The 108,682-nt window shown below is 62.3% G+C and carries 118 protein-coding genes, 1 tRNA gene, 1 other RNA gene and 7 pseudogenes (1 of these 127 running past the window's edge); 48 read left to right on the top strand and 79 right to left on the bottom strand.

From position 1 onward, the window contains the following. Positions 1-259 precede the first annotated feature (259 nt). From ftsH to ybgC, 10 genes are all read right to left on the bottom strand, one after another. Positions 260-2,188 (bottom strand): ATP-dependent zinc metalloprotease FtsH, encoded by a 1,929-nt coding sequence (gene ftsH / locus AC0L16_RS13495; RefSeq protein ID WP_023799979.1) that lies wholly within the window; start codon positions 2,186-2,188, stop codon positions 260-262. Between the two features lie 123 nt (positions 2,189-2,311). Next, on the bottom strand, positions 2,312-3,691 hold the full coding sequence (tilS, locus tag AC0L16_RS13490) for a tRNA lysidine(34) synthetase TilS (protein WP_473621285.1): 1,380 nt from the start codon (positions 3,689-3,691) through the stop codon (positions 2,312-2,314). Between the two features lie 55 nt (positions 3,692-3,746). After that, positions 3,747-4,808 (bottom strand): tol-pal system protein YbgF, encoded by a 1,062-nt coding sequence (gene ybgF, locus AC0L16_RS13485; RefSeq protein WP_473621283.1) that lies wholly within the window; start codon positions 4,806-4,808, stop codon positions 3,747-3,749. Between the two features lie 202 nt (positions 4,809-5,010). After that, positions 5,011-5,517: a peptidoglycan-associated lipoprotein Pal gene (pal, locus tag AC0L16_RS13480; protein WP_027152911.1), complete on the bottom strand. Its 507-nt coding sequence runs from the start codon at positions 5,515-5,517 to the stop codon at positions 5,011-5,013. A 265-nt stretch (positions 5,518-5,782) separates the two neighbouring features. Next, positions 5,783-6,160: a four helix bundle protein gene (locus AC0L16_RS13475; protein ID WP_473621282.1), complete on the bottom strand. Its 378-nt coding sequence runs from the start codon at positions 6,158-6,160 to the stop codon at positions 5,783-5,785. A gap of 44 nt (positions 6,161-6,204) precedes the next feature. Continuing rightward, the gene (gene tolB / locus AC0L16_RS13470; protein WP_473621294.1) at positions 6,205-7,488 is read right to left on the bottom strand and encodes a Tol-Pal system beta propeller repeat protein TolB; all 1,284 of its coding nucleotides are present in this window, start codon (positions 7,486-7,488) and stop codon (positions 6,205-6,207) included. Positions 7,489-7,555: 67 nt separating this feature from the next. Further along, on the bottom strand, positions 7,556-8,716 hold the full coding sequence (locus tag AC0L16_RS13465; protein ID WP_473621281.1) for an energy transducer TonB family protein: 1,161 nt from the start codon (positions 8,714-8,716) through the stop codon (positions 7,556-7,558). A gap of 8 nt (positions 8,717-8,724) precedes the next feature. After that, positions 8,725-9,183: an ExbD/TolR family protein gene (locus AC0L16_RS13460; protein ID WP_077375321.1), complete on the bottom strand. Its 459-nt coding sequence runs from the start codon at positions 9,181-9,183 to the stop codon at positions 8,725-8,727. A 9-nt stretch (positions 9,184-9,192) separates the two neighbouring features. Beyond that, positions 9,193-9,903: a protein TolQ gene (tolQ, locus tag AC0L16_RS13455; protein WP_023799988.1), complete on the bottom strand. Its 711-nt coding sequence runs from the start codon at positions 9,901-9,903 to the stop codon at positions 9,193-9,195. Between the two features lie 308 nt (positions 9,904-10,211). Then, positions 10,212-10,685, bottom strand: a complete 474-nt coding sequence (gene ybgC / locus AC0L16_RS13450) for a tol-pal system-associated acyl-CoA thioesterase (protein ID WP_473621280.1) — start codon at positions 10,683-10,685, stop codon at positions 10,212-10,214. Between the two features lie 126 nt (positions 10,686-10,811). Between ybgC and AC0L16_RS13445 the strand changes: the two are divergent. Continuing rightward, a pseudogene (locus AC0L16_RS13445) lies at positions 10,812-12,034 on the top strand (glycoside hydrolase family 5 protein). Between the two features lie 3 nt (positions 12,035-12,037). Here AC0L16_RS13445 and AC0L16_RS13440 read toward each other — a convergent pair. The 9 genes from AC0L16_RS13440 to AC0L16_RS13400 all read right to left on the bottom strand — a co-directional run bounded on the left by AC0L16_RS13440 (position 12,038) and on the right by AC0L16_RS13400 (position 19,116). Then, the gene (locus AC0L16_RS13440; protein ID WP_473621279.1) at positions 12,038-12,946 is read right to left on the bottom strand and encodes a metallophosphoesterase; all 909 of its coding nucleotides are present in this window, start codon (positions 12,944-12,946) and stop codon (positions 12,038-12,040) included. A 137-nt stretch (positions 12,947-13,083) separates the two neighbouring features. Next, on the bottom strand, positions 13,084-14,106 hold the full coding sequence (locus tag AC0L16_RS13435) for a heme-binding protein (RefSeq protein WP_473621278.1): 1,023 nt from the start codon (positions 14,104-14,106) through the stop codon (positions 13,084-13,086). Positions 14,107-14,398: 292 nt separating this feature from the next. Beyond that, entirely contained in the window at positions 14,399-15,436 is a 1,038-nt protein-coding gene (gene ruvB / locus AC0L16_RS13430; protein WP_027152903.1) for a Holliday junction branch migration DNA helicase RuvB, read from the bottom strand. Then, on the bottom strand, positions 15,436-15,711 hold the full coding sequence (locus tag AC0L16_RS13425; RefSeq protein ID WP_473621276.1) for an AbrB/MazE/SpoVT family DNA-binding domain-containing protein: 276 nt from the start codon (positions 15,709-15,711) through the stop codon (positions 15,436-15,438). The genes ruvB and AC0L16_RS13425 overlap by 1 nt, the downstream gene beginning before the upstream one ends. Before the next feature lie 40 nt (positions 15,712-15,751). Beyond that, complete coding sequence (gene ruvA / locus AC0L16_RS13420) at positions 15,752-16,372, bottom strand: Holliday junction branch migration protein RuvA (RefSeq protein WP_473621275.1); 621 nt, start codon at positions 16,370-16,372, stop codon at positions 15,752-15,754. After that, on the bottom strand, positions 16,369-16,797 hold the full coding sequence (locus tag AC0L16_RS13415) for a type II toxin-antitoxin system VapC family toxin (protein WP_473621273.1): 429 nt from the start codon (positions 16,795-16,797) through the stop codon (positions 16,369-16,371). Before AC0L16_RS13415 ends, ruvA begins: the two co-directional genes overlap by 4 nt. Further along, on the bottom strand, positions 16,775-17,044 hold the full coding sequence (locus AC0L16_RS13410; protein WP_077375295.1) for an AbrB/MazE/SpoVT family DNA-binding domain-containing protein: 270 nt from the start codon (positions 17,042-17,044) through the stop codon (positions 16,775-16,777). Before AC0L16_RS13410 ends, AC0L16_RS13415 begins: the two co-directional genes overlap by 23 nt. Before the next feature lie 157 nt (positions 17,045-17,201). Beyond that, on the bottom strand, positions 17,202-17,711 hold the full coding sequence (gene ruvC, locus AC0L16_RS13405) for a crossover junction endodeoxyribonuclease RuvC (protein ID WP_473621272.1): 510 nt from the start codon (positions 17,709-17,711) through the stop codon (positions 17,202-17,204). Between the two features lie 511 nt (positions 17,712-18,222). Then, positions 18,223-19,116 (bottom strand): LysR family transcriptional regulator, encoded by an 894-nt coding sequence (locus tag AC0L16_RS13400; RefSeq protein ID WP_473621271.1) that lies wholly within the window; start codon positions 19,114-19,116, stop codon positions 18,223-18,225. 126 nt (positions 19,117-19,242) lie between these two features. Between AC0L16_RS13400 and AC0L16_RS13395 the strand changes: the two genes are divergently transcribed. The 6 genes and pseudogenes from AC0L16_RS13395 (at position 19,243) to AC0L16_RS13370 (ending at position 22,556) form a co-directional block, all read left to right on the top strand. Next, entirely contained in the window at positions 19,243-19,545 is a 303-nt protein-coding gene (locus tag AC0L16_RS13395; RefSeq protein ID WP_473621269.1) for a hypothetical protein, read from the top strand. Beyond that, a complete protein-coding gene (locus AC0L16_RS13390; protein ID WP_473621268.1) occupies positions 19,532-20,122 on the top strand; it encodes an alpha/beta hydrolase in 591 nt (196 codons plus the stop codon). The genes AC0L16_RS13395 and AC0L16_RS13390 overlap by 14 nt, the downstream gene beginning before the upstream one ends. Continuing rightward, entirely contained in the window at positions 20,091-20,597 is a 507-nt protein-coding gene (locus tag AC0L16_RS13385; protein WP_473621266.1) for an alpha/beta hydrolase, read from the top strand. The genes AC0L16_RS13390 and AC0L16_RS13385 overlap by 32 nt, the downstream gene beginning before the upstream one ends. A 182-nt stretch (positions 20,598-20,779) precedes the next feature. Then, positions 20,780-21,175 carry a cyclophilin-like fold protein gene (locus AC0L16_RS13380; protein WP_473621265.1) on the top strand — a complete coding sequence of 132 codons (396 nt, stop codon included), beginning with the start codon at positions 20,780-20,782 and terminating at the stop codon, positions 21,173-21,175. Between the two features lie 123 nt (positions 21,176-21,298). Further along, complete coding sequence (locus tag AC0L16_RS13375) at positions 21,299-21,754, top strand: (R)-mandelonitrile lyase (protein ID WP_473621264.1); 456 nt, start codon at positions 21,299-21,301, stop codon at positions 21,752-21,754. A gap of 26 nt (positions 21,755-21,780) precedes the next feature. After that, positions 21,781-22,556, top strand: a pseudogene (locus tag AC0L16_RS13370) (carboxymuconolactone decarboxylase family protein). Here the strand turns inward: AC0L16_RS13370 and AC0L16_RS13365 are convergent. Continuing rightward, positions 22,481-22,636: a hypothetical protein gene (locus tag AC0L16_RS13365; protein WP_473621298.1), complete on the bottom strand. Its 156-nt coding sequence runs from the start codon at positions 22,634-22,636 to the stop codon at positions 22,481-22,483. The pseudogene AC0L16_RS13370 and the gene AC0L16_RS13365 overlap by 76 nt on opposite strands. Between AC0L16_RS13365 and AC0L16_RS13360 the strand changes: the two genes are divergently transcribed. The 5 genes from AC0L16_RS13360 to AC0L16_RS13340 all read left to right on the top strand — a co-directional run bounded on the left by AC0L16_RS13360 (position 22,617) and on the right by AC0L16_RS13340 (position 25,301). Next, the gene (locus AC0L16_RS13360) at positions 22,617-22,976 is read left to right on the top strand and encodes a hypothetical protein (protein WP_473621263.1); all 360 of its coding nucleotides are present in this window, start codon (positions 22,617-22,619) and stop codon (positions 22,974-22,976) included. The two genes, AC0L16_RS13365 and AC0L16_RS13360, sit on opposite strands and share 20 nt — an antisense overlap. A gap of 14 nt (positions 22,977-22,990) precedes the next feature. Further along, the gene (locus AC0L16_RS13355) at positions 22,991-23,563 is read left to right on the top strand and encodes an MFS transporter (protein ID WP_473621261.1); all 573 of its coding nucleotides are present in this window, start codon (positions 22,991-22,993) and stop codon (positions 23,561-23,563) included. A gap of 28 nt (positions 23,564-23,591) precedes the next feature. Further along, the gene (locus AC0L16_RS13350; RefSeq protein ID WP_473621260.1) at positions 23,592-23,792 is read left to right on the top strand and encodes a hypothetical protein; all 201 of its coding nucleotides are present in this window, start codon (positions 23,592-23,594) and stop codon (positions 23,790-23,792) included. A gap of 165 nt (positions 23,793-23,957) precedes the next feature. Beyond that, the gene (locus tag AC0L16_RS13345) at positions 23,958-24,491 is read left to right on the top strand and encodes a dihydrofolate reductase family protein (RefSeq protein ID WP_473621259.1); all 534 of its coding nucleotides are present in this window, start codon (positions 23,958-23,960) and stop codon (positions 24,489-24,491) included. Between the two features lie 522 nt (positions 24,492-25,013). Then, a complete protein-coding gene (locus AC0L16_RS13340) occupies positions 25,014-25,301 on the top strand; it encodes a hypothetical protein (RefSeq protein ID WP_473621257.1) in 288 nt (95 codons plus the stop codon). Between the two features lie 336 nt (positions 25,302-25,637). On the opposite strand, the gene rcdA is transcribed toward AC0L16_RS13340, so the two are convergent. The 4 genes from rcdA to AC0L16_RS13320 form a co-directional block, all read right to left on the bottom strand. Further along, entirely contained in the window at positions 25,638-26,168 is a 531-nt protein-coding gene (gene rcdA, locus AC0L16_RS13335; protein WP_473621256.1) for a protease adaptor protein RcdA, read from the bottom strand. 401 nt (positions 26,169-26,569) lie between these two features. Beyond that, the gene (locus tag AC0L16_RS13330) at positions 26,570-26,974 is read right to left on the bottom strand and encodes a hypothetical protein (protein ID WP_473621254.1); all 405 of its coding nucleotides are present in this window, start codon (positions 26,972-26,974) and stop codon (positions 26,570-26,572) included. Positions 26,975-27,237: 263 nt separating this feature from the next. After that, positions 27,238-28,008: a sulfite exporter TauE/SafE family protein gene (locus AC0L16_RS13325; RefSeq protein WP_473621252.1), complete on the bottom strand. Its 771-nt coding sequence runs from the start codon at positions 28,006-28,008 to the stop codon at positions 27,238-27,240. A 113-nt stretch (positions 28,009-28,121) separates the two neighbouring features. Beyond that, positions 28,122-28,580 (bottom strand): Lrp/AsnC family transcriptional regulator, encoded by a 459-nt coding sequence (locus AC0L16_RS13320; protein WP_473621251.1) that lies wholly within the window; start codon positions 28,578-28,580, stop codon positions 28,122-28,124. A gap of 134 nt (positions 28,581-28,714) precedes the next feature. Here AC0L16_RS13320 and AC0L16_RS13315 point away from each other — a divergent pair, with 134 nt between their 5' ends. From AC0L16_RS13315 to AC0L16_RS13275, 9 genes are all read left to right on the top strand, one after another. Next, positions 28,715-29,644, top strand: coding sequence for a DMT family transporter (locus tag AC0L16_RS13315; RefSeq protein ID WP_473621250.1), 930 nt, complete (start codon positions 28,715-28,717; stop codon positions 29,642-29,644). 133 nt (positions 29,645-29,777) lie between these two features. Further along, positions 29,778-30,425, top strand: a complete 648-nt coding sequence (locus tag AC0L16_RS13310) for a thiamine phosphate synthase (RefSeq protein ID WP_473621248.1) — start codon at positions 29,778-29,780, stop codon at positions 30,423-30,425. A gap of 1 nt (position 30,426) precedes the next feature. After that, positions 30,427-31,458 (top strand): tetratricopeptide repeat protein, encoded by a 1,032-nt coding sequence (locus tag AC0L16_RS13305; protein WP_473621246.1) that lies wholly within the window; start codon positions 30,427-30,429, stop codon positions 31,456-31,458. Between the two features lie 204 nt (positions 31,459-31,662). Then, positions 31,663-32,229, top strand: coding sequence for an elongation factor P (gene efp, locus AC0L16_RS13300; protein ID WP_027152892.1), 567 nt, complete (start codon positions 31,663-31,665; stop codon positions 32,227-32,229). A gap of 138 nt (positions 32,230-32,367) precedes the next feature. Further along, positions 32,368-33,168 carry an inositol monophosphatase family protein gene (locus AC0L16_RS13295; RefSeq protein ID WP_473621244.1) on the top strand — a complete coding sequence of 267 codons (801 nt, stop codon included), beginning with the start codon at positions 32,368-32,370 and terminating at the stop codon, positions 33,166-33,168. Between the two features lie 122 nt (positions 33,169-33,290). Next, on the top strand, positions 33,291-33,998 hold the full coding sequence (gene trhA / locus AC0L16_RS13290) for a PAQR family membrane homeostasis protein TrhA (RefSeq protein ID WP_473621242.1): 708 nt from the start codon (positions 33,291-33,293) through the stop codon (positions 33,996-33,998). A 115-nt stretch (positions 33,999-34,113) separates the two neighbouring features. Next, positions 34,114-35,139, top strand: a complete 1,026-nt coding sequence (locus tag AC0L16_RS13285; protein WP_473621240.1) for a MotA/TolQ/ExbB proton channel family protein — start codon at positions 34,114-34,116, stop codon at positions 35,137-35,139. A 1-nt stretch (position 35,140) separates the two neighbouring features. Beyond that, positions 35,141-36,172, top strand: a complete 1,032-nt coding sequence (locus AC0L16_RS13280; protein ID WP_473621238.1) for a peptidoglycan -binding protein — start codon at positions 35,141-35,143, stop codon at positions 36,170-36,172. Positions 36,173-36,400: 228 nt separating this feature from the next. After that, positions 36,401-36,799, top strand: a complete 399-nt coding sequence (locus tag AC0L16_RS13275) for a hypothetical protein (protein ID WP_473621237.1) — start codon at positions 36,401-36,403, stop codon at positions 36,797-36,799. 130 nt (positions 36,800-36,929) lie between these two features. On the opposite strand, the pseudogene AC0L16_RS13270 reads toward AC0L16_RS13275, so the two are convergent. After that, a pseudogene (locus AC0L16_RS13270) lies at positions 36,930-37,282 on the bottom strand (DUF1304 domain-containing protein). Positions 37,283-37,470: 188 nt separating this feature from the next. On the opposite strand from AC0L16_RS13270, the gene AC0L16_RS13265 reads away from it, so the two are divergent. Then, a complete protein-coding gene (locus tag AC0L16_RS13265; RefSeq protein WP_473621236.1) occupies positions 37,471-38,970 on the top strand; it encodes a carboxypeptidase M32 in 1,500 nt (499 codons plus the stop codon). Between the two features lie 92 nt (positions 38,971-39,062). Here the strand turns inward: AC0L16_RS13265 and AC0L16_RS13260 are convergent, their stop codons facing one another. After that, a complete protein-coding gene (locus AC0L16_RS13260; protein WP_473621234.1) occupies positions 39,063-40,865 on the bottom strand; it encodes an ABC transporter transmembrane domain-containing protein in 1,803 nt (600 codons plus the stop codon). A gap of 206 nt (positions 40,866-41,071) precedes the next feature. On the opposite strand from AC0L16_RS13260, the gene rpmE reads away from it, so the two are divergent. Together rpmE and AC0L16_RS13250 are read left to right on the top strand one after the other, a co-directional pair. Then, positions 41,072-41,293, top strand: a complete 222-nt coding sequence (rpmE, locus tag AC0L16_RS13255; protein WP_006327661.1) for a 50S ribosomal protein L31 — start codon at positions 41,072-41,074, stop codon at positions 41,291-41,293. A 52-nt stretch (positions 41,294-41,345) separates the two neighbouring features. Further along, positions 41,346-41,900 carry a hypothetical protein gene (locus AC0L16_RS13250; RefSeq protein ID WP_473621233.1) on the top strand — a complete coding sequence of 185 codons (555 nt, stop codon included), beginning with the start codon at positions 41,346-41,348 and terminating at the stop codon, positions 41,898-41,900. Positions 41,901-41,909: 9 nt separating this feature from the next. Here AC0L16_RS13250 and AC0L16_RS13245 read toward each other — a convergent pair whose 3' ends face one another. Continuing rightward, positions 41,910-42,551: a TetR/AcrR family transcriptional regulator gene (locus AC0L16_RS13245; protein ID WP_473621232.1), complete on the bottom strand. Its 642-nt coding sequence runs from the start codon at positions 42,549-42,551 to the stop codon at positions 41,910-41,912. Between the two features lie 112 nt (positions 42,552-42,663). Here AC0L16_RS13245 and AC0L16_RS13240 point away from each other — a divergent pair, with 112 nt between their 5' ends. Together AC0L16_RS13240 and AC0L16_RS13235 are read left to right on the top strand one after the other, a co-directional pair. Next, entirely contained in the window at positions 42,664-43,497 is an 834-nt protein-coding gene (locus AC0L16_RS13240; protein WP_473621230.1) for a Rossmann-fold NAD(P)-binding domain-containing protein, read from the top strand. A gap of 1 nt (position 43,498) precedes the next feature. Then, on the top strand, positions 43,499-43,981 hold the full coding sequence (locus AC0L16_RS13235; protein ID WP_473621229.1) for an anthrone oxygenase family protein: 483 nt from the start codon (positions 43,499-43,501) through the stop codon (positions 43,979-43,981). Positions 43,982-43,996: 15 nt separating this feature from the next. Here AC0L16_RS13235 and AC0L16_RS13230 read toward each other — a convergent pair whose 3' ends face one another. The 3 genes from AC0L16_RS13230 to AC0L16_RS13220 form a co-directional block, all read right to left on the bottom strand. Continuing rightward, positions 43,997-44,329 carry an Rdx family protein gene (locus tag AC0L16_RS13230; RefSeq protein ID WP_473621228.1) on the bottom strand — a complete coding sequence of 111 codons (333 nt, stop codon included), beginning with the start codon at positions 44,327-44,329 and terminating at the stop codon, positions 43,997-43,999. 63 nt (positions 44,330-44,392) lie between these two features. Then, positions 44,393-45,142, bottom strand: a complete 750-nt coding sequence (locus tag AC0L16_RS13225; RefSeq protein ID WP_473621227.1) for a YebC/PmpR family DNA-binding transcriptional regulator — start codon at positions 45,140-45,142, stop codon at positions 44,393-44,395. 225 nt (positions 45,143-45,367) lie between these two features. After that, the gene (locus tag AC0L16_RS13220; protein ID WP_095487445.1) at positions 45,368-45,691 is read right to left on the bottom strand and encodes an ArsR/SmtB family transcription factor; all 324 of its coding nucleotides are present in this window, start codon (positions 45,689-45,691) and stop codon (positions 45,368-45,370) included. Between the two features lie 51 nt (positions 45,692-45,742). Here AC0L16_RS13220 and AC0L16_RS13215 point away from each other — a divergent pair, with 51 nt between their 5' ends. The 3 genes from AC0L16_RS13215 to AC0L16_RS13205 are packed head-to-tail and all read left to right on the top strand — an operon-like array spanning position 45,743 to position 47,099. Continuing rightward, the gene (locus tag AC0L16_RS13215; RefSeq protein WP_473621226.1) at positions 45,743-46,225 is read left to right on the top strand and encodes an SRPBCC domain-containing protein; all 483 of its coding nucleotides are present in this window, start codon (positions 45,743-45,745) and stop codon (positions 46,223-46,225) included. Positions 46,226-46,241: 16 nt separating this feature from the next. After that, the gene (locus tag AC0L16_RS13210; RefSeq protein ID WP_473621225.1) at positions 46,242-46,604 is read left to right on the top strand and encodes a hypothetical protein; all 363 of its coding nucleotides are present in this window, start codon (positions 46,242-46,244) and stop codon (positions 46,602-46,604) included. A gap of 27 nt (positions 46,605-46,631) precedes the next feature. After that, a complete protein-coding gene (locus AC0L16_RS13205; protein ID WP_473621224.1) occupies positions 46,632-47,099 on the top strand; it encodes an SRPBCC family protein in 468 nt (155 codons plus the stop codon). A 5-nt stretch (positions 47,100-47,104) separates the two neighbouring features. On the opposite strand, the gene AC0L16_RS13200 is transcribed toward AC0L16_RS13205, so the two are convergent. The 6 genes from AC0L16_RS13200 to ssrS form a co-directional block, all read right to left on the bottom strand. Then, on the bottom strand, positions 47,105-47,392 hold the full coding sequence (locus AC0L16_RS13200; RefSeq protein ID WP_473621222.1) for a BrnA antitoxin family protein: 288 nt from the start codon (positions 47,390-47,392) through the stop codon (positions 47,105-47,107). Continuing rightward, on the bottom strand, positions 47,373-47,618 hold the full coding sequence (locus tag AC0L16_RS13195) for a BrnT family toxin (protein ID WP_473621221.1): 246 nt from the start codon (positions 47,616-47,618) through the stop codon (positions 47,373-47,375). Before AC0L16_RS13195 ends, AC0L16_RS13200 begins: the two co-directional genes overlap by 20 nt. Positions 47,619-47,718: 100 nt before the next feature. Beyond that, a complete protein-coding gene (locus AC0L16_RS13190) occupies positions 47,719-48,486 on the bottom strand; it encodes a TerC family protein (RefSeq protein ID WP_254022931.1) in 768 nt (255 codons plus the stop codon). Positions 48,487-48,576: 90 nt separating this feature from the next. Continuing rightward, complete coding sequence (locus tag AC0L16_RS13185; RefSeq protein ID WP_473621219.1) at positions 48,577-49,401, bottom strand: TIGR00282 family metallophosphoesterase; 825 nt, start codon at positions 49,399-49,401, stop codon at positions 48,577-48,579. 81 nt (positions 49,402-49,482) lie between these two features. Then, a complete protein-coding gene (locus AC0L16_RS13180) occupies positions 49,483-50,070 on the bottom strand; it encodes a 5-formyltetrahydrofolate cyclo-ligase (protein ID WP_473621218.1) in 588 nt (195 codons plus the stop codon). Between the two features lie 95 nt (positions 50,071-50,165). Then, positions 50,166-50,321, bottom strand: a non-coding RNA gene (ssrS, locus tag AC0L16_RS13175) — 6S RNA. Between the two features lie 181 nt (positions 50,322-50,502). Here ssrS and AC0L16_RS13170 point away from each other — a divergent pair. The 5 genes from AC0L16_RS13170 to msrB all read left to right on the top strand — a co-directional run bounded on the left by AC0L16_RS13170 (position 50,503) and on the right by msrB (position 54,801). Then, positions 50,503-51,342 (top strand): AAA family ATPase, encoded by an 840-nt coding sequence (locus AC0L16_RS13170; protein ID WP_473621216.1) that lies wholly within the window; start codon positions 50,503-50,505, stop codon positions 51,340-51,342. 174 nt (positions 51,343-51,516) lie between these two features. Continuing rightward, the gene (locus AC0L16_RS13165; protein ID WP_473621215.1) at positions 51,517-51,963 is read left to right on the top strand and encodes a GNAT family N-acetyltransferase; all 447 of its coding nucleotides are present in this window, start codon (positions 51,517-51,519) and stop codon (positions 51,961-51,963) included. Between the two features lie 308 nt (positions 51,964-52,271). After that, positions 52,272-53,462 carry a vWA domain-containing protein gene (locus AC0L16_RS13160; protein WP_473621213.1) on the top strand — a complete coding sequence of 397 codons (1,191 nt, stop codon included), beginning with the start codon at positions 52,272-52,274 and terminating at the stop codon, positions 53,460-53,462. Further along, on the top strand, positions 53,463-54,284 hold the full coding sequence (locus tag AC0L16_RS13155; protein WP_473621212.1) for an MBL fold metallo-hydrolase: 822 nt from the start codon (positions 53,463-53,465) through the stop codon (positions 54,282-54,284). A 112-nt stretch (positions 54,285-54,396) separates the two neighbouring features. After that, a complete protein-coding gene (msrB, locus tag AC0L16_RS13150; protein ID WP_473621210.1) occupies positions 54,397-54,801 on the top strand; it encodes a peptide-methionine (R)-S-oxide reductase MsrB in 405 nt (134 codons plus the stop codon). A gap of 75 nt (positions 54,802-54,876) precedes the next feature. Here the strand turns inward: msrB and AC0L16_RS13145 are convergent, their stop codons facing one another. Then, positions 54,877-55,221, bottom strand: a complete 345-nt coding sequence (locus AC0L16_RS13145) for a hypothetical protein (RefSeq protein ID WP_473621208.1) — start codon at positions 55,219-55,221, stop codon at positions 54,877-54,879. 207 nt (positions 55,222-55,428) lie between these two features. Between AC0L16_RS13145 and AC0L16_RS13140 the strand changes: the two genes are divergently transcribed. Continuing rightward, entirely contained in the window at positions 55,429-55,938 is a 510-nt protein-coding gene (locus AC0L16_RS13140) for an arsenate reductase ArsC (RefSeq protein ID WP_473621207.1), read from the top strand. A 22-nt stretch (positions 55,939-55,960) separates the two neighbouring features. On the opposite strand, the gene AC0L16_RS13135 is transcribed toward AC0L16_RS13140, so the two are convergent. The 13 genes and pseudogenes from AC0L16_RS13135 to AC0L16_RS13075 form a co-directional block, all read right to left on the bottom strand. Next, positions 55,961-56,416, bottom strand: a complete 456-nt coding sequence (locus tag AC0L16_RS13135; RefSeq protein ID WP_473621205.1) for a hypothetical protein — start codon at positions 56,414-56,416, stop codon at positions 55,961-55,963. Between the two features lie 48 nt (positions 56,417-56,464). Beyond that, on the bottom strand, positions 56,465-56,725 hold the full coding sequence (locus AC0L16_RS13130) for a DUF2312 domain-containing protein (RefSeq protein WP_023800031.1): 261 nt from the start codon (positions 56,723-56,725) through the stop codon (positions 56,465-56,467). 395 nt (positions 56,726-57,120) lie between these two features. Then, the gene (gene pyc, locus AC0L16_RS13125; RefSeq protein ID WP_473621204.1) at positions 57,121-60,579 is read right to left on the bottom strand and encodes a pyruvate carboxylase; all 3,459 of its coding nucleotides are present in this window, start codon (positions 60,577-60,579) and stop codon (positions 57,121-57,123) included. Between the two features lie 232 nt (positions 60,580-60,811). After that, complete coding sequence (locus tag AC0L16_RS13120; RefSeq protein ID WP_473621202.1) at positions 60,812-61,942, bottom strand: branched-chain amino acid ABC transporter substrate-binding protein; 1,131 nt, start codon at positions 61,940-61,942, stop codon at positions 60,812-60,814. Between the two features lie 139 nt (positions 61,943-62,081). Beyond that, on the bottom strand, positions 62,082-62,429 hold the full coding sequence (locus AC0L16_RS13115; protein WP_077380712.1) for a DUF6867 family protein: 348 nt from the start codon (positions 62,427-62,429) through the stop codon (positions 62,082-62,084). 17 nt (positions 62,430-62,446) lie between these two features. Beyond that, entirely contained in the window at positions 62,447-63,175 is a 729-nt protein-coding gene (locus AC0L16_RS13110; RefSeq protein WP_473621293.1) for an ABC transporter ATP-binding protein, read from the bottom strand. Then, positions 63,175-64,362 carry an ABC transporter ATP-binding protein gene (locus AC0L16_RS13105; protein WP_473621201.1) on the bottom strand — a complete coding sequence of 396 codons (1,188 nt, stop codon included), beginning with the start codon at positions 64,360-64,362 and terminating at the stop codon, positions 63,175-63,177. The genes AC0L16_RS13110 and AC0L16_RS13105 overlap by 1 nt, the downstream gene beginning before the upstream one ends. Next, a pseudogene (gene livM / locus AC0L16_RS13100) lies at positions 64,362-65,468 on the bottom strand (high-affinity branched-chain amino acid ABC transporter permease LivM); the annotation flags it as partial. The gene AC0L16_RS13105 and the pseudogene livM, both read right to left, overlap by 1 nt. Positions 65,469-65,666: 198 nt before the next feature. Then, positions 65,667-65,912, bottom strand: a pseudogene (locus tag AC0L16_RS13095) (DUF3382 domain-containing protein); the annotation flags it as partial. A gap of 49 nt (positions 65,913-65,961) precedes the next feature. Further along, positions 65,962-66,864 carry a branched-chain amino acid ABC transporter permease gene (locus tag AC0L16_RS13090; RefSeq protein WP_077380715.1) on the bottom strand — a complete coding sequence of 301 codons (903 nt, stop codon included), beginning with the start codon at positions 66,862-66,864 and terminating at the stop codon, positions 65,962-65,964. A gap of 336 nt (positions 66,865-67,200) precedes the next feature. After that, positions 67,201-68,202 carry a 4-hydroxyproline epimerase gene (locus AC0L16_RS13085; RefSeq protein WP_473621199.1) on the bottom strand — a complete coding sequence of 334 codons (1,002 nt, stop codon included), beginning with the start codon at positions 68,200-68,202 and terminating at the stop codon, positions 67,201-67,203. A gap of 12 nt (positions 68,203-68,214) precedes the next feature. After that, complete coding sequence (locus tag AC0L16_RS13080) at positions 68,215-69,465, bottom strand: NAD(P)/FAD-dependent oxidoreductase (RefSeq protein ID WP_473621291.1); 1,251 nt, start codon at positions 69,463-69,465, stop codon at positions 68,215-68,217. Between the two features lie 73 nt (positions 69,466-69,538). Continuing rightward, entirely contained in the window at positions 69,539-70,432 is an 894-nt protein-coding gene (locus tag AC0L16_RS13075; protein ID WP_473621197.1) for a dihydrodipicolinate synthase family protein, read from the bottom strand. Positions 70,433-70,501: 69 nt separating this feature from the next. On the opposite strand from AC0L16_RS13075, the gene AC0L16_RS13070 reads away from it, so the two are divergent. Continuing rightward, a complete protein-coding gene (locus tag AC0L16_RS13070) occupies positions 70,502-71,194 on the top strand; it encodes a GntR family transcriptional regulator (RefSeq protein WP_473621196.1) in 693 nt (230 codons plus the stop codon). Between the two features lie 68 nt (positions 71,195-71,262). On the opposite strand, the gene AC0L16_RS13065 is transcribed toward AC0L16_RS13070, so the two are convergent. The 3 genes from AC0L16_RS13065 to AC0L16_RS13055 form a co-directional block, all read right to left on the bottom strand. After that, positions 71,263-71,577 carry a hypothetical protein gene (locus tag AC0L16_RS13065; RefSeq protein ID WP_473621195.1) on the bottom strand — a complete coding sequence of 105 codons (315 nt, stop codon included), beginning with the start codon at positions 71,575-71,577 and terminating at the stop codon, positions 71,263-71,265. Between the two features lie 281 nt (positions 71,578-71,858). Then, on the bottom strand, positions 71,859-72,158 hold the full coding sequence (locus AC0L16_RS13060) for a hypothetical protein (protein WP_473621194.1): 300 nt from the start codon (positions 72,156-72,158) through the stop codon (positions 71,859-71,861). Positions 72,159-72,372: 214 nt separating this feature from the next. Further along, positions 72,373-73,869 (bottom strand): CoA-acylating methylmalonate-semialdehyde dehydrogenase, encoded by a 1,497-nt coding sequence (locus AC0L16_RS13055; protein ID WP_473621192.1) that lies wholly within the window; start codon positions 73,867-73,869, stop codon positions 72,373-72,375. A gap of 379 nt (positions 73,870-74,248) precedes the next feature. Here AC0L16_RS13055 and AC0L16_RS13050 point away from each other — a divergent pair, with 379 nt between their 5' ends. After that, the gene (locus AC0L16_RS13050) at positions 74,249-75,130 is read left to right on the top strand and encodes a LysR family transcriptional regulator (RefSeq protein ID WP_473621191.1); all 882 of its coding nucleotides are present in this window, start codon (positions 74,249-74,251) and stop codon (positions 75,128-75,130) included. Positions 75,131-75,218: 88 nt separating this feature from the next. Here AC0L16_RS13050 and AC0L16_RS13045 read toward each other — a convergent pair whose 3' ends face one another. The 8 genes from AC0L16_RS13045 to rsfS form a co-directional block, all read right to left on the bottom strand. Further along, the gene (locus tag AC0L16_RS13045; RefSeq protein ID WP_473621190.1) at positions 75,219-76,475 is read right to left on the bottom strand and encodes a D-amino acid dehydrogenase; all 1,257 of its coding nucleotides are present in this window, start codon (positions 76,473-76,475) and stop codon (positions 75,219-75,221) included. A gap of 158 nt (positions 76,476-76,633) precedes the next feature. After that, positions 76,634-77,785, bottom strand: coding sequence for an alanine racemase (gene alr / locus AC0L16_RS13040; RefSeq protein ID WP_473621188.1), 1,152 nt, complete (start codon positions 77,783-77,785; stop codon positions 76,634-76,636). Between the two features lie 89 nt (positions 77,786-77,874). After that, entirely contained in the window at positions 77,875-78,396 is a 522-nt protein-coding gene (locus tag AC0L16_RS13035) for an RNA pyrophosphohydrolase (RefSeq protein WP_473621187.1), read from the bottom strand. A 2-nt stretch (positions 78,397-78,398) separates the two neighbouring features. Then, entirely contained in the window at positions 78,399-79,595 is a 1,197-nt protein-coding gene (locus AC0L16_RS13030; RefSeq protein ID WP_473621186.1) for a divergent polysaccharide deacetylase family protein, read from the bottom strand. A gap of 119 nt (positions 79,596-79,714) precedes the next feature. Continuing rightward, on the bottom strand, positions 79,715-81,040 hold the full coding sequence (locus AC0L16_RS13025) for a S41 family peptidase (protein WP_473621185.1): 1,326 nt from the start codon (positions 81,038-81,040) through the stop codon (positions 79,715-79,717). 1 nt (position 81,041) lies between these two features. Further along, entirely contained in the window at positions 81,042-82,433 is a 1,392-nt protein-coding gene (locus AC0L16_RS13020; RefSeq protein ID WP_473621184.1) for a murein hydrolase activator EnvC family protein, read from the bottom strand. Positions 82,434-82,580: 147 nt separating this feature from the next. Then, complete coding sequence (gene rlmH, locus AC0L16_RS13015; RefSeq protein WP_473621183.1) at positions 82,581-83,063, bottom strand: 23S rRNA (pseudouridine(1915)-N(3))-methyltransferase RlmH; 483 nt, start codon at positions 83,061-83,063, stop codon at positions 82,581-82,583. 105 nt (positions 83,064-83,168) lie between these two features. Beyond that, positions 83,169-83,546 carry a ribosome silencing factor gene (gene rsfS / locus AC0L16_RS13010; RefSeq protein ID WP_023800052.1) on the bottom strand — a complete coding sequence of 126 codons (378 nt, stop codon included), beginning with the start codon at positions 83,544-83,546 and terminating at the stop codon, positions 83,169-83,171. 239 nt (positions 83,547-83,785) lie between these two features. Between rsfS and AC0L16_RS13005 the strand changes: the two genes are divergently transcribed. Next, a complete protein-coding gene (locus AC0L16_RS13005; protein ID WP_473621181.1) occupies positions 83,786-84,640 on the top strand; it encodes a mechanosensitive ion channel family protein in 855 nt (284 codons plus the stop codon). 24 nt (positions 84,641-84,664) lie between these two features. On the opposite strand, the gene AC0L16_RS13000 is transcribed toward AC0L16_RS13005, so the two are convergent. The 5 genes from AC0L16_RS13000 to obgE form a co-directional block, all read right to left on the bottom strand. Continuing rightward, positions 84,665-85,951 (bottom strand): MFS transporter, encoded by a 1,287-nt coding sequence (locus AC0L16_RS13000; protein WP_473621179.1) that lies wholly within the window; start codon positions 85,949-85,951, stop codon positions 84,665-84,667. Positions 85,952-86,210: 259 nt separating this feature from the next. After that, positions 86,211-86,798, bottom strand: coding sequence for a nicotinate-nucleotide adenylyltransferase (locus AC0L16_RS12995; protein WP_473621290.1), 588 nt, complete (start codon positions 86,796-86,798; stop codon positions 86,211-86,213). Positions 86,799-87,048: 250 nt separating this feature from the next. Next, the gene (locus tag AC0L16_RS12990) at positions 87,049-88,335 is read right to left on the bottom strand and encodes a glutamate-5-semialdehyde dehydrogenase (RefSeq protein WP_473621177.1); all 1,287 of its coding nucleotides are present in this window, start codon (positions 88,333-88,335) and stop codon (positions 87,049-87,051) included. A 3-nt stretch (positions 88,336-88,338) separates the two neighbouring features. Beyond that, positions 88,339-89,502 carry a glutamate 5-kinase gene (gene proB / locus AC0L16_RS12985; protein WP_473621176.1) on the bottom strand — a complete coding sequence of 388 codons (1,164 nt, stop codon included), beginning with the start codon at positions 89,500-89,502 and terminating at the stop codon, positions 88,339-88,341. A 2-nt stretch (positions 89,503-89,504) separates the two neighbouring features. Next, positions 89,505-90,533, bottom strand: coding sequence for a GTPase ObgE (gene obgE, locus AC0L16_RS12980; protein WP_473621175.1), 1,029 nt, complete (start codon positions 90,531-90,533; stop codon positions 89,505-89,507). Positions 90,534-90,663: 130 nt separating this feature from the next. Here obgE and AC0L16_RS12975 point away from each other — a divergent pair, with 130 nt between their 5' ends. Next, positions 90,664-91,533 carry an endonuclease/exonuclease/phosphatase family protein gene (locus AC0L16_RS12975; RefSeq protein WP_473621173.1) on the top strand — a complete coding sequence of 290 codons (870 nt, stop codon included), beginning with the start codon at positions 90,664-90,666 and terminating at the stop codon, positions 91,531-91,533. A 207-nt stretch (positions 91,534-91,740) separates the two neighbouring features. On the opposite strand, the gene AC0L16_RS12970 is transcribed toward AC0L16_RS12975, so the two are convergent. From AC0L16_RS12970 to AC0L16_RS12960, 3 genes are all read right to left on the bottom strand, one after another. Then, complete coding sequence (locus AC0L16_RS12970) at positions 91,741-92,328, bottom strand: GNAT family N-acetyltransferase (protein ID WP_473621171.1); 588 nt, start codon at positions 92,326-92,328, stop codon at positions 91,741-91,743. Positions 92,329-92,444: 116 nt separating this feature from the next. Next, a complete protein-coding gene (gene rpmA / locus AC0L16_RS12965; protein WP_473621170.1) occupies positions 92,445-92,714 on the bottom strand; it encodes a 50S ribosomal protein L27 in 270 nt (89 codons plus the stop codon). Between the two features lie 99 nt (positions 92,715-92,813). Continuing rightward, positions 92,814-93,500 (bottom strand): 50S ribosomal protein L21, encoded by a 687-nt coding sequence (locus AC0L16_RS12960; protein WP_473621169.1) that lies wholly within the window; start codon positions 93,498-93,500, stop codon positions 92,814-92,816. Positions 93,501-93,821: 321 nt separating this feature from the next. Here AC0L16_RS12960 and AC0L16_RS12955 point away from each other — a divergent pair. The 6 genes from AC0L16_RS12955 to AC0L16_RS12930 all read left to right on the top strand — a co-directional run bounded on the left by AC0L16_RS12955 (position 93,822) and on the right by AC0L16_RS12930 (position 98,550). Further along, positions 93,822-93,911, top strand: a tRNA-Ser gene (locus AC0L16_RS12955). A gap of 395 nt (positions 93,912-94,306) precedes the next feature. Continuing rightward, positions 94,307-95,374 carry a helix-turn-helix domain-containing protein gene (locus AC0L16_RS12950; RefSeq protein WP_473621167.1) on the top strand — a complete coding sequence of 356 codons (1,068 nt, stop codon included), beginning with the start codon at positions 94,307-94,309 and terminating at the stop codon, positions 95,372-95,374. A 30-nt stretch (positions 95,375-95,404) separates the two neighbouring features. Further along, positions 95,405-95,470 (top strand): hypothetical protein, encoded by a 66-nt coding sequence (locus AC0L16_RS12945; protein ID WP_473621288.1) that lies wholly within the window; start codon positions 95,405-95,407, stop codon positions 95,468-95,470. Between the two features lie 456 nt (positions 95,471-95,926). After that, positions 95,927-97,045, top strand: coding sequence for an alpha/beta hydrolase (locus tag AC0L16_RS12940; RefSeq protein ID WP_473621166.1), 1,119 nt, complete (start codon positions 95,927-95,929; stop codon positions 97,043-97,045). Positions 97,046-97,168: 123 nt separating this feature from the next. Then, positions 97,169-97,522 carry a cyclophilin-like fold protein gene (locus tag AC0L16_RS12935; protein WP_473621165.1) on the top strand — a complete coding sequence of 118 codons (354 nt, stop codon included), beginning with the start codon at positions 97,169-97,171 and terminating at the stop codon, positions 97,520-97,522. 134 nt (positions 97,523-97,656) lie between these two features. Continuing rightward, positions 97,657-98,550: a LysR family transcriptional regulator gene (locus AC0L16_RS12930; RefSeq protein WP_473621164.1), complete on the top strand. Its 894-nt coding sequence runs from the start codon at positions 97,657-97,659 to the stop codon at positions 98,548-98,550. Between the two features lie 122 nt (positions 98,551-98,672). On the opposite strand, the gene AC0L16_RS12925 is transcribed toward AC0L16_RS12930, so the two are convergent. Then, complete coding sequence (locus AC0L16_RS12925; protein WP_473621287.1) at positions 98,673-99,653, bottom strand: Tim44 domain-containing protein; 981 nt, start codon at positions 99,651-99,653, stop codon at positions 98,673-98,675. A 188-nt stretch (positions 99,654-99,841) separates the two neighbouring features. Here AC0L16_RS12925 and AC0L16_RS12920 point away from each other — a divergent pair, with 188 nt between their 5' ends. Continuing rightward, a complete protein-coding gene (locus tag AC0L16_RS12920; protein WP_473621163.1) occupies positions 99,842-100,735 on the top strand; it encodes an alpha/beta fold hydrolase in 894 nt (297 codons plus the stop codon). A gap of 79 nt (positions 100,736-100,814) precedes the next feature. Beyond that, on the top strand, positions 100,815-101,138 hold the full coding sequence (locus AC0L16_RS12915; protein ID WP_473621161.1) for a hypothetical protein: 324 nt from the start codon (positions 100,815-100,817) through the stop codon (positions 101,136-101,138). Positions 101,139-101,226: 88 nt separating this feature from the next. Here the strand turns inward: AC0L16_RS12915 and AC0L16_RS12910 are convergent, their stop codons facing one another. The 6 genes and pseudogenes from AC0L16_RS12910 to AC0L16_RS12885 all read right to left on the bottom strand — a co-directional run bounded on the left by AC0L16_RS12910 (position 101,227) and on the right by AC0L16_RS12885 (position 104,755). After that, positions 101,227-101,580 (bottom strand): type II toxin-antitoxin system PemK/MazF family toxin, encoded by a 354-nt coding sequence (locus AC0L16_RS12910; protein WP_473621159.1) that lies wholly within the window; start codon positions 101,578-101,580, stop codon positions 101,227-101,229. Beyond that, the gene (locus AC0L16_RS12905) at positions 101,577-101,819 is read right to left on the bottom strand and encodes an antitoxin MazE family protein (RefSeq protein WP_473621158.1); all 243 of its coding nucleotides are present in this window, start codon (positions 101,817-101,819) and stop codon (positions 101,577-101,579) included. Before AC0L16_RS12905 ends, AC0L16_RS12910 begins: the two co-directional genes overlap by 4 nt. Positions 101,820-102,089: 270 nt before the next feature. Further along, on the bottom strand, positions 102,090-102,230 hold the full coding sequence (locus AC0L16_RS12900; protein WP_473621296.1) for a hypothetical protein: 141 nt from the start codon (positions 102,228-102,230) through the stop codon (positions 102,090-102,092). A gap of 22 nt (positions 102,231-102,252) precedes the next feature. After that, a pseudogene (locus tag AC0L16_RS12895) lies at positions 102,253-102,321 on the bottom strand (hypothetical protein); the annotation flags it as partial. A 6-nt stretch (positions 102,322-102,327) separates the two neighbouring features. Continuing rightward, a pseudogene (rffA, locus tag AC0L16_RS12890) lies at positions 102,328-103,415 on the bottom strand (dTDP-4-amino-4,6-dideoxygalactose transaminase). Between the two features lie 1,136 nt (positions 103,416-104,551). Beyond that, complete coding sequence (locus tag AC0L16_RS12885; protein WP_473621156.1) at positions 104,552-104,755, bottom strand: hypothetical protein; 204 nt, start codon at positions 104,753-104,755, stop codon at positions 104,552-104,554. 171 nt (positions 104,756-104,926) lie between these two features. Here AC0L16_RS12885 and AC0L16_RS12880 point away from each other — a divergent pair, with 171 nt between their 5' ends. Further along, positions 104,927-105,886 carry a DUF1186 domain-containing protein gene (locus tag AC0L16_RS12880; protein ID WP_473621155.1) on the top strand — a complete coding sequence of 320 codons (960 nt, stop codon included), beginning with the start codon at positions 104,927-104,929 and terminating at the stop codon, positions 105,884-105,886. Between the two features lie 36 nt (positions 105,887-105,922). Here AC0L16_RS12880 and recQ read toward each other — a convergent pair whose 3' ends face one another. The 3 genes from recQ to kduD all read right to left on the bottom strand — a co-directional run. Further along, complete coding sequence (recQ, locus tag AC0L16_RS12875) at positions 105,923-107,761, bottom strand: DNA helicase RecQ (protein WP_473621153.1); 1,839 nt, start codon at positions 107,759-107,761, stop codon at positions 105,923-105,925. A 428-nt stretch (positions 107,762-108,189) separates the two neighbouring features. After that, positions 108,190-108,528: a cupin domain-containing protein gene (locus AC0L16_RS12870; protein ID WP_473621151.1), complete on the bottom strand. Its 339-nt coding sequence runs from the start codon at positions 108,526-108,528 to the stop codon at positions 108,190-108,192. 21 nt (positions 108,529-108,549) lie between these two features. Further along, positions 108,550-108,682, bottom strand: partial view of a 2-dehydro-3-deoxy-D-gluconate 5-dehydrogenase KduD gene (kduD, locus tag AC0L16_RS12865; protein WP_473621149.1) — the end only. It continues 635 nt past the right edge of the window; only the last 133 of its 768 coding nucleotides appear in the window; the start codon falls outside the window, past its right edge; the stop codon is at positions 108,550-108,552.

Genomic DNA, 108,682 nt, shown 5'->3' with positions numbered 1-108,682 from the left:
CCCCCCCCCCCCCCCCCCCCCCGCGCGGGCGGCTGCGCGCCCACCTCTCCCCCGCTTCGCGGTGGGCGAGGAACCCAAGCTGGAGAGGTCGGCAGGGCAGCGCGCCGCTCGTAACTCAAGATTTGCCGAATCCGTTATAGGAGCGGATGCGATGGGGGGTGGCAGGCTTTCGCGTCGCGATCGGCTGTCGGCACCTCCTAAACAAAAACGCCGCGGTTCGAGCCGCGGCGTTTTCGAAATCAACCTCCTGAGCCGGACCCTAGCTTGACGGCTGAGGCTCCATGCCGCCTTCGGGCTCCGGACCCTTCTTGCGGCGGCTGCCGGACTTCGGCACGGCCGAGCCGCGGCTCGGCGGCGTGTCGTCACCGAGATCGCGGGCCGGCTTGTGGCCGGCGATCAGCTGCTTGATCTCGTCTCCGGACAGCGTCTCATATTCCAAAAGCCCCTGCGCCAGCGCGATCCATTCCTTCTTCTTCTTGGTCAGGATGGATTTCGCCGTCGAATAGGCCTCGTCGATCAGCCGGCGCACTTCGGCGTCGATGATCTGCGCCGTCTCTTCCGAGACGTTCTGCGTGCGCGCCACCGAATGGCCGAGGAACACTTCCTCCTGGTTGTCGCCGTAGGCGACGTGGCCAAGCTTGTCGGAAAAACCCCAGCGCGTGACCATGGCGCGCGCCAGCTTGGTTGCCTGCTCGATGTCCGAGGAGGCGCCCGAGGTGATGTTCTCCTTGCCGAACTTGAACTCCTCGGCGACGCGGCCACCCATCATGATGGCGAGGCGCGAGATCATGTATTTGTAGCTCATCGAATAGCGGTCGCCTTCCGGCAACTGCATGACCATGCCAAGCGCCCGCCCGCGCGGGATGATGGTCGCCTTGTGCAGCGGATCGGCCGACGGCACGTTCAGCGCCAGGATGGCGTGGCCGGCCTCGTGATAGGCGGTGAGTTCCTTCTCGGCCTGGGTCATCGCCGACGAACGGCGCTCGGCGCCCATCATGATCTTGTCCTTGGCGTCCTCGAACTCGGCCATGGTGACAAGGCGTTTATTGCGCCGCGCCGCCATCAGGGCGGATTCGTTGACGAGGTTCATCAGGTCGGCGCCGGAAAAGCCCGGCGTGCCGCGTGCGATCACCTTGAGGTCCACGTTCGGCGCCAGCGGCACGTTGCGCACATGCACCTTCAGGATCTTCTCGCGGCCGACGATGTCGGGGTTCGGCACCACCACCTGGCGGTCGAAACGGCCGGGCCTGAGCAGCGCCGGATCGAGCACGTCCGGCCGGTTGGTGGCGGCGATCAGGATGATGCTTTCGTTGGATTCGAAGCCGTCCATTTCGACCAGCAACTGGTTCAGCGTCTGCTCGCGCTCGTCGTTGCCGCCGCCGAGGCCGGCGCCGCGATGGCGGCCGACCGCGTCGATTTCATCGATGAAGATGATGCAGGGCGCATTCTTCTTGGCCTGGTCGAACATGTCGCGGACGCGGCTGGCGCCAACGCCGACGAACATCTCGACAAAGTCCGAGCCGGAAATGGTGAAGAACGGCACGTTGGCCTCACCGGCGACCGAACGGGCAAGCAGCGTCTTGCCGGTCCCGGGAGGGCCGACGAGCAGCACGCCGCGCGGAATCTTGCCGCCAAGCCGCTGGAACTTCTGCGGATCACGCAGGAATTCGACAATCTCTTCCAGATCTTGCTTGGCTTCGTCGACGCCGGCGACATCCTGGAAGGTGACGCGGCCATGCGCTTCGGTCAAAAGCTTGGCCTTCGACTTGCCGAAGCCCATGGCGCGGCCGGAGCCGGACTGCATCTGGCGCATGAAGAATATCCAGACGCCAAGGATGAGGATCATCGGCAGCCAGGAGATGAGATAGCTGAACAGCGAATTGGAACCGTCGGATTCGGGGCGCGCGTTGATGGTGACGTTCTTGTCCTGGAGTCTCGAAACCAGCGACGGATCACCCGGCGAATAGGTCTGGAAGCCGGTAGAGGTGTCGGTATAGGTGCCCGAGATGCGGGCGCCGGCGATGGTCACCGTCTTGACCCGGCCGGCCGCGACGTCCTGCAGGAACTGCGAATAGGGGACGTCACTCGCTGCTCCGCGCGTCTGCGGCGTCTGGAACAGATTGAAGAGAGCAATGAGCAGGACCGCTATGATCGCCCAGAGCGCGAGATTGCGATAATTCGGATTCATCAATTGTCCCGTTGGTGTCCGCTGGCGGACACGCGTCGTGAGAGGAAACTTAGGCCTAACATAGGGATGGCGCCCTTCATTGCCAAGCAGAACAGCATGTCGCGGTTAAGCTTTCGCCCATCATCAACCGGCAGTGTGGCCGCCGAAAGGCGTGGCAGGAAGTCGCGCCGCGCCGATCAGCGCGGCGACAGTTCCGGCCGGCGCCAGGTCGAAGGACGGCAGGAAGCGGGCAAAGGGCGCGACGACCGGGCATACCGCCATTCCCGGCGACATCGGGCTATCGCTTGGATGTTCGCTTGCGCGCCACAGCACCGGCTCGGCCGCCAGAGCCGCGCGGACAAGGCTCGGCGGCGTGCCGTTTTCAGCTATTGCCTGTTTTGCGGCACCAGCCGCGCCGAGCGGCGCGATCAAAAATGCACCCGGTTTGTCGCCCAATGTGATCCTCCGGCGGCCGTCCCAAAGGGCATTGTCCACGGCAGGAGCAGCGGGCGGCAGGTTGCGGGTTTCGCGACGCAAGAAGATCCCGGCACGCCGCGCATCGACCACCGTCCGCGACAAAGTGGCGCAAAACGGGGCAGCCAAAAATTCGGTTTTGCCAAGTCGTCCGGGCCTCATCCGGTTGAGCAGCGCCTCGCTGCGAGCCTGGTCGGGCAGAAATGCAACGCCGCCGACAGTCGCCAGCAGGACGCGCAGCGCGTAGACGGCCGCCGCCTCATCGCCGGCCGTCGCAAAGCCCGGATCGAGACGGATAAGGCCGGCGGCGGGCCTGCTGGCAAAGCCACGGATCAGCGCGGCGGCGCGATGGCCAAGCTGCTCGCGCTCCACCGCAGCCCGCGCGGCCAGCGCCAACGCGTCTTCCCGCGCACCATTGCGGACGGCAAGCGCTGCACGGATACGCGGCCTCTCGAAAGCCTCGTCTTCATTGGTCGGGTCTTCGGCCCAGCCGACATTCGCGCGCCGCAGGATTTTGCGCAGCGCAGCACGCCGTGTGCGGAGAAGCGGCCGTGCGATCCAGATCCGCCAGTCATAGAGGGTGGCCGGTGCCATGCCGGCTAGACCTCGTTCTGCCACTCGCGCCCCCTCCTGGCGCGCTTGCCGCATCAGCACGGTCTCGGCCTGGTCGTCGGCCGTGTGGCCGGTCAGGATCAGGCCGATACCTTCCGCCTGCGCCGCCTCGGCCAGCAGCCGGTAGCGTGCCTCTCGCGCGGCAGCCGGCAGGCCGGTCGATGGCTTGCGGCCGGACCAGACCAGGATGCGGTGGGCAATGCCGCGCCCGGCGCAAAGCCTCGCCACGGCTTGCGCTTCCGCTGCCGAGCCCGGCCGCAGACCGTGATCGATCGTTACAGCCAGCAATTTCGTTGCCGGCGCGGTACGGTCGAGGTGACCTTTGAGGAGAAGGAGAAGGGCGGTCGAGTCGCTGCCGCCGGACACGGCCGCAACAGCGCCGCTGGTAAAGTCGATCTGCGAAAAAACCGAACGGTCAGGCTCGGTTTCGGGCGTCAAAGCATGTCGCCCAAAAGTCGCCCCGGTGCAGGGACAACGACATGCAAGAGAAAAACTAACACGCCGCGAGCGCCCTTTCCTGCTTGACGCGTTCCTTGAGCGCGCCGGAAACGTTCGGATAGCGCTTGCCGATCTCGCCAAAAGTGGCGCAGGCCACGTCGCGCTGGTTCAATCCGACCAGCGACACACCGAGCTTCAGCAGCATGTCGGGAGCCTTCTTGGCCTTCGGATAGTCCTTGCTGGCGGCGAGGAAGGTCTCGGCCGCGTCGCGGTATTTTTGCTGGCCGAGCAGCGACTCACCCAGCCAGTAATGCGCGTCCGCCGTCTTGGCGTCCTTGGGGAAGCGGGCGATGTGGTCGCGAAAACCCTGTTCGGCAGTGCCGTAGTCGCCCGACAGGATGAACTGATAGGAATTGCGGTAAAGCTCCTCCGGGTCGTCGGTGGCAGGCAGCGCTGCGACCACCGTATCGTCGGACTTGCCGGCCTGGTCGCCGGCAGCTTGGTCGCCGGGAACGGGGGCGGTGTTCTGCGCCGGCGCATGCGCCTGCGTCTTGCCCTCGATCACATTGCCGTTCTTGTCGACGGTGATGGTGCCGAACGTCTTCGGCGGCGTGCCCTGGATCACCGCGCCGGGTTCGCCTGTCGGTGATTCGACGATGACCTCCTGGCCGCCGGCGGGCGGTGTGCCCGCATCGGCCGGCGCATGCGTCGCCGGAGCCTCGGCGACGCTGCTGTCGGTGTTGGTGGTGGCGTCCGACTTCTTCTGCTCGCGTGGCTGCTGCGCGCCTTGTGAGCCGCCTTCCAGCTGCTGGAAGCGGAACTCGTTATCTTCCTGTTGCTTGCGGATCTGCTCCTGCATCTGCAGCACCTGGAAGTTGAGCTCCTCGATCTTGCCGTTCATTTGCCGGAGCTGTTCCTCCAGCGCCGTAGTGCCGGTGCCATCCTGCGCAAATTGCACCTGATCCGGTTTCCTTTTTTCGCCGAAAATGCCGAGCGCCGGCAGGCGGAAGGAAAAACCGCTTTTTTCTGTGCCTTGCTCATTGCCTACTGCCGGGGCAGCGACGCTTGATACGAGCAGCAGCGCAAGCGTGCCGCTCAAGACCGATCTGAAATGCATGTGCCTCTCGCCGTGGATTGTTTGCCTGTTGCATGCCTTCCGATCGGAGTGGACCGTCAGGCGCCTCGGTTCTTACCAAGGACGCAGGACTTCGGCCAAATTTTGTTTCAAGTCCCACATCCGGGCACCGGACATGAAAAAGGCGGCCGCAGCCGCCTTTCGCAGGTAGGTGTTGCATTTCTGCCGATCGGAAAATTGCCGATCAGGAACCGGCACCGCTAATCGTGGTGACGGCGCGGCGGTTCTGCGACCAGCAGGAGATGTCGTCGCAAACCGCGACCGGACGCTCCTTGCCGTAGGAAATGGTCTTCAGGCGCTGGGCGGAGACACCCCTGGCGACGAGGAAGTCGCGGGTGGCAGCGGCGCGGCGGGCGCCGAGCGCCAGATTGTATTCGCGCGTACCGCGCTCGTCGGCATGGCCTTCGATGACGATGGCATACTGCCTGTACTGGTTCAGCCATTGCGCCTGGCGCGAAAGCGTCGTCTGCGCGTCGGCGCGGATCGAGGACGAATCTGTGTCGAAAAAGATGCGGTCGCCGATGTTGACGGTAAAATCCTGGGCCGATCCGGGCGTTGCCGCCCCGGCGCCGCTGAGACCGAGATCGGCGGCGCTGTTCAGGTTCTTCTTCGAGGCGCAACCGGCGATGGCGAGCAACGCCACCAGCGCGATCATCGCCGGGTTTCTGGTAAGTGCTGCGATACGGCCCATGCCGCCTCTCCTTCGCAATTCGAGTGATTTCGTTGATCGTCCAGTAACCACGTTTGGGTTAACCGGCGTTCAAGAAACACGGTTAAAATTTGGTTTCGGCTGCCGTCCGCAGCCGTTTTGCCAGAGGGTCACCAGATGGGGAATCCGAGGAGGCCACAATGCGCGCGGACCGTAGGCAGAAATGCGGCTGAAACGCGACCAAGCTGTGGAAAGGAGCGAATTGAAGAGTTGAAGAACTGAGGAACTGAGGAATTGCGGAAAGAGGTCACCTCAGCTTCTCTCTGAGATTGACCAGCATTCCGTAGATGCGGGCATAGGATTGCAACCACTCGTCGCGTTGCGCCTGGGTGATATACTCCAGATCGAACGCATACGAAATCCACGTCTCCACTTCACTGCATGACCCTATCGCCATCGAAATGAACCGTGCGAATTCGGGCTTGGAGTGGGTCTGTTTGGCAAAACCCTCAGCCAAATTGGCGCAGATCGCCTTGCTGGAACGACGTAGTTGATCGGCGAGCGCGTATTGCTCCAATTTCGGAAAAGCAAGCGTGGCTCTGTGTACCCCAAGGGAAACTGCATAGGCACGCTTATAGACTTCCAAATCCCTCGCGTGCTCGATGTAGGCCGCTGCCTTCTCCATCCTTCAGTTCTTCAACTCGTCAGTTCCTCAATTCCCCTTCCAGCCTATTCCAGCAGCGGCGACCAGGCCGGGTCCGATGCGAAATTCGCGGTCGGGATCGACTGTTCGTTGCGGCCGGTGAGATCGACCGAAACGAGTTTCGGGCCGCCGGCCGAATCGCGGAAGAACATCAGCACCCGGCCATTGGGCGCCCAGGTCGGCCCCTCCTGCTGGAAGCCGGTTGAAAGGATGCGCTCGCCCGAACCGTCGACGCGCATGACGCCGATCTGGAATTCGCCGGCGGTCTGCTTGGTGAAGGCGATGAGATCGCCGCGCGGCGACCACACCGGCGTCGAATAGACGCCGTCGCCGAAGGAGATGCGGGTCTGGCCAGAACCGTCGGCGCCCATCACATAGATCTGCGCGCGGCCGCCGCGGTCGGAGGTGAACACCACCTTGCTGCCATCCGGCGAATAGGACGGCGAGGTGTCGATGGCCGTCGAGTTGGTGAGCCTGGTCGTCGAGCGGCTTCTCAAATCCATGGCGAAGATGTTGGAATTGCCGTCGTCGCGCAGCAGGCTCATGATCACCTTCTGGCCGTCGGGCGAGAAGCGCGGCGCAAAGGTCATGCCGGGAAAGTCGCCTACCAGTTCGCGCTGCCCGGTCTCGATCTGCAGCAGATAGACCTTCGGCTGGCCGCTTTCATAGGACATGTAGGTGATTTCCTGCCGGTTTGGCGAGAAACGTGGGGTCAGCACGATCGACCTCCCGTCCGACAGATAGCGGATATTGGCGCCGTCCTGGTCCATGATGGCGAGGCGCTTCTTGCGCGCGTTCTTTGCACCCGATTCGTCGATGAAGACGACGCGCGTGTCGAAATAGCCCTTCTCGCCGGTCAGCCGCTCATAGATGGCGTCGGCGATGATGTGGGCGACGCGCCTGGTGTTGGCGTCGTTGGCGAAGAACTGCTCGCCCGACATCTGCTGGCCGGCAAAGGTGTCCCACAACCGGTACTGGGCGCGGACGCGGCCATCGGCCTCCTTGCTGACGCTGCCGGTGACCAGCGCCTGGGCGTTGATCACCTTCCAGTCCTCGAAGCGGGGCGCGGCATCCGGATTGGATATCTTTTCGATGAAGGCACTCTTTTCGATCGGCGCGAACAGGCCGGAGCGTTTCAGGTCGGCGCTGACGATGCCGGAAATCTCCGCACCCAACGCATCGCCGCCCTGGAAATCGGTGATGGCGATCGGCAGCGGCTCGACATTGCCTTTGTTGACGTTGAGCTCAACGAGCGCCCGCGCCGGCAAGGTGGCGGCGGCAGTCATGCCCAGCGCCATCGCTACGATCATCAGGAGCGGCTTGAGGATGGATTTCATGTCTTCTCGCTTCTCTTCAATGATTCTACGGGCGCCGGGCTCATAAGCCCAGCATCTCCCTCGGATCGAACGTGACCCGGACGTCGGCCCAGATGTCTTGTTTGCCTGCGGGAACCTGCAGGCCGGCCACATCGCATTTCTGAACAGCGCGCACGGCACTTTCGTCGAACGGGCGGTTGCCGCTCGACTGTTCGACAGATGGCCGTCCGTCCAGCTTGCCGGAGGCGTCGAGGTTGAACCGGACTACAACGATAAAATTCTCCGAACCCTCGAGCCCTACCGGCAGGGTCCAGCAGCCACCGAGTTGGGCCTCCAACGCACCCTGCTCCGATCTCGAAAGCTTCTGGCCCTGATTCTTGTCCCCGCCGAGCGACGCTTGCTGGGTCGAACGCTTGGCGCCGCCGCCTGATGGCTTGCGCTTGTCGAGCAGCGCCGAAATCTCGTCGGCGTTGAACTGCTTGTCTTCCGACTTCGGCCTGGACGACGCTTCCTTGACCGGCTTGTCGGCGTCCTTGCGCTCCGGCGCCTTGGCGCTTTCGGCGTGTGCCGGCTGCGGCTTCGGCCGCGCCTGCGGGGCCGGCGCAGAGTCCGGAAGCTGCGTCTCCTCGGGTGGCGGTTCCTTGGCAATCGCTTCGGCGACGGCGTCCGGCTTGACCTCAGGCTTCGGGTCAATGGCGGCGGTCTTGTCCTGCGGCGGCGTCGGCGGCGCTGGTTCCTTGGCCGGCGTCGGTTTTGGCTCCGCCTGCTTGACCGGCTCGGGCTTGACCTCTTCCTTCGGCTGCGGCACCGGTGCGACCTCGGTCGCCGGGACAGGCTTCGGCTGCTCCTTCGGTTTCGGCACGTCCTCGGGCTTCGGCTTTTCCTTCGGCGTCGGCGCGGGCGGCGGCGCCTCAGCCTTATCGACCGGCTGGGGCTTGGGATCCGGCGTCGGCGGCTTGTCGGTATCAACGCTGTTGTCGCCGACCGTCTGCGCGTCGGCCACGATGTCCGGACGCTGGGTCGGCAGTGGCGCCGGCTTTTCGCTCACCGCAGCTTTCTTGTCGCCTTTCTGTATCTGCGCGATCGCTTCCATCGGCACGATCTCGACTGCGACCGACTCGACTTCCGACGACGGAAGCGCAGCCGGCGCCGACAGCGTGAACAGCCCGAAGGCGATCGCCGTCGCATGCAAGATCACCGATGTGGTGAGGCCGGTCCGCATGTTCTTGTCTACTGGTCCTGTTCCTGCAGCGAGATGAGACTCATATTCTTGTAGCCAGCGGCTTGGACACGGGCCATGACCTGCAGAGCCGCTCCATAATTGGTTGCCTTGTCGGCGCGAAAGAAGATGCGCTCGTCATAGCCGGTCTTCGAGATCGCCTGCAGCTTTGCCACCAGTTCCTCGATCGGGATCTCGGTCTTCTGGATGTAAATCTGGCCGGCGGAGTTGATGGATACCTCGATCGGTTGCGTGTCGGCCGCAATCGCCTTGGCCTGTGTTTCCGGCAGGTCGACCGGAACGCCGACCGTCAGCAGTGGCGCGGCGACCATGAAGATGATCAGCAGCACCAGCATCACGTCGACCATCGGCGTGACGTTGATCTCCGATATCATGGCGTGATGGCGGCCGCGCCGCCTGTGGCCGCGACCACCGCGTCCTCCGCCACCTGCGCCTACAGACATTCCCATGATTGTTCCTCAGGTCTTCTGCGCGACTTTTTCATCGATTTGGCGCGAGAGTATGGCGGAGAACTCGTCCGCGAACCCTTCCATGCGCACGGCGATCTTGCTCGCGTCCGACGACAGCTTGTTGTAGGCGATGACGGCGGGGATGGCCGCGAGCAGACCAATTGCCGTGGCCAGCAGCGCCTCGGCAATACCGGGCGCGACCACCGACAGGCTGGTATTCTTGGATGCAGCGATCGCCTGGAAAGAGGTCATGATGCCGATCACCGTGCCGAACAGGCCGATGAACGGCGCCGCCGAGCCGGTAGTGGCGAGAAAGCCAAGCCGTCCTTCCAGTTTTTCCATTTCGCGGGTCAGCGCCAGGTCCATCGCCTTGTCGATGCGGGTCTGCAGGCCAAGCGGCGATTTCGCCCCCTTCTCGAAACTTTTCTTCCATTCGCGCATGGCGGCGACAAAGATCGCGCCCATGCCTGAGGTCTTGCGGTCAGCGAGCGTGCGGTAGAGCTCTTCCAGCGACTGCCCCGACCAGAACACCTGTTCGAAGCGATTGAGCGCGAGCCGCATGCGGCCATAGGCGACAAGCTTGTCGACGATGATCGCCCAGGTCCAGATCGAGGCGCAGAGCAGCCCGATCATGACCAGCTTGACCACCCAGCCGGCCTGCGTGAACAGCGCCCAAATCGACAAATGCGCGCCCGGTTCGGCGAGTGCGATATTTTCCATGGTTACGTCCTTAAGAATTTTCCGGGCACGGCTGGCGGCTGGCCCTAGGCATCCCTTGTTATCCGTTCGCACACAGCTTGCGGTATAACCCCAAAAATGCACCGTTGGCGGCCTTTTCGGGGCAAATCTTGGTGAAAGGAAGGCGCTGGATTCCTCCAATCTTCACCAGTCTCTTCATGAACCGTTATGGTTAAGGATGGGTTAGGACGCACAGCGTGGCGCATTGCCGCGCTTTTTAGGCGAGCCGCTGGCATCGTCAGCGGATCATTGGGGTCGGCAACTTGCCGATCTGAACTACCGATTTGAACTTACCGATTTCTCTTGGGCATGAAGGCTGCGATCCATTCCTTCGGAAAGCGCCTTGGCCGGCCGTTCTCGCCGACGATCGCCGCCTCGACCCGCGCCTCGACCAGCACCTCGCCGCCGCGCTTCAGCTGCTGCGCCATGATGATGCGGGCGCCCGAAATGTCCTCGGTGCGGGTCTCGATGGTCAGGATATCGTCCATGCGGGCGGAGCCGCGAAAGTCGATCTCCATGCGCCGCACCACCCAAATTATTCTTTCGCCATGCTTGCCGTCGGCGAGCTCGGTGTGGTGGACGCCGGCAAGCCTGAGATAATCGGAACGGCCGCGCTCGAAGAATTCGAGATAGCGCGCGTGATAGACGACGCCGGAGAAATCGGTGTCGGCATAATAGACCCGCGCCATCAGCCGGTGGCCGAATTCGGTCAGCGCCCCGGAAAGCCCGGTGCAGAGCGCCGCCGATTCACCATGATCGTCCATCGCGCTTTCCTTTTTTGGCCTGACCGGGCACCTAAAGCGCGACGCGGTTCAGGTTCCGGGCGCGTCGTTGTCCCAAAACCGCTACACAGTTTTGGGCGACACGCATTAACTTGGCGCATGAACCCGATGGCACTGTTGACGGCGATGATCAAGACCTTGATGGCGGCGCTGCTTATACTGGCCGCGCTGGTGCTGCCGGGCCAGGCGGGAAGTTTTTCGATGAAGCGCGGCCTCAATCTCGACCAGTGGACGACCTGGCCGGGCGAGGACAAGTGGGGCGACCGTCGGGCAATCCTGCCCTATCCCGGATGGCGCAAGTTCCTCAACGACGACGCCCTCAAGGCGCTGAAGAGCGCCGGCTTCGATTTCCTGCGCATGCCGGTCGATCCGTCGCCGTTCCTTTCCGGCGAGACGCTGGCGCTGCGCGACGAACTCTATGCCAGCGTGCTGGGCTCGGTGCGCATGATCAACCGCGCCGGCTTGAAAGTGATCGTCGACATGCATCTGATCCCCAGCGGCAGCAGCCGCAAAATCGGCATGGGCGAGGTGCTGGACGATCCACAAATGTTCGACGCCTATGTCGAAATGGTGCGCAAGATGGCGCGCACGCTGGCCGATGAGGATCCGCGCCAGGTCGCTTTCGAGCCGGTCATCGACTGCGATGCCGACGGCACCGGCCTGTGGCCGGAGCGCCAGCAGAAATTGTTCGCGGCGGCGCGTTCGTCAGCCACCAGGCTCACCCTGATCCTGACCGGCGCCTGCTATTCCAATGCGGCATCGCTGGCAAAGATCGATCCGAAGGCGATCCCCGACGACAACATCATCTGGACCTTTCACTCCTGACCCATCAGGGCGCGACCTGGGCCGGCGACTTCATCCCCTATGTCGCCGGCCTGCCCTATCCGCTCAGCGCCGTCCCGCGCGCCCAGCTGGATGCTGCGCTCGATACGATCCGCGCAAGGATCAAGGCCGAGGCGCCATGGGCGCGCCAGAGCGGCCTGCTTGCCTATCTCGACGAGCAGGTCGCCAACCTGGACACGGATGAGACGCTGCGCGAGACGATGGAGGCGCCATTCACCAGGGTCGAGGCCTGGGCAAAGGCCAACGGGATAAAACCGGAGAACATCACGCTCGGCGAATTCGGCATGATCCGCCAGGAATACGGCAATCTCTACGTGATGCCGGCCGAATACCGTGCCGCCTATGTCAGGGACATGATCGCGCGGGCCGAAGACCACGGCTTCTCGTGGTCGGTCTGGAGCTATGGCGGTGCCTTCGGCATCGTCGACGCGTTTGATGGCGACAAGGCCGAGCCCGATGTGATGGACGTGGTCAAGTCACTTCATTGACGGTCAGGCTGAACCCAGTTCGATCGACAGAATCTCTGGCCGCATCCCGAAACGCTCCGGCAGGATGCTGAAACCGAGGCCTCCGGAGACGATCAGGTTGCGGTTCTCCTCCACGACATGGCCGTACGCAAAACGGTTGCCGAAGCGGGATGGCACGACCGGAGAAAAGCCGAGCAACCGCACCTGTCCACCATGGGTATGACCGGAAAGAGTCAACGATATCCGTGATGGGACCTTCGGAAAAATGTCCGGCTCATGTGCCAGCAGGATAACAGGAGCCTTGTCGCTCACCTTTGCCAGCGTGCCGTGCAGGTCGTCCAGTCCTGTGAACCTGCTGCGGCCCCAGGCCTTGCCCGGCCGCAGCGCAAGTTGGTCCGCAAGTCCGGCGACCCAGAAGCCATGCCCGTCTTTCTCCAGGCGCACCACATCGTTTTCCAGGACCGGGATGCCGGCGCTCTCGAGCGCCCGGCGCGCCACCGTCGGCCCCAACCCGGCCTTCTGGGCGGAAAGGTCCTCCCACCAGTCGTGATTGCCAAGGATTGACCACACCCCGAGCGGCGCCTTCAGGCCTGACAATGCCGGCGCCCATTCGGAGGAATCCACCCAGTCCGTAACCAGGCGTGTGCCGGCTGCATAGTCGCCAAGCAGGACAATCAGATCCGGTTGCAGGCTGTTCGTCCGTTCGGCAAGCGACCTGATCCGCTCCGGCGTCATCCATGGCCGACAGGCATGAATATCGGCGAGAGCGACGACGCGAAGCCGCAATCCGGCAGGCCAGTTTGGCGGCGTCAATGAATAGCGCTTTACATGTGTCAGCAGCATCGGCTCGAGGCCAACCGCATAAGCGCTGAGCGACACGGCCGATAAGAAGGAACCGCCGATGAGGCGCAGGAAGCCGCGTCTGGTGATCATTGCTCAACCCCGTCGTTCGTGGGACCGACGGTCCTACCGCGGAAGCGTTAGAGCCCGCAAATACGCCGGCAAGCTGACCAGGATGAGGAGATTTTGCGCAGCCCCCAAAACCGCTGCGCACTTTTGGGCGACCTGCATCAGGGCGTGGCTGGCGCCGCTGTCTTCATTGCGTCGGCATCCGCGACCTTCTCCATCGTGTTGATGCTGACATGGGGCCATCTTATCAGGCCCGGCAGACCATCGCGACGCGGGAAGAAATCGAGAAGCACGATTTGCAGATATTGCAGAATGAGGCGCGGCGTTCCCGCGGGCGTCAGCTCGTCCAATTCCATTATCCAGAAAGTCGAAATCATTTCGGCCGCGTTGGCCTGCCTTACGATGAAGGGAATATTGACGATCCCGGCGGTCTCGACAGTCGTGCTGACCTGCAGCTTTGTCGTTCTGGTTACGGTTCCCGGAACGCCGCCGACAAGAAGCTGATGTGGCTTTACCGGATCGAAACCCGGAAAGGTGGGATCGGCCACCACACCCTTGAACGGAGCGAGATGAAAATGATTGTAGGGCGCCAGATAAGGACTGGTGAGAGTCTGATTGACGCCTATCGGCAACCCATTGATTGGCGGAATTGTCGGTGGCCCGTTGGTGACCTCGCCCGCACCCAATGCAAGCAGTGAGTCGCCGTGCGGAATGGTCCCAAGGCGTCCAATGTTGCTGGTTTTCTCTGCCTCATTGGTCATGAACAACCAAAGGCCCGGCTCGTGGTGAATCGTCGTGTTCGGATCTCCCTGCAGGCCGCTCGCCGGAAAATCGTCGGCAAGCAACTGCTCGATCCGTTGCTCGTAATCCAGTGCGACCACGACCTGGTCGGTGTTGATCGAAGTTCCGTTCCTCTGGATGCCGCGATTCTTGACGCCCTTGTCCACCAAAGTGAATTTGAGCACCTCATCATATTGATTGACCAAGAGCCGGTAGTCGATCCCGCTGCCCGATGAAGCGAATGGCAAAGCGATCGCATTCCAGCCGCACCCCTTCATGCCCGGGTCATTCGTCCACGTTCCAGGAAGTAACTTGAGTACATCGAGATCGCTATCGCCCTGTCTGGCGATATCGATGTAGCGGGGTTCCGTCTTAAGCTCGGTCACTCTGCTTGCTGCAATCATAGCTTCCCCCTGTCATATTGAACAATTGACAATATACTTCTTCGCCGCTGCCAGCGGCGTAGAAAGGCAGGACTTCAATGCATATAGTTATGCGTGAGCGCTTAATGTCGGATACTACGCGGTGCCTGAAATAACGCTATACTATTTGAAAAAAGTCAAATCGAAATTTGACTGAACTTCTTTGGTTAAGATAATGAGTAGCATGATGAGGATTATAATCCTTGTCAATCATCACCTTGGATCCGACGAAGACACAGAAGCATTCGCGGCTGAGGGGCGCCTGCAGACTTCGTCATTCCTCCTGGAACAGGCTGATCTGCTGCTGCGCCAGATCCTTCGGCGCGTCGAGTCCGAGATGCCGCCAGGCATTGGCGGTCAGCACGCGGCCGCGCGGCGTGCGCTGAATAAAGCCCTGCTGGATCAGATAAGGCTCGATGATGTCCTCGATGGCATCGCGCGGCTCGGAAAGCCCTGCCGCGATGGTCTCGATGCCGACCGGCCCGCCGCCAAAATTCCGCGCGATCATCGAGAGATAGCGGCGGTCGAGCGCGTCGAGGCCGAGCGCATCGACCTCGAGCCGCGTCAGCGCCTCGTCGGCGATCTGGCGGTCGACGTGACCATCGCCGGCGACGGAGGCAAAATCGCGCACGCGGCGCAGCAGCCGGCCGGCGATGCGCGGCGTGCCGCGCGCGCGCCGAGCGATCTCCAGCGCGCCATCGTCGCCGAGCGGCATGGCAAGGATGCGGGCGCCGCGGCGCACGATCTGCTCCAGTTCCTCGACCGAGTAGAAATTGAGGCGGACCGGAATGCCGAAGCGGTCGCGCAGCGGATTGGTCAAAAGGCCGAGCCGGGTGGTGGCGGCGACGAGGGTGAAACGGGCAAGATCGATCTTGACCGAGCGCGCCGCCGGCCCTTCGCCGATGATCAGGTCGAGCTGGAAATCCTCCATCGCCGGATAGAGGATTTCCTCGACCGCCGGGTTGAGCCGGTGGATCTCGTCGATGAACAGCACGTCGCGGTCTTCGAGATTGGTGAGCAGCGCTGCGAGATCGCCGGCCTTGGCGATGACCGGGCCTGAGGTCGAGCGGAAATTGACGCCAAGCTCGCGTGCCATGATTTGCGCCAGCGTCGTCTTGCCGAGCCCGGGCGGGCCGACGAACAGCACATGGTCGAGCGCCTCGCTGCGGCCCTTGGCTGCCTCGATGAACACTTTGAGATTGGCCCGCACCGCCGCCTGGCCGACAAAATCGCCGAGCGTCTGCGGCCGCAAGGTCTGCTCGGCATCTTCGCCGCGCTTGTCGGGAGCAATGAGGCGTGGCGAAAGGCTCATCAGGCGCGCCCACTTCCATCGCGATCACCGGCGACATGGCGACCGACAGTATCCTCGACCGCGGCGTCGATTTCCTCCAGTGTGGCAGGCCCACCAGGTGGATCACCGAGAAATCCAGCGAGGTCGGCAAATTCGAGATTGCGCGGCGTTCCGATCAGAAGACCATCCATGACCGTCCACGCAACCGTATCGCCTGCCTTGAGCGACAACTCGGCCCGGACTTTCTTTGGAATCTTAAGCTGCCCCCTGGAGGTCAAGCCCGCATATCCGCCCATGCTCTTGTTCCTAGTCGGAATTTGTTTCTCGGGCAACGTTTCACCGCGCCAGTTCCTTCAGCCCGAAGCGGATCAGCTTCGACGCATCCGCGTCCTCGCCGGCGCTTTTCAGCGCCGCCGCCACCGCATTGGCGGCGGTATCGCGCGAATAGCCGAGATTGACCAGTGCGGAGACGGCGTCGGTGATCGGCGCCGGCGCGACGCCTTCGCCAAGCTCCTGCTTCAGACCGATGGTGCCGGAGGCAGCGCCGGCAAAGGCTGGCGCCTTGTTCTTCAGTTCGGTGACGATGCGCTCGGCCACCTTCTTGCCGACGCCGGGCGCGCGGCTGACCATGGCAATATCACGCAGCGCGATGGCATTGGCGAGTTCGGCCGGCGCCAGCGTCGACAGGATGGCCAGCGCCACCTTGGCGCCGACGCCTTGCACATTGCTCATCAACAGCCGGAACCATTCGCGCTCCAGAACCGACTGGAAACCGTACAGCCGCAGCATGTCCTCGCGCACATAGGTCTCGATGAACAGCACCACCGCCTCGCCGGGGGCCGGCAAGCCGGCCAGCGTACGCGTCGAGCAGTGGGCGACATAGCCGACGCCGTGCACGTCGATGATGCAGAAATCCTCGTCGATTTCGTCCAGTGTGCCTTTGAGCTTGCCGATCATTTTAGCTTGCCGATCGTTTCAGGAGACATGATATCGAGATCCGGAAAGTAGCTGCGGTAGCGCGCTGCATCGCGCGTCAGCAGACGATGCCCAGCGACAACCGCATGGGCTCCGATAATGAAATCCGGCAGCGTTCGCTCGCGGAGACCGCCGGCGCGGCGATAGCGGGAATGCGTGACCCCGGCAAGGAATGCCGCTTCCCAAGGCAAGAGTTCGCGTTCCACCTTGAGCGTCTCGACTGCTTTACGAAGGGCCGCCTCCGTCGCTATTAGCGGCGCCAGTTCGGACCAGACGATTGTGTTGATAACGAGCGCGCCATCGCGCCGGCATTGGGTGATCGCCGACGCCGACCACTTCGTATCCCGTCCGGCGGGACCCCAAACATCGATCAGGACATTTGTGTCAACCAATGTCGAGATCTTCACGTGGACCCCTCAGCCACTCCATATATTCGTCCGTCGTCATGCCTCCCAGATCCAACGTACCGGCCATTTGATCGAGCAACTGGCTGAATTTGCGAGAGGCCTCTTCTTCGGAAATGTTCTCGTTGACCGCAACAACGCGGACGCCGTCCTCGGTGGGTAGGAACTCCACCTCCGAGCCAGGGCCGATACCGAGGCGATCCCTTATCTCTTTCGGGATCGTCACCTGCCCTTTGGTTGTCACCCGCATGGTAATACCTCACAGGTATTACTTATTGCCGTTCCGGGAACAAGTCAAGAACACTTATCGCCTCGACCTGAAACCGGAATCGATTTTCAGAAAGCACGACGCGTAGATTCAAAAGTGCTGGAGCATACTTTGTGCGTCCAAATGGACGCACGTCGCTCTAGCCCAGCGCCGCCAACCTGTAGACAACGCTCTGCCGGTGATGCGCGTGGCAGATGGCAATGGCCAGCGCGTCGGCGGCATCGTCGGTGTCGAAAGTCGCCCTCGGCATCAGCACCTTGACCATCATGTGGATCTGCTTCTTGTCGCCATGGCCGACGCCGATCACCGCCTTCTTGACGGCGTTGGGCGCATATTCGGCGACGACCAGGCCGGCCAGCGCCGGCACCAGCATGGCGATGCCGCGCGCCTGGCCAAGCTTCAGCGTCGCGGCCGCATCCTTGTTGACGAATGTCTGCTCGACCGCCGCTTCGTGCGGCATGGCGGTATGCAGGATCTCGGCAAGCCCGTCATGCAACTGGCAAAGCCTTGTCGCCAGCGCCGCCTTGTCTTCGGAACGCACGGTGCCGGAGGCGACGAAGCGCAGCGAGTTGCCGAGGCTCTCGACGATGCCCCAGCCGGTGCGCCTCAGCCCCGGATCGATGCCGATGATGCGAATCGTTTCCCCCATCCGCCAAGTCTACCCGTGGCGGACAGCGATGCCAGCGAAATGTGAACAAACCAGAAACAGCCCTCAGAATTCGCTCTGACGAGACAGATGGCGTGGTTTTCGAGAACTGAAGCGGAACGGACATTTGGGTCCGTGAGCCCGCGCATGATCCTTTCCGAAAATCGGAACCGATTTTCGGAAAGGATCATGCGCAAAACCAAAGTGCTACAGCGTCCTTTGCGCGTCCAAGAGGACGCACGGCGCTGTAGGTAAGCGGAGGAAACCGCGGCAGGTGTCCGTCAGAGTAACATGTACCAGCTGCCGGATTTGGTATCTTTTGACACAAAAGGCGGACATCGAAATTTGAAGAGAATAGGTCCGCTCTCGCCGATAGCAGCCATTAAGTCTAAGGCTGTTCGAATCCACGCGGCGCGCCGCACTGGGTGATGATGAGAACTACGTCTACACTATTGCCCTCTAGAACCCTCCCAAATAGGGCGTGAGCCAATCGAGCGGTTTAGATCCCCTCGCTTCAATTCCGATGTCGTAGCGCATCGACGATGACCTTGAACGCGGGAAGATTTTGACGACGGCTCGGATAGTAGAGGAAATAGCCTTCAAAAAACGGCGACCAATCGTCCAGAAGCTGAACCAGTTTGCCACGTGCGATGTGCTGCTCGACGATGTTCTCCGGGACGTAGGCGATGCCGTATCCACTGGCCGCCGCATCGATCATGGCATAAGTATTATTGAATGTCAGTTGACCGTTCACTCGAACGCGGAGCGCCTGCCCATCCTTCTCGAACTCCCAGGCGTAAAGGCCGCCGGCGCTTTCATGACGCATGTTGATACAGAGATGCCGGATCAGTTCTTGCGGGTGCTCGGGCACACCATGCGCGGCGAGATAGGCAGGCGAAGCAATGGCTACCAGACGCCAGTCGGGACCGATGCGCACCGCGATCCTATCCTTCTCAACACTCTCTCCAATCCGGACGCCGGCGTCGAAGCCTTCCTCAACGATGTTGCGGAAGGTGCTGTCCAGGATCAGTTCGACGCTGATATCGGGATAGGCGACAAGCACCGGCTTGAGCTTGGGCCAGACCACGCTTTCGAGTGCATGGTCGGACAGGGTCAGCCTGATCGAGCCTGACGGCTTGTCGCGGAGCGCCGTCAGCGCCGCGATCTCGTCTTCGATTTCGGCGATGCGCGGCGCAATCGTCTGCAGCAGCCGTTCGCCCGCGATCGTCGTTGCGACGTTGCGCGTGGTGCGGGTCAGCAGGCGGATGCCCATGCGCGCTTCGAGCTGCTTGATCGTATGGCTGAGCGTCGATTGCGCCACGCCCAGCTTTGCCGCAGCCCTGGTGAAGCTGCGCTCCTCGGCGACAGCCTGGAACCAGGTCAGTTGGTTGAGGTCGGTTCTGGTCATGAGACTCCTTCCGCCGTCCCGGGCTCAGATTATTCGACCCGGTCGATAAGTCCATGCCGATTTCGACGGCTACTCGACTTATTCCAAAGCCATTAGGTTGCGCTCTGGGGAGCGACGAATACCGCGATGTCGATGATCTGGATGACATGGATGTCGCAAAATGCGGACGATGCGCCCGAGGCCGCCGGCAGCCTGATGGTCGCGGCGATCCAGGCTTCGATCCTTCTGGGCGCGGTCGTCGGAGGGGTGCTGCTGGATGACCTGACGATCTCCGCCACGTTCGTCGGCAGCGTGATTCTGGCTGGCATCGGAATCGCGCTGATCGGCAATGGGCGGCTTCCGCTCAAGCCCGAAGAGGACTGGCCAAGGCAGCGCGAGTGGCTCAACGCCAACCCAAACTTAAAGGAGATCAGAAATGCCTATGAATAGCCCTGATACGAAAACGTCAAAGCGTGAAATCCACCGGCGCGAGCTTCTGAAGCTGACCGGTGCCGGCGTCGCCGCCTTCAGTGCGGCGTCACTCTTCAATCTTCCCTTCGCAAAGGCTCAAGACATGTTAAACGGTGCAAACAATTTCTATACCAGCGATCAGGTGACGCTCGAAAAGGTCGCCTTCAAAAGCCAGTACCACGCAAATGTTGCCGGGAATCTGCTCGTCCCGAAAAACCTCGATCGCAATGCACGTCATCCGGCCATCGTCGTCGGCCACCCAATGGGCGCGGTGAAGGAGCAGAGCGCGACCCTCTACGCCACCAAAATGGCCGAGCAGGGCTTCGTCGCCATGGCCATAGACCTGCCCTTCTGGGGCGAGAGCGAGGGCGAAGCCCGCCAGATCGTTTCGCCGGATGTCTATGCCGAGGCGTTCAGCGGATTTCCTTGGAACACGCGAGTTCGTCGACCGCAACCGCATTGGCGCGATCGGTGTCTGCGGCAGCGGCAGCTTCGTCATCAGCGCTGCCAAGATCGACCCGCGCATGCGCGCCATCGCCACGGTCAGCATGTATGACATGGGCGCGGCGAACCGGAACGCACTCAATCACTCGCTAAGCGTCGAGCAACGAAAGCAGATCATCGCGGCGGCCGCCGAGCAGCGCTACTCCGAACTCGAAGGCGGCCAAATCCAGTATACGGGCGGGACCGATCTCGAACTGACCGCGTCGACGCATCCCATCCAGCGTGAGTTCTACGATTTCTATCGGACACCCCGCGGAGAGTTTACCCCGGCGGGTGTTTCCGACCAGATCACGACGAAGCCGACGCTGACCAGCAACGTCAAGTTCATGAACTTCTACCCGTTCAACGACATCGAGACGATCTCGCCGCGCCCGATGCTGTTCATCAGCGGCGATCAGGCGCATTCGAAGGAATTCAGCGAGGAAGCCTACAGACTGGCAGCCGAGCCGAAGGAACTGGTCTGGGTCCAGGGCGCCGGTCACGTCGACCTTTATGACGTGTCGACCTCATTCCCTTCGAAAAGCTGACGCGCTTCTTCGGTCAGCATCTGGCCGCTTAACAGGGCCGTATCATCCAGCGGTGCGGCCGTGGGCCAGAAACCTTGGACATGGCCGCACCAATTGGGAGCCCTGAAATGACACGTGACGCCGCATGGCTTTCGCGCCGCACCTTGCTGGCAGGTGCTGCCAGCTTCGCGCTTCCCTCTTAGGTGCGCGGTCAGACGTCCATAACCCCGGGCACGAAAGGAGCCCCAATGCGCCTGAGATTTGTTTTTGCAGATCAGGATTTCACGGTGACGCTGGAGGACAATCCTTCCGCGCGCGATCTGGTTTCGACGCTGCCGCTGGACTTAACGATCGACGACTATTCGTCCAACGAGAAGATCGCCTATCTGCCGCGCAAGCTCACCGAGGAAGGCGGCGGTCGCTTCGGGAACGAGGCGGTTGGCGATCTTTGCTACTACGCCCCTTGGGGCAATCTTGCGATGTTTCATGGTCCCTATCGGTGGTCGCGCGGCCTGATCCGGCTCGGGCGTCTCGACCAGGGGCCAGCGTCGCTTCTGGTGCGCGGAGAGCATCCGCTGCGCGTCGAAATTCTTTCCTGAGCTCGGAAGGCTGCCGCGCAATGGATGAACGCCGCGCAATCAAGACCCTGCCGCGGTCGTAGGAAAAACCCGCATCATTCACCGTGAACAGCAACAAAGCTGCAAACGCAGAAGGAGACGGACATGAAGAAAGTCCTTGCAGCGGCGGCCATAAGCGCGGCCGGCGTTCCGGCGCTAGCCGAGACCATCGAAATCCGCACGAACGGCAGCACGCCGGCCGGGATCGGAACGGCGGACAACTTCACCGGGCAAGCCATCATCAGCCCGCTCTATCCGCCGACCGACATTACGCGGGCGAGCACCGGACTGGTGAACTTCGCTCCCGGCGCGCGGACGGCCTGGCACACCCATCCGGCAGGCCAGATGCTTATCATCACGAGCGGTCAGGGCTGGGTCCAGGAAGAGGGCAAGGAGCGGCGCGTCATCAATCCTGGTGATGTGGTCTGGATTCCGGCAGGCGTGAAGCACTGGCACGGAGCGACCGCGATCAGTCCCATGACGCATATAGCCTTGAGCTACATGCAGGACGGCGAGAACGTCGACTGGCTCGAACCTGTTTCCGACGAGCAATACCGCTGACGGATAACTGAACGAAAGGCTTCATCATGAAGACCTCGACCGTTCTGGCTCTCGCTCTTTCCATGGGAGCCGTCGATACCGCCGCGCAGACCGGATCGCAGACCGGCAGCCTGACCCGCGAAGACGTGCAGGCTGTCTCGCCCGCGCTTGACCGCTATGCTACAGCCGAATTGGCGAACGGGCTCTGGAAACGGCCGGGCCTGTCCTCCCGCGATCGCAGTATCATCACCGTCGCTGCCGTGATCGCGCGCAATCAGGGCATTCTCCTGCCGGAACAGGTGAATCTCGCACTCGACAATGGGGTGAAACCGGCCGAAATCTCAGAGATTGTCACCCATCTCGCCTTCTATGCCGGCTGGGGCAATGCGCTTGCCGCGACGGCCATCACGAAGGAGGTGTTCGCGGCGCGCGGTGTCGGTGCTGACCAGCTCCCCAAGGCCGTGGTTGATTTCCTGCCGCTCGACGAAAAGGCCGAGGCCGATCGCGCCGCCCGCGTCGAGCAGGGCACGGGACCGGCATCGCCGGGTCTGGCGGGGACACGACCGAATTGTTGTTTCGCGACCTGTGGCTGCGGCCTGATCTTGCCCCGCGCGATCGCAGCCTGGTGACGGTCAGCGCGCTGATTTTCGCCGGCCAGGTGGAGCAAATTCCCTATCATCTCACTCGGGCGATGGATAACGGACTGACGCGCGCGGAAGCGTCCGAGGTTATCAGCCATCTCGCCTATTATGCTGGCTGGCCAAACGCGTTTTCAGCAGCCCCTGTCGCACGTTCCGTTTTCGAGAAGCGGTCCCCCGACTGATCACTGCTGGTCGCGATGACTCCTTTGCCCTCATCGTCCACACCGCCGCCATCAGTCGCCGTGACGTTGCTGCCGATCATGACGGCGATGCTGGCCGGCTTCCTCGTCATCGGCGCGGCCCTGCCAGTGCTGCCGCTGCGTGTGAATCAGGATCTCGGCTTCGGAACTTTCGTCGTCGGCCTGGTTGCGGGCTCGCAATTTGCCGCGTCTCTCGTCACGCGCATATGGTCCGGCACCTATTCGGATGCGAATGGCGGCAAACGCAGCGTCGTCCTCGGCCTTGTCGCCGCCGCCGGTGCTGGATTGCTGTATCTCCCGTCCTTGGCCTTCGTGAGTTCGTCAACCCTCTCGGTTGCGATGCTTCTGGTGGGACGTGCGGTGCTCGGTGGAGCCGAAAGCTTCATCATCACCGGGGCGTGAGCTGGGGATTGGCAATGGTCGATTCCAGCCATGCGGGGAAGGTCATCGCGTGGGTCGGCACGGCCATGTTCGCGGCGCTCGCCTTCGGCGGTCCGCTCGGCACGATGCTCTTTGTACCGTACGGCTTTGCGGCGATCGGCCTTATCACGACCTTGGCGCCACTGCTCGTTCTGCTGTTCCTGTTGCGAGCGCCGAGTCCGCCCGTGCTATCAGCACGGACGATATCCACTTTTGGCAGCGTGATTGGAACGGTCTGGCTACCCGGACTTGGCGCGGCGCTCAGCAGCATCGGCTATTGCGCCATTCTCGCTTTCAGCTCGCTCCTTTATGCCAATCACGGCTGGCAGCCCGTCTGGCTTGCCTTCACTGCCTTTGGCGCGGCGTTGATCGTGGCGCGAATGATGTTTGGCCATCTACCGGATAAGTTCGGCGGAGCGAGAATCGCCGTGGTGTTCGTTCTGGTGCAAGCGGCCGGATTGATCCTCATGGGATTAGCCCAAGGCACGATGATGGCATCCGCCGGAGCCGCTCTTGCGGGACTCGGCTACTCGCTCGTCTCCCGGTCTGGGTGTCGAGGCTGTCCGTGACACCTCGCCTGAAAGCCGCGGGCTGGCAATGGGCATCTACACGGTCTTTCTCGATGTCGCGATGGCTCTTGGAAGCCCGGCGCTGGGATGGGCTGCCGATCGAGCAGGTTTGAGCGTTGCGTTCTTTATCAGCGCCGGTGTCACCTTTTGTACAACCGCCATTGCTTTGCATTTAGCCTACAGCACGCACCGAGGCCGACAGGCGCCTGCTACGACGCCTTACTGGTAAACTTCGCGGCAATCAGCTGCGTTCTACGTTCGCAACCGAAATAGATTTAAAGTGAAATGGCCCATGCCGACCCAAGTGAGCGGGCGCGCAGTTTGTGCCCAACCTCACTTCCGCGTAACGACGACTCAAGCTATTCTGAAGAACCTGGCGTGGAGACTTTGTAGCATGGCGAAGCTCGTCTTCGGAATGAACCAGTCCCTGGACGGCTATGTCGACCACCAGGAATTACCGCCGCCAGGTCCCGCGCTCTTTCGTCACTGGATAGAGCACGTGCGCGACCTGACCGGCAGTGTGTACGGTCGCCGCATGTACGAGGCCATGCGCTATTGGGACGAAGACCGTCCTGAGTGGAGTGCGGAGCAACACGAGTTCGCGGCGGCGTGGCGGGGCCAACCGAAATGGGTCGTGTCGCGCTCGTTGAAGTCAGTCGGCCCCAACGCCACTCTTGTCGAGGGTGACATCGAGGCGGTGATACGTGACCTGAAGGCTCGGCTCGTTGGGGAGATTGCGGTTTCCGGACCAGACCTAGCGCGAAGCCTAACCGACCTTGGTCTTATTGATGAGTATCGACTCTACTTCCACCCCGTCGTGCTTGGTCGCGGCAAGCCATTCTTCGCCGGCCCCCGGCCGCCGCTCCGCCTTGTGGCCAGCGATCTGATTGACCAGGACACGATCAGATTGACCTACGTTCCTGCCTGATCGCGCAGCTCTCCGCAGTTACGACGACGAGTTCCATCGGGAGCAGCCCAGCGAAGCGTATCGCGAGAATTCGTAGATACGGCGGAGAATGGCGCGCCCGAAGAGATTCGAACTTCTATGTCGAGACAGTCGCACTGCTACAGACGTCCGTTAAACCAGCCAAAAGTAGCCATTCAATCGCAAGGATCAAATGAATGCTTCTGTGGCGGCTTTGCGCAGCTTATCGGACTTTGAGACCAGCGTCGCTGTGCGCTCAGAAACGGGGCAGCTGGATCGACCAGCAAGCGCGCCGAGCAGCAGACGCGCTCGGCCGAAGAGTCTAGCACCTGGTCGGTGATCGGTCGGGTCCCAAGCCAATTTCCTCCTGCCGCGCTCCACTTTGGTGCAAGACGGTCAAATTTGAGCTTCCGCATTAATGTTTTGTCGAGCGTATCTCTTAGAGTCGCTTAAACCTTCTGCGCCGTAAGTTTTAGCCGTGCTGAATCGCCGTCAGCGACGATGACGACGAAATAGGAGAACGCAATGACTCGCAATCACGTTGAACGTCTTGGAGAGTTCAGGGAAATCCTGGTCGCGACTCGACGCGAAGGAGTCCGTAACGTGCACCATACCCGCGACGCAATGCGGGCAAGCGGCTTTCAGATCGGGGACAGCGACGGCTCCAGCTACGGAGCCAAGCTAAAGGAGCTCCAAGAGGAAATCGAGGCAGTCGATCGCGCCATCGAAGACGAGAAGCGGCTGGCCTTGTCCCCTGAGAGTGCGGCTCAATCCCGCCGACCAATTAAGCCGAGAATCGTGAAGGGAACATAGAGTCGGCGACGGCCCTTGGTGCCCGTCGCGTGGATTCGCCTGCGACATCGTGTCTGGCTCGTCGCCGCCGTGCTACAGAGCCCTGAACGTCATCCGTTGCCATCAAACGTGGCGGCCGAAGCTGCCCTGTGTCGATGTCGATTTGCTGTGTCCATCGTTGTCGATGCCGTCGCTACCCTCGCCAACGGCGTTCTTCAGGTATCCGATCTGAAACGCGATATTTGGACATGAAATCACGGAGGCAGCTTGCGGCCCCATTTCGGCCCAAACACGACTTGAGGATTGGCCCCGCAAGAGGACGCTCCTGGTGTTTAGCGGAGAATATCAAGCAGCCTGTCAGCCGCGGGCGAAAGCCGTGTTGAGCAGCGTGATCTGGTCGGAAACCGGATTGGTGCGGCGGCCGGATGGCGCGACCTCGGCCACGGCGCCGCCGTAGATTTCCTCGTCCATGCGACGCACCAGCGCCTGCAGGCGCAGCGAGCGGTCGATAAGGTCAAGAAAATCCTTGGGCAGCTCGACCCAGCCTGCGGCATCGTTGTTGGCGGAAGCGGTATCGAGGCGCACCTTGGATTTTTCGGAAGCAACCTGATCGCGAGTCATTTCGCCGGAATTCGCCGCGCGCTGCAGAAGCAGCCAGGAGGCGACCTGCATCAGCCTCGTGGTCAGTCGCATCGACTCGGCCGCATAGAGCGTCGCCGCCAGCCTGGACAATTTCTTCGCCTCGGCCCGGCCCTTGCCGTCCAGATATTCGGCCGCCTGCTCGACCAGGCCCATGCCTTCCTGGTAGAGCGGCTTGAAGGATTGGGAGAAAACCCGGCGCTCCGCCAGCTTGATGGTTTTCGCGCTTCCCTTCGAAGGATCGTTCATCGATACGCCCTGCACTTGCCCTTACAGCCGGCCGAATCGGCGTCATCGCCGTCACGCCTGCACCCTATATGACCGAGGCTTGAAAATGCGCTTCGCCGCCGGTGAAGGCAAGCACATGTTTAACAAACGGTTAACGGCGGCGCAGCGGCGCAGGCGACCGGCAATCCGGGTCGCCGAAAAAAAGAGCCGCGGATAAGGCGGCTCTCAGGAGTTTAACAGGGAGGCGTCAAACAAAGTGGCTCCAACCACTCGGTAAGAATCCAGATCACTGGATGCACATAGTAAACGCCTGTAAAGCTTAATGAAGCCTTAACGGCGTGGATATTTTTTGAACAAGCGCCGCTCGCCTGTGCCGTAACAGCACAATAACTCCAGGCTTTTTGGGGCCCAGACCCTTGGACTCAGGCCTTTTGCGCCTCAGCATGCCGCTCGGCTTTCCACACCACCGGCAGCGCGATGTAAGCGAACAGCAGCAGCCCCGCGTAAAAGCCCATCGAGGATGTTGCCACCAGCGGCTCGATCGCCGGGTTGCCGGCAAGCATGATGTAAAGGCCGATCAACAGGCCGGTGCCACTGATTGCCGTCAACCAGAAATGGACGGTGGCAAGCCGCTTTTCCGCGACTGTCGGAAACAGATGGTAGAAGAAGGCGAACACCGCCGACATCAGCCATCCGGCCACCATGATATGGGCGTGGGTTGGCATCTGCGCATGATCACTGCTGATCGCCATCTGCAGGCCGAGCGCCATCCCGACCAGTGCGTAGACGACGGCCAGCGTGAAGAAGTTTCGTGCTACCTTTTGCATGTTATGCCCCGATTTGCCTTTTCCCGTCATGGGAATGGGTTGAGATCAGGCGGTCGCCCCGCCACCGGGTCGCCGGCATCGACGCATTAGCATCGGCAATGTTTCTGGACGATGTCGCATCGCGCCCGACCCTTCCCCGGCGCTCACAGAATAGCAGAGACCAGAATAGCAGAAAACGGCGTGACGCGCTTGCGCCTTGATCGGTTGCCTTTCGCCGTGTCTCATAGGACGCCGAAACAAAGCCGGCTACCACCCGACGCGATCTAGAGAAGGCCGGCGATCCCGTCCCACAGGAGCTTGACCGCGACGACCGCTACGGTCGCATAGGTGAAGGGGTAGAACAGTTCCGGTCGCATCCGCCGCACCAGCCAAGCGCCGGCGATGGTCGAGAGCGGCGCCAGCGGTACCAGAACCGCTGACGCGGTCAGGTTGGTGGTGTCGAACTGTCCGAGCGCAAAATAGGGGATGAGCTTCAACGCGTTGGTGGCGGCAAAGAAGACTGCGGCGGTGCCCGACAGCACTTTCGGATCGAGCCGGATCGGCAGCGCATAGACCTGAAAGGGCGGGCCGCCGACATGGGCGACGAAGCTAGTGAAGCCGGCGACCGTCCCCCAGACGGCGGCAGCCGCGCGGTTGGGCTCGGCTGAGTGGCTCGCACCGTGCCGCATTTGTAGATAGACCCAGCGAAGCACGAAGATAATCGCCACGGCGCCGACGATCAGCCGCACCATTTCCGCTGTCACCAGCGCCGCGGTCAGCCAGCCGAGGCCGATGCCGATCACCGCGCCCGGCATCATGTCTGCAAGCATCTTGCGGTCGTAGACACCCCACCATGTCCACACCGAGACGACGTCCATAAGGCACAGTATGGGCAGCAGGATGGCGGCGGCCTGCACCGGCGGCATGGCCAGCGCCATCAGCGGGACGCCGACGAATCCGACCGCACCGCCAAAGCCGCCCTTGGACAGACCGACCAGGATGACGGCTGGAATGGCGGCGGCATAGAACCACGGATCGAGAAGCAGGCCTGACATCGGCGGGGAGCAGTTGGAGGGAAAGCGTGTAGACGCTGGAATAGCCGATAAACTTTCGCGCCGCGACTACAAATGCGCACGCGACGCCGCGCGTCGTTCGTGCTCAGGCCTTGTCACGGTTTTGAGAAGGCGGTTGCGGCGAGCGGCGGTGGGCGCCTGCGGATCGGCTGCGCCTTGATGATGGCTGTGCTCGTTTCGGCCTTGTCGGCGATACGGTCGAGAAGCTTGTCGAGATCGCCGATCGAGCGCACGAACAGCCGGGCAACAAAGCAGTCGTCGCCCGTCACCTTGTCGCATTCGCCAAACTCCGGAATCTCCTCGATCAGCTTCTGGACAATATGCAGCTTGCCCGGCAAGGGCCGAATGCGAACGATCGCCTGCAGGGTGTAGCCGAGTGCTTGGGGATCGATTTCGACGGTGAAGGCCCTGATAACGCCACGATCCTCCAGCCGACGCAGGCGTTCCGCGACACTCGGCGACGACAGGCCTACCTGCTGGGCCAGTTCCTTCAATGAGGTTCGCGAATCCTTGATCAGGATTTCGAGAAGGCGTCGGTCCAGATCGTCCAGCATTTGACATTCCCAAGGAAAAGGCCGTCTTCACCTTATTTAATTAGGCACTACTGGCATATCACCTAGCGCAAATTATAGAAAGCGCTGATGTGGCATGGGATTATCAACCATCAGCGTTTCGAGAGGCAATATTCATGGACAGCACGGTGCGTGGCACGGTCGAAATGACGGCGGCAATGGTGATCCTCGGCACGATCGGATGGTTCGTCGTCATGTCGGGCGAGCCCATCATGGACGTCGTCTTCTGGCGCTGCGCCTTCGGCGCGATAACGCTGCTGATCATCTGCGCTGCCCTGGGGCTGCTGCGCGACAGGCTGTCACTGCGCATCGTGGCGATCTCGGCTCTCGGGGGTATTGCCATCGTCGTCAACTGGCTGCTGCTGTTCAGCTCGTTTTCCCGCGCCTCGATCTCGATCGCCACGGCTGTTTACAACACGCAGCCCTTCATGCTGGTCGGCTTTGGCTCGCTCTTCTTCTCAGAGCGGCTGACCCTGACAAAGCTGGCCTGGCTTGGCATCGCCTTCGCCGGCTTGCTGCTGATCGTGCAAGGCTCGCCTGATGCGGGCTCCGATGCAGGCCCCAATACAGGTAATTTCGGCACGGATTATTTTATCGGCATCGCGATGGCGCTGGGTGCGGCTTTCTTCTGGGCCGTCGCCGCCATCGTCACCAAGAAGCTCAAAGGCACGCCGCCGCACCTGATCGCCCTGATTCAGGTCTGCGTCGGCGTCCTCATCCTGGCACCCTTCGCCAACCTTTTTCACCTTCCCGCCGACGTGTGGAGCTGGAGCATGCTGGCGACGCTTGGCGTCGTCCATACCGGTCTGATGTACATCCTGATGTACGGCGCCATTCAGAAACTGCCAACCTATCTGCAGGGGTCGCTATCCTTCATCTACCCTGTGGTCGCGATCCTGGTCGATGTCGTCGCCTTCGGCCACCGGCTGCACCCGGCCCAGATCGTCGGTGGCGCCGCCATCCTGGTCGCCGCCGCCGGCATGAATCTTGGCTGGACGCTGTGGAAATCGAAGACCCCAGCCGAGAGCACCCAGGCAATCAAGTGAGGCAACAACGTCGCCGTGCGACAATCATGCGCCAATGGTCCTGGCCGCCCGCCTGTTCAAGGCCGGCACTTTGCTCTATGCCGCAATGCAACCATCTTCGCCCGGCATAGGCGAAAACCGGGGTCAAAAACCAATGAACAACGCAACGCCTCCAAATCGCTGCCGCATCGTGCTGATCGCGCCGCCCGGCGTGCCGGCTGAGCGCATCGGCGCGGCGTTCGACGGCGGCGACATCGCCTCGCTCATCCTGCCCGAAAACGACATGGACGAAGCCTCCTTCCAGGCCTTCGCCGAACAGATCGTGCCGGCGGCGCAGGCGGCAGGCGTCGCTGTCGTCATTGCCGGCGACACCCGCATTGCCGGCCGCGTCCAGGCCGATGGCATCCATATCGAGGCCGGCAAGGCCGAACTCGCCGAGACGATCGAACGTTTCCAGGCAAAAATGATGGTCGGCACCGGCGGCGCCAAGACCCGCGACGATGCGCTGGAACTCGGCGAGCTCAGGCCCGACTACATCTTCTTCGGCCGCTTCGGCTACGACAACAAGCCGGAGCCGCACCCACGCAACCTGTCGCTGGGGCAATGGTGGGCGGATGTGATCCAGATCCCTTGCATCGTCATGGCCGGGTCCGACATCGCTTCGGTAGAAGCGGTGGCTGCCACCGGCGCCGAATTCGTGGCGCTGTCCAGCGCCGTATTTGCCGAGGGCGTCGACCCAAAGATGGCAGTCGCCAGCGCCAACGCGCTGCTCGACGAAACCGCGCCGCGTTTCGAGGACTGACGTGCCGGCGCCGACAATCCTTTTCGGTGCATTGCTTGCGTCGCTCACGGTGCAGGCCGCCATTGCGGAAACCGTCCCATTGCCGCAAGCCAAGCCCGACATCGCTGCAAACACGGACAAGCCGATCGCCACGCCGCTGCCGCAGCCCGCCACCACGGCGCCGCTGCCGTCGGCCGACGCCATCAATCCCGACCGCTTCGGTGCCAAGCCGTCGGATTCCGCCTATGGCGCCTTCCAGCGCGGCCTTTACAAGACGGCCTACAACCTCGCTTTGGTTCGCGCCCAGAACGGCGATCCGGCGGCGCAGACATTGATCGCCGAGATATTGTCGCGCGGCCTTGGCGTGCCGGTCGACGCGGCGGAGGCGGCCAAGTGGTACGCGCTGGCCGCCGAGCAGGGCATACCGGAATCGCAGTTCCAATATGCGCTGATGCTGCTCGACGGCCGCTACGTCAAGAAGGACGAAAAGGGCGCCTACGCGCTGATGCAGGCCGCCGCCGAGGCCGGCAACCGTCTGGCACAGTTCAATTTCGCGCAGCTGCTGGTCCAGCAGGATCCCGGCGATGCCGGTATCGCAAAGGCGGTGTCCTATTATCAGCGCGCCGCCGCGACCGGCCTTGCGGACGCGCAATATGCGTTGGCGCAGGTCTATGCCAATGGGGTCGGCGGCAAGCTGCGCGACGATGCCCAGGCGCGCGGCCTGCTGGCGCAGGCAGCAAGGCAGAACTACGATACGGCGCAGATCGATCTCGCTGCCTGGATGATCGAAGGACGCGGTGGCGCCCGCGACCTGAAGTCCGGCTTCGGCTGGATGAAACAGGCCGCCGAGGGCGGCAATGTCGCCGCCCAGAACCGCCTCGCCAAGCTTTACATGGCCGGCATCGGCACCGATCCGGATCCGATCCTTGCCGGCGCCTGGTACGTCGTCGCACGCCGCGCCGGGCTGATCGATCCGCAGATGGACGATTTTCTGCAGGGCCTGACCGACGACCAGACCAAGCAGGCGCTGCAGAAGGCCAACCGCCTGCCGTAAAGCGTCGCGGACAGTGAATTATTTGGCAGTGGCGCGGGTTGGATGCTGGCGAGGGGATGGCTCCGCCCCCACTCCCTCTCAAACCATCCCCTTGGCCACCCTCTTGCCCCCTCTTGCCCAATCCCTTGCCTCGCCTGGCGATTTGTGGTCTTGGAGGCGCCAATTCGCTTTCGTCGCGAAAATCTCATTCCGGATCACATCATCATGGCCAAGATCAATGGCAACGAAATCCGTCCCGGCAATGTCATCGAGCATGATGGCGGCCTGTGGGTGGCTGTCAGAACCAACACCGTCAAGCCCGGCAAGGGCGGCGCCTACAACCAGGTCGAGCTGAAGAACCTGATCAACGGCACCAAGCTCAATGAGCGTTTCCGCTCGGCCGAGACAGTCGAGCAGATCCGACTGGAGATGAAGGATTTCTCCTTCCTCTACGAGCAGGGCGAAGCGCTGGTGTTCATGGACACCGAAAGCTACGAGCAGCTTGAATTGCAAAAGGATTTCGTCGGCGATCGCGCTGCCTTCCTGCAGGACGGCATGATGGTGACAGTGCAGCTCTATGACGAAAGGCCGATCGGCATTTCGCTGCCCGACCAGGTGACGCTGACAATCACCGAGGCCGACCCAGTGGTGAAGGGCCAGACCGCAGCCTCGTCCTATAAGCCGGCGATGCTGGAAAACGGCATTCGCGTGCTGGTGCCGCCTTTCATCGGCTCGGGCGAGCGTATCATCGTCGACACCAACGAAATCACTTATGTGCGCCGCGCCGACTAAGGCATGATCCCAAAAAGTTGCAGACTTTTTGGACAAGATCATGTCTCAAAGCAAATAGGCATGATCCCAAAAAGTTGCAGACTTTTTGGATAAGATCATGCCTCAAAGGCAAATGGCGCAGCGGCAGGAAGAAGAGCAATGGCGCGTTCCGCGATCCTCAATGTCATGGTCCAGGCCGCTATGAAGGCCGGCCGCTCACTGTCGCGGGATTTCGGCGAAGTGCAGAACCTGCAGGTCTCGATGAAGGGGCCGGGCGACTATGTCAGCCAGGCCGACCGCAAGGCCGAAGAAATCCTCTTCACCGAACTGTCGAAGGCGCGGCCGGGCTACGCCTTCCTGATGGAGGAGCGCGGCCTGATCGAAGGCGACGACGGCCAGCACCGCTGGATCGTCGACCCGCTCGACGGCACCACTAATTTCCTGCACGGAATTCCGCTCTTCGCCATCTCGATCGCGCTGGAGCGCCAGGGCCAGATCGTCGCCGGCGTCGTCTACAATCCGGCGATGGACGAACTCTATACCGCTGAGCGCGGTGGCGGCGCGTTCATGAACGACCGCCGGCTGCGGGTTGCCGGCCGCACCAAGCTGATCGACACGGTGATCGGCTGCGGCGTGCCGCATCTCGGCCGCGGCCAGCATGGCAATTTCCTGATCGAGCTGCGGAACGTGATGGCCGAAGTTTCGGGCGTGCGCCGCCTCGGCTCCGCCTCGCTCGATCTCGCTTACGTCGCTGCCGGCCGCATGGACGGGTTCTGGGAAACCGGCCTGTCGGCCTGGGACGTCGCCGCCGGCATCCTGCTGATCCGCGAGGCGGGCGGCTTCATCTCCGACTTCGCCGGCGGGCAGAACATGCTGGACGGCGGCTCGATCGTCGCCGGCAACGAGACCATCCAGCGTGCGCTGTTGAAGACAGTCAGGAAGCCGGTGACGCCGCGCTAGACCATGCCCCCAAAAAGCATGAACCCGGACTTGGCGCGCTGAACCGCCGCAGTCGCAAAACCGCAACGAAAGCTTGAAATGCAGTCCGGCATCCGCCCAAATAGGCGGATGCAGGATCTTTCATGACGCATATCGGCCCGAAATCCCAGATCGAGATACCCCAGATCGAAATCCCGTTCATGGGACGCTGGCACTATTCGCGCGCCGAAATGATCGCCGACGGCATCGTCCATGCGGTAGGCATCGTGCTCGCCATTGCTGCCGGCTCGACGCTGCTGGCGCTGGCTGCCTTCCATACCGGTCCGGGCGAATATATCGCCGCCGCTTTCTACGTGATTTCGCTGCTCACCGTGCTGTCGGTGTCGCTGGCCTATAATCTGTGGCCGGTGTCGTCGCCAGCCAAGTGGATATTGCGGCGCTTCGACCATGCCGCGATCCATCTGCTGATCGCCGCGACCTACACGCCTTTCCTCGCCCAGCTCGACGGCTCGCCGCTGGCCATCTCGATGATCGTCCTGGTCTGGGTCGCGGCAGCGATCGGCATCGCCATCAAAGTGCTTCTTCCCGGACGCTTCGACCGGCTGGCGATCGTCTTCTATCTCGCCATCGGCTGGAGCGGCATCGTTCTTGTCGAGCCGCTCGTCCAGACATTGCCGACGACATCGATCGCGCTGATCGTCGCCGGCGGCACCGTCTATTCCTGCGGCGTCATCTTCTTCGCCTGGAAGGGCCTGCGCTTCCACAATGCGCTGTGGCACGGCTTTGTCGTCACCGGCGCCGGCCTGCATCTTGCCGCCATGGTCGACTGCCTGGTCATCAACCGACTCTAACGCAATGGTCCGCTTGGCAATATTGCCAAGCGCCATTCAATTTGGTCACAATTGCGTTTAGAGTCGCCGTCAAACGTGAATTGGCGGCGGCGGCGGCATCGGAAACGGGGCACGGATGGCTTTTTTCAAATCCTTCGGCATGGGCAGACGCTCCGACGTGCTGATGTACGATCCGCACAAATTGTCGAGCCCGCAGGTCTTTCTCCTGACCATGGTCATCTTCCTGATGATCGTCGCTTTCATCGCCGCCATCCTGACCCGTCAGATCTCGACAGCCTTTGCCACCAATCCCGGTCTCAACGGCCTGATCGTCGGCGTGCTTGCCGTCGGCATCCTGCTGGCCTTCGTGCAGGTCGGCCGGCTGTTCCGCGAAGTGCGCTGGGTCAACTCTTTTCGGGCCGGCTCCGAAACCACCGAACCGGTGCTGCTGGCGCCGATGAAGGCGATGATCGGCCGCTCGCCGACGATCGCCTTCTCGACCAGTTCAATGCGCACCATGCTCGATTCGATCGCCACCCGCCTCGACGAAAGCCGCGACACCTCGCGCTATCTGGTCGGGCTGCTGGTGTTCCTCGGCCTGCTTGGCACCTTCTGGGGCCTGCTCAACACGATCGGCTCGATCCGCGAAACCATCGAGTCGCTCGATCCCGGCACCGGCGATGCCGCCGCCGTGCTCGAATCCCTGAAGGCGGGGCTTGCCGCGCCGCTGGCCGGCATGGGCACCGCCTTCTCGTCCTCGCTGTTCGGCCTGTCCGGTTCCCTGGTGCTCGGCTTCCTCGACCTGCAGGCTGGCCGCGCCCAGACACGCTTCTACACCGAGCTCGAAAACTGGCTGTCCTCGGTCACCGACCTGTCCTCCGATATCGTCGTCGCCGAACCGCCCAAGGCCGAGTCCTCCGACGAGATCCGCGTCCTGTCGGAAAGACTGCGCAGCATGCAAGAGAACGGCGGCGGCGCCAATCCGCGTGTCGCCACCGCCATGGCCAACCTCGCCGACGGCATTTCGGGCCTGGTCAAGAACATGCGCTCAGAGCAGCAGATCATGCGCGACTGGGTCGAGGCCCAGTCGGACGAGCAGAAGGCGATGCGCAACACGCTGGAGAAGATCGCCGACGCCCTGAAGAAGACTGGAGTCCATTAGCATGGCTCTCGCCAGGAGCCGGCGCGCCGATCGCCGTATCGATTACTGGCCGGGCTTCGTCGACGCGCTGTCGACGCTGCTGCTGGCGATCATGTTCCTGCTTACCGTCTTCGTGCTGGCGCAGTTCCTGCTCGGCCGCGAAATCTCCGGCAAGGACACGGTGCTCAACCGCCTCAATTCGCAGATCAACGAATTGACCCAGCTTCTGGCGCTGGAGCGCTCGACAACGCAGGACAAGGAAGATTCGCTCGCCAATTTGCAGGCGTCGCTGTCGGCGTCGCAGGCGGAAAAGAGCCGGCTCGAGCAATTGCTGGCGCAAGGCGCCGGTGCCGGCGACGCCGCCAACCAGCGGGCCACGGCGCTTTCGGGCGAACTCGACAACCAGCGCCAGATCAGCCAGCAGGCGCTGAGCCAGGTTGAAATCCTCAACCAGCAGATCTCGGCGCTGCGCAGGCAGATCGGAGCGCTCGAAGAAGCGCTCAACGTGTCCGAAACGCGCGATCGCGAGTCCAACACCAAGATCGCCGATCTCGGCCGCCGCCTGAACGTCGCGCTGGCGCAACGCGTGCAGGAACTGAACCGCTACCGGTCCGACTTCTTCGGGCGCCTGCGCGAAATCCTCGCCGACCGCGAGAACATCCGCATCGTCGGCGACCGCTTCGTCTTCCAGTCGGAAGTGCTTTTCCCGACAGGCTCCGAAGTGATCAACGACGCCGGCAAGGACGAGATGAAGAAGCTCGCCGACGCCATCATCGACCTGCAGAAGGAGATCCCGCCGGAGATCAACTGGGTGCTGCGCGTCGACGGCCACACCGACGACAAGCCGCTGTCGGGCACCGGCCGTTACCGCGACAATTGGGAATTGTCGACGGCGCGCTCGACCTCGGTGGTGAAGTTCCTGATCGAGAACGGCGTGCCGGCCAACCGCCTGGTTGCCGCCGGCTTCGGCGAATTCCAGCCGCTCGACCCCGCCGACACCGAAGACGCGCGCAACAAGAACCGCCGCATCGAGCTGAAACTGACCGAGCGCTGATCGCCCGGCTCCAGGCGGCGGCCGCATTTAGGGCGGCAGTGCGGGCTGGCAAGGCCTGAAAAGATTACCTTTTTTTGATTACATTTTGCCGAGGATCGCTCCTAGCTATGTCACGGGGCCGAGAACCGCCGGCGGTGGAAGCGTCCATCGCGGCCCGACGGAACCGACGGCCCACGGCCGGAAGGTGGCCTTCCCAATCGCCGCCTCCCCTGTAAAAGGAGACGCAACATGCGCTCTTTCACTCCCAAGCCCCTTAGGGCTGCAACGCTCGCCGCACTTCTCGTCACCGTTCCGTTTGCTGGCGCCCACGCCGGCCCGCGTGAGACAGCTTTGATCAACCAGATGGAGAGCGTGGATACCGGTATCCGAGCCGCCATGCAGGCGAACAGGATCAAGCCGGGCGAGGCGCGTGACTTGCGCACGCAGGTCGCTCAACTTGATCGAGCCACCCAGAGGGCCGCGCGAGACAGAACGGTGCCGGCCACGCAGTATCATAAGATGCTGGCGCAGCTCGATCGTGTGAGCCAAAGGCTGCGGGCTGCCACCGGCAGTGCCTTCCTCATCGGCAGCGGCGGCGATGGCGGGTACTATCCGAACGGCTACGGCCCAAACTATCCGAAAGGCTGAAATCGTTCAGTACAGAGCCGCACTTTGTTCTTGCGCATGATCTGCTGATTTGATTTTGCGCAAGATCCGTTCCGCACCGAAGCCCCACGCAGCACATGGAGCTTTCCAAAAATCGAGTCCGATTTCGGGGTTATGCGCCCAGCCAGACTGCGGTCAGAGCAACTGCAGCGGGCACGGTTTGGATGTAGAGGATTTCCTGCCGACCGTCGCCGCGCCGTAGAGGCCGGCGATGGCGACGCAGAGCAGGAAAAACACCTTGATCTGGAAACCGGCCTCGCCGAGGTAAAGCCCCCAGATCAGCCCGGCTGCAAGAAAGCCATTGTAAAGCCCCTGGTTGGCCGCAAGCACTTTCGATGCGCTGGCGAATTCCGGCGTCAGCTTGAACGCCTTGCGGCCGCGCGGCGTGTTCCACAGCACCATCTCCAGACAGACGATGTAGAGGTGGATCAGCGCCACCAACCCGACCAGCACATTGGCGATCATGCTTCGTCTCCCCATCGCGGCATGGCGCCGCCTCGCGATATTGATCACGCCCGCCACCGCTCCCGCAAGACCCATTGCGGTGTGCGTTCCAGCCAGCAAACAATGGACCCATCGCCCGACGGCCTTCGGGGTTGCCAATATCAGCGCATTGGTATCTTTTCCCGCCGTTCAAATTCAGCGGAACCACAATGTCCTTTCAAAAACTCGACGACCTCGGCCACAAGCTCGAAGCACTGGAGCATGCGCTCGCCATTCTCGGCGCCGACGAGGCGACCCACATGGCCGTCGGCGGCGGCGAAAAGCGCGCCGAGGCGATGTCGGCGCTGGCCGGCATGCATCACGCCAGAGCGACAGCGCCGGAGATCGCCGACTGGATTGCGGCGGCCGAACAGGAAACGCTGAACGAACAACAGCAGGCTGCGGTCAAGGAATTCCGGCGGCAATACACCAACCTGACCTGCCTGCCGGTCGAATTCGTCGAGCGCCAAACCACCGCCCGGATGCGCTCCGAGCAGCTGTGGCGCGATCTGCGTGCAAAGAACGACTGGGCCGGGTTCTTGCCGGCGCTCGAAGGGGTTGTCGCGCTGGTGCGCGAGGAAGCAGCCCTTCGCGCCGACGTGCTCGGCCTCGACCCCTACGACGCGCTGATGGAGCAATACGATCCCGGCAACCGCGCCGCCGACATCACGCCGGTCTTCGCCGAGTTGAAGACCTTTCTCAGGGATTTCGTGCCGGAGGCACTGGCGGTGCAGGAACAGCGGCTGGCGAAACATCCGCTGAAGCCGCTTTCGGGCAGCTATGCGATCGAAAAGCAGCGCGAGCTTGGCCTCGCCATGATGGCGGCGGTCGGCTTCGATCTCACCCATGGCTCGCTGTCGGTGTCGCATCATCCGTTCTGCGGCGGCGTGCCGAGCGACGTGCGCATCACCACCCGCTACAAGACCTCCGATTTCCTGTCGGCGCTGATGGGCGTGCTGCACGAGACCGGCCATGCGCTTTACGAACAGAACCTGCCGCAGGCGTGGGCGCACTGGCCGCTCGGCAAGGCGCGCGGCATGGCTGTGCATGAAAGCCAGAGCCTGTTCGTCGAGAAGCAGATCGGCCGCAACCCCGAATTCTGGCGTTGGGCGCTGCCGGTGGTCGAAAAGCACCTCGGCGAGGCCTGGTCGATCGAAGACATCCTGCCGCATGTACACCGGGTCGAGCGCGGCCTGATCCGCGTCGACGCCGACGAGGTGACCTATCCGCTGCACGTCATCCTGCGCTACGAGTTGGAGCAGGAGCTTGTCTCGGGGCGGATCGAGGCCGCCGACCTGCCCGAGGCCTGGGACGCCAAGATGCGCGACTATCTCGGCCTGTCAACTATCGACAACCCGGCCGACGGGCCGATGCAGGACGTGCACTGGCCCGGTGCTGCCTTCGGCTATTTCCCCTCTTATACGCTGGGCGCGATGATGGCGGCGCAGCAATGGGCCGCCTTGACCAGAGACCATCCCTCGGCTGACGAAGACCTCGCCAAGGGAAATTTCGCGGCGATCAACGACTGGCGCCGTGAAAGGATCTGGTCGCAAGGCTCACGCTGGTCGACGCCCGAGCTGCTCGAGCGCGCCACCGGCGAAAAACTCAACGCCACGCATTTCACCGAGCATTTGAGGAAGCGCTATGGGGAGGTGCTGAAGGGCGCCTGACATATCTTCAAGCGCATCGAACGCGGCGGCACTTTCGTCACTGCCGACCAGCGCCATTTGAAAAAACGAAGCCGTTTGGCAGCGTCGTCCTACTACTCCGCGGCGCCCCTGAAAGCATTCGCCCCGGTTTCGAACTGCAGCTTGGCCAGCCGCGCATAGATGCCGCCCTTGGCGACGAGGCTCTGGTGGCTGCCTTCCTCGACGATGCAGCCGCCATCCATGACCAGGATCCGGTCCGCCTTCAGCACCGTCGCCAGCCGGTGGGCGATGACGATCGTGGTGCGGTCCTGCATCAGCCGCTCCAGCGCCGTCTGCACCAGCGTCTCGCTTTCGGCGTCGAGGGCCGAGGTCGCCTCGTCAAGCAAAAGGATCGGCGCATCGCGCAGAATCGCGCGGGCAATCGCCACGCGCTGGCGCTGGCCGCCGGACAAGGTCACGCCGCGCTCGCCGACCTGGCTGTCATAGCCTTTCTCGAGTTTTAGGATGAACTCGTCGGCAAGCGCATCCCTGGCCGCCGCCTCTATCTCGGCCTGGCTGGCGGCCGGACGGCCGAAGCCGATATTGTCGCGCGCGCTGGCCGCGAAGATGGTGACGTCCTGCGGCACGATGGCGATGCGCTCTCGGATGGCGACGGGGTCGGCCTCGCGGACATTGACGCCGTCGATCATGATCTTGCCGGTCTCGGGGTCGTAGAAGCGCAGTAGCAGCGATAAGACCGTGCTCTTGCCGGCGCCGGAGGGGCCAACGATCGCCACCGTCTCTCCGGGCTTGACCTCGAAACTCAGGCCGTGGACGGCAGCGCGGTCGGGGCCGGCCGGATAGGAGAAGGAAACGTCGTCGAAACTGATTGCGCCTCTGGCCGTCGTCGGCAGCGGTTTCGGATGCGCCGGGGCCTGGATCGCGGGCTTCTCGGCCAGGATCTCGGTCAGTCGTTCGGCAGCACCCGCCGCCTGGGACAGTTCGCCCCACACTTCCGACAGCGCGCCGAGCGCGCCGGCGGCGAACACCGAATAGAGCAGGAACTGGCCGAGCGTGCCCGGCGACAGCGTGCCGTCGAGCACGTCGCGCGAGCCGAACCACAGCACCGCCACCACCGAGGAGAAGATCATGAAGATGGCGAAGAAGGTGAGGAAGGAGCGGGCAAAGATCGAGGACCGCGCCGCCGCGAAAGCGGCTTCCACGGCCGATGAAAAATGCCCGGTGACCAGCTTCTCGTTGGTGAAGGCCTGCAGCGTGCGCACCGCGCCGATCTGCTCGCTGGCATAGGCCGTGGCGTCGGCCAGCGTGTCCTGTGCCAGCCGTGATTTGCGCCGCACCGAGCGGCCGAAGGCGACCAGCGGCAGCACGATCACAGGTATGGCGGCGATGACAAGGCCCGACAGTTTCGGGCTGGTGAAGACCATCATCGCCACGGCGCCGAGCCCAAGAATGACGTTGCGCAGCGCTACCGACGCGGTGGCACCGACCGCTGACTTGACTTGCGTCGTGTCGGCGGCGAGCCGCGAGACGATCTCGCCCGACTGTGCAGTGTCGAAGAATGATGGCGACAGCGTCGTGACATGGCGGAACACGTCGCTGCGGATGTCGGCGACGACGCGCTCGCCCAGCGTGATGACGAAATAATAGCGGCAGGCCGACGCCGCGGCGAGCAAGGCAGCCATCACCACCAGCATGGCAAAATACTCGGCGATGAAGCTGGAATCGGAGGCGGAAAAGCCGTGGTCGATCATCCGCCGCACGGCCAGCGGCAGCGCCAGCGTCGTCGCCGCAGCAATGGTCAGCGAGACGACCGCGCCAATGACCATTTTCCGGTAGCGGGTGATGTAGGGGAACAGGCGCCGCAGCGGCTTGAGCGAGCGCCTGCGCTCGTCTGCATCGCCGCTGGTGTGCGCCATGACCGTTTCCTCTGGCCGCCTTCTGGGCATGCGCCTCAATATGCGCTTACCGCGGCCTTGTGATTCAATTCCGGCTGATGTATAGGCTCGCCGACCGTTTTTAAAAGCCGTGGCTCCTCAATAGCTGCGGCTTCGAGTTTTAAAAAGGGGCGCATCGACGCAGGCTTTATGCCCGTCAGCGGCGCCGGCGAACCAGGAATAGCACAATGAAGACCGATATCCATCCCGACTACCACACCATCAAGGTCGTCATGACCGACGGCACCGAATACATGACCCGTTCGACCTGGGGCAAGGAAGGCGATACGATGAACCTCGACATCGACCCGACTACCCATCCGGCCTGGACCGGCGGCCAGCAGACCCTGCTCGACCGCGGCGGCCGCCTGTCGAAGTTCAAGAAGCGTTTCGAAGGTTTCGGCCTCTAACCCGCACGCCTTTCTCGGATCGAAGAAACCCGCCCTCGTGGCGGGTTTTTTGTTGACTGAAGCCACCCGCGACAGGAGGGTGGACTGGTTCGCGAAGGACAGCGACATGATGGCATTCAACGATAAACGATGGTCCGGCCTCACGGGCGGATACAAGGTCGTTTATGATCCACGACCGGCCTTGCGAAGGCTGACCGTTCACTACGGTGACAAGTCGGTCTGGGACGAGCTCTGGAACGAACTGCATCATCAGGGCGATGTTGGAGACGCGTCTTACGCCGCGGTTGTGGAACTGGCTCGCATCTCCGAAGGCCAAACTCCAGTATATTGGGGAGCTTACGGTCTGGCCGCGACGATCGAAGAAGCGCGATTGGCCTACGACCGGAACCCTCCGGTTCCGGATTGGATCGAACCACACTACAAAACTGCGTGGCAGATCCTTTTCGAATTGGCCTTGCGGGACCTGGCAGTTTCGGCGGATGACCCGACCGTAAACTGTGCATTGGCTGTTGTCGCCCTTTATAGAGGCCGGTTCAATCTCGGCCGAATGGCGATGTGCACCGAAGACGAACGCGCGGAAATGCTGCGGGATTATTTCGGCCGGTAGCCTCCGGCCCTATTCGCCGACCAGTTCGCGCAGCGCCATCCGCTTATAGGCAGCGACCAGGTCGTCGCCTTCTTGCCGTCCGACCGAGATCGCCAGCCGCATGGTGGCCTCGCCCATCTGCCAGATGAGAAGCGCCGTCGTTTCGAGCGCCGCCGGATCGGCGGCGGGCCGCAGCCGCTTCAGCACCGCGGTGAGGAATTCGGCGTTGGCCCGGCTGTCGGCGAGCTCGAGTTCGCGCAGCGCCTTGTCGGCCTGTGTGCCCGACCAGATGTCGCGCATCACCGGCTCCGCCAGGAACAGCCCGTAATAGATATCCACCAGTTCGAAAAATGCCCGCCGCAGCCCTTCGGCGTCGCTGACCTCGGAAAGGGCTGCCGCGATGCAGGCCTGGCTTTCGGCGGTGTGGCGCTCGGCCAGTGCCCGGATGATCGCCCGCTTGTCCGGGAAGAACTGGTAGAGCGAACCGATCGACACCCCGGCCCGTTCCGCCACCTCGCCCATGCGCATGGCGTCGCTGCCTTGCTCGGCGATCAGCGCGGAAGCGGAGGCCAGCATCCGCTCGACCCGCTCGCGGCTGCGTTGCTGGCTTGGCGCCCGGCGCGGCGATGCGATCTGGCCATCCTGCGAACCCGATTCGGTCGAGCCTTCCATCATTGTCTCCCGGCGAATGATCAACAAATTGGCTTGACTCACAAAATACGAGGGTTTATCACGTTTTGCAAATGCGAGGATTACTCATGTTTGTGAGCAAAGGAAAATCACCATGATCGACACAGCAACAAAACCGACTTTGATCCTCGGCGGCACCGGCAAGACCGGCCGTCGTCTCGCAGACAGGCTGATGGCGCAGGGCTTGCCGGTAAGGATCGGCTCGCGCTCGGGCACGCCACCGTTCGACTGGGAAAACAAAGCCACCTGGGCCTCCGCGCTTGATGGTGTCGGTGCCGTCTACATCAGCTACTATCCCGATCTTGCGGTTCCCGGTGCGGCCGAAGCGGTCGGCACTTTCGCCAACCTTGCCGTGGCAAGCGGTGTGCGCCGGCTGGTGCTGCTGTCGGGGCGCGGCGAAACCGAAGCGCAACGTACCGAAGAGATGCTCAAAGCCTCGGGCGCCGACTGGACGATCCTGCGCTGCGCCTGGTTTTCCCAAAACTTCAGCGAGAGTTTTTTGCTCGATCCGCTGCTCGCCGGTGAGGTGGCTTTGCCGGTCGGCATTGTCGGTGAACCATTCGTCGATGCCGACGACATTGCCGATGCCGCCGTTACGGTGCTCACCCGGCAAGGCCACATCGGGCAGCTTTACGAACTGACCGGGCCACGGCTGCTGAGCTTCGCCGACGCGGTCGCCGAGATCGGCAAGGCGAGCGGTCGTGACATCCGGTTCAAACGGATTTCGCATGCCGAGTTCACCGCCGCTGTAGCCGGGTACGAGTTGCCGGCCGAGTTCGCCTGGCTGCTCAACGAGCTGTTCACCGAAGTGCTCGACGGTCGCAACGAGGCGCTGACCGACGGCGTCGAGCGCGTGCTCGGCCGCGCCCCAAAGGACTTTTCCACCTATGCAACCGAAACCGCTGCTACGGGCATCTGGAGTGACTGACATGATCATGAAACTGCTTCCCGCCCTCACCTTCATCGCCGCGCTCGGCTCGGGCGTCGTCGCTGGTGTCTTCTTCGCCTTCTCCAGCTTCGTCATGCCGGGCCTCGCCCGCATGCCGGCTGCGGGCGGCATCGCCGCCATGAATTCGATCAATGTCACTGCGGTGACGCCGATGTTCATGACCGCGCTTTTTGGCACCGGGCTGATCTGCCTTGTGCTTGCCGTCGGCGCTGTCATCGGCTGGGGCCAACCGGGTTCATTGTGGCTTCTCGCCGGCGCCCTGATCTATCTCGTCGGCAACCTGATCGTGACGATGATTTTCAACGTGCCACTCAACAACGCACTGGCAGCCGTCGATCCGGCCAGCGCCAACGGCGCCGCAGTGTGGGCCACCTATCTCAGGGACTGGGTGATGTGGAACCACGTCCGCACCATCACCGCAATCGCAGCACTGGCCTGCTTCATCATGGCGTGGCGGGGTTAATGCAGGGACCCTGCATCAGGCAGGGTCTTTTGACGTGGTATCTTTTTCTTTTGACTTGTCGTTCTTGCGGTCGACATGGCCAAGATCGCGGTCCGGATCGATCACGTCGCGAACCAGCTGCTTGAGCCTTGCGGCATCGGGAAAGCCGCCGTCGCGCTTGCGGTCCCAGACCAGAGTGTCGTTGCAGGAAATGGTGAAGATGCCGCCGGTGCCGGGCACCAGCGTCACCTCGCCCAGGTCCGTTGCGAAGGTCGACAGCAGCTCCTGCGCCATCCAGCCGGCACGGAGCAGCCAGTGACACTGCGAGCAATACATGATGCGGACCTGGGGTAACGGCTTTTCGGTCATGTCAGATTGAGCTCCGCTCATATGTCAGATTGAGCTCCGCTCATGTCTCGGGCTGAGCCGTGCTCATGCCGCGCTGAGTTTCGCCATGGTCTCGTCGTCGACCTCGAAATTGGCGTAGACGCTCTGCACGTCGTCATCGTCCTCGAGCGTCGCGACCAGCTTCATCAGCGACTGTGCCCGCTCCTCGTCGACCGCAATGTTGGTCTGCGGCTTCCAGATCGGCTTCACCGATTCAGCCTCGCCGAGCGCGCCTTCCAGCGCCTTCGACACCTCGCCGAGGTTCTCGAACGCGCAATAGATCCTGTGGCCCTCCTCGTCCGACTGGACGTCATCGGCCCCGGCCTCGATCGCCGCATCCATGACCTTCTCGGCGCCACCGACCGACGCCGGATAAAAAATCTCGCCGACACGGTCCCACATGAACGACACCGAGCCGGTTTCGCCCATCGCCCCGCCGGCCTTGGTGAAGGCGGCGCGCACATTCGACGCCGAGCGGTTCCGGTTGTCGGTCAGCGCCTCGACGATCAGCGCGACGCCGCCCGGTCCGTAGCCCTCGTAGCGCACGGCTTCATAGGTCTCGGCATCGCCCATCGACGCCTTGTTGATGGCGCGCTGGATGTTGTCCTTCGGCATCGACACCGCCTTGGCGTTCTGCACCGCAAGACGCAGGCGCGGGTTCATCGACGGATCCGGCGTGCCGCTCTTGGCGGCGACTGTTATTTCGCGCGCCAGCTTGGAAAACATTTTCGACCGCACCGCGTCCTGGCGGCCCTTGCGGTGCATGATGTTCTTGAACTGTGAATGGCCAGCCATGGCACCCCTGTCGTCTTCTTGGCAGAGCATCCTGCAGCGAGGTAGTCACCTCGCCTTTTACCAAAATGCTCGAATTCAAAATTTCAGAACGTCCCTGCTGCGTCCGGATGGACGTACGGCGCTCTATCTCGGAATGGCCGGCTTATAGATAAATCGGCTCAATTCGTCCAGCCGCGCCGTAAGGGCGGTGCGCAACACGCCCGCCAGTTGCATGCCTCCGGCCGCTCACTCCTCCAGATCGGATTTCAGCCGGTCGAGAATGCTGATCGCATGCGTGGCGTACTGGCTGATCCAGCGGTCGTGGATCTGCTTGATCGGCAGCGCATTGAGATGGTTCCAGCGTTCGCGCCCCTCGCGCCGCGCCACCACCAGGTCGGCTTCCTCCAGCACTTTCAGATGCAGCATGACGGTGCAGCGGTCCATGTCGGGAAAGGCATCGCACAGCATGCCGGTGGTCCGCGGCGCGTCCTTCAGCTCGTCCAGCAGCGCACGCCGGCGCGGATGCGCCAGCGCCTTGAAAACATTGTCGTCCTGAGCTTTGCTTGACATGTTATATTTTTATAACATAATGCGGTTCTGATCAAGGAAGGAGCTGTGGATATGTCTCTAGGATTCAGAGTTTCGGGCCGCATCGGCAAACCGGTCGCCGAAGTTTTCGACGCGGTCGTCAACCCGAACAAACTCAGCGGCTATTTCACCACCATCGGCGGCGCCAGCGCCCCGCTGGGGGCCGGCGCCAAGGTCGTCTGGTGGGGCAAGGTCCCGGTCGAGGTCGACGAGGTGGAAAAAGACAACCGCATCGTGCTGCGTTGGGACGCCACCGACGCCGACGGCAAGCCGGCTTACAAGACGCGCATCGAGATGAATTTCGAGCCGCTGGACGACGGCGGCACCTTCGTCACCATCGCCGAGGCCGGCTGGCACGAGGACGCGGTCGGCCTGAAGAAGTCCTACCTCAATTGCGAGGGCTGGTCGCAAATGCTGGCCTGCATGAAGGCCTATGTCGAATACGGCATCAATTTGCGCGACGGCTACTATCGCAGCGAGATGAAGGGCGAGCCCGCCAATGAAGACAATATCTAAGAAGACGGAGGAAAGAATGGCTGCGAAAATCACCGGCGGCATCAACATCGCCATGAAAGTGCCGTCCCACCAACACCAGGAGACGATCGCCTTCTACCGCGATGTCGTCGGCCTGAAACCGTTCACGGCCAAGGCGCCGGCGATCGGTTTCGAACTCGGCCCCAATCGCCTGTGGATCGACGAGGCGCCGATGCTGAGCCAGGCCGAGGTCTGGCTGGAGTTGTTCACCGACGATTTTCCGGCCGCCGCCGATCATCTCGCCAAGGCCGGCGTTGTGCGCTGCGACGCCATCGAGGCGCTCGGCGAAAGTTTTCGTGGCGGCTGGATCACCAATCCGGCCAACATCATTCACCTGGTGCGCGAACCCGACGCCTGGTGACGGAAACGTGTACGGAAGGAGGACGAAATGGACTTCCGTGAGATACCGACCGCCGAATCCGGCATGCTGATCCGGAGACCGGTCGCAGAAGTATTCGAAGCCATCGTCGATCCGGCGATCACGACGAAATTCTGGTTCACCCACGGCAGCGACAGGCTCGACAGCGGCAACGAGGTTCGCTGGGAATGGCGGATGTATGGCGTTTCGACGCCGGTCACGGTCAGCGAGTTCGTCAGCAACGAAAAGATCGTCCTGCAATGGAGCGATCCGCCGACCACGGTGGTCTGGACTTTTACCGAGACGCCGGGCGGCACCTTTGTCGAGGTTCGCAATTTCGGTTTTGCCGGCAGCCCCGATGAACAGGTCAAGCAGGCGATCGGCTCGACCGATGGCTTCGCGCTGGTGCTCGCCGGCGCCAAGGCCTGGCTGGAGCAAGGCTTGACGCTTGGCCTGATCGGCGATCGTCATCCGAAGGGCGTGCCGACCCTTAGCTGAAGCGCTCAGGACCGCCGCTTTTCCTGCTCCGTCACATGACGACGGAGCACGCGGTTGATCTCGGTTTGATAACCGCCACCCTCGACGTGCTCCTTGAACCAGGACAGCACATCAGCGTCGAGCCGAATGGTCACCGGTTGCTTGAGCGGCCGATAAAGATGCCCGCGGCGAGCGTGAACCCAGTTCTCGGTCGGGGCTTCCGGAATGTCGGAAGTATCGATTTCGTCGTCAGGCAAATCAGCCAGCTTGGCAAGCTGCTCGCGCTGATCCTGGCTAAGCTCCTTCCTGCTCATAGCGCCTCCTTTCATGCGGCGTCGCTTTTCGGGCGCCGATAATCCGAACCCGTTCTTCATCTTCGAGATCAGGGTATGTGTGCACAACGAGCAAAACCACCAGCATCTCGATCATCCCAATCGCATGCCATCGTTGCTCCCCACCTTCGAACCGGTCAGGCACGATGAGATGAAGCGGATCGTCGAAGACGCCTTTTGCGAGATCGAATGCGACCGTGCTTGGCAAGATTGCGCCTAGCCTTTTCAGCATCCCACTCGAACTGCAAGGCCGCACCATCATTTACAATATTGTACGTACAATTCCGTAAGAGTCAAACGGCGATGACTCAGTGCCCCGCGCCGGCCTTTGCCTTTCTGCGACGTCGCGCCAGCATGTTGAGGCCCTCGACCAGCGCGGAAAAGCCCATGGCGGCGTAGATGTAGCCCTTCGGCACATGGAAGCCCATGCCGTCGGCGATCAGCGTCATGCCGATCATCAGCAGGAAGCTCAGCGCCAGCATGACGATGCTCGGGTTCTTGGCGATGAAGTTGGCAAGTGGTCCGGCCGCCAGCATCATCACGGTGACCGCGACGATGACGGCGATGTACATGATGGCGATCTCGTCGGTCATGCCGACCGCGGTGATGATCGAATCGATCGAGAAGACGAGGTCGAGCAGCAGGATCTGGAAGACGGCGCCGGCCAGCGAAAGCTGCAGCGCCTCGCCTATCATCGTGTCCTGGTGATCTTCGAGATCGACCGTGTGGTGGATCTCCTTGGTCGCTTTCCAGACGAGGAACAGGCCGCCGGCGATCAGGATCAGATCGCGCCAGGAAAAGCCATGGCCGAAAGCGGTGAACACCGGCGCCGTCAACTGGACGATGATCGAGATGGTGGCAAGCAGCACCAGCCGCATGATCAGCGCCGCAGAAATGCCGATTCGCCGGGCGCGAGCCCTCTGCGCCTCCGGCAATTTGTTGGTCAGGATCGAGATGAAGATCAGATTGTCGATGCCGAGCACCACCTCCAGCACAATCAGCGTCAGCAACGCTACCCATGCGGTCGGATCGGAGACAAAGGCGAAATGTGGCGCCAGGAATTCGATGAGCTGCATGGAGGTCGTCCCCTCTTACGATCTGAAGCAGGCGTAGCCGGCAATTAGGTACTGCAATCGCTTACATCAATGTCATGACCAGAACGAATGTCATGACCAGAACGAGGGCGCCGTTTCCTCCAGCCGCGGCCCGCGGCGAAACGGCGCAATCCGCTCGGTCAGGCCGCTGCGATCCGATATGTCGACGCCGACGCCGCACAATGTCGCCGGGCCGCTCGCCGCTTCGAAGCGTCCTTTCGGCACCTTCGACAGAAACCGGTTGAGCGGCTCCTCCTTGTCCATGCCAAGCGAAGAATCATAGTCGCCGCACATGCCGGCGTCTGAGATGTAGCCGGTGCCGCCATTGAGGATATGGTGGTCGCCGGTCGGCTGATGCGTGTGGGTGCCGACGACCAGGCTGGCGCGGCCGTCGACGAAGTGCGCAAAGCACATTTTTTCAGAGGTCGCCTCGGCATGGAAATCGATGACCACCGCATCGGCCTGCTCGCCGAGCGGGCAGGCAGCAAGCTCGCGCTCGCCGGCCTGAAATGGATCGTCGAGTTCAGGATGCATGAACACCCGGCCCATGATGTTGGCGACCAGAACGCGCGCGCCATTCCTGGCGATGTAGACGCCCGAGCCCCGCCCTGGCGTACCCTTGGGGAAATTGGACGGACGCAGGAACCGTTCCTCGCGCGGCGCGAACGCCAGCGCATCGCGCTGGTCCCAGACATGGTTGCCGGTGGTGACGACATCGGCGCCCGCCGCGACCGTCTCGCGAAAGATCTCTTCGGTGATGCCGAAGCCGCCGGCGGCGTTCTCGCCATTGACGATGACGAAGTCGAGTTTGAAATCCGAGATCAGGCCGGGCAGTTGTTCCCACACCGCCGTGCGTCCCGTCTTGCCGACCATATCGCCGAGGAAGAGAAGTCTCATATAAGCCTGATCCCGAACCGAAGGTCAGCGAAGCAAAAAGCTGCATGACTTTCGGAAAAGACCATGCGTCCAGGAACTTTACTACAATTTCGGCGCGAACCGGCGCAACCCGCTCTCGGTGAGTATTTCCGGAATGGTCACGTCATGCAGCTCGTCCGGCACCTGCGCCACCTCCTGGCAGTCGAAAGCAATGCCGATCAGCCGCGGCGGCTGCCCCTTGTCGACCAGCCGCGCGATGGCACGGTCGTAATAGCCGGCGCCGTAGCCGATGCGATGGCCGCGTGCATCGAAGGCGGCAAGCGGCACCAGCATCACCTGCGGATCGAGCACCTCGGCCTCCTCATGCGGCCCGACGGTGCCGAACCCCATGTCGATCATCGGTGCGCCGCGCACCAATTCGCGAAAGACGATGGTGGTCTTGTCGAGAATCGCCGGCAGGCAAAGCCTTGCACCTTTTTCGCGCAAGGCGAACATCAGCGGCCGGACGTCGACTTCCGAGCGCATCGGCCAGAAGCCGGAGATGATCTGGCCCGGCTCTATCGCAATGCTGTCCCGCGCGGTCTCGGCCATTTCGAGCGCTGCCTCCACCCGCCAGAACGGATCGAGCGCGTCGCGGCGCCCGAGTGCTTCGCGCCGCAGTTTTTTTTTCAGTTCTTTCAAGGATGTCATGCGCCGACGTGTAGAAAAGGTCAGATTTGGATGGAGTTTTAGGAGCGACGTTTTCCACCGCATGATCCACCGAGGCGTGGATCCTTTGCGTCGAGTGACGATCCACACAACCGGTGGAGAGAGCGATCCCGGGAACCTACAAAGTAGGTGGGCGCCGTATGAGAAAACCCACGGGTCTTCCCAGGGACAGCTCCCTAGGGATCATTAAGGCCCCGGGGAAAATGTTCTCCTGCCGGGAAGCGCAGACCGTCTTGTCCAATATAAGCCGACGATCAACCAAGCGCCATAGCGATGGCCATGCTCGGCGGCTTAATTCGTCACAAAGCCCTGCCTGAGAGTGTCTTGGCACAAGGTTTCACCGCGCCCTCGCCGCTGCGCCTTGCAGCGGCCGGACTGTCTCCTTACGGTTGCCATCACAACCGAGGAGCAAAAATGCGTTTCGAAGGCACGGCGGCCTATGTCGCCGACAAGGATCTGATGGTGGCGGTCAATGCGGCGATCGCGCTGGAGCGGCCTTTGCTGGTCAAGGGCGAGCCCGGCACCGGCAAGACCGAACTGGCCCGGCAAGTGGCGGCCGCGCTCGGCCTCGAGCTGATCGAATGGCATGTCAAGTCGACGACAAGGGCGCAGCAGGGCCTCTACGAGTATGACGCCGTCTCGCGGCTGCGCGACAGCCAGCTCGGCGACGAGCGCTTCAACGACATCAGGAATTATATCAAGCGTGGCAAGCTCTGGGACGCCTTCGCGACGGCCAGGAAGGTCGTGCTTCTGATCGACGAGATCGACAAGGCCGACATCGAGTTCCCCAACGATCTGCTGCAGGAACTCGATCGAATGGAGTTCTTCGTCTACGAGACCGGCGAGACCATCCGCGCCGCTGTGCGCCCGATCGTCATCATCACCTCCAACAACGAGAAGGAACTGCCGGACGCTTTCCTGCGCCGCTGCTTCTTCCACTATATCCGCTTTCCCGACGTCGAGACGCTGCATCGGATCGTCGACGTGCACTATCCCGGCATCAAGCAGAGCCTGGTGCGCGCCGCACTCACCCAGTTCTACGCGATCCGCGAGGTGCCGGGCCTGAAGAAGAAGCCGTCGACCTCCGAGGCACTCGACTGGATCCGCCTGCTCGTGGCCGACGACATCGCGCCCGAGGATTTGCGCGCCGACCCGAAGAACGCGTTGCCCAAGCTGCACGGCGCGCTGTTGAAGAACGAACAGGATGTGCATCTGTTCGAGCGGCTGGCTTTCATGGCGAGAAGGCAGGGGTGAGGAGCGGTCGGCCAAAGCCGACGAAAAGGCAATGATTTGGCTTTTCGAGCGACGAACGCCCGGAGCCATAGCGGAGGGCCGGGCATGCGGCGGACAGCGCTTTCCTGTTGCTGGACCGTTGCCGCCGGCCGGGCACCGGGGCAGCCTGGGCCCGAAGCTTCGGAAGGAAATGAAATGACCGAGATCACCGTCCGCCCACTCGCGCAATCCGACCACGCCGACTGGCAGCGCCTGTGGACTGCCTACCTCACCTTCTACGAAACCAGGCTGCCGGAAGACGTCTATGCCGTCACCTGGAAGCGCCTGTTCACGGCGGGTGAGTTCGAACCAAAAGGGTTCATCGCCACGCTCAGCGGTAAGGCGGTCGGCCTGACGCACTATCTCTACCATCGCTCCTGCTGGTCAGAAAAAAACAACTGCTATCTGCAGGACCTGTTCGCCGACCCGGATGTACGCGGCAAAGGCGTCGGCGCCGCCCTGATCGAAGCGGTCAAGCAGGAAGCCGGCAAGATCGGCGTCAAGAACGTCTACTGGATGACGCACGAGACCAACACCACCGCGCGCAAACTCTACGACCACGTGGCGCGGCGCACCGGCTTCATCGAGTATGATCTGATGTGATGAACGGTCGATTGCCCGGCTTGCCGGATGGATTTGAGGAGGAATGATGACACACTATGTCGGAATCCTTGACGGCGCAGACGATGTCTGGGAGTGCGGGTGCCCGATCTGCCCGGATGTCACGGCGGTGGCGCAAGTCCCGAGGAAGCAATTGCCGACGCGACGTCCGCCACCGCGAATGGATCGAAGCACGTATTGCAAAGCACTTACCCATACCCAACCCAAGGACGGTAGCGGATTTGCTGCGATCCAGCGAAATCGACAGGCCCGGGCGTGAATCCGCCGTCATCGTGAGGCACAGATAGCAATTGTTCATCCCCTTCTTCCTCGAACTGAAGGCTGCGCGGGTTCCGGTCTCGCTCCGGGAATATCTGTCGCTGCTGGAAGGGCTGGAGGCGGGGCTGGTCGACTATGACGTCGAGGGTTTTTACTATCTCGCCCGCTCGGCACTGGTGAAGGACGAGCGCCACATCGACCGTTTCGACCAGGTCTTTTCGCACATCTTCAAGGGCGTTGAAACGCTGGCTGGCGAAAACCCGGTCGACGTCGAAAACATCCCGGAGGAATGGCTGCGGCGGCTTGCCGAAAAGCACCTGACCGACGAGGAGAAAAAGCTGATCGAGGCCCTCGGCGGTTTCGAAAAGCTGATGGAAACGCTGAAACAGCGGCTGGAGGAACAGAAAGGCCGCCACCAGGGCGGGTCAAAATGGATCGGCACCGGCGGAACCTCACCCTTCGGCGCCTATGGCTACAATCCCGAGGGCGTTCGCATCGGTCAGCACGAAAGCCGCAACCGCCGTGCGGTGAAAGTCTGGGACAAGCGTGAGTTCAGGAATTTCGACGATGCCGTCGAGCTCGGCACCCGCAACATCAAGATCGCGCTGAAACGCCTGCGCCGCTGGGTGCGCGAAGGGGCCGAGGAGGAGTTCGACCTGCCCGGCACGATCCACGCCACGGCCGAGCATGGCTATCTCGACGTGCAGACACGGCCTGAGCGGCGCAACGCCGTAAAACTGCTGATGTTCTTCGATGTCGGCGGCTCGATGGACGATCACATCAGAAGCGTCGAGGAGCTGTTTTCGGCCGCCCGCGCCGAATTCCGCCAGCTCGAATATTTTTACTTCCACAATTGCCTCTACGAGGGTGTGTGGAAGGACAATCGCCGTCGCCATGCGGAGGTGATTCCGACCTTCGATCTGCTCCACAAATACGGTCCGGACTACAAGGTGATCGTCGTCGGCGATGCCTCGATGAGCCCCTATGAGATCGCGCATCCCGGCGGCTCGGTCGAGCACTGGAATCCGGAGGCCGGCGTCGTCTGGCTCGGCCGTCTGCTGCAGCAATGGCCGAACGCGGTATGGCTCAACCCCGAAAGCGAAAAGCACTGGGGTTTTGCCCATTCGATCGCCATGATCCGCGATATCTTTGGCGGCCGCATGTTTCCGCTGACGCTCGCCGGGCTCGACGCCGCGACGAAGCAGCTTTCAAGGAAGCACTGAATGGATTCACGCAAAACAGGACGGCCGACCTGTTTCCTCTGCCTGCAATGTGGCGTCCAGTTCGCTGAAACAGCTGCGCCGCCGGACAATTGCCCGATCTGCGAGGACGAGCGGCAATATGTGCGCTGGGAGGGCCAGGCCTGGATCACGCCGGAACAGCTCGCCGCCGGGCATCGGATCGTGATGAAGGACGACGCCGGCGTGCTCGCCTTCGGCATCGAGCCGCGCTTCGCCATCGGTCAGCGGGCGCTGCTGGCACAGACGCCGCACGGCAATGTGCTGTGGGACTGCATCTCGTTGGTCAGCGACGAGGCGGTGGCCGAAATCAACCGACGAGGCGGCCTGGCCGCGATCGCCATTTCGCACTGCCATTATTATTCGGCGATGGTCGAGTGGAGCGAAGCGTTTGGCGGCGTGCCGATCTATCTGCATGCCGATGACCGCAAGTGGATCATGCGGCCGCATCCGGATGTTGTCAGTTGGCAGGGTGAGACGCGCGCCCTGAACCCGTCGCTGACACTTATCCGTTGCGGCGGTCACTTTGCCGGTGGCCAGGTGCTGCACTGGAAGCGCGACGGCGGCGACGCCATCTTGGCCGGCGACATCTTGCAGGTGACGCCAACCCGCCGCCATGTCAGCTTCATGTACAGCTATCCGAACTACATCCCGCTCAATGCGGCGAAGGTACTCCGCATCGCGTCGGCACTGGAGCCTTTCGCGTTCGACCATATCTACGGCGCATGGTGGAACCAGAACGTCATCGGCGATGCAAAGACGGCATTTGCAGGGTCGGTTGCGCGGTATCTCGCAGCGATCGCCTGAGGAATTCTTCGCGCGCAGCATCGGAAATACCGGCAAACGCCGTAACAAATACCTATTTTTAGGCGAACTTGGGAAGACAACCCCAAAAGCGGCATGAGCCAAGAGGCAAAAAATGGATAGTCACACCTACCCAGTCACTCGCACCGATGCCGAATGGCGCGCCCGGCTGACGCCGGAGCAATATGCGGTGATGCGCAATCACGGCACCGAGCGGCCGGGTAGCTGCGCCCTGCTTCATGAGAAGCGCGCCGGCACTTTTTCCTGCGTCGGCTGCGACCAGCCCTTGTTCGAATCCAAGCTAAAGTTCGAGAGCGGCACCGGCTGGCCAAGCTTCAACGATCCGGTGCCCGGTTCGTTCGAGACGACCGTCGACCGCAGCTACGGCATGGTCCGCACCGAATGCCACTGCGCCCGCTGCGGCAGCCATCTCGGCCACGTCTTCGAGGACGGCCCGCCGCCGACCGGCCTGCGCTATTGCATCAACGGGGTCGCGCTGAAATTCGAGCCGGCTGCCTGACTGCAATTTAAGGTTGTGCAATTCAGCGTTGTCAAAAGACGGATTCGGCCGGCCTTGGCCGGCAGCACTGTCCCGTCAGATAACCACCACCAGGATCAGCCACAGCACGGCCCCCAGCGTCATCAGCGAAGCCTTGAGGCCGCCGGATTTCTCGGCTGTCCGCCACACCGCAAAAGTCAGGAAGAAATTGTACGGCGCCGGCGCGAAATGCACCGCCAGAACGAGAGCGAGCGGCAGCTTCAGCCCGAGCAGAATCAGCGCCAGCACCGACGCTGCGATGTTGATCGCCGTGCCGACAAGGACAAGATCGCGCCAGAACAGCCGGTCTAGCGGCGCCGTGCCTTGCCAGCGCGAGCGGAAAAAACCCGCCGCACGGCCTGCCTCGCCGTCTTCGCTTTCGAAAGTCTCTGGCGCGCTCATCGATGCGGCTTTCTCTCATTCGGCAGCCGCAGAGATTCCCAAAGCAGCAAGCCTGTCAACGCAAATCGATCATCGGCACGCAAGCGTATGATTTGACAAATTGTCATCAAACGGTCGTGAAACCTTTCTACGTCGGCATCTTGGCAAGGACACCCTTGCCCGACTCTGCCGCCCCATCATCCAGTCGCCTGCCAGGGAGGTCTTGAGATGAGCGATAATGTCTACAACGTGCTGTTTCTTTGCAACGCCAATTCGGCGCGATCGATCATGGCGGAAGCCATCCTCGATCGGATCGGTGCCGGCAGGTTCAAGGCCTTTTCCGCCGGTTCGCAGCCGAAGGGCGAGGTCAATCCCTACGCGCTGCAGCTGCTCGAAAGCCTCAGCTACAATACGAGCTTCGCCCGTTCGAAAGGCTGGGGCGAGTTTGCCGAGCCCGACGCGCCGGAAATGAATTTCATCTTCACGCTTTGCGACAGCACCGCGAATGAATCCTGTCCGATCTGGCCCGGTCATCCGATGACCGCGCTCTGGTCGATTCCGGACCCAGCCAAGGCAGACGGCACCGAAGCCGAACTGCATCTTGCCTTTGCCGATGCCTATCGCATGCTCAACAACCGCATCTCGCTGTTCACCAATCTGCGGGTGGATGCGCTCGACCATCTGGCGCTGCAGCAGCATCTCGACCAGATTGGGCGCGACACGGCGAAGCCGAACTAACTCAAGCCACTGCGACGCGAATTCACGAACCGGCTTCGCCACCCTCGCCCAGCACCTCGGCAACGGCGCGCTCGAAACGCGATGCTTCCGTCACCAGCCAGTCGGCCATGGCCGGCCAATTGTCCTCGGCAAAACAGTTCACCCGCCACAGCGAATTGATGCCGAGGCCCTCGCAACTCTGTTCCGGCCTGAGCTTCAACCTGTCTTCGATCGCCGGCTGGAACGGCCTCAACCGCGACCAGGCTTGCGTGGCACCGAACTTCTCGTTGCGGCCGAAGAAGACGCCGACATGGTTCTGCGCCGGCGCGACATACATGGAAAGGACCAGTGCGAAGTCGGGCAGCCCGCGCTGCCAGAACCAGGGTCCGCGCCGCGCCATCAGAGGCCTTTCTTCCGGATGCCGTTCCGCGAACAGCGTCCAGAAGCCGCGTTGGCGGAACTCAGAGGCGCGGCGGCCGCCAAAGTCGAATTCGCTCATGGTTCGACCCGTTGCGGGCGCAACCGGCGCCCAGGGCTGTTACCAGCCTTACACCATGCCGAGTGCGGCTTTGTAGAGATCGAGGATGGTTTCCTCCTCTTGCCGCTCAGCCTGGTCCTTCTTGCGCAGCCGGATGATCGACCGCATCGCCTTGGTGTCGAAGCCGGTGCCCTTGGCCTCGGCGAACACTTCCTTGATGTCGTCGGCGATCGTCTTCTTCTCTTCCTCGAGCCGCTCGATGCGCTCGATGAAAGCTCGCAGCTGGCCGGCGGCAACAGTCTGGCTGGTCTCGGTGATGTCGTCGGCCATTTTTTCTCCGCGTCGTTTTCCTTGCCGCGACTCACGAACCGTCGCGGCGAATTTCCAGCGGTTCGATGCCCGACCGGAGGCGACCGGTCAAGCTGTTATCGATGCGGCATGAAGAGTTGGGCACACCCCAAGGTGTGTTGAGATTCAGGTCAGGCCGAGCCGGAGTCGTAGACGGGCGCGTAGCGAGCAAACAAGGTGGCTGCCGAGAACCGGAGCGGAGCGTACTTAAGTACGTGAGCCCGCGCATGACCCCCGAAATCGAAATCGATTTCGGAAAGGATCATGCGCAAATCAAGTACTACAGCGTCCTTTGCGCGCCCAAGGGGCGCGCGGCGCTGTCGGCAAGCGCAGGAAGCTGGCGTTTGCAGGCCGCATCACCTGAATATCAACGCACCCTATCCGAAGGCGATCAGCAGATCCTTGGCGTCGATCTGATCGCCGGCCCTGACCAGCACTTCGGCGATTGTGCCGTCGCGCTCGGCATGCAATGCCGTCTCCATCTTCATCGCCTCGATCGACAGCAGCACGTCGCCGGCCTTGACCGCCTGGCCGGCGGCAACGGCAAGCGCCGAGACGACGCCGGGCATCGGCGCGCCGACATGCGCCTCGTTGCCCGGCTCAGCCTTGCGCCGCGCCTTGGCGGCGGAAGCGCCGTGCGCCCGATCCGGCACTTTGACCCGGCGCGGCTGGCCGTTGAGCTCGAAGAACACGGTGACCATGCCCTTCTCGTCAACATCGCCGATGGCCAGGCAGCGCACCACCAGCGTCTTGCCCTTCTCGATGTCGACAAAGATCTCGTCCTCCGGCTTCATGCCATAGAAATAGGTCGGCGTCGGCAGCACGCTGACCGGCCCATAGGTTTCCTGCGCTGCGGTAAAGTCGGAGAAGACCTTCGGGTACATCAGCCACGAGGCGAATTCGAATTCGCTGAGTTTGCGTTCGAGCTTGTCTTCGATCTCCTTGCGGCTGGCCTTGAGATTGGCTGCTTTCAGCAGCGAACCGGGCCGCACGGTGATCGGTTTGTCGCCTTTCAGCACCTTCTTTTGCAGTGCCTCCGGCCAGCCGCCGGGCGACTGGCCGAGGTCGCCGCGCAGCATCGATACGACCGAGTCGGGGAAGGCGATATCCCTGGCCGGATTTTCGACATCGGCAACCGTCAGGTCCTGACTCACCATCATCAGCGCCATGTCGCCGACGACCTTGGACGACGGCGTCACCTTGACGATGTCACCGAACATCAGATTGACGTCGTGATAGGTCTGCGCCACTTCGTGCCAGCGCGTCTCCAGCCCGAGCGAGCGCGCCTGCTCCTTGAGGTTGGTGAACTGCCCACCCGGCATTTCGTGCAGGTAGACTTCCGAGGCCGGCCCCTTCAGGTCGCTTTCGAAGGCAGCATACTGGTTGCGCACCGCCTCCCAGTAGAACGAGATGTTCCTGATCCATTGCGGGTCGAGGCCCGGATCCCGCTCGGTGCCCTTCAGCGCCTCGACGATCGAGCCCAGGCAAGGCTGCGAGGTGTTGCCGGACAGGGCATCCATCGCCGCGTCGATGGCGTCGACACCGCTGTCCACCGCCGCCAGCACCGTCGCCGCCGACAGGCCTGACGTGTCGTGCGTGTGAAAGTGGATCGGCAGGTCGGTCGCCTCGCGCAGCGCCTTGAACAGTGCGCGGGCGGCATTCGGCTTCAAGAGCCCGGCCATGTCCTTGACCGCGACGATATGGGCGCCGGCCGCCTGCAACTCCCTGGCCAGCGCGACGTAATATTTGAGGTCGTACTTGGCTCGGGCCGGGTCGAGTATGTCGCCGGTGTAGCAGATCGCTGCTTCGATCAGCTTGCCTTCGGCGCCGACAGCGTCCATGGCGACGCGCATGTTGTCGACCCAGTTCAAACAGTCGAAGACGCGGAACAGGTCGACGCCGCCGCTTGCTGCCTGTTTGACGAAATGCTGGACGACATTGTCCGGATAATTGGTGTAGCCGACGCCGTTGGCGCCGCGCAAAAGCATCTGTAGCAACAGATTGGGCGCTGCCTCCCGCACCAGCGACAGCCGCTCCCACGGGTCTTCGGTGAGGAAGCGCATGGCGACGTCGAAGGTCGCCCCGCCCCAGCATTCGAGCGACAAAAGCTGTGGCAGTGCGCGCGCATAGGTGCCGGCAATGCCGGCGATGTCATAGGTGCGCACGCGCGTCGCGAGCAGGGACTGGTGTCCGTCGCGCATTGTCGTGTCGGTGACCAGCACTTCCTTTCGTGCGCGCATCCAGGCCGCGAATTTCTCCGGCCCAAGCGCATCGAGCTTCTGCTTGCTGCCATCGGGCACATTGCCGTTGAGGTAGGGCACCATGGGCGCCGCCGCATCGGCCTTCGGCTGCGGCCGGCCGCGGGTTTCGGGATGGCCGTTGACGCTGACATCGGCCAGGTAGTTGAGCAGCTTGGTCGCGCGATCCTGCCGCTTCACGCTCGCGAACAGTTCCGGTGTCGTATCGATGAACTTGGTCGTATAGGAATTTTCGGCGAAACTTGGGTGATTGATGATCGCCTCAAGGAAGGTGAGGTTGGTCGCCACCCCGCGAATACGGAACTCGCGCAGCGCCCGGTTCATGCGGGCGATGGTCTCGGCCGGCGTCGGTGCCCAGGCCGTCACCTTCTCCAGCAGCGGGTCGTAGAAACGGGTGATGACCGCGCCCGAATAGGCGGTGCCGCCATCGAGGCGGATGCCGAAACCGGTGGCGCCGCGATAGGCGGTGATGCGCCCATAGTCGGGAATGAAATTATGCTCGGGATCTTCCGTGGTGATGCGGCACTGCAGCGCGTGGCCGTTGAGCCGGATATCCCCCTGCGCCGGCACGCCCGATTCCGGCGTGCCGATGGCAAAGCCATCGAGGATATGAATCTGCGCCTTGACGATGTCGATGCCGGTCACCTGCTCAGTGACGGTGTGCTCGACCTGGATACGCGGATTGACTTCGATGAAGTAGAATTTGCCGGTGTCGGCATCCTGCAGGAATTCGACCGTGCCGGCGCCGATATAGCTCGTCTCGCGCGCGATTTTGAGCGCGTAGCCGCAAAGCTCTTCGCGCTGCGACATCTCGAGATACGGCGCCGGCGCGCGCTCGATCACCTTCTGGTTGCGGCGCTGGATCGAGCAATCGCGCTCGAACAGGTGCACGGCGTTGCCGTGTGTGTCGCCCAGCACCTGGACCTCGACATGGCGGGCGCGCTCGATCAGCTTTTCGAGATAGACCTCGTCCTTGCCGAAGGCGGCTTTCGCTTCGCGCTTGCCCTCCGTCACCTCGCGGGCGAGATCGGCTTCCGAGCGGATGGCGCGCATGCCGCGGCCGCCGCCGCCCCACGATGCCTTCAGCATCACCGGATAGCCGATCGTCCTGGCGAGTGCCTTCACCGCCGCCACTTCGTCCGGCAGGGGATCGGTGGCGGGAATTACCGGCACGCCGACCTCGATTGCCAGGTTGCGTGCGGCGACCTTGTTGCCGAGCCTGCGCATCGTATCCGGCTTCGGTCCGATGAAAATGATGCCCGCCCTGGCGCAGGCCTCGGCGAATTCAGGGCTTTCCGACAACAGCCCATAGCCCGGATGGATGGCATCGGCGCCCGACAGCCTGGCGACGCGGATCACTTCCTCGATCGACAGATAGCTTTCGATCGGCCCCATATCCCTGGTCAGATGCGGCCCGCGCCCGACCTGGTAGCTTTCATCTGCCTTGAAGCGGTGCAGCGAGTATTTGTCCTCCTCGGCCCAGATCGCCACGGTCTTGAGGCCGAGTTCGTTGGCCGCGCGGAAGACGCGGATGGCGATTTCGGACCGGTTGGCGACAAGGATCTTCGTGATTGCCAAGGACAAGGCTCCGGACGCTGGCGGGAAGGGAACTGGAGCCATGATTAACGCGAAAATGCTGCAGCGCAAACAAAATCGAAGAAGTCATTAAACCGATTTAGTTTGATTTATCGCGTGGCACATTACGTGTCGGTCCGGACAACGCATCGCAGTCCCGATCCGGGCTTTCGGGAACTCCCATGATAAATGCCCGGCGCGAGGCGCCGGGCATTTAATGTGGGCAACGGTCCGGTTATTTGCCGGGTGCGTTCTCGACATAGGTGTACTTGCCGTCGTCACCCTTTTTCCAGGTGTACATGACGTAGTCCGGGCGGGTGATGTCGCCTTTCGCATCATAGCCGATCTCGCCGATCGTGGTCTTCCAGGGGCCGGCCGACTTGATGGTCTCGGCAACCTTCTGAGCGTCATCGGCTGATCCGGCCTTGGCGATGGCGGCCGCGATGATTTCCATCGCCGCGTAGGAGTAGAGGGTATAGGCCTCAGGCTCGAAGCCGGCTGCGCGGAACTTCTCAACGAGTTCCTTGGCGTTCGGATTCTTGCGCGGATCCGGAGCGAACGTCATCAGCGTGCCGTCGACGGCGTCGCCGGCGATGGAGGCCAATTCGTTTGACACGATGCCGTCGCCGGACATGAAGGTTGCCTTGAGGCCCTGGTCGGCGAGTTGGCGTATGATCAGGCCGGCTTCGGTGTGCAGACCGCCATAGTAGACGACGGAGACGCCCGCGTCCTTCATCTTGGCGATGAGGGCCGAGAAATCCTTGTCGCCGACATTGATACCTTCATACATGGCCTCGGTCACGCTATTGGCTGCAAGCGCCTTCTTGGTTTCGTCGGCGAGGCCTTGGCCATAAGGCGTCTTGTCATGGATGACAGCGATCTTGGCATCCTTGAAGTTCGCGGCGAGATAGTCGCCAGCAACCTTGCCCTGCTGATCGTCGCGTCCGCAGGTGCGGAAGGTGTTCCACATGCCGCGTTCGGTGAACTTCGGATTGGTCGCAGCCGGCGTGATCTCGAGGATACCGTTCTCGGCATAGACTTCCGATGCCGGGATCGAAACGCCCGAGTTGAAGTGGCCGACCACATACTTGACGCCGTCGGCGACGAACTTGTTGGCGACCGAGATGCCCTGCTTCGGATCGGAGACGTCGTCGCCGACCGTGAGCTTGACCTGCTCGCCGTTGATGCCGCCGGCCGCATTGATGTCGGCGACAGCCTGTTCGGCGCCCTTTTGCAGCTGCGCGCCGAAGGCGGCGTTGGGACCGGTGATCGGACCGGCAACGCCGACCATGATGTCAGCCCACGCGCTTCCGCTGAACGCGACAAGCGCGGTCAGGGCGACGGCGGACAAAAGTGATTTTCTCATGTAAAACGCTCCCATTTACAGAGTGGGCGTGGATGATGCTTTCATGCGATGCCCACTTTTACTCGCAGAAAACGTACTTTGCCGATTTTCAGGCACTTGTCACGCCAATTCATCCCCGGAACGGCGTTAATGGTGAACGTCAACCCTTTGGTTTCCAGCTCAAAAGCGATGCTCTTTCGTAGAGCCAGTTATACTGTGTCACCATCTGGTTGGTGCGCGTGTATTGATAGCCGATGAACCCCAAAATCATCAGGACGATGGTGTCGACGATGTAGTAGTGCAGCGAGAACATCGTGCCGCCGAACAGTGCGTGATGGATGAACCTTACGGCGATGCCGAGGCCGAGCAAATAGGCGAACAATTGGACGACGCTGCGCCATGTCTGGGCGCAGGCCTTGCCCGTCATCCATGCCGCCCAGCCGCCAAGCAGGCAGGTGACGAAGAAGAACTGCCAGACGGAGGGTTCCTCGTAGAGAATGCCCTGCATGATGAAGACTCCTGAACTCAGTGATGGCCGCCTTCGAGATAGGCGGCGCGCACGTCCGGATCGGCGAGCAGTTCCTTGCCGGTGCCGCTCATCGTCACATTGCCGTTGACCATGACATAGCCGCGCGTGGCGAGCTTCAGCGCGCCGAAGGCGTTCTGCTCGACCAGGAACACGGTCAGCCCCTGCGTGCGGTTCAACTCGCGGATCGCGTCGAAGATCTGCTTGACGATCAGCGGCGCCAGGCCTAGCGACGGCTCGTCGAGCAAGAGCAGTTTCGGCCGCGCCATCAGCGCACGTCCGATCGAAAGCATCTGCTGCTCGCCGCCCGACAGCGTGCCGCCGCGCTGGGCAATGCGTTCCTTCAGGCGTGGAAACAGCGTGAACACCTTCTCGACGTCCTCGTCGTAGTGCTGGAGGTTGTCGAGGCTGGCGCCCATCTGCAGGTTTTCCATCACCGTCATGCGCGGGAAGATGCGACGGCCCTCCGGCGACTGGGCGATGCGCATGCGCGCGATCTCATGGGTCGGCAACTGGGTGATGTCGGTGCCGGCGAAGGTGATGGTGCCGGCCCGAGCGCGTGGTGCACCAAAAATGGTCATCATCAGCGTCGACTTGCCGGCGCCGTTGGCGCCGATCAGCGCCACGATCTCGCCCTGCTTGACGCTGACATCGACGCCGTTCAGCGCCCTGATGTTGCCGTAGTAGGTCTGGACGCCCTTAATGTCGAGCAGCGTTGTGCCGGCCATCATTCATTCCCTCCGCCCCGGTTGGAGTCGCCCGGTGTCTTGGGCTTTGCCGGAGCCTTGGCGGCCGGCTTTGCCGCGGAGGATTTCGCTGCGGAAGGTTTCGCCGTCGGTTCGGCTTCGGCCGGCGATGCGGGCCTTGCCGCCGCGCCCGACCTTGCATCGACCTGACCGGCTTTCGACGCGCCCTTCGACACCGTGACCCGTTCGCCCTCGCTGTGTCCGACCGTGTCGGTCACCGGTCCGGCGAAATACGAGGACGACGAGTCCGGACCGTGCGTCGAATCCGGGCCGGTGTCGAGTTGCTCGATGACGTCTTCGTCGCCGACCTCGATCAGCACCGTCTCGACGTCCTCGTCTTCGACCCCGAGATAGGCGGCGATGACACGCGGGTCGGTGCGCACCGCATGCGGGCTGCCGTCCGAGATCTTGCGCCCGTATTCGAGCACCACGACATGGTCGGAAATCTGCATGACCACCGCCATGTCGTGCTCGATCAGCAGGATGGAGGTGCCGGTGTTGTCCTTGATGTCCATCAGCAGCGCGTTGAGCGCCATTGATTCCTTCGGATTGAGCCCGGCCGCCGGCTCGTCGAGGCAGAGCAGCTCCGGACCCGTGCACATGGCCCGCGCGATCTCCAGGCGCCGCTGCGCGCCGTAGGGCAAGTCGCCGGCTGGATCGTCGGCTCGATTGACGAGGTCGGCCTTTTCCAGCCAGTGCCTGGCGAGGTCGATCGACTCGGCCGACGCCGTCCGGTAGCCGCTGAAGCCAAACAGGCCTAGGATAGTGTAGCCGGACGCCTTCATCAGCTTGTTGTGCTGCGCCACCAGCAGGTTCTCCAGCAGCGTCATGCCCGAGAACAGACGAATGTTCTGGAAGGTCCGCGCCACCTTGGCGCGCGCCGGAATCTCATGGTTCGGCAGGCGTTCGAGCAGATAGCTCGAGCCGTCCCGCCGGTTGAGCGTGATCATGCCTTCCGACGGCTTGTAGAAGCCGGTGATGCAGTTGAACACGGTGGTCTTGCCGGCGCCGTTCGGCCCGATCAGCGCAGTGATCTCGCCGCGCCTGGCCTGGAAGGACAGGTCACCGATGGCGACCAGACCGCCGAACTTCATCGACAGATGATCGACCTGCAGGATGGCGTCGTTCATGCCCGGGTTGGCCTTCTGAATCGAGCTCGCATCACTCATCAGCCGTGACCCTCCTTGGTGAAGGAGCCGGACACCGCCCTGCTCTCCTTGAGGAAGGCGGTCGGTTCACGACTGCCGACGAAGCCGCGCGGCTTCCACAGCATGACGATGACCATGGCCATGCCGAACAGCAGCATGCGGTAGAGTTCCGGCGTGAAGTCGGGACCGAAGACCTGCTTCAGGAAATCGAGCTCGCGCAGCACCTCGGTGCCGCCGATCATCACCATGGCGGCGACGGCGATGCCGACCAGCGAACCCATGCCGCCGAGCACGACGATGGCGAGGATGATGGCCGATTCCAGGAAGATGAAGGATTCGGGGCTGACGAAACCTTGCCGCGCAGCGAAGAACGAGCCAGCGAAGCCGCCGAACATGGCGCCGGTGGCAAAGGCGGTGAGCTTGGTAGTGGTGGTGTTGATGCCGAGCGAGCGGCAGGCGATCTCGTCTTCGCGCAGCGCTTCCCAGGCGCGACCGACGGGCATGCGCCTAAGCCTTATGGTGACGAAGGCGGTGAGCAGGCAGAGCCCGAGGATCAGGTAGTAGAGGAAGATCTTGTAGTAGGCGCTCGACGTGGCGATGTCGAAAACCTTGGCGATATAGTTGGGATCCGAGACGTTGAACGTCATCAGGCCGAAAAACGTGACCTTGGGGATGCCGGAGATACCGGCCGAGCCGTTGGTAACCTCACGCCAATTGATCAGCACGAGACGAATGATCTCGCCGAAGGCCAGCGTCACGATTGCCAGGTAGTCGCCACGCAGGCGAAGCACTGGAAAACCGAGCAGCACGCCCCAGAAGGCGGCCATGGCGCCGGCGGCAGGCAGCAGGATCCAGAACGACAGGCCATATTGCGTGCCGAGCAGCGCATAGGCATAGGCACCGACGGCGTAGAAGGCGACGTAACCAAGGTCGAGAAGGCCGGCGAGGCCAACGACGATGTTCAACCCCCAGGCCAGCATCACGTAGATCAGGATCTGGATGCCGAAATTGTCGACCCATTTCAGAGAACCCTGGAACCCGGCGGCCACCGATCCTCCGTACAGAGCAAGCACCAGCACGACAATGACCGGGTAGAGCGCCAGTGCGGTTATGCCCAATGCCGAGAAATGGGCATGGATGAAGGTTCGGAAATAAAACATCACCGAGGCCAGGGCATAGATGATCGCCAGCGCTCTCAGGAACCGTGCATAACCGGCCAGACCGGGACCCAGCAATCCGTCAAGGGAGCCGGCAAGGAAAGCCAGCACGGCCACGGTGACGATGGCAGCAATGAAATACGGCAAGCGGAAGAATCGCGCCGCCATGCTCTCCGGCAGCAGGCCGGTGGCGACATCGACGATCTTCTGATTAGCCAGGAAGGGCTGTCCGTAGGCGACGTAGAGAAAACGGCCGGCCATGGTCAGCACAACCACGATGGCGAGCAGGCCCCAGCGCTGCACCAGGATCAGTTCGTTCGAGATGTTCTGGTCGGTTCTCAGGCCGATGAACAGCACGAACAGGCCGAGCGCGATGGCGCCGGCATAGAGCGCTTCGCGGGTGGCGCGCTGCATGGGGGTGGCGACGATGTCGCGCTCCGGAGATGCGGTGACCGCCATTGTCTCAGACCTTTTCGACTTCTGGCCGGCCGAGAATGCCGGAAGGCAGGAAGATCAGCACGATCGCCAGGATGGAGAAGGCAGCGACGTCCTTGTAGTCGATCGAGAAATAAGCCGACCACATGCTTTCGATGAAGCCGATCATCAGCCCGCCGAGCACGGCGCCGGGCAGCGAGCCGATGCCGCCGAGCACCGCGGCAGTAAATGCCTTCACACCGGGCGTAAAGCCATCGGAAAACACCACCACACCGTAATACATCAGGAACAACGTGCCGGCGACGGCGGCAAGGGCGGCGCCCATGATGAAGGTGATCGAGATGGTGCGATCGACATCGATGCCGAGCAGTGCGGCCATCTTGCGGTCCTGCTCGCAGGCCCTTTGCGCACGACCAAGCGATGTCTTGTTGACCAGGTACCAGAACAGCGCCAGCAGGACTATGGTGACCAGGACGATGATGATCTGCTTCAGCGACACGCTGATGCCCTCGATGTTGTAGACCTTGGACACCATCGGCGGGACCGGCTTGTTGCGCGGCCCTTGCGTCACCTGGACGAAGTTCGACAGCGCGATCGACATGCCGATCGCGGTGATCAGCGGCGCCAGCCGGAACGAACCGCGCAAAGGCCGGTAGGCCACCTTCTCGATCGTCCAATTGTACAGGCTGGTCAACAGCATCGCGACGATCATCATGACCAGCAGCGCGATCACCACCGGCACCGAATAGAACAACGCGCCGAGGATGAGGAAAACGATGAGGGCGGTGAAGGCGCCGATCATGAAGATGTCGCCATGGGCGAAATTGATCATGCCGATGATGCCGTAGACCATCGTGTAGCCGATCGCTATCAGTCCATAGATCGATCCCAGCGTCAGCCCGTTGATAAGCTGCTGGACAAAATACTGCATGCTGTCGTGGCTCCCCTGGAATGTCGCCCATGCAGACGCATTCCTTTTCGTATTTCCCCTAGTCGTAAAGTTTCGAGCCCGGATTGCAACGTCATTCTTTAATCGGCATGCGTGATTTTGAAGCACGCAATCGAATTGCCCGTTCTTTCCCTTCCCGGCCTCTGGACTATCGCCGACCCTATCATTGGCATAACGCAATGTCTTTGGCGATTCGTCGTCAAAATGCACCCCGTTTCGAAGGAATCGCCGTAAAAATTAGTTGATGAGCGGGATCGTTGCACCGTCGCAGCGAACGATCTTTGCGTTCCGTTCGTTTTCCCTGGGTCTGGATTCTCTCTATTTGACGACGAATCCGTGCGCGAACGGATCGCGATCGTCGATGAAGATCGTGTTCAATCCGGTCATGCGCGCCCAGCCGCCGATCGAGGGAACGATCGCCGGCTTGCCCGCCACCGTGACTTCCTTCTCGACCCTGCCCTTGAACAGCGAGCCGATGATCGATTCGTGGACGAATTCGTCGCCGGTCCCAAGCTTGCCCTTGGCGTGAAGCTGCGCCATCCGTGCCGAGGTGCCGGTGCCGCAAGGCGAGCGGTCGATCGCCTTGTCGCCGTAGAAGACAGCGTTGCGCGCATCCGCCTGGCTGTCGGTCGGCGCACCTGTCCACAGTATGTGCGACAGCCGGTCGATGCCGGGATTCTCGGGATGCACGAAGGCGTATTTTTCGTTGAGCCGCTGCCGCACCACCGGGCTCCAGGCGATGAGGTCGCCGGCAGAGTGGTCGGCCATGTCGCGATAGGCCTTCTGAGGCTCGACGATGGCGTAGAAATTGCCGCCATAGGCGACATCGACGCTGATCTCGCCGAGCTGCGGGCATTCGACAGTCAGGCCCTCGGCATGGAGGAAGGACGGCACGTTGGTGATGCGCACCTCCTCGACATATTCGCCGACCTGCTTGTACTCGGCGGTGACCAGGCCGGCCGGCGTGTCCAGCCTGAGCAAGCCCGGTGTCTTCGGCTTGACCAGCCCGTGCTCGATGGCCATCGTCACCGTGCCGATGGTGCCATGACCGCACATTGGCAGGCAGCCCGAGGTTTCGATGAACAGGATGGCGATGTCGCAATCGGGCCGCGTCGGCGGATAGAGGATCGAGCCGGACATCAAATCATGGCCGCGCGGCTCGAACATCAGCCCGGTGCGGATCCAGTCATATTCGGCCAGGAAATGCGCACGCCGTTCCATCATTGTCGCGCCGTTGAGCAGCGGTCCGCCGCCGGCGACCAGCCGCACCGGATTGCCGCAGGTGTGACCGTCGATGCAAAAGAAGGAGTGGCGCGCCATTTGTAGATCCCGTCAGAAGCGGTTCGGAGAAAACGGAGAAAGATCAAACACCGGATTTTGGCCGAGAATGAGATCGCGGACCAGGCGTCCGGTGGCAGCCGCCTGGGTCAGGCCGAGATGGCCGTGGCCGAAGGCATAGACTATCGTGCCGGCCTGTCTGGCGCCACCGATCACCGGCAGCGAATCCGGCAGCGACGGCCGCAACCCCATCCATTCGCGGCCGCCGGCCGGGTCAAGCCCCGGCAGGAATTTCTGTGCCTTGTCGAGCAGCGCTTTCGAGCGGGCGTAGTTGGGCGGCCGCTCAATGCCGCCGAGCTCGACCGCGCCGCCGACGCGCACGCCGGTTTCAAGCGGCGTGACGACGAAGCCGTGGCCGGAGAAGATCAGTTGCCGCTTCACGTCGAAGGCGGTCTTCGGCAGCGTCGTGTTGTAGCCGCGCTCGGTTTCGAGCGGGATGCGGTCGCCGATATGTTTTGCCAGGAGATGCGACCACGCACCGGCGGCGATGACGAGGCGTTTTGCCTGCCGCACCGTGCCATCGGCCAGCGTCAATGTCGCGCCGTCCTGTCCCGCCCCAACGTGGTCGATCCGAGCCTTTTCGAAACGCGCGCCCTTGGTCTCGGCATAGGCCCAGATCGCCTTGCCCAATAATTTCGGATCCGTAACGGTCTTCCATCCCGGCACGAAAGTGCCCTTGATGAAACCCGGCGACAGGCCCGGCTGCAAGGCGGCGAGCGCATCACCCTCGACATGGCTGAAGCCGATGCCGAACCGTTGCCTCGCCGCCCAGCCGGGCAGCGACGCCTTGAACTCGGCCTCGCTCTCGTAAAGTTCGAGCGAGCCGTCCTCGCGCAGCATGTTTTCGCTGCCCGAGCGCGCCATCAGCCCGGCCCATTCGGCCTCGGCGAGCCGCATCATCCCGGCCTGCGCCGCGAGACTGGCCTCGTAGCGGTCGCTTCGTCCCGCCCGCCAGAAGCGGATAAGCCAGGGCAGCAGCTTCGGCAGGTAGGTGGGCGGGATGCTGAGCGGGCCGAGCGGATCGGCAAGCCATTTCGGCAGATGCCTGATCATGCCCTTGTGGGCCAGCGGCAGCACATCGGAAAAGGCCAGGGCGGCGGCATTGCCGGAACTCGTTTCCTCGCAGATCCCCGTCCGATCGAAGATCGTGACATTTCGCCCCGCCTCGGCCAGATAGGCGGCGACACAGATGCCGATGATGCCGCCGCCAATAATGGCGATGTCGATCGCAGCATCGCTATTCATGGCTGCGCGCTGCATGGCTCGGCCTCCGCCTCGCTCCGTACCTTGTGGGCAGCCCCCTGCGACATTGCTACCCTTAGAATTGTGGCAGCTCCGGCCGCGCCGCCAGCGCATCCCTGACGATCTTTTCGACCGTCTTGCGGCGCTCGCCCGACAGCGGCTGGCGCGGCATGCGCACGCGGTCGTTGGTGTTGATCGCCAGGACTTCCGCGAGCTTGATGTTCTGCACCAGATAGGTCGACACGTCGAGGTCGAGCAGCGGCCGGAACCAGCGGTAGATTGTCAGCGCCTCCTCGCGGCGACCCTGCTTCATTAGCTGGTAGATCGCGACCGTCTCGCGTGGGAACGCGGTGACCAGCCCGGCCACCCAGCCGATGGCACCGACCGACAGCGCCTCGAACGCCAGATTGTCGACGCCGGTGAACAAATCGTAGCGGTCGCCGAAGCGGTTGATGATTTCGGTCGAGCGGCGGATGTCGTCGGAGGATTCCTTGATGGCGACGAAGCGCTTGTCCTTCGCCAGTACCTCCATCTGATCGACGGTGACGTCGACGCGGTAAGCAAGCCGGTTGGAATAGATCATCACCGGCAGGTCGCCGGCCTCGGCGACGGCGCGCAGCGCGGCGACCGTCTCCTCCGCATTGGTGTGGTAGATCGGGCTCGGCACCACCATCAGCCCGTTGGCGCCCTCTCTGGCGGCGCGGCGCGCTATCGCCGCCGCCTCGCGCGTGCCGGCTTCATTGACAGTCAGCAGAACCGGCTTGTTGCCGGCGATCTTCTGCGCGGTCTTCAGCACGTCGATCTTCTCGTCATGCGAGAGCATCGGCCCCTCGCCGAGCGAGCCGCAGACGATGATGCCGTCGCAGCCAGCTTCCATCTGCAGCGCAAAGCAGCGCTCCATCTCGGCGTGGTCGAGGCGGTCGTCCTCGGTAAATTTCGTCGTTACGGCGGGAAAAACTCCGGTCCACATGGCGGTCGCTCCATCTGATATATCAGTCGTATATTTATTAAGAAACGGACTGTCAACACGGATTTTGCCATGATATACCAGGAATATATCAGGAGTTCGCCTTTGATATTCAATGAAACAAGCCCGGCATTCGAGCCAGTGGCGGCGAAAGCCTACCGCGTGCTCGAGCACATGATCGTGACGCTCGAACTGGGGCCGTCAAGCTTCATCACCGAAGGCGCGCTGATCGACAGGCTGGGGCTCGGCCGCACGCCGGTGCGCGAAGCCATCCAGCGGCTGGCGTGGGAGGGACTGCTGGATGTGCGTCCGCGTGCCGGCATCGCCATTGCCCCGCTGCATCCCGGCGACTGGTTGCGCGTTCTCGATGCACGGCGTGGCGTCGAGGTGGTTCTTGCCCGCTCGGCCGCCCGCTTCGTCACCCGCGAGGCGGCCGACCTGTTTCACGACGCGGCACTGGCCATGCAGAAGGCGGTAATATCGGGCAATGTGCTGGCCTTCATTCAAGCCGACAAGGCGCTCGACGAGGCGCTGGCGCTGGCGGCAGACAATCCCTTCGCCGCACGGCTGGCGGCCCCATTGCAGACCCACAGCCGCCGCTTCTGGTTCCGCTACAAGGCCGATACCGGGCTTGCCGAATCGGCCGAGCATCATGTCGCGCTGATCCGCTCGATCCTCGACGGCGACGAGGATGCCGCCGCCAAGGATGCCAAGCGCCTGATGGCGCTGCTGCGCGGCCATGCCGAAGCGGCCGCAAGGCGCTAGGAGATAGGCAGCAACCTTCGGCCGGCTCTTTAAGTTCCGCCCACAGGCGCTGAGCATCGCTCAATTCGTCATGCGTCCTGGTCGGTCGGGATCACCACGTTTTCCCAATGTTCGCCGGCCGCGACGATGCAGCTTCTGCCGGCGACGTCGGTGACGATGATCGTCCAGCTTCCGCTGTCGGCGACATAGACTTCCATAATCGCCATCTGACCGATCAGCCCGAAAGCAAACTGTCTTTCCTGGAATTGCTCGCTCAGGTGGGCGACGAGATCGCCATGTTCAACGCAATATTGATATTGGGCGCTTGCGGCGTTCGTACCCACCGCCAATGCCCCAGCAAGAATCAGGGTTTTCAAACCAACCAACAGCGATTTGCGCGCCATAGGGCACTTCCTTTGCTATCACGTCCGACAAAGGGAGAGCCCTCATTTTGCCGGAACGATTCAGGCCGGGTTCCGACGTCATCGCGTCGTTCCTTTCTGTGTTCCGGTCTGTCACCAGCGGGGACGATTCCTAATGTTCCCACTATGTTCCGTATATGGTGTCGGCAAGGAAAAAGCGCAAGCAGGCGCCCGCTGGGGCGCCTGTGGATCCGTTTCATGGTCGTCACGAGAACCGCGGCCTGGCGCGGCTATGCTAAGGCGGCCGCACCCATTAGGCGGGCTCAGGTACCTGGCAGCGCCGCTGTCGTCATCGCGTTCTCCCAGCCTTCACCCACCGAAACCACGCAGCTTTGACCGCGTGTGTCGCTGGCGAGAATGGTCCAGGTGCCTTGATCGGAAACGAAGACTTCAACAATCACATTCGGATTGACGACGCCGAGCGCGGTCGGATTTTCCCGGAACTTCTCGCCGAGCGCCTTGATCATGTCGGCTCGTGGCGCGCATTGGTCGGCCGCTGTTGCCGGGGCGGCGGAAAGCGCCGCGACTGCTACGCAAAGTGTCGTCACCATTAGACGTGTCATCTGACGCCTCCTTGCCGCCGGCCGCCCCGAAACTGTCGCCAGCGCCGTTGGTTGGTCTGCCGCGCCTGCTTCGCGGCCGGATTGCAATTTTAAAGACTTCTGCTGCCGCCTGGTTCCATCACATTAGCGTTCATGGATATACGGGCCGCGACCGGTCAACAAAAAGGCCCGGTTTCTGGCCGGGCCTTTTTCGCTCAATTTTTAATCGACCGGCCTAGTTCATCGTCGGGATGACGAATTCGGCGCCGTCCTTCACGCCGGACGGCCAGCGCGAGGTCACCGTCTTGGTCTTGGTATAGAAACGGAATGCGTCCGGTCCGTGCTGGTTGAGGTCTCCGAAGGAAGACGCTTTCCAGCCGCCGAACGTATAGTAGGCGATCGGCACCGGGATCGGCACGTTGATACCGACCATGCCGACCTGGACCCTTGAGGCGAAATCGCGGGCGGCATCGCCGTCGCGGGTGAAGATGGCGACGCCGTTGCCCATTTCATGGTCGTTGGCGAGCTTGATCGCGTTCTCGTAGGTCGGCGCGCGCACCACCGAGAGCACCGGCCCAAAAATCTCTTCCTTGTAGATGCGCATATCGGCGGTCACGTTGTCGAACAGGCAGCCGCCCATATAGTAGCCGTTCTCATAGCCCTGCATGGAGAAGCCGCGCCCGTCTACGACCAGCTTGGCGCCTTCCCTGACGCCGGTATCGACATAGGACTTGACCCGCTCCAGCGCCTGCGCCGTCACCAGCGGGCCGAAATCGGCGGACGAATCCGTCGACGGGCCGACCTTCAGGCTTTCGACACGCGGCACCAGCTTTTCCATCAGCCGGTTGGCGGTGTCGTTGCCGACCGGGACAGCCACCGAGATCGCCATGCAGCGCTCGCCGGCCGAGCCGTAGCCGGCGCCGATCAGCGCATCGACGGTCTGGTCCATGTCGGCGTCGGGCATGATGATCATGTGGTTCTTGGCGCCGCCGAAGCACTGCACGCGCTTGCCGGCCGCGCAGCCGCGCGAATAGATGTACTGGGCAATCGGCGTCGAGCCGACGAAGCCGATGGCCTTGATGTCGGGATCATCGAGGATGGCGTCGACCGCCTCCTTGTCGCCGTTGACGACGTTGAGAATGCCCGCTGGCAGGCCGGCCTCGATGAACAGCTCGGCGATGCGCATCGGCACGCCCGGGTCGCGCTCAGAAGGCTTCAGGATGAAGGCGTTGCCGCAAGCGATAGCCGGCGCGATCTTCCACAATGGGATCATCGCCGGAAAATTGAACGGCGTAATGCCGGCAACGACGCCGAGCGGTTGGCGCATCGAATAGACGTCGATGCCGGGGCCGGCGCCGTCGGTGAACTCGCCCTTCATCATGTGCGGCGCGCCGATGCAGACCTCGACCACTTCCAGACCGCGCTGGATGTCGCCCTTGGCGTCGGCGTTGGTCTTGCCGTGTTCGCGTGCCAGAATGTCGGCCAGCGCATCATACTCCCGGGCGACCAGTTCGAGGAATTTCATCAGGACGCGCACGCGCCGCTGCGGATTGGTCGCCGCCCAACCGGGCTGCGCCGCCTTGGCGTTCTCCACCGCCGCGCGCAGTTCCGCCTGCGAAGCCAGCGCCACGGTGCCGCGCACCGTGCCGTCCATCGGCTGCATGACGTCCTGCTTGCGGCCGCTGGTCCCGGCGACACGCTTGCCGCCGATGAAATGACCGTATTCGATCATGGTCTCTCTCCCTGTATTTGCGATGCGGCATTGTCCGCCTTTGCGCCGCCGATGGCAACGTGAGCGGAAACGCAACCGTTGTGCAGAAAATAGAGTGCGAGCGGCACCTGTGCATCAATTGTCGCAAATGATAGGGTGCGGGTCCCAGCAGCAAGGATTGGGAAGTTGAGTTCCTTCGCGCCCCCCTCTGTCCTGCCGGACATCTCCCCCACTTGGGGGGAGATTGGCAGCTTCGCTGCTGGCCCCTTTTCTTGCGATGTTGGACCTTGGCGAAAGCAGCGGCGACGGCCGATCTCCCCCCTCGTGGGGGAGATGTCCGGCAGGACAGAGGGGGGCGCCGTAGAGCGCTGCCGTAATCGTCGTCATCCGGGCTCTCCTCATGAACTGGGATGACGTCCGCATCTTTCTGGCGGTGGCGCGTGCCGGCCAGATCCTTGGCGCCGCCAAGCGGCTGGAGCTGAACCACGCCACTGTCTCGCGCCGCGTCGCCGCGCTCGAGGATGCGCTGCGCACAAAACTCTTTCGCCGGCTGACCACCGGCAGCGAACTGACGCCGGCCGGCGAGCGTTTCCTCGACATCGCCGAGCGCATGGAAGGCGACATGATCGCCGCGCGTTCGACCGTGGCGGGCGAAGGCGACGACGTCTCCGGCACCGTCCGCATCGGCGCGCCTGACGGTTTCGGCGTCGCCTTCCTGGCCAAACGCCTCGGCGCACTGACGGCGCTTCACCGTGAACTCACCATCCAGTTGGTGCCGGTGCCGCGTTCCTTCTCGTTGTCCCGGCGCGAGGCCGACATCGCCATCACCGTGGAGCGCCCGACGGAAGGCAGGCTGGTGGCGGGAAAGCTGGTCGATTACACGCTCGGCCTTTTCGCGTCCCGCGCCTATGCCGAAGCGCATGGCCTGCCGCAGACGCCGGCCGAGCTTGGCCGGCACACGCTGATCGGTTATGTGCCGGACCTCATCGTCAGCCCCTCGCTCGACTATGCGGCCCAGTTCAGCGCCGACTGGCGCACGAGCTTCGCCATCTCCTCGGCGCTCGGCCAGGCCGAAGCGGTGCGCGCCGGCGCCGGCATCGGCATCCTGCACACTTTTGTCGCCCGTTCGATGCCGGAGCTGGTGGCACTCGACATCGTCGCGCCCATTCGCCGCGCCTACTGGCTGGTCTACCACGAAACGGTCAGGCCGCTGCGCCGCGTCCAGATCGTCGCGAGCTTCATCACAAGGGCGGTGGAACGGGAGCGAAGCCTGTTCGTCTGACGATATTCACCTGGCTCGGCGAAGTGTTGAACCAAAACTGCGCGGCAAGTTTCTCACCCCGCTCAAATGCGTGAAGAATCCTTTGATCCTACCGCTGGTATCGCTCCGGTCCGAGGTCGCGGACATTGATGTCCGGCACCCGGCTGGAAATGATGTCGGCCAGGACCTTGGCCGAGCCGCAGGCCATGGTCCAGCCGAGCGTGCCGTGGCCGGTGTTGAGATAGAGGTTGGAAAACTCGGTGCCGCCGATGAGCGGCGGCCCGTCCGGCGTCATCGGCCGCAACCCGCACCAGAATGTCGCCGACCGCATGTCGCCGCTGCCTGGAAAAAGGTCGCCGAGCGAATGTTCGAGCGTGCGCCGCCGCGATTCATGCAGCGTCAGGTCGAAGCCGGAAATCTCCGCGGTGCCACCGACCCGGATGCGATCGCCGAGCCTGGTGATCGCCACCTTGTAAGTCTCGTCCATCACCGTCGAGACCGGTGCTGCGGCAGCATCCTTGATCGGCACGGTGATCGAATAACCCTTGACCGGATAGACCGGGACGGGTCGTTTCAGGCTGCGCATGAAGTTGGCCGAATAGCTGCCCATCGCCATCACATAGGCGTCGGCGGCCTTCCAACCCTTGCTCGTACTGATGTTGGCGATATGGTTGCGCTTGCGGACGATGCGCCGTATCTCCGTGTCGTATTCGAAGGTGACGCCACGCGCTACGCAGAGATCGGCCAGACGGTCAGTGAACATCTTGCAGTCACCGGTTTCGTCGCCCGGCAGCCGCAGGCCGCCGACGAACTTTTCACGCACCGCTGCCAAGCCCGGCTCAGCCGCGATGCAGCCGTCGCGATCGAGGATCTCGTAGGGAACGCCATATGTCTTCAGCACCTCGACATCGCCTGACGTGCCGTCGAGCTGCTGTTGCGTGCGAAAAAGCTGCAGCGTTCCCTTGCTGCGCTCGTCATAGGCGATGCCGGTCGCCTCACGCAGCGCTTTCAGCGTGTCGCGGCTGTATTCGGCCAAAGGCACCATGCGCGCCTTGTTCACCGCATAGCGCTCGGCCGTGCAGTTGCGCAGCATCCTGACCAGCCATACCCACATATGCGGATCGAGGGTCGGCCGCACCACCAGCGGACCATGCTTCATCAACAGCCATTTGATCGCCTTCAGCGGAACGCCGGGGCCAGCCCAGGGCGAGGCGTAGCCGGGCGAAATCTCGCCGGCATTGGCAAAGCTGGTTTCCAGCGCCGGGCCCTTCTGGCGGTCGATCACCGTCACTTCATGGCCGGCCTCGGTCAGATAATAAGCAGTGGTGACCCCGATGACGCCGCCGCCCAGCACGAAGATCTTCATCGCATAGCTCTCCAGAACGATGTCTTGTCAGGGTTTTTGGGGCGGGGCATCGTGGCTTCCTGTCTGCCGGATTTTACCGCGTCCGCCAAGTGCCCAAGCATGTCGCCAATCTACGCAGGGGGTTTTGGGACAACGACATGCCTAAAAAAGCCCGCGCGCTATCCATTCACATGGCGCCGATGAAAGCGGTGTCCGAGGCTGGTCAGGATTTCATAGCCGATGGTGCCGGCGTGGCCGGCGGCCTGGTCGACCGTCTGCGACGGGCCGATCAGTTCGACGAGGTCGCCCGCCTTCAGCCTGCCGGGCGGCAGGGCCGAGATGTCGAGAACGATCGAATCCATCGACACACGGCCCAGGAACGGCAAGCGCGCATTTTCGAACCAGGCGGCCGAGGCCGCGCGTCGATGCCAGCCGTCGGCATAGCCAAGCGAGATCGTTGCGGCGGTCAGCGAATCGGTCACGTGAAAAATATGGCCATAGCCGACGCCGGCTCCCCTATCGAGGCTGCGCGTCTGGATGATTTTTGCTTGAAGCCGCACCACCGGCAGCATCGGATTTTCCTGCGCTGGCGTCGGATTGATGCCGTAGAGCGCCGCACCGGGCCGGGCGAGGTCGTAGTGAAAGGACTGCCCAAGAAAGATGCCGGAGGAGTTGGCGAGCGAGGCCGGCGCCTTTGGCAGCATCCTGCGCAGCCGCTCGAATTCCAGCCGCTGCTGCTCGTTGGCCGGATGCTCGGGCTCGTCGGCGCGAGCGAGATGGCTCATCACGAAGGTGACGTCGATACCGTCGAAAGCCTGCGGGTCGGCAGCGACGGCCTCCACCTCGGCTGCCGCCATGCCGAGCCGCGACATGCCGCTGTCGACCTGGATTGCAGCCTTGAGCTTGCGGCCGGCCCGCTGCGCCGCCGCGCGCCAGGCGGCGAGCTGGCCGGCGCTGTTGATGACCACGCCCAGACCCGCTGCGACGGCTTCGCTTTCAGCGCCCGGCTGAATGCCGTTCAGCACATGGATCGCCGCCCGTGCGCCGAGCGCCTGGCGCAGCAAGGCACCCTCGGCCAGATGCGCGACGAAAAAAACAGCGCAGCCTTCGGCCGCCAGCGCCGCGGCCACTTGCGGCCCGCCGAGCCCGTAGCCGTCGGCCTTGACGACACCGGCGCAGCCGACACCGCCCAACCGCGCCTTGAGCCGCCGGTAATTTTCGCGGATGGCGCTGAGATCGACGGTCAATATGGCGCCGGCCGCCGCTTCGCTGATCGGCGCGGCTTTGACGGCGACCGTTTCAGAAGGATATTTTTTGGAAGTGCCGTTCATGCCAATCCCGTCTGCAGCGGACTGGCCATCAATAAGGCCACCGCGCCGACGCGGCAACCGTGGTCGGCGCGAGCGCGGCTTGCGCCAAGCTAGGCAACCAGATGCCGGAATGCCGCAACCACGTCCTCATAGACCTGACGTTTGAACGGCACGATCAGGTCGGGCAATTCCTCCATTGGCCGCCAAGCCCATCTGTCGAACTCGGCGGTGTGGCCGCCCGGCGGCGGATTGATCTCAATCTCGCTCAAATCGCCGTGAAAGCGGAAGGCGAACCATTTTTGCGTCTGGCCGCGATACTTTCCCTTGAAGGCGACGCCGACCAGATGGGCCGGCAGGTCGTAAAATATCCAGTTCGGCGCCTCATCCAGCAACGAGACGCTGCGCATGCCGGTTTCTTCATAGAGTTCCCGCTGTGCCGCCTGCAGCGGCTCTTCGCCCTTGTCGATGCCGCCCTGCGGCATCTGCCAGAGCTGGGTCGTGCCGGAGAATTCGCTGTCCGGCTCGGCAATGCGATGCCCGACCCAGACCAGCCCCTCTCCGTTGAGGACCATCGCTCCGACGCAGCGACGATAGGGCAGCGTCTCGGGGTCGACCGGTTTTTTCTTCGCCATGCTCAACCTTTTTCCGGATCCATCGCCACTGCCGAAATCGGCACGATCTCGATGCCGCGCTTCTTGGCCTCGATCACCCAGGATGACACGGTATCGACCGTCAGGTCGAAGGCCGAGCCGATGCCGACGGCAAAGCCTTTCGCTCGCGCGGTTGCTTCCAGTTCGTCCAACTTCTTCAATATGGCGCCGCGGTCGCGCACGGCGTCGATCGACGTGTCGCCGGCGGCGAACGGCACACCGTTCTTCAACGCCAGCTCGGGCGCCAGGCTGCGTGCCGACGAACCGTCGTCGACATAGGCCAGGCCGCGCCTGCCAAGCTCGGCCATCAGTGGCCCCATCGCCGCCGCATCCGCCGAAAAACGCGCGCCCATATAGTTCATGACGCCGGTGTAATTGGTCGTCCGCGACAGCGCCCAGCGCAAATTCTCCAAATTCTCGTCCGGGGTCGCCACGACCGTCAGCGTGTTGCGGCCGGGATTGACATTCGGATAATCGAACGGTTCGAGCGGCACCTGCATGATGATCTCATGGCCGCTCTGCCGCGCCGCCTGCATCCAGCGGCCGATGCTGTTGCCCTGCGGCGCGAAGCCCAGCGTCACTTCCGCCGGCAGCTTGGCGATGGCCGCCTGCGTGCCGGTCTGTGACACGGCAAGCCCGCCGATGACGATCGCGACGCGCGCACCGCGCGCACCGGACCACGGTCGCGCATAGACATCGAACGGTCGCCTGCCGTCGGCAGCACGAACCGGCAGTGGACCGGTTTCGCCGGACTCGACCAGAGCCCTGTCGGGAATATGCGCGATCCTCAGGTTCTGGCCGGTCGTCGAAGGGTCGTGGATGACGATGGCCCCGGGTGGACCGTCGCCCGCTTCGGTCGGCATGTGGATGATCTGCGGCCCGCCCGTCTTCGATCCGCTTGTCTTCGATTTGCTCGCCTTGGACGCTGCTTCGGGCTTCGGCGCCGGCTCAGTGACCGGCGCTGCGGGTTCGACCACGGCTGTCGCCTTCGGCGTCGAAACGGCGACTTCTTCCAGCTTTCGAAACGGCCTTTCACGCAGCGCAATCGCGGCGGAGACGCCGATCGCGGCCAGCACCACGAGAGTCGCCGCGACCACGCCAGCGCTGATCCTGCGGGCCGCGCGCGGCGGCCGGACGGCCTGCCCGAGTGGGCGTTCGATGTCACTACCGATGTCAGCCAAGCCGCGGTCCCCCGAATCAAACTGCCGAGGCCTTGCGGCCCCGGCAGCATTACATCGCTTCGATCAGGCAGCCAGACCTGTTGTCCGGCTGATCGACTTTTACTGGTTCAGCACGGCCCCTACTGGTTCAGCACGGCCTTGTCCGGATTCGGCGGGAACGCCGGATCGGTCTTCTCGCCGCGCAGCAACTGCTGGGCGAAGATGAGCTGCAGGTCGTCCTTCGGCTCCGGCGGCACATAGGCTGCCGAGCCCGAACCGTCATCGCCCTCCTCGCTGCCCTTGATGTGGCCCTTGAGGTCCGACTCGCCGCGCGTCAGGTCCCTGCCCTGCAGGTCCGGCGGCAACGGCTGGTCGACCTTGATGTCGGGCGTGATGCCCTTGCCCTGGATCGACTTGCCGGACGGCGTGTAATAGAGCGCCGTCGTCAGGCGCAGCGCGCCGTTCTCGCCGAGCGGGACGATGGTCTGCACCGAACCCTTGCCGAACGACTGCGTGCCGACGACCGTGGCGCGTCGCAGATCCTGCAGCGCGCCGGCGACGATTTCGGACGCACTGGCCGAGCCGCCATTGACGAGCACGACCAGCGGCTTGCCGTCGATGTCGTCGCCCGGCCGCGCGTCGAAGCGGGTGACGTCCTTCGGATCGCGGCCGCGCGTCGAGACGATCTCGCCACGGTTGAGGAAGGCGTCGGACACGCTCACCGCCTGATCGAGCAGCCCGCCCGGATTGAGGCGCAGATCGAGCACGTAGCCCTTGAGCTTTTCGTTCGGCACCTGCTTCTCGATGGTTTCGATGGCGCTCTCGAGATCATCATGGGTCTTTTCGGTGAAGGAGGTGATCTTGATGTAGCCGATGTCGTTCTCGACGCGGAACTTGACCGCCTTGACCTTGATGATGTCGCGCACCACCGTCAGCTCGATCGGCTTGTCGGCGCCCTGGCGCAGGATGGTGAGCTTGATCGGCGTGTTGACCAGCCCGCGCATCTTCTCGACAGCATCGTTGAGGCTCAGGCCGCGAACCTCCTCGCCGTCGATCTTGGCAATGTAGTCGCCGGCAAGCACGCCCGCTTTGGCAGCCGGCGTATCGTCGATCGGCGTGATCACCTTGACCAGGTCGTTCTCCATGGTGACCTCGATGCCGAGGCCGCCGAACTCGCCCTTGGTCTGCACGCGCATGTCCTGCGCCTCTTCGGCGTTCATATAGGAGGAGTGCGGGTCGAGCGAGGTCAGCATGCCGTTGATGGCGTTTTCGACCAGCGACTTGTCGTCGGGCGGCGTCACATATTGCGCCCGCACCCGCTCGAAAATATCACCGAAGATCGCCAGTTGCTTGTAGGTCTCGGAGCCCGCAGCGTTCGCCGTCGAGCCGGGCGCGCCATAGACCAGGCTCATCGCGGATGCGCCCATCAGCGCACCGGCAAACAGAAGCGACAGTTTCCGCATCATCTCACGTCCTTCCAGACAAACGGTCCGCCCACCATGGGGTCGGATCGACGGGTTTTCCATCCTTGCGGAACTCAACATAGAGTTCCGGCGTGGCATTTCCATTCTTCGATGCCGAGGTGCTCGCCACCCGGGCCTCTCCCATCGCGCCGACCGGCTCTCCTGCGAGCACCGACTGGCCAGACGCGACGCTGATTCTGCTCATCCCCGCGAGAACGACATGATAGCCGTCACCTGCGTTCAGGATCAAGAGTTGACCATAAGAGCGAAAAGGTCCCGCATAAAGTACATTTCCGTCCGCCGGCGCGGTGACGATGGCTCCCGATTGTGTCGCAACCATGTCACCGAGCATCACTGCGCCGTTACCGTCGCTGGCCCCGAACCGCCGCTTGATCTTGCCGGTGACCGGCAACGCGATCTGCCCCTGAAGCGCCGAAAACGGTGCAGCGGCAGTGAGCCGATTGGCTTCCGGCACCGGCAGGGCTGCCAGTTCCGTCTGTTCCGGGGCCTTCTTTGCCGGAGCCGTCTGCGCTGGAGCCTTGTCGGCGCCCGCTTCCTTCTGCTCCGCTTCCTTCTGCTCCGCGGCTTTCTGCTCGGCTGCCTTCGCCGCGGCCGCCGCCTCGCGGGCCTTGTCGGCCTCGAGTGAGGCGATCAGTTCCTTCAGGCTGCCGGCCTTGGCCGCCAGTGCTGCGGATCGCTGCTTTTCCGCCGCCAGTGCCGTTTGCGTCTCGGCCTCGAGCTTCTGCTTGGCTTCGAGCAGCATGCCGAGCCGCTTCTTTTCCGCAGTCTGCTCGGCGACTGCCGCCGTCAGCCGCGCCCGCTCCGCCTCGATCGAGGCCGTCACCCGTGACTGCTCCTTGAGCTCCGCCAGCAATATCTCGGTCTGCTGGCGCAGTTCCGGCACCACGGCGCCGAGCAGGATGGCGCTGCGCACCGACGACAGCGCGTCCTCCGGCTTGACCAGGATGGCCGGCGGCGGATTGAGCCCCATGCGCTGCAGCGCGGCCAGCACCTCGGCCAGAACGTCGCGTCTGGCAGCCAGCGAGGCACGGATTTTCTGCTCGTCGCCCTTCAGCCCTTCCAGCTTGGCACCGATGTCCTCGATGTCCTGACCGAGCTTCTGCTCGGTCATCGCCGACTGGATCAGCGCCGCGGTGATCGAGGCATGGTCCTTCTTGACCGTCGCCATGTCAGCGGCGAGCTTGGCCAGCCGCTCCGACGACAGTGTGATCTCCTGCGATATCCGTTCGTATTCAGCGCGGCTGTGGTCCGGGTCAGGCGCCATGTCGAGCCTGCTCTGCGCCCGCGCGGCACCGAGCGACAGCATAAGCACCGCCGCTGCCAAGCCGCAGCCTGCGCGCCAGAAGCCCGTTCGCGATTTCCAACCTTCAGCCATTGAAGCCCGACTCTATGCGTGGCTTCGTTAACGAACAATCAACCATGTTCGGGAGCCCGCCGACCGAAAAACAGCCTCGTGACGCATTGAGGCGAAAATCCGGGCGGCTCACGCCAATCCACCGGTTTCGGTTGAACCTGCAACGGCTCACGAGCGATGATAGGGATGACCGGACAGGATTGTGGCCGCCCGGTAAAGCTGCTCGCCCAACATGACACGGACCAGTTGGTGCGGCCATGTCGGCGCGCCGAACGACACCATCAGGTCGGCCTGATCGCGCAGCGACTGGTCATGACCGTCGGCGCCGCCGATGGCGATGACCAGCGCCTTGCGGCCGCTATCACGCAACAGGCCGATGCGCCCGGCGAAATCCTCGGAGGAAAAACTTTTGCCGCGTTCGTCGAGCAGCATCAGCGCGGCACCAGGCTGCAACTGCGCCTGCAGTTTCTGGCCCTCTTCGCGGCGACGCTCGTTGGCGGTCTGGGCGCGGCCCTCCGGGATCTCGACGACCCCTGAGAATTCGAGCCCAACGGCCTGCCCGCTCTTGGCGAAGCGCTCGAAATATCGGTCAGCGAGCAACTTCTCGGGGCCGGCTTTCATCCGGCCCACGGCATGAACGGTGATTTTCATCCCTGCCTCGAAGAGCCGCTAATGCATGTCACCAAAGCATGCCCTCGGGCCTGACCCGAGGGTGGTCACCGGCTTTGGGAAACGACATGCATCAACCAATACGGCTCAGTGGAGGGTCTCTTCCTCGAGGTCCGGCGCCTGCCACATCTTTTCAAGATTGTAGAAGTCGCGGACTTCGGGGCGGAAGACATGGACGATGATGTCGCCCGAATCGATCAGGACCCAGTCGGCGCCGGCCAGTCCCTCGACGCGCGCCGTGCCGAGCCCGGCATCCTTGAGCGCCTTGAGGAGATGATCGGCGACAGCCGAGACATGACGGTGGGATCGGCCAGACGCGATGACCATATAGTCACCGAGGCTCGATTTTCCCTGAATGTCGATTGAGACGATGTTTTCGGCCTTGGAGTCTTCCAGACTGGCAAGGACTGTCTTGATGGCGCGGGACACGGCGTCGTTTACGCTGATCCCGGCCGGCGAAGGCACGATGTCGGCCTTCTTCCAAAGTGCTGTTCTCAGTGTATTTCCTTTCGCAGCAAGAACAACCAAATCACCCTTCAAAGCAGGTGACACCCTTAGATAGGCAGAGTTGCGTTGCAGTTTCAAGACGGCAGCCCTACCGTAGCCAACGAAGAACCGTTCTTCCGGTTCCGCAGTTGAAGAAAAATCGGAACTCTTGCCGCCCGGCGAGGGTTATCGGCGCATTGACCAATCGGATCCCCCTCATGCCTGTCGACCCTCAGAACGCTCTCCTTACCGTGCAGTCCGGCCTTGCGCAGATCAGCGCGCTGATCGTCTCGTACTCGTTCTCGGCCATCGGCGCCGTCATCCTGCTGGTCCTCGGCTATATCGTCGCCGGCCTTGCCCAGCGCTCGATCTATGCCGGCCTCGGCCATATCCATGGCTTCGACACGACGCTGCGCCACTTCTTCTCGAGGATCGTCCGCTACGCCATACTGATCCTCGTCGTCGTCATGGTGCTCGGCCAGTTCGGCGTCCAGACGACCTCGATCATTGCCGCCATTGGCGCCATCGGCCTGGCCATCGGCCTGGCGCTGCAGGGCACGCTGCAGAACATTGCCGCCGGCATCATGCTGCTGGCGCTGCGGCCATTCCGCATCGGCGAATATGTCGAGGTCGGCGCCATTTCCGGAACTGTCGAGGAAATCGGGCTGTTCGCCACCACGCTGAGAACGGTCGAAGGCGTTTACGTGCTCGCCCCCAATTCGACGCTGTGGAACCAGCCAGTCCGCAATTTTACACGCAATGGCACCCGCCGCGCCGATATCACCCTGACCATCGGCTCGTGGAACGACATCGATTTCGCTCAAAAGACCATGCTGGGCGTCGCCGCCGCCGACCGACGCGTCAGGCGGGAGCCGGCGCCGATTGCCTTTGTGGCGACCGTCGGCGACAGCAACGTCGCCATCACCTTGCGCTACTGGACCTCGGCTGCGGATTTCTTCGCCACCCAGATCGATCTCACCAAACGCGCCAAGCAGGCCTTCGACAGCGAAGGCATTTCCATACCCGCGCCACCACCGGAAGCACCGCGGCAGGAAACCGTCACCAGACAGTGAGATGATCAATTCCCGGTGCAGGGTCTAGCTGTCCGCGCGGCGCTGCTCTTCGGATGGGAAAGCGAGGTCGACCGGCAGCGGTGCCTGCGCGCTCATCGGCGCGAAACTGCCGGTCTCGGCGGCGGGAACAGGCGACATCGCCACCACACGCCACAGCACGAACAGGCAAAAAACGGCGGCAATGACGATGGCCACATGGATGAAGGCCTGCGTTCCATAGGCGGCGGAAAGCCCGGTCACGATGCCGGGCACGATGAAGCCGGACAGCGACCACGCGAACAGCAGTGAACTGGACAGCGCCACCATGTCGTCCTTGCCGGCGCGGTCGGCGGCATGTGCGCTGGCCAGCGAATAGATCGATTCCGATGCGCCGGCCCAGACCACATAGATGACGACCAGCGCCGCCAGCGCACCACCATCGAAGCCCAGCGCAAACAGGCCCGCCACCATGGCAAGCGCCGAAGCGGCGACCAGCACAAAGCGCCGGTCGGTGCGGTCGGAAATCCAGCCGAGCGGGATCTGCAGGATCAATGTGCCGATCGGCATCGCCGACAGCAGCAGTGCCACATCGGCCTGGCTGTAGCCCTTGGCCGTGGCATGGATCGGCGCAAAGCCTGAAATCGTCATCGACAGGCCGCCGACGGCAAGCATGCCGGCGACGCCGACCGGCGAAATCCGCCAGGCCCGGCCAAGCGCCACCGACGCCGCCTGCGGCGGCGGCGGCTGGGCGAGCCGCGTCAACCCGACGGGGAGGATCGACAGCGCGGTGAAGGCGATGCCAACCAGCGGCGCGTCCGCAGCCCTTATGTCGATCAGCGCCAGTGTCGAGTAGCCGACACCGAGCCCGGCGACATAGGCGACGTAGAAGAAGGCCATGACCCTGCCGCGTATCGCGTTGGCGATGACGTCGTTCAGCCAGCTTTGCGCAACGATGAACAGGCCGCATATGGCAAAGCCGTAGAGCGCGCGTGCCGCGATCCACGACAGCGGCTGCGGTCCAGCCCCGACGGCGGCGTTGGACAGCACGATCAACGCCGACAGCACCATGAATGCGCGCGCATGGCCGACGCGCCGCACCAGCGGACCGGTCAGGATGCAGCCTGCCAGGCCGCCGGCCGAAAGGCCCGTGACGATCAGCCCGGCCCAGGTCGGATCGAAGCCCTCGGCGCCGAGCCGGACCGGGATATAGGCGAACATCAGTCCATTGCCGACCGCAACCAGCGCCATCGACAAGACGATGCTGGCGATGGCGATCGCCGGGGCCGGCGGGCCGCCCTGCGCCGGGTCGCGTCTGGTCTGGAGAATCGTCATGCCCGGGCAGGATCGCCTACTCGGCGGCGAATGGCCGCCGCAAAAGCGACATCAGCAATCTTCCCTTCTCCCCTTGTGGGAGAAGGTGGCCGAGCGAAGCTCGGTCGGATGAGGGGTGCTGGAAGGATCGCTATCCTGAAGAACTAAACACTTGAAACCGCTCGATCTTTTACGCTGCGTTTCTCCCAGCACCCCTCATCCGGCTCGGCGCTGCGCGCCGATCCACCTTCTCCCACAAGGGGAGAAGGAGAGGAGGTTCCTATCCCTTTGCCATGTTGCGGATCGCGGTCGACGACAGCGACGAGCGCGGGCCGTGAATGAAGGTCCAGGCCGGCGCCTTCATGCGGGCGAGCCGCGGCGCGTCGCCCTCGTCGACACGCGCGTAGTCAAAAGTCTTGGCGACAACCGACGACAGGAACGACAGCGTCGCGCCAGGGCGATCGATCACCGCGATCGGAAACGTCATCACGATCTGGCGCCAGCGCTGCCAGCGGTGGAAATCGCGCAAGGAATCGGCGCCCATGATCCAGACGAAGTCGACGCCCGGGTTGCGCGCCTTGACCAGGGCCAGCGTGTCGGCGGTGAAGCGGACATGATGGCTCGCCTCGAAGGCGGTGACCTTGACCTTCGGGTTCCGGGCAATCTGCTCGGACAGGCGCAGCCGCTCGGCCAGCGGCGCCAGTTCCCGCGCGCTCTTGAGCGGATTGCCCGGCGTCACCATCCACCACAGCTGATCGAGCGCCAGGCGCCTGAGCGCGATCTCGGCGACCAGTGCATGGCCGGCATGGGCAGGGTTGAACGAGCCGCCGAACAACCCGACGGCCAAGCCCTTTTCGGCATGCGGCATTTTTAGATAATGGGAGGGAACGAGCTGTTCGGACTGCGAAAGCATGTGTCAGGCACCCCCCTCTGTCCTGCCGGACATCTCCTCCGACAGGGGGGAGATCGGATGTCGCATAGGCTTTCGCCAACCTTGGGCGTGGCAGTAAGGGCGCCAGGGATAAAGCCGCCAATCTCCCCCCTTGCGGGGAAGATGCCCGGCAGGGCAGAGGGGGGTGGCTGGGCGCACGCCTCTCAGGCTCTAACCGCGAATAGCTTCAAGGCCTCACCTGTCCCGTCCCGCGCACGCGGTACTTGAACGAGGTCAGTTGCTCGACACCGACCGGGCCGCGTGCATGCATCTTGCCGGTGGCGATGCCGATCTCGGCGCCCATCCCGAATTCGCCGCCATCGGCAAATTGCGTCGAGGCATTGTGCAGAAGGATCGCCGAATCGATCTCGTTGAAGAACCGTTCGACCGCGTTCGTATCCTCGGCGACGATCGCCTCGGTGTGATGCGAGGAAAAAGTCTCAATATGCTCGATGGCGCCGGCGACGCCATCGACCAGTTTTACCGCGATGATGGCATCGAGATATTCGCTCACCCAGTCGGCGTCGGTCGCCGGTTTGGCGTCGGCAAATACTTTCAGCACCTCGGCGTCGGCGTGGATTTCGCACCCTGCGGCGCGCAACGCCCCGAGGATCGGCACCAGATGGGTGGCGGCAACAGCGCGGTCGACCAGCAGCGTCTCGGCCGCGCCGCAGACGCCGGTGCGCCGCATCTTGGCGTTGACCGCGATCCTGACCGCCATGTCGAGATCAGCCGAGCGGTCGATGTAGAGATGGCAGATGCCTTCGAGATGCGCAAAGACCGGCACCCGTGCCTCGTTCTGGACGCGTTCGACCAGGTTCTTGCCGCCGCGCGGAATGATCACGTCGATGTTGCCGGAAAGTCCCTTCAGCATCTCGCCGACGGCGGCGCGGTCGGCGGTCGGCACCAGCTGGATGGCATCCTGCGGCAGCTTGGCCGCCTTCAGCCCTTCGACCAGGCAGGCATGGATCGCCGCCGAGGAGTTGAGCGAATCCGAGCCGCCGCGCAGGATCACCGGATTGCCGGCCTTGAGACACAGCGCGCCGGCATCGGCGGTCACGTTCGGCCGGCTCTCGTAGATGACGCCGACAACGCCGAGCGGCGTGCGAACGCGCTCGATATGCAGGCCGTTCGGCCGGTCCCATGCGGCAATGACATCACCGACCGGATCGCGCAGCCCGGCGATTTCACTGATGCCGTCGGCCATGGCACGGATGCGCGCCGGATCAAGCTTCAGCCGGTCCATGAAAGAAGCCGAAAGCCCGGACTGCTCGCCATTTTTGATGTCGATGGCGTTGGCGTCGAGAATATCCTGCTCGTGGTGAAGGATCGCCTGCGCCATACAGATCAACGCGGCGTGCTTGCGCTCGGCTGTGGCGACGGCCAGCGGTCGGGCGGCGGCCCTGGCGCGGCGGCCGATGTCGGCCATCAGTGCCATCGTATCGTCCCGGGATTTTTCATGCAGCTTCAGCATGGCTCATCCTCCGCTATGGACCTGGTCACCGGCCCGTACTTGGTCAGTTGAATGGCTCACCACAAGGTCGTCGCGGTGGATCATCGCCGATCGTGCTTCATAGCCAAGCACCGTTTCGATCTCGGCTGTCTTCAAGCCAGCGATTCTTACGGCATCGGCGGCATCGTAGGCAACCAGTCCGCGCGCGATCTCGCGGCCCTCGGGCGACAGGATGGCGACTGTGTCACCGCGCGAAAAATTTCCGCTGACCAGCTTGACGCCGGCCGGCAGCAGCGACTTGCCCGACAGCAGCGCGCCGATGGCGCCGGCATCGACGGTCAGCCGGCCGGCCGGTTCGAGCTGCCCGGCGATCCATGTCTTGTAGCCCTTGACCGGATTTGCGCTCGGCCGGAAGAACGTCGCCCGCTCGCCACGCTCGATCGCCAGCAGCGGCGACAGCCGCGTGCCTGATGTGATGATCATGGCGGTGCCGGCGGCGGTGGCGATCTTGCCGGCGTCGAGCTTGGTGCGCATGCCGCCGCGTGAAAACTCCGAAGCAGCTGCACCCGCCATCGCCTCGATGTCAGGAGTGATGCGGTCGACGATCGGAATGAACCGGGCCTGCGGGTCGCGCGCCGGCGGCGCCGTGTAGAGCCCGTCAATGTCGGAGAGCAGCACCAAAAGGTCCGCGCCCATCATCGTCGCCACCCGCGCGGCCAGCCGGTCATTGTCGCCATAGCGGATTTCGGAGGTCGCCACCGTGTCGTTCTCGTTGATGACCGGCACCGCCTTCATCTTGAGCAACGTCGAGATCGTCGCGCGCGCATTGAGATAGCGGCGGCGCTCTTCGGTGTCGCCGAGCGTCAGCAGGATCTGGCCCGATTTCAGGCCGCCCTTGCCGAGCGCATCCGACCAGGCGCCGGCCAGCGCAATCTGCCCGACGGCCGCCGCCGCCTGGCTTTCCTCGAGCTTCAGCGCCCGCTTGCCGAGGCCCAAAATGGTGCGGCCAAGCGCGATGGCGCCGGACGACACGACGAGGATCTCGACGCCATTCTCGGCCAGCACTGAAATGTCGTCGGCAAGCGAGACCAGCCAGTCGCGCTTCAGGCCCGCCGTGCGGTCGACAAGCAGCGCCGAGCCGATCTTGACGGTGATGCGCCGGTATTTTTTCAGCGACTGCGCGGCCATCGCTATCTCCAGCGCGTCTCGGCCGGAGCGGCGACAGCTTCGCGCGCCTCGGCGACGACCGTCATCAGCGCGCGCAGAACTGCCTCGACGCCTTCGCCGGTGACGGCCGACAAAAGCATCGGCGCGCAGCCGGCGGCGCGCTTCAACGAAGCGACCTTCTGCTTGCGTGCATCGGCATCGAGCGTGTCGACCTGGGAAAGAGCCACGATCTCGACCTTCTCGATCAGTCCATGGCCATAGGCGTCGAGTTCGGCGCGCACGGTCTTGTAGGCTTTCCCCGGGTTTTCTTCCTGCGCCGAGACGAGGTGCAGGAGGACCCGCGTGCGTTCGACATGTCCGAGGAAACGGTCGCCGATGCCGACGCCTTCATGCGCGCCTTCGATCAGGCCCGGAACGTCGGCGATGACGAACTCGCGCCCGTCGATACGGGCGACACCGAGGCCCGGATGCAGCGTGGTGAAGGGATAGTCGGCGATCTTCGGCTTGGCTGCGGTGACGGCGGCGAGAAAAGTCGACTTGCCGGCATTGGGCAGGCCGACCAGGCCGGCATCGGCGATCAGTTTGAGCCGGAGCCAGATGTTGAGCTCTTCGCCCGGCTGGCCGGGATTGGCGCGGCGCGGCGCCTGGTTGGTCGAGGTCTTGAAATGCTGGTTGCCAAAGCCGCCATTGCCGCCCTTGGCCAGCAGGAAGCGTTGGCCGACGACGGTCAGGTCGCAGATCAGCGTCTCGTTGTCCTCGGCAAAGACCTGCGTTCCCGCCGGCACTTTCAACGTCACGTCGGCGCCCTTGGCGCCGGTCATGTTGCGGCCCATGCCGTGCGTGCCGGTCTTGGCCTTGAAATGCTGCTGGTAGCGATAATCGATCAGCGTGTTCAGCCCATCGACCGCCTCCACCCAGACGTCGCCGCCGCGGCCGCCGTCGCCGCCGTCGGGACCGCCGAACTCGATGAACTTCTCGCGCCGGAACGACACCGCTCCGGCGCCACCGTCGCCGGAGCGGACATAGACCTTGGCTTGATCGAGAAATTTCATCGTATTGCTGAGTTTCTGCTAGTGGCCTTGCGGCATTGCTCTAACGTTCGGCACTGCTCTAAACCAAGGCGGGGCGAAGGGCGAGGCTGTTTATCAACATGGCCCGAGTCTGAACGTCGCCGGAGTCGCAATGCAGCTCGTAACCTACAACATCCACTACGGCGTCGGCCTCGACGGCCGTTACGATGTCGGCCGCATCGCCGATGCCGTGCGCGGCGCCGACGTGATCGCCCTGCAGGAGGTCTCGCGCAACAACCCCAACAATGGCGGCCGCGACATGGTGGCCGAGCTTGGCGAGGCGCTGCCCGAATATTTCGCCGTCTACGGCAGCAATTTCGAGGCCAATGTCGGCTCGCGCCTGGAAAACGGCCGCGCCATCACCACCACCTTCCAGCTCGGCAACATGGTGCTGTCGAAAACGCCTATTCATCTGTCGCGCAATCTCCTCTTGCCGCGCAGCCGCAGTTTCGAAGTGATGAATTTCCAGCGCGGCGCGCTGGAGGCGCTGATCGAGACGCCGCTTGGCTTCATCCGCTTCTATTCCACCCATCTCGACCATCGCAGCCCGGTCGAGCGCGCCAGCCAGATCCGGTTTCTGCGCCGGCGCCTGTTGAACTATGCGATCGAGGGCGGCGCGCTGTCGGGCGTCGCCGAGGTCGACCTGCCGGACCTGCCTTGTCCCGAAGCCTTCGTCGTCATGGGCGACTTCAACATGCTGGCCGGATCGCCGGAGTATGTCGAACTTGCCGGCCGCCTGGATCACGAGTTCGGCATGCCGGTGACCGCCGATCTTGCCGTCGATGCCGCCGTGCGCCTTGCCGCCGCAGGCGCCGATCTCGTCACTTGGGTCGACCCCAAGCGGCCTGACGACGCCAGCCGCCACAAGCGCATCGACTATGTCTTCACCAGTGCCTCGCTGGCCAAATCGCTGAAGCGCCTGTGGGTCGACCGGCAAGCAGTCGGTTCGGACCACCTGCCGGTCTGGGTCGAGATGGTTTGACCCGATCGCGCAATCGCCGGGCAAGTGCCCCCTCACCCGGATTACCGACCGAATTGCGAAGGGCAATTCGGGGCAATCCGACCTCTCCCCGAGGGGAGAGGAGGTCGCCAGCGTTGCCGCCAGCCTCTTCTCCCCAGCGGGGAGAAGGTGGCCCGAAGGGCCGGATGAGGGGGACCCCCGTATGCGAGTGCCCTGCAGGGCAGCTCGTCAAAAATGCACCCAGTTCCGCAGGCTCGTCCAGGTCCTGCGGTCGAGGCGGTAGCGCTCGACCGGCACCTGGCCGGCAACGATCGAGTTCAGCATGCCCTGGCCGGCATATTGGAAGCCGCATTTGTGGATGACCCGGCGCGAGGCCGGATTGATCACCCGCGTCGAGGCATGCAGCACCTGGATCGACGTCTTCTGGAAGGCGAGGTCGACCAGCGCATGCGCGGCCTCCGTCGCATAGCCGCGCTTCCAGTAGGGCTCGCCGATCCAGTAGCCGAGCTCCAGACCGCGATCGGTGGTGTTGAGGCCGGCGCAGCCGACGAAGGTTTCGGTGCCGGCCAACGTCAACGCATAGGCAATGCCGGACCGACGCGATGCCGTCATCGCCAAGAAGGCGCGCGCCTCAGCCTCGCCATAGGGGTGCGGCATGCGGGCCAGCATTTCGGCGACATGGCGATTGTCGGCGAGCACCACCAGTTGCTCGATATCGCTTTCGCGCGGCGCCCGCAGCACCAGCCGCTCGGTCACCAGGACCGGGCAATCTATCGCGTAACTCTCACCGTCTGTGTCATCCGCTTCGGCAACCATGTCAGTCCTCCAGGCAAGAAAAAGGGGAGATGGAAACCCATCTCCCCTGATCCATTTCCTGGCTTGGCCAGACACCGGTTCCCGAGATGGGTGCCGGTGTTCTCGTGCGGAACCGGCTACTCCGCGGCCTTGGTCATCGGGTTCACCGATACGTAGGTTCGGCCATTGGCTTTTTTGTTGAAGGTGACTGCGCCAGCTTCGAGCGCAAACAGCGTGTGATCCGTGCCAATGCCGACATTGGTGCCGGGATGCCAGGTCGTGCCACGCTGACGAACAATGATGTTGCCCGGAATCACGGCTTCGCCGCCGAACTTCTTCACGCCGAGCCGCTTGGAATGGGAGTCGCGACCATTGCGCGACGAACCGCCAGCTTTCTTGTGTGCCATCTCACTAACTCCGATGCGCCGCTAGGCGCTTAAAAGGTCTTATGAACGCGTTCGCGTTCCGTTTCAAGTCTGAACCGGCGACGATCGCGCCGGCCCGCTTTACTTCTTCGCCAATTCCTTGGCCTGCTCGCGCCAGTCCGTGATCTGGTCGGTGCTGAACGGCATATGCTCGTCGATCTTGGCGATGTCCTTGTCCGACAGCTTGGCGATCTGGGCGAAGGTCGTGATGCCCTGCTCGTTCAACTGGCCGGCCGCAACCGGGCCGATGCCCTTGATCACGGTCAGATCGTCCGGCTCGCCCTTCGGCGCCTTGAACAGCGGCGCGGCGGTTTCGGTTGCCTTGGCTTCCTTCTTCGGCGCAGCCTCTGGCTTCGCTTCGGCCTTCGGCGCGGCTTCAGCCTTCGCCTCGGCCTTTGCAGCAACTTCGGCCTTCGCTTCGGCCTTGGCCGCGGCCTTCTTCGTCGGCTTGGCGCCACCCAGCAGGATCTCGGCGATCCGCACGGTGGTCAAAAGCTGGCGATGGCCGATCTTGCGGCGCGAATTCTGCCGGCGGCGCTTCTTGAAAGCGATGACGGTGCGGTTCTTGCCCTGTTCGACGACTTCGGCGGTGACCAAGGCGCCGTCGACGAACGGCGCGCCGAACGTCACATTCTCGCCCTCGCCATGCGCGAGCACATGGCCGATCTCGACGATGTCGCCGACCTGGCCTTCGACTTTTTCGATCTTCAGGAGATCGTTGGCGGCGACGCGATACTGCTTGCCGCCCGTTTTGATGACTGCGAACATTTTTTGCCTTTCGCTGTTCGGTCGGCCTTGACGAACCGCTTCAGGCGGTTCGGCCGTCTTTTTGTCAGTCTGCGGGTTCAAAAAGCAAGCGGCGCGGAAGAGCCCTCCACGCCGATTGCGCGCTGTCCCTAGCCGAAGGGGCGGCGCGAGTCAAGGCAAGGGCCGAAAGCAAGACGGTGCCGTTGGCACAGGCAGCAGAGCTATCGAAAAACGACCCATACGGCCGTCAGAGAAGCCTGATATCAGGCAGATTGGCCCTTGTAACCTGTCCGTCCAGCCGTTATCTAGTGCGCCGCGCCGGGAACGGCGGACCATGACCGCGGAGAGGTGGCAGAGTGGTCGAATGCACCGCACTCGAAATGCGGCATGGGTGCAAGCCCATCGGGGGTTCGAATCCCTCCCTCTCCGCCAGTTTGCTGCCGATTGCCCTCTATAGTGCGATATAGCTGCCGATCACCGTCGGCGGCAGCATCGGTCGATCATGCCCTGATCGGTAACCCACAAAGCTACCGAGAGGAATCGCAACCTGATGAGTCAAACCAACGCAGACGTCACCAAATCCGATTCAGCTATCAATCCACATGTCCTAAGTCGCTAATGAGCGGGTCGCGGAAGGAGTGGACCTCGAACTCACTGCAGAAACGTCAACAGCCAAGTCATTATTCAGACCTGGTCGTCCGGGCACCGGCAGAGAGACACGCCCAGACAAACTCCGCAGATTCCGCCAAGAAGTTGCAAGCGAAAACGCCCTTGAAAATCAGGAAATGGTATGCGTATATATGCGCATAGTTTTTCAAGGGGGTCAAATGACGATCAATCGACTGAAACATTTCCGGGTCCTGAATGCCGAGACCCAGACCCAAGCCGCCGAGGCGGCGGGCGTGACGCAACCGACGTATCAGCGGTGGGAAACCGGCAAGGCCGAGACCCCGAAAAGCCACCTTGCCAAGCTGGCAAAGCACTTCAAGACCACCGAATTGGAATTGCTTGGTCGGCACCCGCCGAAAAAGGCAGCGTTCTATGACGACGAAGCTCCGCTGGACCTGCAATATTACGGTGAGTGTGCGGTGCATTTCTGCGGCGGCGGCGAACCGTTGGTGCTTTCGATTTCGGAAGCGGCGCACGAGCAAGCCTATCGTGAGTTGCAGTGCGACAAGCGGTTCATCGTTATCAAGGACTTGGGCAACCGTACCGTGGCGATCCGGCACAAGGCGATTTCCGAGTTTTATTTTTCCAGTGAAGCATATGACACCTACGGGCCGGATCATGATGACTACAAACTGTCAACGCCAATCCAGATGCCTGACACCCGCGACTGGGCCATCGTCGAGGCCATTCGAGATGAAGAGGTTGCCGGAGGCGACTACACGTCGGATTTTGCAAAAGACGATGTTGAGCGCGTCCAACGCCAGATCATGATTACCGACGAGCAGTTCGATGAACTGGTCGCCAAGCGCGCGATCAAACCCGAGGACCTCGCGATTGAGAAGGCCGCGAGAGCGGCAGAAACCGATGAGATTGTGGCTCTAGCTCACACGGTCACGGTCCAGTTCTCGACCGGCAAGCGGCGGGAATTCGCCTATGTCGATTGCAACCTTTTCGAATGCATCGAGCCTCTGATTGATATCCATTACCCCTACAGCGGAAACGAGGACGACGAACCGAACATGATCCGGTTGCCGTATGAAGGCTATCATCGCACTGCGTTCTTCAACCCGGACGTGCTGGATTATATTTCGTTCCCGACCCACAAAATCGAAGAGGATGAAGTCGAGAGCTATGACGACGGGCTGATAGACGACGATGAAGCCAATAGTGACGATGCTATAGTGATCAAGCTGCCGAAGAACAAAAAGAGGGAGAAGGCGAAATGAGCGCATCGGTTCAAAACTGACGCGGCTGCAATGAACGTTCACTCCTTCTTGCCGACGAGAAGGTGGTTTGCAGATTACGCGGCTTTCGTTGCTTGATCGGCACGACGGCGGAGCCTGATCAGCTCGTGTACGCCCAACCCAAAACCACATTTCGGCTTTATTTGGGTTGGGCGTCGGGCGACATCCCCCATCAACCCAAAAACAGCCCGTTTCCTGCCTTATAGCTCCGCCAGACCTTTGTGCACTCAGCTCAAGGGCCAAATGCCGTCGTCGAACTCGGTGACGCCGAGCCTTTGTCCGGAGAGCACGGTGGCGATCTTCTTCCTGTGCATGCAGATGCGGCCGGAGGCGGGACGAATCTGTCACCTTCGGGGCGAGCCTGCGCTTTCTGCGATTGATGAATCTGAATCATGACGGCATGCGGATTTTGCTGCCTAGTCGATCGCCGGCGTCGTCGTTATTCTATTTACACATTCGCACTGCCGCGCATGCCGAGGAATGAGCATGGCCAGGCAGCCCTGCGACAGTTCAAGACGATCAAAGGAGACAGGCGTGAACAAGCAGATCGGAATCGAGAACACGGCGGAACCGCAGTCCAGTGTCCACTTTGGCCGGCGTGATCTGCTGAAGCTGACCGGCGCCGGCGTTGCCGCGCTCGGTGCGGCGTCGCTGTTCAACATCCCCTTCGCAAAGGCTCAAGACATGTCAAACGGCGCCAACAACTTCTACACCAGCGATAAGGTGACGCTCGCAAAGATTGCCTTCAAGAGCCAATACGAGATGAACGTCGCGGGCAATCTGTTCATTCCCAAAGACCTCGACCGCAATGCGCGCCATCCGGCGCTCGTCGTCGGGCATCCGATGGGTGCGGTGAAGGAGCAGAGCGCAAATCTTTATGCCACCAAGATGGCCGAACAGGGCTTCGTCGCCATGTCCATCGACCTGCCGTTCTGGGGCGAAAGCAAGGGCGAGGCCCGCCAGATCGTTTCGCCGGATGTCTACGCCGAAGCGTTCAGCGCCGCGGTCGATTTCCTGGGCACGCGACCTTTCGTTGACAGAAACCGCATCGGCGCGATCGGCGTCTGCGGCAGCGGCAGTTTTGTCATCAGCGCGGCCAAGATCGACCCGCGGATGCGCGCCGTCGCGACCGTCAGCATGTACGACATGGGGGCCGCCAACCGCGACGCGCTTAATCATTCGCTGAGCGTCGAGCAGCGCAAGCAGATCATTGCTGCAGCCGCCGCGCGGCGCTGGGCAGAGTTTGAAGGCGGCGCGGTCGAATATACCAGCGGCACGGTGCATGAGCTGACCGCCGACACTCATCCAATCCAGCGAGAGTTCTATGACTTCTACCGCACACCGCGGGGTGAATTCACGCCCGCCAGTGCAAACCCGCAGATCACCACGCATCCGACGCTGACCAGCAATGTCAAGTTTATGAATTTTTACCCGTTCAACGACATCGAGACGATCTCGCCGCGCCCGATGCTGTTCATCGCCGGCGATCAGGCTCACTCCCGCGAGTTCAGCGAGGATGCCTACAAGCGAGCGGCCGAGCCGAAGGAGCTTGTGTGGGTTTCCGGCGCCGGGCACGTCGACCTCTACGATCGCGTCGACCTGATCCCGTTCGACAAGCTGACCAGCTTCTTCAATCAGCACCTCTCCGCGTGAGCGGCGAGATGGAGCCTGTACCGGACGGAACAGGCTCCATCAGCATAGATCGGGAGATACGACGGCATGCTGAAACTATTGCTGAGCGCCGCTGTTATCGCACTCGGAACGGTTGGATCTGCGATGGCTCAAGAACGAATTCGCATTTCTTCGGATTGGGGCGAGGTCACAGCCGATCTCGCCGATAACGAGGCCGCAAAATCTCTGGCGCAGATGCTGCCGCTCACGATCGAGATGTCCGATCATCTGCGCCAGGAAAAGACCGGCAATCTGCCTTCCGCCTTGCCCGAGCTGGCGCGGCAGCGCGACTTCTCCGTCGGCACGCTTGGGTTGTGGAGCTCCGATCATTTCGTGATCTACTATCGGAGCGGTCGCGTCCCGGCGCCCGGCATCATTGTGCTCGGGCAGGTCACTGGCGATGTCTCGATCTTTGACCGTCCCGGTCCCGTCACCATCCGCGTTGAACGCGCAGACTGAAACCTGCGCAATCCGCTCGTAGATCGTCGCCGGAGGGCGAGCGGCGGATTGAATAGCTGCCGCTCAATGAGTCTCTGTGTTCGCCTTCGATTTAGCCGGTATAATCGAGCTCTGGCTATTAAAAGGATTCATGAGTGCCGCGGCAGAATGTCAACGACCTGCTCGCGTTCCTGGCTGTTGCTCGGGAGCGCAGCTTTACGCGCGCCGCAGCCCGGTTCGGCATATCGCAATCGGCGCTAAGTCACACTATCCGTCAACTCGAAGCGCGCCTTGGCGTTCGCCTGCTCACACGCACGACGCGCGCGGTGGCTCCCACAGAGGCGGGAGAGAGGCTCTTGCAGCGGATTGGGCCGCACTTTGACCAGATCGAAATCGAGGTCGATGCCCTGAACGAGCTGAGGGAAAAGCCCGCCGGAACCATCCGGCTGTCGGCGCCCGACTATGCAATCAGCAGCATCCTTTGGCCCAAGCTGAACCGCTTTCTGCCGAAATATCCCGACATCAAGGTCGAACTCCTGCTCGATAACGGCCTCACCGACATCGTGACGGAGCGCTTTGACGCCGGGATCCGCATGGGCGAGCAGCTTGCGAAAGACATGATCTCCGCTCGCATCGGACCGGATTTCCGCTTCGCGGTCGTCGGCGAAAAATCCTACTTTGCCGAGCATCCCGCGCCGGAGAAGCCGCAGGACCTCGTGCAGCACAATTGCATCAACTACCGTTTTCCAACGTCCGGGGCGCTTTATGTGTGGGAGTTCGAGGAGGACGGCCGCGAGATCAAAATTCGCGTCGATGGGCAGCTCGTCTTCAACAACATCTTTCATGTCCTGGACGCGGCGCTGGCCGGCCGCGGCCTCGGCTATGTTCCGGAAGAAATGGCCCTTCCTCACATTGCCAAAGGTCGGCTGGCGCGGGTCCTGGAAGGCTGGTCGCCCTATTGGGATGGCTACCATCTCTATTATCCGAGCCGCCGGCAATCCTCGCCTGCCTTCGTCGCCCTGGTCGAGGCGCTGCGCCATCGCGACTAACTATCGATGCCGTGGGCTTCGACGTTCATGCCACGGAAAGCCACGCAACGAAGGGCGACGACGTCAGTCCATACATCATGGCTCGCCAGAGGACGTGAACCGGCGAGGCTGCAGCCTATCGGTCAGGGCTGCTGTATTGCCGCCAGCTTCCAGTCGCCACCGTTCTGGCGCGTGAAGGTCCACAGTTCGGTTGTTTCCGTCGGCCGATCGGCTTCGCCGGCGACGATCTTGCCGGTGGCGCGATCACGCATCACGTCAAGAGACTCGTAGCGCAAGGCAGCCGTCGCGTAGTCGCGATCGTCTTCCCGCCAATTCTCCGCAATATCGGCCTCCAGCAGGCTAACGTTCGACACCTCGTTCCTGATGCCGTTTTTGGCATTGTCGGCAAGTTCTTCGGACAGGTACGACACCATCTCGGGGGTCGCCAGCCGGCGCAAGCCAGCATGGTCTTCGCGCCCGAACGCTTCCTGAACTTCGGTCAACCGCTGCTGGAATGTATCGAGATCGGCCGGCGTCATTGTAATTTGATCGTTAGCTGGAGCCGTCCGGCCAAAGCCAGACCCGATGCCTGGAATGGGGAAAGTCGAGAAATTGTCCGCCTCGCGCTGGGCTGCCGCGTTTCGCCCAAAATTGCCCATGCTCCGCGGAACACCGGCCATGGCAGGCGCCTGGTTGCGTGCCGATTGCGACCGGAAAAAGCGGATGATCAGCATGATCGCGCCGCCGATCAGCAGTCCTTGCAGCAGCAGGCCCAACATGCCAGCCAAGCCGCCGAACCCCTGGCCCAGGAGAAGCCCGATCAGACCGCCGAGCAGCAGGCCACGCATCATCGAACCGCCGAGGCTGCTGAAGATCCCTGTTCGTTGGGCTGCCGGTGTCTGGCGGGCCGCATTGTTCGTCGTGGTGTTGGGCGTCATCGAGCGCTCGACCGGCGCGGCCGGCTGTGGCGCCGTCCTGGTCGGCGGGACCGACTGGAAAGTACGCGTGCCGCGGCTGCCGAAGCTGCCGCCACGCCGCGCCTCGGCATAATCGGCCGTGACCATGGAAAAAGCCAGGAACAGTCCTGCAAACAAAACGGCAAACCGGCTCGAACGCGGAATCATCATGGCAAATCCTCAAGCGACACTCTGGCGCTATATGGGGTGCGCCGATCGAAATATCAGTGGCCGCAGCTTCCGTATCAGCAATTGAGGAGAATTCCAGGGCCGCCACAAATTCAGGCAAAGCAGCCGACCGTGATCCTTCTGCCACCCTGTGCGTTGTCGCCTCAGGCGCACCGAGGAGAAAAACGGTGTTTGCAGGTTTCAGGGCCACCAGCTTGCAACTGGACGACACGACCATTTTCGCAAGGGTCGGCGGAACCGGTCCGCCGCTGCTGCTTCTTCATGGTTTTCCCGAAACACATCTGATGTGGAGCGATATTGCCGCGGCCTTGGCGCCCCGCCTCACAGTCGTCGCCGCCGATCTTCGAGGCTACGGGCAAAGCGGCTGCCCGGTCTCCTCTGCCGATCATAGCCCATACGCCAAACGCGCTATGGCCGGAGACATGGTTCAAGTCATGCAGCAGTTGGGGTTTGGGCAGTTCATGGTTGCCGGACACGACCGCGGCGGGCGGGTCGCCTATCGCCTGGCGCTCGATCACCCCGATGAAATATCCAGGGTCGCGGTCCTCGACGTCATCCCCACCGCCGCCGCGTGGGACAGGGCGGACGCCAGACTGGCTCTTGGCTTCTGGCCGTGGAGCCTTCTTGCGCAACCGGAACCGCTGCCGGAGCGGCTGATCGGCGCGGCGCCCGATGCCATCGTCGACAATGCGATTGAGCAGTGGGGATCGCCGGCAAAAATGTTCTCTGCAAGGATCAGGGAGGCCTACGTCGAGGCGCTTCGTGATCCCGTTCATATTCATGCGATTTGCGAAGAGTATCGGGCCGCTGCCACGATCGATCGTGAACATGACGCGCTGGACCAGGCAAACGGTCGTCGCATCAAGTGTGCGCTCCTGGCACTGTGGAGTAGCCAAGGCGGCCTGGAGACCTGGTATGCGGAGGAAGGCGGCCCACTGGCTATTTGGAGGAAATGGGCCGACAGAGTTGAAGGAGGTCCCGTTCCGGGCGGGCACTTCTTTCCGGAAGAGCACCCTCACCAGACCGCAGCGGCTCTCTCGAAATTCTTCGAGGATGAATAGGGGAATGACGCCCAGGGCAGAGTGTTGTAGAGGTTCCCATGCCTCATTCGCCCGTCCGGCGTCAAATCTGCTTGATAAAATGAAAGCCATCTCCCCAGCCACGTCCCTGATATGCAGCATCGTGTTTGTCGGAGGTTGCGCATCGCCCTTCCATGCATCCTTTGATGCCGCGCAATACGACAGGATGAGTTGCGTCGAACTCAACGTGGCCATGGGCGAAGTCGCCAAGGAGCTGTCGGCGACAGCGATCACCCGGGGCAAAGTCGCGAAAACCAACATTCCGAACTGGCTATGGGGCGCCCGGCGTGTCGCCACTACCATGACTGCCCGCCAGAGCGCGAAAATTGAGCAATTGCAGCAGCAGGAGGCCGCGATCGCAGCGGCGAGACGAAGCAAGTGCTGATTTGCGGCGCGGCGTCAGAACCTGCAGCCGAAGACCGAAAAATGATCAATTTCGCAGAGACTCGACGGCTCCGTGAATTCGGTCATCCTCACCGCCCCGGCTTGAGTCTCGGCGACACGGCCAAACCGAGGAAAACGATAAGGGCCTGATTGAGGCGCAGGATGTCTCCGTCGTCTAACCGCCCGATATTTGCGCCGATCTTGGACTTTGGGACCGTGGTGATCTTGTCCACCATCAGTCGGCAGACGGCGAGCAGCCCGTTGCGCTCGTTCGGCGCGACGGCCAGACGGAACAATGGCGCGTCCGTCTCGTCGGTCGTGCAGCCGCAGATGGTGATCGAATCCGTCGCATCAAAACTGTCATCCTGGATGATGACGACAGGACGCGGTTTGCCGGCGTAATCCTTGCCGCCGGCGACCGTCCAGACATCGCCACGCTTCATTCATCACCCCAATCCGATATCGCGTCCCAATCTGAAATCGCGTCGATGAACGCCTGATCCTCGCTTGCATGGGCGCTTGCCGCGACCGCCAGTGACTGGCGATGCGCTTCCGAACGGAAGGCCGGCGCACGCACGTCCGGCACCCAGATCTGTATCGGGCGCAGACCTTGCCGGCGCAGACGTTCACGATGCTCCCGCACCTTCATGCCTGACGACCTAGGCTTCGATGCCGAGGCCATGACAATTCTCCCCGCTAATTGTTACATGTAACCTAGTGCAGAGGGCGAGCTTTGACCAGTCCTCATCGGAAAGCCGCACCGGGGGCTACGACAACGGCCGTGACTCCGTACTATTGCGTGCCAAACTATCCTATTGGCTTCAGCCGTTCGATGAAGCTCCCTTTACGGTTATGCCGTTCGCGGATCGCCTGCAGCCGGCGGGCGAAGTCGCCAGTCGTCCCCCGCTCCTCGGCAATCGCCTTGAGGTCGAGCAGAAGACCGGCGGCCGTATCATAGCCGGAAGGATTGCGGCGGTCCGATTTCGGTCTCGACCTCGCGCCACACGGTTTCGCCGCGCCGCATGATCGCATCGAGCCGGGCGCGGCGGGCGCTTGCCTCTTCCGCCAATCCCGCTTCGTAACTGAACCTCATCGAGCAAAACAAATTCATCAGCTAACGCAATTGCATCGAAATACCCCCTCCAGGGGATGTAGTTCGATTGTGTAACTACGATTTTTTTCATAAGTCCTTAGAGTGAACTTAGATATGATGTCGCGTTCTTTAAAACCCAATCCTGCTCGTCATCGGTCAAATTAAAAAATAAGGGCAATCGAACTAGTCCATTCGAAAGCTCATCGCAGTTACTGAAGGAGGACTCGACGGAGGGATACTGACTGCCGAAAGGAGAGCGATGGAGTGAGACATAGTGGAACGGCGTGATAATATTTCGCTCTCTCATATGCCGAATGAAGCTAGGCCGGTCCTTGGGATCTTTAAAAACAATCGCGAATAAATGATGGTTTGCGCGGCAATCAGTTGGAGTCTGTAGGATTCGGAACTTGCACTCTTTTTCTAACGGTTTAAGCTCTTGTAGATATCGATTCCAGATCGTTTCACGGCGTTCGTGAATCATTGCAAGATTTGTAAGCTGAGGATACAGGTAAGCTGCATTCAGGTCCGAAACTAGATAGCTCGATCCGACATCCACCCAAGAATATTTATCTACCAGTCCCTGAAAAAACCGGGATCTGTCCGTTCCTTTTTCTCGGATAATCTCTGCACGTTCTAAAAGGCGGGGGTTTCCCAGAATGAGAGCTCCACCCTCGCCACAGCCACGTTTTTGGTCTCGTGAAAGCTCAGGCAACCAAGCGATCCGATCGCGCCCAGCGGATTTGATTTATAGGTGGCACCTATGGCTTGTGCCGCATCTTCGAGAAGTTCGATTCCCGCAGAATTGCATATCTGCAGCAAGGCGTTCATATCTGTAGAGGCACCGCCGTAATGAACCGCAACCACGGCTTTCGTTTTCTTCGTACTGGAAGACTTAACTGCGGAGATACTTAGATTTCCGTTTTCATCATTGTCCACGAACCTTATCGTTGCGCCTCTGAGCACGAATGCATTGGCGGTAGAAACGAAGGTGTAGCTAGGGCAGATGATTTCATCACCAGGTGTGATGTCGAGAAGCAGCGCCATCATCTCCAAAGCGTGCGTAGCGGATGAAACCACCAGAACGGGCTTTCCGTACATTTCGCGGAGGACGGACTCGCAGTCCTTAGTAAAAGGACCGTTGCCACCCAGCTGTGAGCTACGAACTGCTTTTTCGAGATACTCCATATGACCTGATAATTGGACAGGCTTGGAGAAGGGTACGTAAGGTTGATTTCCCATCGATTCCTAAGTCTTACTAAAGGCGCGAGTTTGATGATTTCACAGACAATTGCAACGTAAGCATTAACGCGACTGGCTAATGGAGTTTCGAGTGCCTTGAGATGGATCTAGCTGACTCGAAACAAGATGGCTCTCGGAGTGAGAAAATTATAATATTCGTTTTTCTTTTAGAGATGTGGGAGAGTCATGGAGAAGCAGCACGAGTCTACTGTAATTTCTTATTCTGACAAAAAGAGTCTCGAGGCACGTTCGGAGCTTTTAACCTCCTCAAGACGTATAAGGCGACTGATGCTGAAACGGAAAGATCTCTTGGATTGTTTCTAAGAGGTTCGTTACTTGCTCGTATTTTTGCGATCCGTGAGCTCTACGAGATGATTGTGGAAATGCCTGGAATGGCCTTAGATATCGGAACTTGGCGCGGAAAAACAGCTGTCGTTTGTGAGAACATGCGGCCATTTTCGAGCCACTTCATCTCATCAATCGCCGAATTGCATGTTTTGATACCTTTGAAGGCTACAAGGGATTTTCCGAACGCGACAAAGAGACCGAGCTCCACCGGGATGGGACCTACTCAGTCGGTCAAGGCTACGGGAAATATTTAGGACATCTGTCGTTTTCTCACCATCAGGCAAATCGGCAACGGAGCGATGGATGACATCCGATGACAATGGGGCCTGCGCCGTCGTGCCGGCGGGACGTTCGGCCGCCGCCGCGACGAGATCAGCGTCGAGACGGAAGAACCGCGCGAAAACGTCGAGCGCGCCAGTCATCGGGCCGATCCCCGGCAACGGTTCCGCTTGGTCCTGCTCGATAGAACCGGCCTCGACCGCCATCAGTCACAGCAGATAGAAAAGCCTCAGGTCGCCGCCAAGCACGTCGGCGCGCAGCGGTGCGAGCGCTGCGGGCCTGTCCGCCTCGTTGTCCCAATAGTGCTCGGGCTCCAATTCCTCGCACATGATGTCGACGATCAGATTTTCACCCGATGTCGTAACATCGACACATTCGACCGCTTGCAGAAATCCGTCGAGACGCCGCCGGTCGACCAGCCGCTTCGGCAGACGGATCGTCAGGCGGTGCGTGCCCTAATTGGCCAGATAGAGGTGAAGATCGAACCAGCGCTCCATCCACTCAACCGGATTGCCTTTGAAGTTGCCCCACTCGTAGGAATTCGTGAAGCTCGTGGCGGTGATCCGCGCCCGCGTCGACAAGCCGCGCAAGACCTGACGATCAGCTTCGCTGAGCGAACGGTCGACCGCCTGAAACTCGTAATATTGGTATTCGCTCATAGCAGCTTCATAGCGTCTCACAAGTCAGTTCCGGGACTGAGCTTTGTCGAAGCGATCCCGCGAGTCTGAGACCTTCTGCACAGGTATTTGCCGTTCATGCGGCGGATGAACTGTTGAAAGGCAGCCGGTCTGTCGTAAATTTGCCAAGCGCGAACGACATCGAGGATGGTCATGAAGAAAGAAGAGCTGGAATCCGTCCCTGGCCGTGGCAGGCCCGGCTTCGATCTGGGTCCGATAGAAGATCAACTGCATGACCTGGCAAACGAACGGCAATTTCCGGACGTCGCAATCGCCCACTGCATCGCAAGGATTGAAGAATCCGCTCCCGCGCTGCGGGCGGTCATCACAAGAGCGGCCGAAGGAGAGGATCTGTCGCGGGATGATGAGATGCGGCTCTTGCGAGGCATTTACATTCTGGGCGGCGCTCGCGACACGAGAACGATCGGGCCCTTGTTGCGCCTGCTGCGCCGGCCGGGACGCGAGCTAGATGACCTGCTCGGCGACGTGGTGACCGAGAGCATGGCGCGTATCGTCGCCGGCGTGTTCGATGGCGACGCCGACGCTTTGTTCAGCTTGATCAGCGACCCCTCTGTCGATGAATACGTCCGCGATGCAGTTTTGGGCGCAGCGACCTTCCTGACCTGGGAAGGCCGCATCGAGCGTGACCGAATGCGAGATTTTCTCGAGCGATTCCACACCGAGAGGCTGGCCGATGACGACGATTTCGCCTGGATCGCCTGGCTGGACGCGATCGCCCGGCTTGGCTTGCGCGATCTGGCGTCGCTTGTTTACAGCGCCTGGGACGACGGCCGCATCCCCGAAGGGGTAGTCGACCGCAGTGATTTCGAAGCCGATCTCCTGGTCGCCGAGCAAAGCCCGAACGACATCGATCGATTCGAGCGCGCCGGTCTCGGCTATATCGACGATGTACTTGAAGCGTTGGAATGGACCAGCCACCTTGAGTATTTTGGCAAGGAAGATTTGCAATCGCCCTTGCCGGAACAAACTTGGCTCGACGAGCTGTCGAGCCTGACAGCGCCGGTCACAAACCCTTGGCGCCATGTCGGACGGAATGATCCATGTCCCTGTGGAAGCGGCAGGAAAGCGAAGAAATGCTGTCTCGCAAACTGACCTGCTACAGGACCGCGGATTTGATCTTTGGCTGTCTCAGGCCGATCCACGGGATTGGTGCGCAGCGATTGCGCCGAGGAAGATCTCGCCGAATTCCCTGAGCTTTGCGGCGCCGACGCCGTTGACTGCGGCGAAGGCGTCGAGGTCGTGCGGGCAGCATTCGGCCATATCGATCAGTGTGCGATCGGAGAAGATGACGAAGGCCGGCACCTGGCGCTCCCGGGCGAGACGCAGCCGAACCGCCTTGAGCGTGGCCAAGAGCGCGGTATCCAGGTCTTCCGTGCCCGCGGCAGCATCGGCACGTGCCTTGGCTCGTGCCGCGCGGTTCCGCATCTCTACGCGATACCGGAACGTGCCTTGGCCACGGGCCAGCTCACGGCCCTTTTCGGCGATGGCAAGGCCGCCATGGCCGCCTGGGTCCAAAGTCAGAAACCCTCCCGCGACGAGCTGGCGGATCAGCGAAAGCCAGACATCCTTCTTGTGCGCCACACCGGTCCCGAAGCTGGCAAGCCTGTGGTGGTTCCTGGCCAGGACCTTCTCGCTTTCATGGCCGAGCAGAACATCGACGATGTGGCCAGCACCAAAGCGCTCGCCGGTCTGCGCGATGGCAGCGAGGATGATCCGAGCCTCTGCCTCGCCATCTTCATGCGGCGTCTGGTCAAGGCAGTTGTCGCAATTGCCGCAAGGCGCAGCATGTTCGCCGAAATAGCCAAGCAGGATCTGGCGACGGCACTGGGCCGTTTCGCAATAGCCGATCAGCGTATCGAGCCGGCCATGCGCGCGTCTTTTATGCTCTGCCGGCGCGTCCTCGTCGTCGATGAAAAGCCGGCGCATGCGGATATCGCCGAGACCGAACAGCATATGCGCCTCGGCAGCCCGCCCGTCGCGGCCGGCGCGGCCGATTTCCTGATAATAGGCTTCGAGGCTGCCCGGCAGGTCGGTGTGGAAGACATAGGCGACGTCAGGTTTGTCGATCCCCATGCCGAAGGCGATGGTCGCCACCATCACCACGCCGGACAAGGTCATGAATGCGTTTTGATTCGCTTCACGCGCGTCCTTGCTCATGCCGGCATGATAGGCGAGTGCGCGCACGCCGCTCTTCTCGAGGAACGCCGCCATATCCTCGGTTTTCTTGCGCGACAGGCAATAGACGATGCCGCTGCGGCCGGCATGACGCTGCACGAGGCTCAGCAATTGGCGCTTGCTGTCCTGCTTGGGCTCGATGCCAAGCTTGATGTTCGGCCGGTCGAAACCCAGCACCAGGGTTTCGACACGCCCGGCGAACAGCTGTGCGGCGATATCGGTGCGCGTCGCCTCGTCCGCTGTCGCCGTTAGCGCAATGATCGGCACTTCGGGGAAAATGTCGCGCAGCCGCGACAACTCTTCATATTCTCGCCGAAACGCCGGCCCCCATTGAGAGATGCAATGCGCCTCGTCGACGGCGATCAGCCGGATGTCGAGCCTGGCCAGCGCCTCGAGCATCCGCGCCGTCATCAGCCGCTCCGGCGCAAGATAGAGCAGGCGCGTCTGGCCCGCCGCAACGCGGCGCCAGGCGGCGACATTGGCATCGCGATCGAGTGAGGAATTGATCGTATCGGCCGCCACCCCGGCAAGACGCAATGCGGCGACCTGGTCCTGCATCAGCGCCACCAGCGGCGAAACGACGATGGTGAGACCGCCGAGGACCAGCGCCGGGACCTGGTAGCAGAGCGATTTGCCGGCGCCGGTCGGCATCACGGCCAGCACATGGCGCCCGGCCAGCAGCGCCTCCGTCACAGCATCCTGGCCGGGACGAAAATCGTCGAAGCCGAACACGTCCTTCAGGACGCGCCGCTTGGGACCCTCCGCCGGGATGGTTGCCGCCGCTGCCTGCATCAGGGAATTTCTGTGATCGGCGCTGCCCGAAAAGGCAGTGGGGGAACGGCCCGAGGCAGCGGCGACGCGACCTGCCAAAGCTCCCCGGCGAATCGTCGAGTGACAGCCTGGATGGCCGATTCGAACATTCGAACGCTCCTCAACTCCTGTCTCCGTCGGCACCGTCTGAAAAGGTATCCCCCTCATTGGCGGATATGCGAGCCTGATTCCAGCCTCTATTCGATTTGGCTGTGAATATCGCGCAACGGCTCGGGCCGATTAATCCTATCTTCACCATGATTCGGCAGGCTGAGGTCCTGCGGTGATGTTTTGAGTACCGCGGCGCCACAAGCGCCCAGGCAACACGCCCGCGTCTCTCCGGAGGCGCGGGCTTTTCGTTTGGGAAGATTGCTGCCGCTACGCAGTGACCTGCGTTCGTTCTCGTAACGTCAGGCGAGGAAATCGGCACGGCGCGGTGTAAAGCTGTCGACGAGGCGGCCGGCCTCGAGCGCCTTGACGCCGTGAACCAGATTGGAAGGGACAATGAAGCTGCTTCCCGTTTCCATGATCTCGGTGGTGCCGTCGATGGTGACCTCGAAGCGGCCTTCGGCGACATAGCTCGCCTGGACATGCGGGTGCGAATGCAGCGCGCCGACACCGCCCTTGTCGAAACCGAACTCGACCATCATCAATTCATCCGTGTGCAAGAGCACGCGTCGGCGATTGCCATCGGGGGTCGGCGTCCATGCGCCCTCGCCGGCATGCGCAAAGATCTTCGTTCCGGTCATCCCAAAATCCTCATCATGGCCTCATCGCGCCAGCCAGCCGCCGTCCACCGGCACCACGGCGCCATGCATGTAGTTTGACGCCTGCGCCAGCAGGAAGACGGCCGCGTCGCCGATGTCTTCCGGCTCGCCCCAGCGCCCGGCCGGTATGCGCGCC

Source organism: Mesorhizobium sp. WSM4848 (assembly GCF_055811375.1).
This window is presented reverse-complemented; position numbering and strand designations above follow the sequence as displayed.

Excerpts from the sequence above, each read along its gene's own strand:
- ftsH (WP_023799979.1), bottom strand. The coding sequence starts at position 2,188 with ATGAATCCGAATTATCGCAATCTCGCGCTCTGGGCGATCATAGCGGTC.
- ybgF (WP_473621283.1), bottom strand. The coding sequence starts at position 4,808 with ATGCATTTCAGATCGGTCTTGAGCGGCACGCTTGCGCTGCTGCTCGTA.
- pal (WP_027152911.1), bottom strand. The coding sequence starts at position 5,517 with ATGGGCCGTATCGCAGCACTTACCAGAAACCCGGCGATGATCGCGCTG.
- AC0L16_RS13475 (WP_473621282.1), bottom strand. The coding sequence starts at position 6,160 with ATGGAGAAGGCAGCGGCCTACATCGAGCACGCGAGGGATTTGGAAGTC.
- tolB (WP_473621294.1), bottom strand. The coding sequence starts at position 7,488 with ATGATCGTAGCGATGGCGCTGGGCATGACTGCCGCCGCCACCTTGCCG.
- AC0L16_RS13465 (WP_473621281.1), bottom strand. The coding sequence starts at position 8,716 with ATGCGGACCGGCCTCACCACATCGGTGATCTTGCATGCGACGGCGATC.
- AC0L16_RS13460 (WP_077375321.1), bottom strand. The coding sequence starts at position 9,183 with ATGGGAATGTCTGTAGGCGCAGGTGGCGGAGGACGCGGTGGTCGCGGC.
- tolQ (WP_023799988.1), bottom strand. The coding sequence starts at position 9,903 with ATGGAAAATATCGCACTCGCCGAACCGGGCGCGCATTTGTCGATTTGG.
- ybgC (WP_473621280.1), bottom strand. The coding sequence starts at position 10,685 with ATGGACGATCATGGTGAATCGGCGGCGCTCTGCACCGGGCTTTCCGGG.
- AC0L16_RS13440 (WP_473621279.1), bottom strand. The coding sequence starts at position 12,946 with ATGATCACCAGACGCGGCTTCCTGCGCCTCATCGGCGGTTCCTTCTTA.
- AC0L16_RS13435 (WP_473621278.1), bottom strand. The coding sequence starts at position 14,106 with ATGATTGCAGCAAGCAGAGTGACCGAGCTTAAGACGGAACCCCGCTAC.
- ruvB (WP_027152903.1), bottom strand. The coding sequence starts at position 15,436 with ATGAGCCTTTCGCCACGCCTCATTGCTCCCGACAAGCGCGGCGAAGAT.
- AC0L16_RS13425 (WP_473621276.1), bottom strand. The coding sequence starts at position 15,711 with ATGGGCGGATATGCGGGCTTGACCTCCAGGGGGCAGCTTAAGATTCCA.
- ruvA (WP_473621275.1), bottom strand. The coding sequence starts at position 16,372 with ATGATCGGCAAGCTCAAAGGCACACTGGACGAAATCGACGAGGATTTC.
- AC0L16_RS13410 (WP_077375295.1), bottom strand. The coding sequence starts at position 17,044 with ATGCGGGTGACAACCAAAGGGCAGGTGACGATCCCGAAAGAGATAAGG.
- ruvC (WP_473621272.1), bottom strand. The coding sequence starts at position 17,711 with ATGGGGGAAACGATTCGCATCATCGGCATCGATCCGGGGCTGAGGCGC.
- AC0L16_RS13400 (WP_473621271.1), bottom strand. The coding sequence starts at position 19,116 with ATGACCAGAACCGACCTCAACCAACTGACCTGGTTCCAGGCTGTCGCC.
- AC0L16_RS13395 (WP_473621269.1), top strand. The coding sequence starts at position 19,243 with ATGTCGATGATCTGGATGACATGGATGTCGCAAAATGCGGACGATGCG.
- AC0L16_RS13390 (WP_473621268.1), top strand. The coding sequence starts at position 19,532 with ATGCCTATGAATAGCCCTGATACGAAAACGTCAAAGCGTGAAATCCAC.
- AC0L16_RS13385 (WP_473621266.1), top strand. The coding sequence starts at position 20,091 with ATGCGCGCCATCGCCACGGTCAGCATGTATGACATGGGCGCGGCGAAC.
- AC0L16_RS13375 (WP_473621264.1), top strand. The coding sequence starts at position 21,299 with ATGAAGAAAGTCCTTGCAGCGGCGGCCATAAGCGCGGCCGGCGTTCCG.
- AC0L16_RS13365 (WP_473621298.1), bottom strand. The coding sequence starts at position 22,636 with ATGATCGGCAGCAACGTCACGGCGACTGATGGCGGCGGTGTGGACGAT.
- AC0L16_RS13355 (WP_473621261.1), top strand. The coding sequence starts at position 22,991 with ATGGTCGATTCCAGCCATGCGGGGAAGGTCATCGCGTGGGTCGGCACG.
- AC0L16_RS13350 (WP_473621260.1), top strand. The coding sequence starts at position 23,592 with ATGGGCATCTACACGGTCTTTCTCGATGTCGCGATGGCTCTTGGAAGC.
- AC0L16_RS13345 (WP_473621259.1), top strand. The coding sequence starts at position 23,958 with ATGGCGAAGCTCGTCTTCGGAATGAACCAGTCCCTGGACGGCTATGTC.
- AC0L16_RS13340 (WP_473621257.1), top strand. The coding sequence starts at position 25,014 with ATGACTCGCAATCACGTTGAACGTCTTGGAGAGTTCAGGGAAATCCTG.
- rcdA (WP_473621256.1), bottom strand. The coding sequence starts at position 26,168 with ATGAACGATCCTTCGAAGGGAAGCGCGAAAACCATCAAGCTGGCGGAG.
- AC0L16_RS13330 (WP_473621254.1), bottom strand. The coding sequence starts at position 26,974 with ATGCAAAAGGTAGCACGAAACTTCTTCACGCTGGCCGTCGTCTACGCA.
- AC0L16_RS13325 (WP_473621252.1), bottom strand. The coding sequence starts at position 28,008 with ATGTCAGGCCTGCTTCTCGATCCGTGGTTCTATGCCGCCGCCATTCCA.
- AC0L16_RS13320 (WP_473621251.1), bottom strand. The coding sequence starts at position 28,580 with ATGCTGGACGATCTGGACCGACGCCTTCTCGAAATCCTGATCAAGGAT.
- AC0L16_RS13315 (WP_473621250.1), top strand. The coding sequence starts at position 28,715 with ATGGACAGCACGGTGCGTGGCACGGTCGAAATGACGGCGGCAATGGTG.
- AC0L16_RS13310 (WP_473621248.1), top strand. The coding sequence starts at position 29,778 with ATGAACAACGCAACGCCTCCAAATCGCTGCCGCATCGTGCTGATCGCG.
- efp (WP_027152892.1), top strand. The coding sequence starts at position 31,663 with ATGGCCAAGATCAATGGCAACGAAATCCGTCCCGGCAATGTCATCGAG.
- AC0L16_RS13295 (WP_473621244.1), top strand. The coding sequence starts at position 32,368 with ATGGCGCGTTCCGCGATCCTCAATGTCATGGTCCAGGCCGCTATGAAG.
- trhA (WP_473621242.1), top strand. The coding sequence starts at position 33,291 with ATGACGCATATCGGCCCGAAATCCCAGATCGAGATACCCCAGATCGAA.
- AC0L16_RS13285 (WP_473621240.1), top strand. The coding sequence starts at position 34,114 with ATGGCTTTTTTCAAATCCTTCGGCATGGGCAGACGCTCCGACGTGCTG.
- AC0L16_RS13280 (WP_473621238.1), top strand. The coding sequence starts at position 35,141 with ATGGCTCTCGCCAGGAGCCGGCGCGCCGATCGCCGTATCGATTACTGG.
- AC0L16_RS13275 (WP_473621237.1), top strand. The coding sequence starts at position 36,401 with ATGCGCTCTTTCACTCCCAAGCCCCTTAGGGCTGCAACGCTCGCCGCA.
- AC0L16_RS13265 (WP_473621236.1), top strand. The coding sequence starts at position 37,471 with ATGTCCTTTCAAAAACTCGACGACCTCGGCCACAAGCTCGAAGCACTG.
- AC0L16_RS13260 (WP_473621234.1), bottom strand. The coding sequence starts at position 40,865 with ATGGCGCACACCAGCGGCGATGCAGACGAGCGCAGGCGCTCGCTCAAG.
- rpmE (WP_006327661.1), top strand. The coding sequence starts at position 41,072 with ATGAAGACCGATATCCATCCCGACTACCACACCATCAAGGTCGTCATG.
- AC0L16_RS13245 (WP_473621232.1), bottom strand. The coding sequence starts at position 42,551 with ATGGAAGGCTCGACCGAATCGGGTTCGCAGGATGGCCAGATCGCATCG.
- AC0L16_RS13240 (WP_473621230.1), top strand. The coding sequence starts at position 42,664 with ATGATCGACACAGCAACAAAACCGACTTTGATCCTCGGCGGCACCGGC.
- AC0L16_RS13235 (WP_473621229.1), top strand. The coding sequence starts at position 43,499 with ATGATCATGAAACTGCTTCCCGCCCTCACCTTCATCGCCGCGCTCGGC.
- AC0L16_RS13230 (WP_473621228.1), bottom strand. The coding sequence starts at position 44,329 with ATGACCGAAAAGCCGTTACCCCAGGTCCGCATCATGTATTGCTCGCAG.
- AC0L16_RS13225 (WP_473621227.1), bottom strand. The coding sequence starts at position 45,142 with ATGGCTGGCCATTCACAGTTCAAGAACATCATGCACCGCAAGGGCCGC.
- AC0L16_RS13220 (WP_095487445.1), bottom strand. The coding sequence starts at position 45,691 with ATGTCAAGCAAAGCTCAGGACGACAATGTTTTCAAGGCGCTGGCGCAT.
- AC0L16_RS13215 (WP_473621226.1), top strand. The coding sequence starts at position 45,743 with ATGTCTCTAGGATTCAGAGTTTCGGGCCGCATCGGCAAACCGGTCGCC.
- AC0L16_RS13210 (WP_473621225.1), top strand. The coding sequence starts at position 46,242 with ATGGCTGCGAAAATCACCGGCGGCATCAACATCGCCATGAAAGTGCCG.
- AC0L16_RS13205 (WP_473621224.1), top strand. The coding sequence starts at position 46,632 with ATGGACTTCCGTGAGATACCGACCGCCGAATCCGGCATGCTGATCCGG.
- AC0L16_RS13200 (WP_473621222.1), bottom strand. The coding sequence starts at position 47,392 with ATGAGCAGGAAGGAGCTTAGCCAGGATCAGCGCGAGCAGCTTGCCAAG.
- AC0L16_RS13190 (WP_254022931.1), bottom strand. The coding sequence starts at position 48,486 with ATGCAGCTCATCGAATTCCTGGCGCCACATTTCGCCTTTGTCTCCGAT.
- AC0L16_RS13185 (WP_473621219.1), bottom strand. The coding sequence starts at position 49,401 with ATGAGACTTCTCTTCCTCGGCGATATGGTCGGCAAGACGGGACGCACG.
- AC0L16_RS13180 (WP_473621218.1), bottom strand. The coding sequence starts at position 50,070 with ATGACATCCTTGAAAGAACTGAAAAAAAAACTGCGGCGCGAAGCACTC.
- AC0L16_RS13170 (WP_473621216.1), top strand. The coding sequence starts at position 50,503 with ATGCGTTTCGAAGGCACGGCGGCCTATGTCGCCGACAAGGATCTGATG.
- AC0L16_RS13165 (WP_473621215.1), top strand. The coding sequence starts at position 51,517 with ATGACCGAGATCACCGTCCGCCCACTCGCGCAATCCGACCACGCCGAC.
- AC0L16_RS13155 (WP_473621212.1), top strand. The coding sequence starts at position 53,463 with ATGGATTCACGCAAAACAGGACGGCCGACCTGTTTCCTCTGCCTGCAA.
- msrB (WP_473621210.1), top strand. The coding sequence starts at position 54,397 with ATGGATAGTCACACCTACCCAGTCACTCGCACCGATGCCGAATGGCGC.
- AC0L16_RS13145 (WP_473621208.1), bottom strand. The coding sequence starts at position 55,221 with ATGAGCGCGCCAGAGACTTTCGAAAGCGAAGACGGCGAGGCAGGCCGT.
- AC0L16_RS13140 (WP_473621207.1), top strand. The coding sequence starts at position 55,429 with ATGAGCGATAATGTCTACAACGTGCTGTTTCTTTGCAACGCCAATTCG.
- AC0L16_RS13135 (WP_473621205.1), bottom strand. The coding sequence starts at position 56,416 with ATGAGCGAATTCGACTTTGGCGGCCGCCGCGCCTCTGAGTTCCGCCAA.
- AC0L16_RS13130 (WP_023800031.1), bottom strand. The coding sequence starts at position 56,725 with ATGGCCGACGACATCACCGAGACCAGCCAGACTGTTGCCGCCGGCCAG.
- AC0L16_RS13120 (WP_473621202.1), bottom strand. The coding sequence starts at position 61,942 with ATGAGAAAATCACTTTTGTCCGCCGTCGCCCTGACCGCGCTTGTCGCG.
- AC0L16_RS13115 (WP_077380712.1), bottom strand. The coding sequence starts at position 62,429 with ATGCAGGGCATTCTCTACGAGGAACCCTCCGTCTGGCAGTTCTTCTTC.
- AC0L16_RS13110 (WP_473621293.1), bottom strand. The coding sequence starts at position 63,175 with ATGGCCGGCACAACGCTGCTCGACATTAAGGGCGTCCAGACCTACTAC.
- AC0L16_RS13105 (WP_473621201.1), bottom strand. The coding sequence starts at position 64,362 with ATGAGTGATGCGAGCTCGATTCAGAAGGCCAACCCGGGCATGAACGAC.
- AC0L16_RS13090 (WP_077380715.1), bottom strand. The coding sequence starts at position 66,864 with ATGCAGTATTTTGTCCAGCAGCTTATCAACGGGCTGACGCTGGGATCG.
- AC0L16_RS13085 (WP_473621199.1), bottom strand. The coding sequence starts at position 68,202 with ATGGCGCGCCACTCCTTCTTTTGCATCGACGGTCACACCTGCGGCAAT.
- AC0L16_RS13080 (WP_473621291.1), bottom strand. The coding sequence starts at position 69,465 with ATGAATAGCGATGCTGCGATCGACATCGCCATTATTGGCGGCGGCATC.
- AC0L16_RS13075 (WP_473621197.1), bottom strand. The coding sequence starts at position 70,432 with ATGTGGACCGGAGTTTTTCCCGCCGTAACGACGAAATTTACCGAGGAC.
- AC0L16_RS13070 (WP_473621196.1), top strand. The coding sequence starts at position 70,502 with ATGATATACCAGGAATATATCAGGAGTTCGCCTTTGATATTCAATGAA.
- AC0L16_RS13065 (WP_473621195.1), bottom strand. The coding sequence starts at position 71,577 with ATGGCGCGCAAATCGCTGTTGGTTGGTTTGAAAACCCTGATTCTTGCT.
- AC0L16_RS13060 (WP_473621194.1), bottom strand. The coding sequence starts at position 72,158 with ATGACACGTCTAATGGTGACGACACTTTGCGTAGCAGTCGCGGCGCTT.
- AC0L16_RS13055 (WP_473621192.1), bottom strand. The coding sequence starts at position 73,869 with ATGATCGAATACGGTCATTTCATCGGCGGCAAGCGTGTCGCCGGGACC.
- AC0L16_RS13050 (WP_473621191.1), top strand. The coding sequence starts at position 74,249 with ATGAACTGGGATGACGTCCGCATCTTTCTGGCGGTGGCGCGTGCCGGC.
- AC0L16_RS13045 (WP_473621190.1), bottom strand. The coding sequence starts at position 76,475 with ATGAAGATCTTCGTGCTGGGCGGCGGCGTCATCGGGGTCACCACTGCT.
- alr (WP_473621188.1), bottom strand. The coding sequence starts at position 77,785 with ATGAACGGCACTTCCAAAAAATATCCTTCTGAAACGGTCGCCGTCAAA.
- AC0L16_RS13035 (WP_473621187.1), bottom strand. The coding sequence starts at position 78,396 with ATGGCGAAGAAAAAACCGGTCGACCCCGAGACGCTGCCCTATCGTCGC.
- AC0L16_RS13025 (WP_473621185.1), bottom strand. The coding sequence starts at position 81,040 with ATGATGCGGAAACTGTCGCTTCTGTTTGCCGGTGCGCTGATGGGCGCA.
- AC0L16_RS13020 (WP_473621184.1), bottom strand. The coding sequence starts at position 82,433 with ATGGCTGAAGGTTGGAAATCGCGAACGGGCTTCTGGCGCGCAGGCTGC.
- rlmH (WP_473621183.1), bottom strand. The coding sequence starts at position 83,063 with ATGAAAATCACCGTTCATGCCGTGGGCCGGATGAAAGCCGGCCCCGAG.
- AC0L16_RS13005 (WP_473621181.1), top strand. The coding sequence starts at position 83,786 with ATGCCTGTCGACCCTCAGAACGCTCTCCTTACCGTGCAGTCCGGCCTT.
- AC0L16_RS13000 (WP_473621179.1), bottom strand. The coding sequence starts at position 85,951 with ATGACGATTCTCCAGACCAGACGCGACCCGGCGCAGGGCGGCCCGCCG.
- AC0L16_RS12995 (WP_473621290.1), bottom strand. The coding sequence starts at position 86,798 with ATGCCGCATGCCGAAAAGGGCTTGGCCGTCGGGTTGTTCGGCGGCTCG.
- AC0L16_RS12990 (WP_473621177.1), bottom strand. The coding sequence starts at position 88,335 with ATGCTGAAGCTGCATGAAAAATCCCGGGACGATACGATGGCACTGATG.
- proB (WP_473621176.1), bottom strand. The coding sequence starts at position 89,502 with ATGGCCGCGCAGTCGCTGAAAAAATACCGGCGCATCACCGTCAAGATC.
- obgE (WP_473621175.1), bottom strand. The coding sequence starts at position 90,533 with ATGAAATTTCTCGATCAAGCCAAGGTCTATGTCCGCTCCGGCGACGGT.
- AC0L16_RS12975 (WP_473621173.1), top strand. The coding sequence starts at position 90,664 with ATGCAGCTCGTAACCTACAACATCCACTACGGCGTCGGCCTCGACGGC.
- AC0L16_RS12970 (WP_473621171.1), bottom strand. The coding sequence starts at position 92,328 with ATGGTTGCCGAAGCGGATGACACAGACGGTGAGAGTTACGCGATAGAT.
- rpmA (WP_473621170.1), bottom strand. The coding sequence starts at position 92,714 with ATGGCACACAAGAAAGCTGGCGGTTCGTCGCGCAATGGTCGCGACTCC.
- AC0L16_RS12960 (WP_473621169.1), bottom strand. The coding sequence starts at position 93,500 with ATGTTCGCAGTCATCAAAACGGGCGGCAAGCAGTATCGCGTCGCCGCC.
- AC0L16_RS12950 (WP_473621167.1), top strand. The coding sequence starts at position 94,307 with ATGACGATCAATCGACTGAAACATTTCCGGGTCCTGAATGCCGAGACC.
- AC0L16_RS12935 (WP_473621165.1), top strand. The coding sequence starts at position 97,169 with ATGGCTCAAGAACGAATTCGCATTTCTTCGGATTGGGGCGAGGTCACA.
- AC0L16_RS12925 (WP_473621287.1), bottom strand. The coding sequence starts at position 99,653 with ATGATTCCGCGTTCGAGCCGGTTTGCCGTTTTGTTTGCAGGACTGTTC.
- AC0L16_RS12915 (WP_473621161.1), top strand. The coding sequence starts at position 100,815 with ATGAAAGCCATCTCCCCAGCCACGTCCCTGATATGCAGCATCGTGTTT.
- AC0L16_RS12910 (WP_473621159.1), bottom strand. The coding sequence starts at position 101,580 with ATGAAGCGTGGCGATGTCTGGACGGTCGCCGGCGGCAAGGATTACGCC.
- AC0L16_RS12905 (WP_473621158.1), bottom strand. The coding sequence starts at position 101,819 with ATGGCCTCGGCATCGAAGCCTAGGTCGTCAGGCATGAAGGTGCGGGAG.
- AC0L16_RS12900 (WP_473621296.1), bottom strand. The coding sequence starts at position 102,230 with ATGAGGTTCAGTTACGAAGCGGGATTGGCGGAAGAGGCAAGCGCCCGC.
- AC0L16_RS12885 (WP_473621156.1), bottom strand. The coding sequence starts at position 104,755 with ATGAGCGAATACCAATATTACGAGTTTCAGGCGGTCGACCGTTCGCTC.
- AC0L16_RS12880 (WP_473621155.1), top strand. The coding sequence starts at position 104,927 with ATGAAGAAAGAAGAGCTGGAATCCGTCCCTGGCCGTGGCAGGCCCGGC.
- recQ (WP_473621153.1), bottom strand. The coding sequence starts at position 107,761 with ATGCAGGCAGCGGCGGCAACCATCCCGGCGGAGGGTCCCAAGCGGCGC.
- AC0L16_RS12870 (WP_473621151.1), bottom strand. The coding sequence starts at position 108,528 with ATGACCGGAACGAAGATCTTTGCGCATGCCGGCGAGGGCGCATGGACG.